This window comes from Bradyrhizobium sp. 613_E4_N2_2 (assembly GCF_052075995.1).
GTDB lineage: Bacteria > Pseudomonadota > Alphaproteobacteria > Rhizobiales > Xanthobacteraceae > Bradyrhizobium > Bradyrhizobium barranii.
The window spans coordinates 3,670,698-3,781,468 of sequence record NZ_CP197234.1 but is presented as its reverse complement, the minus strand read 5'-3'; the positions used below and the strand labels follow the sequence as shown (position 1 = coordinate 3,781,468).

General features: G+C 64.3%; 113 protein-coding genes, 1 tRNA gene and 1 pseudogene (2 of these 115 cut by a window edge). 49 read left to right on the top strand and 66 right to left on the bottom strand.

Annotated features, from left to right (window positions below):
- Together AB7290_RS18060 and rpoZ are read right to left on the bottom strand one after the other, a co-directional pair.
- Positions 1–2,248, bottom strand: the 5' portion of a protein-coding gene (locus tag AB7290_RS18060) for a RelA/SpoT family protein (protein WP_071913178.1). Its footprint begins 38 nt before the window's first position; only the first 2,248 of its 2,286 coding nucleotides appear in the window; the start codon lies at positions 2,246–2,248; the stop codon falls past the left edge of the window.
- Between the two features lie 207 nt (positions 2,249–2,455).
- Positions 2,456–2,848 carry a DNA-directed RNA polymerase subunit omega gene (gene rpoZ / locus AB7290_RS18055; RefSeq protein ID WP_014494742.1) on the bottom strand — a complete coding sequence of 131 codons (393 nt, stop codon included), beginning with the start codon at positions 2,846–2,848 and terminating at the stop codon, positions 2,456–2,458.
- Between the two features lie 329 nt (positions 2,849–3,177).
- On the opposite strand from rpoZ, the gene AB7290_RS18050 reads away from it, so the two are divergent.
- The gene (locus AB7290_RS18050; protein WP_014494741.1) at positions 3,178–3,825 is read left to right on the top strand and encodes a LabA-like NYN domain-containing protein; all 648 of its coding nucleotides are present in this window, start codon (positions 3,178–3,180) and stop codon (positions 3,823–3,825) included.
- Positions 3,806–4,480, top strand: a complete 675-nt coding sequence (locus tag AB7290_RS18045; protein WP_085399881.1) for a uracil-DNA glycosylase — start codon at positions 3,806–3,808, stop codon at positions 4,478–4,480. Before AB7290_RS18050 ends, AB7290_RS18045 begins: the two co-directional genes overlap by 20 nt.
- Here AB7290_RS18045 and AB7290_RS18040 read toward each other — a convergent pair.
- Genes AB7290_RS18040 through dapA form a run of 4 tightly spaced genes read right to left on the bottom strand, consistent with a single transcriptional unit; the run spans position 4,477 to position 6,963 of the window.
- A complete protein-coding gene (locus tag AB7290_RS18040) occupies positions 4,477–5,058 on the bottom strand; it encodes a peroxiredoxin (RefSeq protein ID WP_063982831.1) in 582 nt (193 codons plus the stop codon). The two genes, AB7290_RS18045 and AB7290_RS18040, sit on opposite strands and share 4 nt — an antisense overlap.
- Positions 5,059–5,075: 17 nt before the next feature.
- On the bottom strand, positions 5,076–5,549 hold the full coding sequence (smpB, locus tag AB7290_RS18035; RefSeq protein ID WP_008133025.1) for an SsrA-binding protein SmpB: 474 nt from the start codon (positions 5,547–5,549) through the stop codon (positions 5,076–5,078).
- Positions 5,550–5,608: 59 nt separating this feature from the next.
- Positions 5,609–6,022: a large conductance mechanosensitive channel protein MscL gene (gene mscL, locus AB7290_RS18030; RefSeq protein WP_063986320.1), complete on the bottom strand. Its 414-nt coding sequence runs from the start codon at positions 6,020–6,022 to the stop codon at positions 5,609–5,611.
- 50 nt (positions 6,023–6,072) lie between these two features.
- Positions 6,073–6,963 carry a 4-hydroxy-tetrahydrodipicolinate synthase gene (dapA, locus tag AB7290_RS18025; protein WP_085399882.1) on the bottom strand — a complete coding sequence of 297 codons (891 nt, stop codon included), beginning with the start codon at positions 6,961–6,963 and terminating at the stop codon, positions 6,073–6,075.
- A 280-nt stretch (positions 6,964–7,243) separates the two neighbouring features.
- Between dapA and AB7290_RS18020 the strand changes: the two genes are divergently transcribed.
- A complete protein-coding gene (locus tag AB7290_RS18020) occupies positions 7,244–9,640 on the top strand; it encodes a lytic transglycosylase domain-containing protein (RefSeq protein WP_354116166.1) in 2,397 nt (798 codons plus the stop codon).
- A 477-nt stretch (positions 9,641–10,117) separates the two neighbouring features.
- On the opposite strand, the gene AB7290_RS18015 is transcribed toward AB7290_RS18020, so the two are convergent.
- The 10 genes from AB7290_RS18015 to AB7290_RS17970 all read right to left on the bottom strand — a co-directional run bounded on the left by AB7290_RS18015 (position 10,118) and on the right by AB7290_RS17970 (position 20,691).
- A complete protein-coding gene (locus tag AB7290_RS18015; RefSeq protein ID WP_166097085.1) occupies positions 10,118–11,689 on the bottom strand; it encodes a porin in 1,572 nt (523 codons plus the stop codon).
- 575 nt (positions 11,690–12,264) lie between these two features.
- Positions 12,265–12,358 (bottom strand) — tRNA-Ser (locus tag AB7290_RS18010).
- 445 nt (positions 12,359–12,803) lie between these two features.
- Positions 12,804–13,070: a hypothetical protein gene (locus AB7290_RS18005; RefSeq protein ID WP_014494734.1), complete on the bottom strand. Its 267-nt coding sequence runs from the start codon at positions 13,068–13,070 to the stop codon at positions 12,804–12,806.
- 1,513 nt (positions 13,071–14,583) lie between these two features.
- The gene (gene gatB, locus AB7290_RS18000; protein ID WP_085398478.1) at positions 14,584–16,062 is read right to left on the bottom strand and encodes an Asp-tRNA(Asn)/Glu-tRNA(Gln) amidotransferase subunit GatB; all 1,479 of its coding nucleotides are present in this window, start codon (positions 16,060–16,062) and stop codon (positions 14,584–14,586) included.
- Entirely contained in the window at positions 16,059–16,361 is a 303-nt protein-coding gene (locus AB7290_RS17995) for a hypothetical protein (RefSeq protein WP_094183808.1), read from the bottom strand. Before AB7290_RS17995 ends, gatB begins: the two co-directional genes overlap by 4 nt.
- The gene (gene gatA, locus AB7290_RS17990; RefSeq protein WP_085398479.1) at positions 16,352–17,827 is read right to left on the bottom strand and encodes an Asp-tRNA(Asn)/Glu-tRNA(Gln) amidotransferase subunit GatA; all 1,476 of its coding nucleotides are present in this window, start codon (positions 17,825–17,827) and stop codon (positions 16,352–16,354) included. Before gatA ends, AB7290_RS17995 begins: the two co-directional genes overlap by 10 nt.
- Positions 17,824–18,039: a hypothetical protein gene (locus tag AB7290_RS17985; RefSeq protein WP_014494728.1), complete on the bottom strand. Its 216-nt coding sequence runs from the start codon at positions 18,037–18,039 to the stop codon at positions 17,824–17,826. The genes gatA and AB7290_RS17985 overlap by 4 nt, the downstream gene beginning before the upstream one ends.
- A 79-nt stretch (positions 18,040–18,118) precedes the next feature.
- Positions 18,119–18,406 (bottom strand): Asp-tRNA(Asn)/Glu-tRNA(Gln) amidotransferase subunit GatC, encoded by a 288-nt coding sequence (gene gatC, locus AB7290_RS17980; protein WP_063982824.1) that lies wholly within the window; start codon positions 18,404–18,406, stop codon positions 18,119–18,121.
- Positions 18,407–18,483: 77 nt separating this feature from the next.
- Positions 18,484–19,560, bottom strand: a complete 1,077-nt coding sequence (locus AB7290_RS17975; protein WP_085398480.1) for an NAD(P)H-dependent flavin oxidoreductase — start codon at positions 19,558–19,560, stop codon at positions 18,484–18,486.
- 105 nt (positions 19,561–19,665) lie between these two features.
- Positions 19,666–20,691: an NAD(P)H-dependent flavin oxidoreductase gene (locus AB7290_RS17970; RefSeq protein ID WP_085398481.1), complete on the bottom strand. Its 1,026-nt coding sequence runs from the start codon at positions 20,689–20,691 to the stop codon at positions 19,666–19,668.
- A 97-nt stretch (positions 20,692–20,788) separates the two neighbouring features.
- On the opposite strand from AB7290_RS17970, the gene AB7290_RS17965 reads away from it, so the two are divergent.
- Positions 20,789–21,679, top strand: a complete 891-nt coding sequence (locus tag AB7290_RS17965) for a LysR family transcriptional regulator (protein ID WP_085398482.1) — start codon at positions 20,789–20,791, stop codon at positions 21,677–21,679.
- A gap of 187 nt (positions 21,680–21,866) precedes the next feature.
- Entirely contained in the window at positions 21,867–22,802 is a 936-nt protein-coding gene (locus tag AB7290_RS17960; RefSeq protein ID WP_085398483.1) for a cyclase family protein, read from the top strand.
- Between the two features lie 67 nt (positions 22,803–22,869).
- Here the strand turns inward: AB7290_RS17960 and AB7290_RS17955 are convergent, their stop codons facing one another.
- Positions 22,870–23,085, bottom strand: coding sequence for a hypothetical protein (locus AB7290_RS17955; protein WP_028155062.1), 216 nt, complete (start codon positions 23,083–23,085; stop codon positions 22,870–22,872).
- Between the two features lie 46 nt (positions 23,086–23,131).
- Here AB7290_RS17955 and ruvX point away from each other — a divergent pair, with 46 nt between their 5' ends.
- Both ruvX and AB7290_RS17945 read left to right on the top strand, forming a co-directional pair.
- On the top strand, positions 23,132–23,617 hold the full coding sequence (ruvX, locus tag AB7290_RS17950) for a Holliday junction resolvase RuvX (protein ID WP_028150651.1): 486 nt from the start codon (positions 23,132–23,134) through the stop codon (positions 23,615–23,617).
- 3 nt (positions 23,618–23,620) lie between these two features.
- On the top strand, positions 23,621–24,544 hold the full coding sequence (locus AB7290_RS17945; RefSeq protein ID WP_063982816.1) for an AEC family transporter: 924 nt from the start codon (positions 23,621–23,623) through the stop codon (positions 24,542–24,544).
- Between the two features lie 15 nt (positions 24,545–24,559).
- Here the strand turns inward: AB7290_RS17945 and AB7290_RS17940 are convergent, their stop codons facing one another.
- Complete coding sequence (locus AB7290_RS17940) at positions 24,560–25,324, bottom strand: CPBP family intramembrane glutamic endopeptidase (RefSeq protein WP_085398484.1); 765 nt, start codon at positions 25,322–25,324, stop codon at positions 24,560–24,562.
- Between the two features lie 54 nt (positions 25,325–25,378).
- Positions 25,379–26,128, bottom strand: coding sequence for a M15 family metallopeptidase (locus AB7290_RS17935; RefSeq protein ID WP_085398485.1), 750 nt, complete (start codon positions 26,126–26,128; stop codon positions 25,379–25,381).
- A 205-nt stretch (positions 26,129–26,333) separates the two neighbouring features.
- On the opposite strand from AB7290_RS17935, the gene AB7290_RS17930 reads away from it, so the two are divergent.
- The 4 genes from AB7290_RS17930 (at position 26,334) to AB7290_RS17915 (ending at position 30,647) form a co-directional block, all read left to right on the top strand.
- Positions 26,334–27,281, top strand: coding sequence for an aspartate carbamoyltransferase catalytic subunit (locus tag AB7290_RS17930; protein ID WP_014494716.1), 948 nt, complete (start codon positions 26,334–26,336; stop codon positions 27,279–27,281).
- A 5-nt stretch (positions 27,282–27,286) separates the two neighbouring features.
- Positions 27,287–28,588, top strand: a complete 1,302-nt coding sequence (locus AB7290_RS17925) for a dihydroorotase (RefSeq protein ID WP_085398839.1) — start codon at positions 27,287–27,289, stop codon at positions 28,586–28,588.
- 47 nt (positions 28,589–28,635) lie between these two features.
- Positions 28,636–29,232, top strand: a complete 597-nt coding sequence (plsY, locus tag AB7290_RS17920; RefSeq protein ID WP_039156855.1) for a glycerol-3-phosphate 1-O-acyltransferase PlsY — start codon at positions 28,636–28,638, stop codon at positions 29,230–29,232.
- Between the two features lie 212 nt (positions 29,233–29,444).
- Positions 29,445–30,647 carry a patatin-like phospholipase family protein gene (locus tag AB7290_RS17915; RefSeq protein WP_085398824.1) on the top strand — a complete coding sequence of 401 codons (1,203 nt, stop codon included), beginning with the start codon at positions 29,445–29,447 and terminating at the stop codon, positions 30,645–30,647.
- On the opposite strand, the gene AB7290_RS17910 is transcribed toward AB7290_RS17915, so the two are convergent.
- Positions 30,639–31,883: an amidase gene (locus AB7290_RS17910; RefSeq protein WP_085398825.1), complete on the bottom strand. Its 1,245-nt coding sequence runs from the start codon at positions 31,881–31,883 to the stop codon at positions 30,639–30,641. The genes AB7290_RS17915 and AB7290_RS17910 overlap by 9 nt on opposite strands.
- A gap of 312 nt (positions 31,884–32,195) precedes the next feature.
- On the opposite strand from AB7290_RS17910, the gene AB7290_RS17905 reads away from it, so the two are divergent.
- The 4 genes and pseudogenes from AB7290_RS17905 (at position 32,196) to dprA (ending at position 35,275) form a co-directional block, all read left to right on the top strand.
- On the top strand, positions 32,196–32,621 hold the full coding sequence (locus tag AB7290_RS17905) for a DoxX family protein (RefSeq protein WP_063982811.1): 426 nt from the start codon (positions 32,196–32,198) through the stop codon (positions 32,619–32,621).
- 106 nt (positions 32,622–32,727) lie between these two features.
- Positions 32,728–32,841, top strand: a pseudogene (locus AB7290_RS17900) (DNA-processing protein DprA); the annotation flags it as partial.
- Between the two features lie 210 nt (positions 32,842–33,051).
- Positions 33,052–34,023 (top strand): ABC transporter substrate-binding protein, encoded by a 972-nt coding sequence (locus tag AB7290_RS17895; RefSeq protein ID WP_085398826.1) that lies wholly within the window; start codon positions 33,052–33,054, stop codon positions 34,021–34,023.
- 109 nt (positions 34,024–34,132) lie between these two features.
- On the top strand, positions 34,133–35,275 hold the full coding sequence (gene dprA, locus AB7290_RS17890) for a DNA-processing protein DprA (RefSeq protein ID WP_085398827.1): 1,143 nt from the start codon (positions 34,133–34,135) through the stop codon (positions 35,273–35,275).
- Here dprA and AB7290_RS17885 read toward each other — a convergent pair.
- On the bottom strand, positions 35,272–35,682 hold the full coding sequence (locus AB7290_RS17885; RefSeq protein ID WP_028152772.1) for a winged helix-turn-helix transcriptional regulator: 411 nt from the start codon (positions 35,680–35,682) through the stop codon (positions 35,272–35,274). The two genes, dprA and AB7290_RS17885, sit on opposite strands and share 4 nt — an antisense overlap.
- A gap of 84 nt (positions 35,683–35,766) precedes the next feature.
- Between AB7290_RS17885 and AB7290_RS17880 the strand changes: the two genes are divergently transcribed.
- A complete protein-coding gene (locus AB7290_RS17880) occupies positions 35,767–36,375 on the top strand; it encodes an FMN-dependent NADH-azoreductase (RefSeq protein ID WP_014494708.1) in 609 nt (202 codons plus the stop codon).
- Between the two features lie 58 nt (positions 36,376–36,433).
- Here the strand turns inward: AB7290_RS17880 and AB7290_RS17875 are convergent, their stop codons facing one another.
- Both AB7290_RS17875 and AB7290_RS17870 read right to left on the bottom strand, forming a co-directional pair.
- Positions 36,434–36,616 (bottom strand): hypothetical protein, encoded by a 183-nt coding sequence (locus tag AB7290_RS17875; RefSeq protein WP_085398828.1) that lies wholly within the window; start codon positions 36,614–36,616, stop codon positions 36,434–36,436.
- Between the two features lie 174 nt (positions 36,617–36,790).
- Positions 36,791–37,564, bottom strand: a complete 774-nt coding sequence (locus tag AB7290_RS17870; protein WP_085398840.1) for an SDR family oxidoreductase — start codon at positions 37,562–37,564, stop codon at positions 36,791–36,793.
- Between the two features lie 121 nt (positions 37,565–37,685).
- Here AB7290_RS17870 and AB7290_RS17865 point away from each other — a divergent pair, with 121 nt between their 5' ends.
- Positions 37,686–38,153, top strand: coding sequence for a winged helix-turn-helix transcriptional regulator (locus tag AB7290_RS17865; RefSeq protein ID WP_085398829.1), 468 nt, complete (start codon positions 37,686–37,688; stop codon positions 38,151–38,153).
- Between the two features lie 262 nt (positions 38,154–38,415).
- Here the strand turns inward: AB7290_RS17865 and AB7290_RS17860 are convergent, their stop codons facing one another.
- Positions 38,416–38,655 carry a hypothetical protein gene (locus AB7290_RS17860; protein ID WP_071913093.1) on the bottom strand — a complete coding sequence of 80 codons (240 nt, stop codon included), beginning with the start codon at positions 38,653–38,655 and terminating at the stop codon, positions 38,416–38,418.
- A 226-nt stretch (positions 38,656–38,881) separates the two neighbouring features.
- Here AB7290_RS17860 and topA point away from each other — a divergent pair, with 226 nt between their 5' ends.
- Genes topA through AB7290_RS17840 form a run of 4 tightly spaced genes read left to right on the top strand, consistent with a single transcriptional unit; the run spans position 38,882 to position 45,210 of the window.
- Positions 38,882–41,629, top strand: a complete 2,748-nt coding sequence (gene topA / locus AB7290_RS17855) for a type I DNA topoisomerase (protein WP_085398830.1) — start codon at positions 38,882–38,884, stop codon at positions 41,627–41,629.
- A 19-nt stretch (positions 41,630–41,648) separates the two neighbouring features.
- A complete protein-coding gene (rnr, locus tag AB7290_RS17850) occupies positions 41,649–43,994 on the top strand; it encodes a ribonuclease R (protein ID WP_085398831.1) in 2,346 nt (781 codons plus the stop codon).
- The gene (locus tag AB7290_RS17845; protein WP_063982804.1) at positions 43,988–44,428 is read left to right on the top strand and encodes a DUF983 domain-containing protein; all 441 of its coding nucleotides are present in this window, start codon (positions 43,988–43,990) and stop codon (positions 44,426–44,428) included. The genes rnr and AB7290_RS17845 overlap by 7 nt, the downstream gene beginning before the upstream one ends.
- Positions 44,429–44,460: 32 nt before the next feature.
- The gene (locus AB7290_RS17840) at positions 44,461–45,210 is read left to right on the top strand and encodes an NUDIX hydrolase (protein ID WP_085398832.1); all 750 of its coding nucleotides are present in this window, start codon (positions 44,461–44,463) and stop codon (positions 45,208–45,210) included.
- 27 nt (positions 45,211–45,237) lie between these two features.
- On the opposite strand, the gene AB7290_RS17835 is transcribed toward AB7290_RS17840, so the two are convergent.
- Together AB7290_RS17835 and AB7290_RS17830 are read right to left on the bottom strand one after the other, a co-directional pair.
- Complete coding sequence (locus AB7290_RS17835; RefSeq protein WP_085398833.1) at positions 45,238–46,596, bottom strand: metallophosphoesterase family protein; 1,359 nt, start codon at positions 46,594–46,596, stop codon at positions 45,238–45,240.
- Between the two features lie 76 nt (positions 46,597–46,672).
- Positions 46,673–47,215, bottom strand: coding sequence for a hypothetical protein (locus tag AB7290_RS17830; protein WP_063982801.1), 543 nt, complete (start codon positions 47,213–47,215; stop codon positions 46,673–46,675).
- Positions 47,216–47,376: 161 nt separating this feature from the next.
- Here AB7290_RS17830 and AB7290_RS17825 point away from each other — a divergent pair, with 161 nt between their 5' ends.
- The 3 genes from AB7290_RS17825 (at position 47,377) to rpmG (ending at position 50,539) form a co-directional block, all read left to right on the top strand.
- Entirely contained in the window at positions 47,377–48,714 is a 1,338-nt protein-coding gene (locus AB7290_RS17825) for an amidohydrolase (RefSeq protein ID WP_085398834.1), read from the top strand.
- 207 nt (positions 48,715–48,921) lie between these two features.
- The gene (locus tag AB7290_RS17820) at positions 48,922–50,247 is read left to right on the top strand and encodes an LLM class flavin-dependent oxidoreductase (protein WP_085398835.1); all 1,326 of its coding nucleotides are present in this window, start codon (positions 48,922–48,924) and stop codon (positions 50,245–50,247) included.
- 124 nt (positions 50,248–50,371) lie between these two features.
- Positions 50,372–50,539, top strand: coding sequence for a 50S ribosomal protein L33 (gene rpmG, locus AB7290_RS17815; RefSeq protein WP_007603295.1), 168 nt, complete (start codon positions 50,372–50,374; stop codon positions 50,537–50,539).
- A gap of 94 nt (positions 50,540–50,633) precedes the next feature.
- On the opposite strand, the gene AB7290_RS17810 is transcribed toward rpmG, so the two are convergent.
- The 3 genes from AB7290_RS17810 to AB7290_RS17800 form a co-directional block, all read right to left on the bottom strand.
- Complete coding sequence (locus AB7290_RS17810; protein WP_245343937.1) at positions 50,634–51,794, bottom strand: c-type cytochrome; 1,161 nt, start codon at positions 51,792–51,794, stop codon at positions 50,634–50,636.
- A gap of 82 nt (positions 51,795–51,876) precedes the next feature.
- Positions 51,877–53,655, bottom strand: coding sequence for a GMC family oxidoreductase (locus AB7290_RS17805; RefSeq protein ID WP_085398837.1), 1,779 nt, complete (start codon positions 53,653–53,655; stop codon positions 51,877–51,879).
- Between the two features lies 1 nt (position 53,656).
- Positions 53,657–54,385 carry a gluconate 2-dehydrogenase subunit 3 family protein gene (locus AB7290_RS17800; protein ID WP_275552125.1) on the bottom strand — a complete coding sequence of 243 codons (729 nt, stop codon included), beginning with the start codon at positions 54,383–54,385 and terminating at the stop codon, positions 53,657–53,659.
- A 1,426-nt stretch (positions 54,386–55,811) separates the two neighbouring features.
- Between AB7290_RS17800 and AB7290_RS17795 the strand changes: the two genes are divergently transcribed.
- Entirely contained in the window at positions 55,812–56,138 is a 327-nt protein-coding gene (locus AB7290_RS17795) for a BA14K family protein (RefSeq protein WP_063982797.1), read from the top strand.
- Positions 56,139–56,523: 385 nt separating this feature from the next.
- Here the strand turns inward: AB7290_RS17795 and AB7290_RS17790 are convergent, their stop codons facing one another.
- Positions 56,524–57,402 (bottom strand): hypothetical protein, encoded by an 879-nt coding sequence (locus tag AB7290_RS17790; protein WP_144030602.1) that lies wholly within the window; start codon positions 57,400–57,402, stop codon positions 56,524–56,526.
- 441 nt (positions 57,403–57,843) lie between these two features.
- Between AB7290_RS17790 and AB7290_RS17785 the strand changes: the two genes are divergently transcribed.
- On the top strand, positions 57,844–58,692 hold the full coding sequence (locus AB7290_RS17785) for an SDR family NAD(P)-dependent oxidoreductase (protein WP_085398842.1): 849 nt from the start codon (positions 57,844–57,846) through the stop codon (positions 58,690–58,692).
- Between the two features lie 350 nt (positions 58,693–59,042).
- A complete protein-coding gene (locus AB7290_RS17780; RefSeq protein WP_354133603.1) occupies positions 59,043–60,173 on the top strand; it encodes a murein L,D-transpeptidase family protein in 1,131 nt (376 codons plus the stop codon).
- 41 nt (positions 60,174–60,214) lie between these two features.
- On the opposite strand, the gene AB7290_RS17775 is transcribed toward AB7290_RS17780, so the two are convergent.
- Entirely contained in the window at positions 60,215–60,571 is a 357-nt protein-coding gene (locus tag AB7290_RS17775) for a hypothetical protein (RefSeq protein WP_223154002.1), read from the bottom strand.
- Between the two features lie 812 nt (positions 60,572–61,383).
- Here AB7290_RS17775 and AB7290_RS17770 point away from each other — a divergent pair.
- Positions 61,384–61,791, top strand: coding sequence for a hypothetical protein (locus AB7290_RS17770; protein ID WP_085405561.1), 408 nt, complete (start codon positions 61,384–61,386; stop codon positions 61,789–61,791).
- 189 nt (positions 61,792–61,980) lie between these two features.
- Here the strand turns inward: AB7290_RS17770 and AB7290_RS17765 are convergent, their stop codons facing one another.
- On the bottom strand, positions 61,981–63,219 hold the full coding sequence (locus AB7290_RS17765; protein ID WP_085405560.1) for an MFS transporter: 1,239 nt from the start codon (positions 63,217–63,219) through the stop codon (positions 61,981–61,983).
- Positions 63,220–63,348: 129 nt separating this feature from the next.
- Between AB7290_RS17765 and AB7290_RS17760 the strand changes: the two genes are divergently transcribed.
- On the top strand, positions 63,349–63,954 hold the full coding sequence (locus tag AB7290_RS17760; RefSeq protein WP_085405559.1) for a TetR/AcrR family transcriptional regulator: 606 nt from the start codon (positions 63,349–63,351) through the stop codon (positions 63,952–63,954).
- Between the two features lie 337 nt (positions 63,955–64,291).
- Here the strand turns inward: AB7290_RS17760 and AB7290_RS17755 are convergent, their stop codons facing one another.
- Both AB7290_RS17755 and AB7290_RS17750 read right to left on the bottom strand, forming a co-directional pair.
- Entirely contained in the window at positions 64,292–65,665 is a 1,374-nt protein-coding gene (locus tag AB7290_RS17755) for a PleD family two-component system response regulator (protein ID WP_028150565.1), read from the bottom strand.
- Positions 65,666–65,679: 14 nt separating this feature from the next.
- The gene (locus AB7290_RS17750; RefSeq protein WP_008566616.1) at positions 65,680–66,045 is read right to left on the bottom strand and encodes a response regulator; all 366 of its coding nucleotides are present in this window, start codon (positions 66,043–66,045) and stop codon (positions 65,680–65,682) included.
- Positions 66,046–66,273: 228 nt separating this feature from the next.
- Between AB7290_RS17750 and AB7290_RS17745 the strand changes: the two genes are divergently transcribed.
- Both AB7290_RS17745 and AB7290_RS17740 read left to right on the top strand, forming a co-directional pair.
- Positions 66,274–66,585: a DUF3572 domain-containing protein gene (locus AB7290_RS17745; RefSeq protein WP_028150563.1), complete on the top strand. Its 312-nt coding sequence runs from the start codon at positions 66,274–66,276 to the stop codon at positions 66,583–66,585.
- Entirely contained in the window at positions 66,582–67,874 is a 1,293-nt protein-coding gene (locus AB7290_RS17740) for a DNA polymerase IV (RefSeq protein ID WP_085405558.1), read from the top strand. Before AB7290_RS17745 ends, AB7290_RS17740 begins: the two co-directional genes overlap by 4 nt.
- A gap of 16 nt (positions 67,875–67,890) precedes the next feature.
- Here the strand turns inward: AB7290_RS17740 and AB7290_RS17735 are convergent, their stop codons facing one another.
- A complete protein-coding gene (locus AB7290_RS17735) occupies positions 67,891–68,046 on the bottom strand; it encodes a hypothetical protein (RefSeq protein ID WP_166097113.1) in 156 nt (51 codons plus the stop codon).
- Between the two features lie 201 nt (positions 68,047–68,247).
- Here AB7290_RS17735 and AB7290_RS17730 point away from each other — a divergent pair, with 201 nt between their 5' ends.
- Positions 68,248–68,649, top strand: a complete 402-nt coding sequence (locus AB7290_RS17730; protein ID WP_085405557.1) for an ACT domain-containing protein — start codon at positions 68,248–68,250, stop codon at positions 68,647–68,649.
- Between the two features lie 88 nt (positions 68,650–68,737).
- On the opposite strand, the gene AB7290_RS17725 is transcribed toward AB7290_RS17730, so the two are convergent.
- Together AB7290_RS17725 and AB7290_RS17720 are read right to left on the bottom strand one after the other, a co-directional pair.
- Positions 68,738–69,139, bottom strand: coding sequence for a RidA family protein (locus AB7290_RS17725; RefSeq protein ID WP_014494674.1), 402 nt, complete (start codon positions 69,137–69,139; stop codon positions 68,738–68,740).
- A gap of 72 nt (positions 69,140–69,211) precedes the next feature.
- Complete coding sequence (locus tag AB7290_RS17720; protein ID WP_085405556.1) at positions 69,212–70,057, bottom strand: cell envelope integrity EipB family protein; 846 nt, start codon at positions 70,055–70,057, stop codon at positions 69,212–69,214.
- A 233-nt stretch (positions 70,058–70,290) separates the two neighbouring features.
- On the opposite strand from AB7290_RS17720, the gene AB7290_RS17715 reads away from it, so the two are divergent.
- The 4 genes from AB7290_RS17715 to AB7290_RS17700 all read left to right on the top strand — a co-directional run bounded on the left by AB7290_RS17715 (position 70,291) and on the right by AB7290_RS17700 (position 73,451).
- Positions 70,291–70,758 carry a RidA family protein gene (locus tag AB7290_RS17715; RefSeq protein WP_014494672.1) on the top strand — a complete coding sequence of 156 codons (468 nt, stop codon included), beginning with the start codon at positions 70,291–70,293 and terminating at the stop codon, positions 70,756–70,758.
- Between the two features lie 16 nt (positions 70,759–70,774).
- Entirely contained in the window at positions 70,775–71,521 is a 747-nt protein-coding gene (locus tag AB7290_RS17710) for a glycerophosphodiester phosphodiesterase (RefSeq protein WP_085405555.1), read from the top strand.
- 208 nt (positions 71,522–71,729) lie between these two features.
- On the top strand, positions 71,730–72,971 hold the full coding sequence (locus tag AB7290_RS17705; protein WP_085405583.1) for a GNAT family N-acetyltransferase: 1,242 nt from the start codon (positions 71,730–71,732) through the stop codon (positions 72,969–72,971).
- A 51-nt stretch (positions 72,972–73,022) separates the two neighbouring features.
- Positions 73,023–73,451: an HIT domain-containing protein gene (locus tag AB7290_RS17700; protein ID WP_085405554.1), complete on the top strand. Its 429-nt coding sequence runs from the start codon at positions 73,023–73,025 to the stop codon at positions 73,449–73,451.
- 121 nt (positions 73,452–73,572) lie between these two features.
- On the opposite strand, the gene tsaA is transcribed toward AB7290_RS17700, so the two are convergent.
- The 4 genes from tsaA to AB7290_RS17680 all read right to left on the bottom strand — a co-directional run bounded on the left by tsaA (position 73,573) and on the right by AB7290_RS17680 (position 76,314).
- On the bottom strand, positions 73,573–74,064 hold the full coding sequence (tsaA, locus tag AB7290_RS17695) for a tRNA (N6-threonylcarbamoyladenosine(37)-N6)-methyltransferase TrmO (RefSeq protein WP_014494668.1): 492 nt from the start codon (positions 74,062–74,064) through the stop codon (positions 73,573–73,575).
- 31 nt (positions 74,065–74,095) lie between these two features.
- Positions 74,096–74,446, bottom strand: coding sequence for an AzlD domain-containing protein (locus AB7290_RS17690; RefSeq protein ID WP_063982782.1), 351 nt, complete (start codon positions 74,444–74,446; stop codon positions 74,096–74,098).
- Positions 74,443–75,183, bottom strand: a complete 741-nt coding sequence (locus AB7290_RS17685) for an AzlC family ABC transporter permease (RefSeq protein WP_063982781.1) — start codon at positions 75,181–75,183, stop codon at positions 74,443–74,445. Before AB7290_RS17685 ends, AB7290_RS17690 begins: the two co-directional genes overlap by 4 nt.
- Positions 75,184–75,291: 108 nt before the next feature.
- Positions 75,292–76,314: a lytic transglycosylase domain-containing protein gene (locus AB7290_RS17680; RefSeq protein WP_245344281.1), complete on the bottom strand. Its 1,023-nt coding sequence runs from the start codon at positions 76,312–76,314 to the stop codon at positions 75,292–75,294.
- A 39-nt stretch (positions 76,315–76,353) separates the two neighbouring features.
- Between AB7290_RS17680 and AB7290_RS17675 the strand changes: the two genes are divergently transcribed.
- Positions 76,354–77,370: a TRAP transporter substrate-binding protein gene (locus tag AB7290_RS17675; RefSeq protein WP_085405553.1), complete on the top strand. Its 1,017-nt coding sequence runs from the start codon at positions 76,354–76,356 to the stop codon at positions 77,368–77,370.
- A gap of 82 nt (positions 77,371–77,452) precedes the next feature.
- Here the strand turns inward: AB7290_RS17675 and AB7290_RS17670 are convergent, their stop codons facing one another.
- The 6 genes from AB7290_RS17670 to AB7290_RS17645 form a co-directional block, all read right to left on the bottom strand.
- Positions 77,453–77,647, bottom strand: a complete 195-nt coding sequence (locus AB7290_RS17670) for a hypothetical protein (RefSeq protein WP_063982779.1) — start codon at positions 77,645–77,647, stop codon at positions 77,453–77,455.
- Positions 77,648–77,688: 41 nt separating this feature from the next.
- Positions 77,689–77,931 (bottom strand): hypothetical protein, encoded by a 243-nt coding sequence (locus AB7290_RS17665; protein ID WP_063982778.1) that lies wholly within the window; start codon positions 77,929–77,931, stop codon positions 77,689–77,691.
- A 59-nt stretch (positions 77,932–77,990) separates the two neighbouring features.
- A complete protein-coding gene (locus AB7290_RS17660; RefSeq protein ID WP_085405552.1) occupies positions 77,991–79,289 on the bottom strand; it encodes a glycoside hydrolase family 130 protein in 1,299 nt (432 codons plus the stop codon).
- 34 nt (positions 79,290–79,323) lie between these two features.
- On the bottom strand, positions 79,324–81,609 hold the full coding sequence (locus tag AB7290_RS17655; protein ID WP_354115479.1) for a glycosyltransferase family 4 protein: 2,286 nt from the start codon (positions 81,607–81,609) through the stop codon (positions 79,324–79,326).
- 108 nt (positions 81,610–81,717) lie between these two features.
- Positions 81,718–81,966: a type VI secretion system-associated protein TagO gene (locus AB7290_RS17650; RefSeq protein ID WP_071913045.1), complete on the bottom strand. Its 249-nt coding sequence runs from the start codon at positions 81,964–81,966 to the stop codon at positions 81,718–81,720.
- Between the two features lie 56 nt (positions 81,967–82,022).
- Complete coding sequence (locus AB7290_RS17645; RefSeq protein WP_085405550.1) at positions 82,023–82,217, bottom strand: hypothetical protein; 195 nt, start codon at positions 82,215–82,217, stop codon at positions 82,023–82,025.
- Positions 82,218–82,512: 295 nt separating this feature from the next.
- On the opposite strand from AB7290_RS17645, the gene AB7290_RS17640 reads away from it, so the two are divergent.
- Positions 82,513–83,151 carry an HAD family hydrolase gene (locus tag AB7290_RS17640; RefSeq protein ID WP_085405549.1) on the top strand — a complete coding sequence of 213 codons (639 nt, stop codon included), beginning with the start codon at positions 82,513–82,515 and terminating at the stop codon, positions 83,149–83,151.
- On the opposite strand, the gene AB7290_RS17635 is transcribed toward AB7290_RS17640, so the two are convergent.
- The gene (locus AB7290_RS17635) at positions 83,148–84,188 is read right to left on the bottom strand and encodes a phenylacetaldoxime dehydratase family protein (RefSeq protein WP_085405548.1); all 1,041 of its coding nucleotides are present in this window, start codon (positions 84,186–84,188) and stop codon (positions 83,148–83,150) included. The genes AB7290_RS17640 and AB7290_RS17635 overlap by 4 nt on opposite strands.
- A gap of 28 nt (positions 84,189–84,216) precedes the next feature.
- Positions 84,217–85,233: a carbon-nitrogen hydrolase family protein gene (locus AB7290_RS17630; RefSeq protein WP_085405547.1), complete on the bottom strand. Its 1,017-nt coding sequence runs from the start codon at positions 85,231–85,233 to the stop codon at positions 84,217–84,219.
- A gap of 196 nt (positions 85,234–85,429) precedes the next feature.
- Here AB7290_RS17630 and AB7290_RS17625 point away from each other — a divergent pair, with 196 nt between their 5' ends.
- The 5 genes from AB7290_RS17625 (at position 85,430) to AB7290_RS17605 (ending at position 90,047) form a co-directional block, all read left to right on the top strand.
- Positions 85,430–86,386 carry a helix-turn-helix domain-containing protein gene (locus AB7290_RS17625; RefSeq protein ID WP_014494661.1) on the top strand — a complete coding sequence of 319 codons (957 nt, stop codon included), beginning with the start codon at positions 85,430–85,432 and terminating at the stop codon, positions 86,384–86,386.
- Positions 86,387–86,485: 99 nt separating this feature from the next.
- Positions 86,486–86,722, top strand: a complete 237-nt coding sequence (locus tag AB7290_RS17620) for a hypothetical protein (RefSeq protein ID WP_071913037.1) — start codon at positions 86,486–86,488, stop codon at positions 86,720–86,722.
- Positions 86,723–86,836: 114 nt separating this feature from the next.
- Positions 86,837–87,862 (top strand): aldo/keto reductase, encoded by a 1,026-nt coding sequence (locus tag AB7290_RS17615; protein ID WP_085405546.1) that lies wholly within the window; start codon positions 86,837–86,839, stop codon positions 87,860–87,862.
- 183 nt (positions 87,863–88,045) lie between these two features.
- Positions 88,046–89,467 carry an MFS transporter gene (locus AB7290_RS17610; protein ID WP_085405545.1) on the top strand — a complete coding sequence of 474 codons (1,422 nt, stop codon included), beginning with the start codon at positions 88,046–88,048 and terminating at the stop codon, positions 89,465–89,467.
- A 121-nt stretch (positions 89,468–89,588) separates the two neighbouring features.
- The gene (locus AB7290_RS17605) at positions 89,589–90,047 is read left to right on the top strand and encodes a PEGA domain-containing protein (RefSeq protein WP_085405544.1); all 459 of its coding nucleotides are present in this window, start codon (positions 89,589–89,591) and stop codon (positions 90,045–90,047) included.
- A gap of 71 nt (positions 90,048–90,118) precedes the next feature.
- Here the strand turns inward: AB7290_RS17605 and clpA are convergent, their stop codons facing one another.
- On the bottom strand, positions 90,119–92,533 hold the full coding sequence (clpA, locus tag AB7290_RS17600) for an ATP-dependent Clp protease ATP-binding subunit ClpA (RefSeq protein ID WP_014494656.1): 2,415 nt from the start codon (positions 92,531–92,533) through the stop codon (positions 90,119–90,121).
- A 291-nt stretch (positions 92,534–92,824) separates the two neighbouring features.
- The gene (gene clpS / locus AB7290_RS17595) at positions 92,825–93,157 is read right to left on the bottom strand and encodes an ATP-dependent Clp protease adapter ClpS (protein ID WP_014494655.1); all 333 of its coding nucleotides are present in this window, start codon (positions 93,155–93,157) and stop codon (positions 92,825–92,827) included.
- A gap of 456 nt (positions 93,158–93,613) precedes the next feature.
- Between clpS and AB7290_RS17590 the strand changes: the two genes are divergently transcribed.
- The gene (locus tag AB7290_RS17590) at positions 93,614–93,877 is read left to right on the top strand and encodes a hypothetical protein (protein ID WP_166340944.1); all 264 of its coding nucleotides are present in this window, start codon (positions 93,614–93,616) and stop codon (positions 93,875–93,877) included.
- 117 nt (positions 93,878–93,994) lie between these two features.
- Here the strand turns inward: AB7290_RS17590 and AB7290_RS17585 are convergent, their stop codons facing one another.
- Positions 93,995–94,333 (bottom strand): phasin family protein, encoded by a 339-nt coding sequence (locus AB7290_RS17585; RefSeq protein WP_014494653.1) that lies wholly within the window; start codon positions 94,331–94,333, stop codon positions 93,995–93,997.
- 389 nt (positions 94,334–94,722) lie between these two features.
- Between AB7290_RS17585 and AB7290_RS17580 the strand changes: the two genes are divergently transcribed.
- Positions 94,723–96,573 (top strand): D-alanyl-D-alanine carboxypeptidase, encoded by a 1,851-nt coding sequence (locus AB7290_RS17580; RefSeq protein WP_085405542.1) that lies wholly within the window; start codon positions 94,723–94,725, stop codon positions 96,571–96,573.
- A gap of 218 nt (positions 96,574–96,791) precedes the next feature.
- Here the strand turns inward: AB7290_RS17580 and AB7290_RS17575 are convergent, their stop codons facing one another.
- The 4 genes from AB7290_RS17575 to AB7290_RS17560 form a co-directional block, all read right to left on the bottom strand.
- Positions 96,792–97,517, bottom strand: coding sequence for a DnaJ domain-containing protein (locus AB7290_RS17575; protein ID WP_063982763.1), 726 nt, complete (start codon positions 97,515–97,517; stop codon positions 96,792–96,794).
- A 59-nt stretch (positions 97,518–97,576) separates the two neighbouring features.
- On the bottom strand, positions 97,577–98,320 hold the full coding sequence (locus tag AB7290_RS17570) for a hypothetical protein (protein WP_063982762.1): 744 nt from the start codon (positions 98,318–98,320) through the stop codon (positions 97,577–97,579).
- A 145-nt stretch (positions 98,321–98,465) separates the two neighbouring features.
- A complete protein-coding gene (locus AB7290_RS17565) occupies positions 98,466–99,326 on the bottom strand; it encodes an alpha/beta fold hydrolase (RefSeq protein ID WP_063982761.1) in 861 nt (286 codons plus the stop codon).
- 342 nt (positions 99,327–99,668) lie between these two features.
- Positions 99,669–100,592 carry a division plane positioning ATPase MipZ gene (locus tag AB7290_RS17560; protein WP_063982760.1) on the bottom strand — a complete coding sequence of 308 codons (924 nt, stop codon included), beginning with the start codon at positions 100,590–100,592 and terminating at the stop codon, positions 99,669–99,671.
- A gap of 279 nt (positions 100,593–100,871) precedes the next feature.
- Between AB7290_RS17560 and panC the strand changes: the two genes are divergently transcribed.
- A complete protein-coding gene (gene panC / locus AB7290_RS17555; protein WP_085405541.1) occupies positions 100,872–101,723 on the top strand; it encodes a pantoate--beta-alanine ligase in 852 nt (283 codons plus the stop codon).
- A gap of 76 nt (positions 101,724–101,799) precedes the next feature.
- Positions 101,800–102,546, top strand: coding sequence for a hypothetical protein (locus AB7290_RS17550; RefSeq protein ID WP_085405540.1), 747 nt, complete (start codon positions 101,800–101,802; stop codon positions 102,544–102,546).
- A 9-nt stretch (positions 102,547–102,555) separates the two neighbouring features.
- On the opposite strand, the gene AB7290_RS17545 is transcribed toward AB7290_RS17550, so the two are convergent.
- From AB7290_RS17545 to AB7290_RS17525, 5 genes are all read right to left on the bottom strand, one after another.
- Positions 102,556–102,996, bottom strand: coding sequence for a DUF1489 family protein (locus AB7290_RS17545; RefSeq protein ID WP_028155001.1), 441 nt, complete (start codon positions 102,994–102,996; stop codon positions 102,556–102,558).
- A gap of 43 nt (positions 102,997–103,039) precedes the next feature.
- A complete protein-coding gene (locus tag AB7290_RS17540) occupies positions 103,040–104,032 on the bottom strand; it encodes a hypothetical protein (protein ID WP_354115482.1) in 993 nt (330 codons plus the stop codon).
- Between the two features lie 157 nt (positions 104,033–104,189).
- Positions 104,190–104,381 (bottom strand): hypothetical protein, encoded by a 192-nt coding sequence (locus tag AB7290_RS17535; RefSeq protein WP_014494643.1) that lies wholly within the window; start codon positions 104,379–104,381, stop codon positions 104,190–104,192.
- A 205-nt stretch (positions 104,382–104,586) separates the two neighbouring features.
- Positions 104,587–104,955 (bottom strand): YidB family protein, encoded by a 369-nt coding sequence (locus tag AB7290_RS17530; protein ID WP_354115483.1) that lies wholly within the window; start codon positions 104,953–104,955, stop codon positions 104,587–104,589.
- An 89-nt stretch (positions 104,956–105,044) separates the two neighbouring features.
- Positions 105,045–105,707, bottom strand: a complete 663-nt coding sequence (locus AB7290_RS17525) for a glutathione S-transferase family protein (protein ID WP_085405537.1) — start codon at positions 105,705–105,707, stop codon at positions 105,045–105,047.
- A gap of 124 nt (positions 105,708–105,831) precedes the next feature.
- Here AB7290_RS17525 and AB7290_RS17520 point away from each other — a divergent pair, with 124 nt between their 5' ends.
- Entirely contained in the window at positions 105,832–106,548 is a 717-nt protein-coding gene (locus tag AB7290_RS17520; RefSeq protein WP_014494640.1) for a DUF599 domain-containing protein, read from the top strand.
- Positions 106,549–107,075: 527 nt separating this feature from the next.
- Here AB7290_RS17520 and AB7290_RS17515 read toward each other — a convergent pair.
- Complete coding sequence (locus tag AB7290_RS17515) at positions 107,076–107,225, bottom strand: hypothetical protein (RefSeq protein ID WP_161495942.1); 150 nt, start codon at positions 107,223–107,225, stop codon at positions 107,076–107,078.
- Between AB7290_RS17515 and AB7290_RS17510 the strand changes: the two genes are divergently transcribed.
- Positions 107,215–107,613: a hypothetical protein gene (locus AB7290_RS17510; RefSeq protein WP_135214881.1), complete on the top strand. Its 399-nt coding sequence runs from the start codon at positions 107,215–107,217 to the stop codon at positions 107,611–107,613. The two genes, AB7290_RS17515 and AB7290_RS17510, sit on opposite strands and share 11 nt — an antisense overlap.
- 253 nt (positions 107,614–107,866) lie before the next feature.
- Here AB7290_RS17510 and AB7290_RS17505 read toward each other — a convergent pair whose 3' ends face one another.
- The 4 genes from AB7290_RS17505 to mgtE all read right to left on the bottom strand — a co-directional run.
- On the bottom strand, positions 107,867–108,853 hold the full coding sequence (locus AB7290_RS17505; protein WP_085405534.1) for a hypothetical protein: 987 nt from the start codon (positions 108,851–108,853) through the stop codon (positions 107,867–107,869).
- 49 nt (positions 108,854–108,902) lie between these two features.
- Positions 108,903–109,721 (bottom strand): aldo/keto reductase, encoded by an 819-nt coding sequence (locus AB7290_RS17500; protein ID WP_085405533.1) that lies wholly within the window; start codon positions 109,719–109,721, stop codon positions 108,903–108,905.
- Positions 109,722–109,866: 145 nt separating this feature from the next.
- On the bottom strand, positions 109,867–110,202 hold the full coding sequence (locus AB7290_RS17495) for a helix-turn-helix domain-containing protein (RefSeq protein WP_085405532.1): 336 nt from the start codon (positions 110,200–110,202) through the stop codon (positions 109,867–109,869).
- 251 nt (positions 110,203–110,453) lie between these two features.
- Positions 110,454–110,771, bottom strand: partial view of a magnesium transporter gene (mgtE, locus tag AB7290_RS17490; protein ID WP_028150524.1) — the 3' portion only. The gene runs 1,104 nt beyond the window's last position; 318 of the gene's 1,422 nt are visible here — the last part of the coding sequence; its start codon lies beyond the right edge, outside the window — the gene reads right to left on this strand; its stop codon occupies positions 110,454–110,456.

The window sequence follows — 110,771 nt, the reverse complement described above, 5'->3', positions numbered from 1 at the left end:
TGGCGCGCAACTGGGCGAGGATCGCGCTCAGATGCTTGAGATCGTAGACCTCGAGGTCGATCGTCGTCTCCGTGAAATCGGGCGAGCGGCGCTGCATGCTGATGTTGTCGATGTTACCGTCGTGCTCGGCGATCACGGTCGCGATCTGTGCCAGCGCGCCGGGCTCGTTGACGTTCTCGACCTTGATACGGGCCGGGAAGCGCTGCGGCGCGGAATCCTCGATGTCCCAGCGCACGTCGAGCCAGCGCTCCGGCTCCTCCTCGAAATCCTTCAGGGCCGGCGCCTGGATCGGGTAGATCGTTATCCCCTCGCCCGGCGTGACGATGCCGACGATGCGGTCCCCGGGCACGGCGCCGCCGTTTGGCGCGAACTTCACCGGCAGGTCGGAATTGATGCCGCGGATCGGGATCGCGACCGGGCTGCGCGGCGGCTCCGACGACTTCTCCCTGAGCTTGGCGGCGAGCCCCTTCTTGACGCCGTAGCGCGCGATGCGCTCCTCCTTGTAGTCGGGATACATCGCACGCGCGACGTGGGAGGCCTTGATCTCGCCGCGACCGACCGCCGCCATGACGTCCTCGATCGAGGTGCGCGCCAGCCGCGGCAGCGCGCCCTTGAGCTTGTCGTCGGCATATTCGATCTTGGCGCGCTCGAACAGGCGCTCGACGATACGCCGGCCGAGACCGACATATTGGTCGCGCACCGCGGTCCTGGTGGCGCGGCGGATCGCGGCGCGCGCCTTGCCGGTGACCGCGAGCGTTTCCCAGGCCGAGGGCGGCGCCGCTTGGGCCTCCGAGGTCAGCACCTCGACCTCGTCGCCGTTCTGGAGCTCCGAGGAGAGCGGCGCGAACTGGCCGTTGATCTTGCAGCCGACGGCGCTGTTGCCGACGTCGGTGTGCACGGCATAGGCGAAGTCGATCACATTGGCATGGCGCGGCAGCGCGATCAGCTTGCCCTTCGGGGTGAAGCAGAACACCTGGTCGTGGAACAGCTCGAGCTTGGTGTGCTCGAGGAATTCCTCGGGGTTGGCGCTCTCCGAGAGGATGCCGATGGTGTGGCGCAACCAGGCGAACGCATTGGACTCGCGCTTGAGAAACTCGGTCGGCGAGCCCACGTCTTCCTTGTAGAACACGTGTGCGGCGATGCCGCGCTCGGCGATCTGGTCCATCGCCTCGGTACGGATCTGCAGCTCGACGCGCTGGTTGCCGGGGCCGATCACGGTGGTGTGGATCGAGCGGTAGTCGTTCTGCTTCGGCGTCGAGATGTAGTCCTTGAAACGCCCGGGCACGACCGGCCAATTGGTGTGGACGATGCCGAGCGCGCGATAGCAGGCCTCGATGTCGTTGACTACGAGGCGGAAGCCGAAGATGTCGGACAATTGCTCGAAGCCGACCGACTTGCGTTCCATCTTGGTCCAGATCGAGAACGGCTTCTTGCGGCGGCCATAGACCCGCGCGCCGAGCCCCCGGTGGCGCAGATTGTTGGAGAGCTGGTCCTCGATCTCGCCGATCAGGTTGCGGTTGCGCTCGGCGAGCGCGTCGAGCCGCTGCATCACCACCGAATAGGCTTCCGGATCGAGGGTGCGGAAGGACAAATCCTCCAGCTCCTCGCGCATTTCCTGCATGCCCATGCGCCCGGCCAGCGGCGCATAGATGTCGAGCGTCTCCTCGGCAATGCGCCGTCGCGACTCCGGCGGCACGAAGTCCAGCGTACGCATGTTGTGCAGGCGGTCGGCGAGCTTGACCAGCAGAACGCGGACATCGTCGGCAATGGCCAGCAACAATTTGCGCAGGTTCTCGGCCTGCTTGGCCTCGCGCGACACCAGCTCCAGCCGCTTCAGCTTGGTCAGGCCTTCGACCAGCGCGCCGATCTCGGGCCCGAAGATCTGGTCGATCTCGGCACGCGTCGCCTCGGTGTCCTCGATCGTGTCGTGCAGCAGGGCAGCCACGATGGTGGCGTCGTCGAGCTTCAGATCGGTGAGAATCGCCGCCACTTCGAGCGGGTGCGAGAAATACGGATCGCCCGAGGCACGTGTCTGCGAGCCGTGCGCCTTCATGGCGTAGACATAGGCGCGGTTCAGCAGGTCTTCGTTGGTATTGGGATTGTAGGACCTGACGCGCTCGACGAGGTCATATTGACGCATCATGCGCGCGCGAGGCTTGGCCGGGCGCCCCACCGGCGCAGTCGGGGCCACGGCAACCGATTCGGTTGCGGCCAGCATCTGCGTTTGTCTCCGGCGCCGATACACCATGCCATCCTGCCTTCAAACGGACCATGAGCTGCCCGTTGCATACATCTTAGCCCCGATCGCGCGTGCGTCCGATCAATTCGGTGACAGGCAAGCAACGCGATGCGGCAACGCTATGGTAACCACGAAAACGCCAACAAAAGCAAAGGCCCGAACACGGGTTCGGGCCTCTGATAAGATCACAAGAAATCGACGACTGCGACGGGACGATTACTCGTCCTCCTCGGGCTGTTCTTCCGGCGGCGCGAGGCCCTCGAGGCCCTTCAGGAGCTCCTCTTCGGTCATGCGCTCAACGGCAACTTCGGTATCGTCGGCATCGACGCTGGCACCGGCGGAACCGATCAGCGGGACCGTATCGGGCTCGGGCTCGTCGACCTCGACGAATTTCTGGAGCGAGTGGACCAGCTCCTCGCGGAGGTCCTCCGGCGAGATGGTTTCGTCCGCAATTTCGCGTAAAGACACAACGGGGTTCTTGTCGTTATCGCGGTCAACCGTTAGTTGTGAACCGGACGAAATCATGCGGGCCCGGTGGGCGGCCAGCAGGACCAGGTCAAACCGGTTGTCGACCTTGTCGATACAATCTTCTACGGTGACGCGAGCCATGGACTGTCGCTCCGTTGTGGGTGGGACGAAATATGTGGATGATTGGGGCTAGTTATAGGGGACAGGGCGATTTCGCAAGGCCAATTTGTGATTTGGCCTCGCCAAACGGCTCTGCTACCCCCACATTGGGGCTGGGATGGGTGGTTTGCCGGGCTGCTATTGAGGGTGGCACCGGGCGTATGCAGGTCCGCCATAACTATACCTTGATTGCCACGACTTCTCCGGATTTGCGGTTTCGACGGGCTTCGGCGGCACCATAGACCTGCGCGGCTTGCTGTCGCCGCGCCAACAATAAACGATCAATCACGAACGCTACGCGAGCAAACTGAATGTCACCTTCTGCCACTAACAAGATCGCGCTCTTCATCGATGGGGCCAATCTCTACGCGACGGCGAAAACTCTGGGCTTCGACATCGACTACAAGCGCCTGCTGAAGGAGTTTCAGAGCCGCGGGACGCTGTTGCGGGCGTTCTACTACACCGCGATCATCGAGGATCAGGAGTACTCCTCGATCCGCCCGCTGATCGACTGGCTCGACTACAACGGCTACACGGTCGTCACCAAGGCGACCAAGGAGTTCATCGACGCCTCCGGCCGCCGCAAGGTCAAGGGCAACATGGACATCGAGCTCGCCGTGGACGCCATGGAGCTCGCCGAGCACATCGACCAGATGGTGCTGTTCTCGGGTGACGGCGACTTCCGCTCCCTGGTCGAAGCCGTCCAGCGCCGCGGTGTCCGGGTCACCGTGATCTCCACCATCGCGAGCCAGCCGCCGATGATCGCCGACGAGCTGCGCCGCCAGGCCGACGTCTTCACCGACCTAGTCGAGCTGCAATCCAAGCTCGGCCGCGACCCGTCCGAACGACCCGCCCCGCGTGACCGCGGCGAGCGTGGCGAGGGACGCCATCACGCCCCGCAGTTCCTCCAGCGCGCGACCACGATGGCGCCGAGGGGCGATGACGACTTCGAGGAGTGAGGCGGCCCGGTCAAGCCGCCAGCCTCTCACCCTCGTTCCCGACCGTGACTGTCCGCTTTGTCCGCGCCTGGTCGCCTTTCGCGAGGCGAACCGCGCGCGCGAGCCGTTGTGGCACAACGCGCCGGTCCCCCCCTTCGGCGACATCAAGGCGCGCCTGCTGATCGTCGGCCTTGCACCAGGCATGCAGGGCGCCAACCGCACCGGCCGCCCCTTCACCGGCGACTATGCCGGCGACCTGCTCTACGCCACGCTGCTCGAATACGGCTTCGCCAAGGGCACCTATCAGGCGCGGCCCGACGACGGCCTGAAGCTGGTCGACTGCCGGATCGCCAATGCCGTGCATTGCGTTCCGCCACAAAACAAGCCGCTGCCGGTCGAGATCAACACCTGCCGCCAGTTCCTCGGGGCTACCCTCGCGACGATGCCGAAGCTGCGCGCGATCGTCGCGCTCGGACGGATTGCGCACGACACGGTGCTCAAGCCGCTGAACCTGAAGGCCTCGCAAGCTCCCTTCGGCCACGGCGCCGTGCATCAGGCCGGCGCATTCAGGCTCTACGACAGCTATCATTGCTCGCGCTACAACACGAACACCGGCGTGCTGACGACGGACATGTTCCGCAGCGTGTTCGCGAAGGTGAAGGCCGACCTGGACTAGGGCTCGGCTGGATTGGCCTTCAGCCAGTCCAGGACGTCGCCGGCGTTCCGATCGGGCGGAAACACCGGATAGAACACATGGGTGACCTTGGCGTCGTCGATGATCAGCGCAAGGCGCTTGATCAAGGTCAGGCCAGCGACCTCCATGGTCGGCAGATTGAGGGCGCGCGTCAGCGCCAGCTTCTCGTCCGACAGCACGGGGAACGGCAGGTGCAGCCGCGACGCCATCTCGGTCTGGTACGCGTTGCTCTGGGTCGAGAGGCCGTACACCTGCGCGGCGCCGGCAGCTTTCAGCTCGGCAAACAGATCACGAAACGCGCAAGTCTGCGGCGTGCAACCGCGCGCGCCCGGGATCATGTCCCAATCGTCGACCAGCCCGATCTTGCCGGGCTCGCCGGTGCGCGGATAGGCGAACACCACGGTCCGGCCGGAGAGCGCTGACAGATTCACCGACGTATCGTCGGTCGCGAGCAGGCTGACCGGAGGCAAGGTCATGCCCTTGAGATGCGCGGCGCCGCCGTCGTCGGCGGGTGCGGGAATCTGGCTCCAATCGACCTCGAGCAGGTTCTTCTGAGTCATCCGCCAACCTCTTGCCGCTATCCCCTCGCCCGCAACAGTCGGCCCTTCTCCCGGCTCCAGTCGCGCTTCTTCTCGGACTCGCGCTTGTCGTGCAGCTTCTTACCCTTTGCAACCGCCAGCTGCAGCTTGGCCCGCCCGCGCTCGTTGAAATAGAGCTTGAGCGGGATCAGCGTCATGCCTTCGCGGTCGACCGCGCCCATCAGCTTGTTGATCTGCTTGCGATGCAGAAGCAGCTTTCGCGGCCGCTTGGGCTCGTGATTGAAGCGGTTGCCCTGGAGATATTCGGGAATGGTGGCGTTGATCAGCCAAATCTCGCCGTCCTTGGAATCGGCGTAGGACTCCGCGATCGTGCTCTTGCCGTTGCGGATCGATTTGACCTCGGTGCCGGTGAGCGCAATGCCCGCCTCGATCGTGTCTTCGATCGCATAGTTGAAGCGGGCCTTGCGATTTTCCGCCATGACCTTGATAGGACGTTCGTTCTTATCGGCCATAACAGACAATTCCGGTCGAGATGCGCGCGTAAGCTAACAGTTTGGATGAAGCGCGCGCGTCACTTCTTGAGGAGATCGCGGATCTCGGTCAGCAGTTCGACCTCGGCCGACGGTTTTGCCGGAGCCGCAGGCGCCGCCTCCTCCTTGCGCTTCAGCGTGTTCATGGCGCGGATCACCAGGAACAACACGAAGGCGACGATGATGAAGTTGATCGTCAGCGTCAGGAAGCTGCCGTAAGCAAGTACTGCACCTTGCTTTTTCGCATCCGCTAAGTTGGTGGCGGTCACCGCCTTCGACAAGGGGGCGAAGTAGTTCGAGAAGTCGAGGCCGCCGGTCGCGGCGCCGATGATCGGCATGATGACGTCACCGACCAGCGACGTGACGATGGCGCCGAAGGCCGCACCAATGATGACGCCGACGGCGAGGTCGACGACGTTGCCTTTCATGGCGAACTCGCGGAACTCCGTGAGCATCTTCCTGCCCTTCTCGTCGACGCTCATGAACGGCTCTCCGGTTGGCTAAATCAGTTGATCAGCCCAGCATGAACCATCGCGCTGCGCACGGCAACGCGCGTCGGCTCGGTGACCGGAACCATCGGCAGGCGCAGCGTCTCGTCCAGCTTGCCGAGCAGCGACATCGCGTACTTGATCGGCGCCGGATTGCTCTCGATGAAGAGGTTGTTGTGCAGCGGCATCAGCTTGTCGTGGATTGCGAGCGCCGCCTTGGTATCGCCCTTCGCCCAGGCGGCCTGGAATTCCGAGCACAGGCGCGGCGCGACGTTCGAGGTCACCGAGATGCAGCCATGGCCGCCATGCGCCATGTAGCCGAGGATGGTCGCGTCCTCGCCAGAGAGCTGGTTGAAATCCTCGCCCATCGCCGCGCGCTGCTGCGAGACGCGGACCATGCTGGCGGTGGCGTCCTTGACGCCGGCGATGTTCTTCAGCTCCCACAGCCGCTTCATGGTCTCGACCGACATGTCGATCACCGAGCGCGGCGGAATGTTGTAGATGATGATCGGGATGCCGATCGCATCATTGATCGCCTTGAAGTGCTGGTACATCCCTTCCTGGGTCGGCTTGTTGTAATAGGGCGTCACAACCAGCACGGCGTCCGCGCCGGCCTTCTCGGCGTGCTGCGCGAGCTCGATCGCCTCTTTCGTCGAATTGGAGCCGGCACCCGCGACCACGGGTACGCGCCCCTTGGCTTCAGCGATGCACCATTCGACGACCTTCTTGTGCTCGTCATGGCTGAGTGTCGGGCTCTCGCCGGTGGTGCCGACCGGGACCAGGCCGTTGGTGCCTTCCGAGATCTGCCAGTTGACCAGCGAGCGGAACGCCGCCTCGTCCAGCGAGCCGTTCTTGAACGGCGTAACCAAGGCGGTGAACGATCCCCGGAATTTCGTCTTGGCTGCCATGGACTTCCTCCGTACGCGGCTATCTCTTGAGCAAGCTGCATTCATATCGGGTCTATCCCGCCGGTAAAAGACCCGCTTCCGTGTGACGCACCGTTTAGGCCGCGATTTTGCCGCGGTGGTGGTGCAAACTGGGCAAAGGTAAGCAGCTGTTGGTATTTTGTCCGCATATTCAAGCGAATACAGCTAGGTCTTGAGCCAACTGACTGATTCGGGGCGACCAAACGCCGTGACCTCCTTTCCTCGTTCCGCATGGCGATCCACCGGTCTGGCCGTGTGCCTCATGGCCGGGCTGTCGGTCGGCTGCGCCGCCCTGGCCAAGTCCAATGAGACAACCGCGGACGGCGCCAAGGACACCGCGAAGCCGGCGGCCAAGGACGCCGCGAAGGGATCAGCCAAAGAAACAACGAAGGGAACCGGCAAGGAAACACTGAAGGGCGCGAGCAAGGGAGCGGCTGGCGCCCCGGCCAAGGATGCCGCGAAGAAACCCGGCAAGGATGCTGGCAAGGACGCCGCCAAGGATGCAGGCAAGAGCGCCGGCAAGGAACCCGCCAAGGACAAGCCCAAGCCCGCAGCCGCCGCGCCAAAATCACAGCCGGCCGCCAATGGCTCGCCCCCCAAGACCGCACCCGCGCCGGCCGTGACGGCTACCGTCAGGCCTGCCGCCCCGGCGCCTGTCGCCAAACCCGTCGCAGCTCCTCTGCTTGCGCCGGCGACCCGCCAGCACGCCACGCCGCGCAAGCCAGTCACGCCGGCCGCGGTCGCTGCGACCTCCTCGACGTCGCAAGCCGACAAGGACACGCTCGAGAACGTCATCGAGCTCGTGCGCAAGCGCAAGGCGGCCGACGCCACCAATTACGCTTCCTCGATCTCGGATCCCGTCGCACGAAAGCTCGCCGAATGGATCATCCTGCGCAGCGAGGACAATGGCGCGACCGTGGAACGCTATCGCGCCTTCCTCTCCGCCAATCCGAGCTGGCCGTCGCAGACCTTCCTGCGCCGGCGCCTGGAGGCCGCGATGTGGGACGACAGGCGCGACGATTCGGTCGCGTGGTCGTGGTTCGAGAATGAATCGCCTGTGTCCGCCAAGGGCCGCTTCACGCTCGCCAAGGCGATGCTGGCGCGGGGCGACCGCGCCAATGCCGAGCGGCTGGTGCGCGAGGCCTGGCGCAGTGATCCGATGTCGGAGGAGACCGAGAACAACGCGCTCGACCAGTTCGGCGCCCTGCTGACGCCGGGCGACCAGAAGGCGCGGATGGACACCTTGCTCTACGGCAGCGAGAACGAAGCCGCGCTCCGCGCCGCAAAACGCCTCGGCGCCGGCTATGTCGCGCTGGCCAAGGCCCGCATCGCCTCCGTCAAGAAGGCGCCGAATGCGCGCGCGCTGCTCGACGCCGTGCCGCGCGAGCTGCACAACGATCCCGGCTTCATCTTCAGCAAGATCCAGCTCCTGCGCCGCGAGGAGAAGTTTGCCGAAGCCGCCCAGCTGATGCTGTCGGCGCCGAAGGATCCGAACCGGCTCTACAATCTCGATGAATGGTGGATCGAGCGGCGCCTGCTGGCGCGCAAGATGATCGACACCGAGGAATTCCGCAGCGCCTATCTGATCGCGCGCGACGCGGCCCTGCCCTCGCGCGACATCTACAAGACCGAGCAGGAGTTCACCGCCGGCTGGATCGCGCTGCGCTTCCTCAACGACCCCGCCGCCGCCACCCAGCATTTCGCCCGCATCGGCGTCGGCAGCGTCAATCCGACCACGCTGGCGCGCGCCGGCTATTGGCAGGGCCGCGCGGCCGAAGCGGCGGGCCGCCAGCAGGAGGCGCGCAACGCCTACGCGCGGGCGGCCGAGCAATCCACCAGCTATTACGGCCAGCTCGCGCGCGCAAAGCTCGGCCTGCCGCAGATCGAGCTCAACAGCCAGCCGCGCGGCCGTGGCGCCGAACGGCTGGAGATCGTGCGCGCCGCGCACCTGCTCTACGAGCTCGACGAACGGGAGATGGCGATACCTGTTCTCGCCGACATGGGCGAGAACGGCGATCCCGAGGCGCTTGCCGGCCTTGGCGAGCTCACCCAGCGCTACAGCGACGCGCGCGGCATGCTGCTGCTCGGCAAGGCTGCGCTCAACCGCGGCCTCCCCTTCGACTTCTACGCCTATCCCGTCAACGGCATTCCGCAGTTCACGCCGATCGGCCCCGAGGTCGAGCGCAGCATCGTCTATGCGATCGCGCGGCAGGAAAGCGCGTTCAACCCCTCCGTGGTCTCGCCGGCGCAGGCTTACGGCCTGATGCAGGTGACGCCGGACGCCGCGCGTTACGTCTGCAAGCGGCACGGCGCGACCTACGATCTGGGGCGGCTGAAGAACGATTCGGTCTACAACGCCACGCTCGGCTCAGCCGAGCTCGGCGGACTGCTCGAGGACTACCGCGGCTCCTACATCATGACCTTTGCCGCCTACAATGCCGGCCGCGGCAGCGTGAAGAAATGGGTCGACCGCTACGGCGACCCGCGCGATCCCAAGGTCGACGCGGTCGACTGGGTCGAGCTGATTCCGTTCTCCGAGACGCGCAACTACGTGCAGCGGATCATGGAGAATCTTCAGGTCTACCGCGCCCGCTTCGGCGGCGGCACACGGTTGCAGATCGAGGCTGACCTGCGCCGCGGCACCGGCAGCGTGGAATAGAGCCATCCTCCTGTGCGCTCCCGATTGACCGCCGAGAGCGTCGGCGGCGAGCGCCGTCGGTCGTCCGGATGTGAGCCGCTGAAGAAGAGCTGAAGCTCGCGCGCGATCTTCAGGCGACCCTTGCTCGACGCTGAGCCCTGAGCGCTCCCTGGTCGTAGTCCGATCGGCAAGCTCGCCGTTCCACGTCCTCGAACATGAAGGCGTCGATCGCCGCCTGCTGCAGCGTCAGGACGGTGGGGCGCTTGCAAGGCCATGCCGGTCAACGGCAGGCGGCCCGTTGCAAACATTGCGCGCAGATGCCCGCAGCGCAGAGGCCCCTCCTCCGTAACAGCCTCGTCCAGATCGTCACGGACGATGGAGCGTGGGAGCAACGCCAGCCCTCCGCCAGCATTCCGCGGCGTTAGAACAGCCATGCCGCCAAAAGAAAAGCCCCGGCGGTTTCCCGCCGGGGCTCTCTGTCAGGTCGTTAGACCAAACTTACCAGTTGCGCTGAGCGCGGAGCAGCAAGCTGACCGTGTTCTGATCCTTCAGCTCGTACACAGCACCCGGCTTTGCGACAACTGCCGCAGGGCCAGCAGCGAGCGTGCTGATCGTGCCCGCGAACTTCTGGTCGAGCATGGTGTAAGCCACGTCCGCCGAGAAGGTCAGGTTCTTCACCGGCGTCCAGCGGGTGATCAGACCGATCGTGCCGAGGTTGAAGTTCGGGTTGCAAGAGGTGATACCCGCAGTGGCGGCACCCAACGTAGCGAGTTGGTTGCAAATGAGAGTCGCACCACCGTTGCTGTACGTCAGCTGAGCGTACGAACCGTAGATCGCGGTGTTCCAGTACGGATCCCAGTTGTGGGTGTAGGCGCCGCGCATACCCCAGCTCGTAACCGTGTTGATACCGGTTCCGTTGGCGAACACACCGTCAGCCGCACCGGCAAGGCCAATGCTCTGATAGGCACCAGCCAGGTTGGTACCGCCGAACATTGCATAGTTCTGCGAAGCCAAGCTCTGGAAGTTGTAGCGGGTCGCACCATCGGTGTAGACCGCCTGGACGTTGATCACGTCGCCCGCACCAGTCGGAATGTTCTTGATGGACAACGCCGCCTGGACAGCCCAGCCCCACTTGTCGCCCGGATGACCGGCCGCTTCGGTTCCGACAAGCCCCGGAGTCGCGTAGTACGCTACGTGGTTGTTGTGCGCCGCTGCGGACAACTGGAACAGACCCCAAGCCTGGTCAATACGGACCATACCCTGGATGTCAGGAGCCCGCGTGCCGCCGAAGGCATTGATGCCGTAGCCGCCGGTACCAAAATTCGCGACCGAAACGCCGGCGCTGGTGTTGTACAGGTTGCTCTGATAGTAGGCCGTCGGATCCACCGCCGAAATCGCGGCAGTGATGCCCTGACCGAAGTCGGCAGTATAGGTGAACTGGTTCACACCAGTGACCGTGCCGCCGCCGCCAGTCAGACCGTCGAAGTTGTTACCCGGATAGTTGGTCCAGGGAGCGTCGAACTGGGCAACAGCTTTACCCATCGTGAAGCCCGCGAACTGGATGAAGGCGTAGTACACGCCGAGCGTACCGCCGGCGATTGCGCCTGAGGTGGCATTGTTGGGTCCGCCAACGCCCGTGCTGCCGAGCTGCGAGTAAACGGTGGAGCCGTTGCCGGTGCCGTTGCCCGAGTAGTTATCCGTCGTCCACGAGAACACCACGTCGGCGAAGGTACGAACCACGCCGTATTCGGTCGCGGTGCGCGTGTCGACGTTGAAGTCTTCACGGGCGCGAGTGACGTAGTAGTTCGTCAGACGGTTCGCAGAACCGTTAACACTGCTGAAGTTACCGTTGAAATCGGTAGCGTTGATCGCGACTTCAGCACGCAGGTAACCACCCAGCTTGATGCAGGTGTCAGTGCCCGGGATGTAGTAGAATCCGGCACCGTACAGGGAGCAGATCTTCACGTATTCGACCGCTTTGGCCTTCACGGGGAGATCGGCTGCCTGTGCTCCGCCAACGGCAATCAGACCTGCCGCTGAACCGAGCAAAAGGCTCTTAACCAACTTCATGTTAAACCTCCAAGTTTGCTCTATAGGGAAGGTTCCGGATCCGCTGGGTGACGACACCCTAAGGTTGGTTCCCTTGTCCCTTAACTCACCGCTTAGTCGCTTCGCGCCTTCGGACACACCCGCTGAACGCGAGGGACTTAAGCGAACCACCTAAAACGGGACGACCTCGGGATGCCCCCCTCCGTCGCTCAGTCACAATTACCGAACGTCTTTGCACACACAACAAGAGAACGCTCCGTAGCGAGCCCATGACGTTTGTTTTCCGAAGGGTGTTGCACAAATAACACGCAGATGTGATCGAAGCGCTCTCGCAACATATTGTTTTTGCTTATTTTTCTAGGACGGTTCCGTTTGCCGTCAAAATTCCCCACCTGAGGCGTTGTGGACGGAACTCCGGCCTGAACAGGCTTTGACGCGCACGAATCGTGGAATCAGAAGGAGACTCAAGGAGAAGGCACACAGGTCTTCCCGCGACTCTCCACCAGGCGCAGACATGGTCGCGCAACGCTCAAGGCGCGCTGCGAAGGCTCTTTATCGATGGTGGGGATGATTGAGACCGGAGCGGACAGCTCGGCTGGCGGAGACGGAGGGATTCGAACCCTCGATAGGCCTTTACAAGCCTATAACGGTTTAGCAAACCGCCGCCTTCAGCCACTCGGCCACGTCTCCAATATGCCGGGTATGCCCGACACGGCGGCGAGCCGCAAGCGGCAGAATCAAGGTCTGTGCGTTCTTTCACCTGAAAGCGACCGCCGGACGACCGCGAAAGCCTGGCGCATGGATCAGCGCGGCACGCGCAGCCGATTCGCGCTCTCTATATATGTGTGCATCCATCCACGGGATTGCCGGATCCGCCGCTGCCAGGGCGCATTCAGCACCACCTCGCCGGCTCAGATATTGAACCAGACGCCGGAGCTGCGCCGGGACGGCAGGCCCAAGACCTCTATATCCCCGGCAAGAGGCCCGTCTTGTGCGGCCGTCCGGGTTCCAGAGCGGAATCGTCGGGCGGCGGCTCGGTCATGCCGCGCGGGTCGATGCGGCGACTCGACGAAGGAACTTGATTGAGCGCAATCGGGCTGCCCGTGAAGACAAGGGTGTGGATGCGATTCTCGGATCAGTGAGCCGAGACCCACGCCCTCGCCTCGCGCTGCGCGGCCGAGATCTCGGCGTCCGACATCTGCCCGGCGACTTCCTGGCGCAGCGCCACGGCGTCCTTGCGGCCCTTCAGCGCGGCGAGGTTGAACCATTTATGTGCGGCGACGAGGTCGACGAGGCCGGAGCGGCCGCTCGCCCAATAGATCCCGCGCTCGAACAACACGTCCGACAGCGCGCTCGCGTCGATCGGCGTCGCCGTCTCCAGATCGAAAGTACCCTGAAACATAACGCATCCCCTTTTTTTCTGCCGCCTCGTTCCCCCGAGCGCGGCTCCCGTCCAAAGACCTGTTCAACTCATCCCCATGCCGTTTGCCGGCTTGTTGGAGGCGATGATGGCGGGCAAATTTGAATGGCAGTTTAAGTATCGCGATGAAGCAGACGTAAACGCACCCGCACGGGGCGCGCGCGACAAATGCAAGAAGTCCCCGCTTTGCAGGCACTTCTGCGATTCGTTAGATTCGGTTTACCCTGGGATTTTGGGAGAACGATAACCATCGCGCGCGGTGACGCGCGCCCTGCGGTTACAATTCATGGGAGGGGCGCGTTATGGGAGGGGCGCGCTGGCAAGGCCACACGGGCGCCTCGCGCGGCGGCGCCACCCCGTGGCCGGCAGGCCGCGCAGCGCGAAGCGCGCGACTTTAGGAATCGGAGCGCCGGCCTCGCATTGCGCCTGCGCGGCGAACGTCGCGGCAAACGACAGTTCGCCCCAGCCCTCGCCTGCCCCAAGGCAGCGCGGCCACGTCACGGTCAGATCAGCAATGTGGGAAAAGGGAATGCCGGCAATACCCCGGCCTCAAGAGAACGAGGGCGTCGGCGAACACGTCAGGACCAGATTCCACGTTGGCCCGAAGGCCGCTTGTGAAATTGCGGAGCCCTTGAGAAGGAGAACCGCACCGAACGAAGAAAACTTGTTTCTTCTGCCGGACCGTACTTTGGCGAGCGAACCCGCGAAAGAGAACGATCCGACCGTTGGCCTGATGTCTCGCCGACACCCTCTATCGCCGACCAGAACCTGTTAGAAGGCGCTGATGACGTGCCGGCTCTCTAGGAGCCGGCAACTTCAGAAGCGAAGTTACTTCTTCTTCGCGACCTTGCGGGTCTTCTTCGCAGTCTTCTTCACTGCGCTCTTCGCCTTCTTCGCCTTCTTCGCCTTCTTCGCTTTCTTGGCCATGTTGCCCTCCGATGTGTGAGATGGCTGTAATCGCTGCATGCAGTCGGGGATCGAATGCACACTCATCCCGAATACACCAACACGACGAAAAAAACAGCTTCTCGCTTAAAGAAGTGTTGACGGCACAACGCGCCTGCGCTTGGCGAGCGCGATGCGGGCGCACTGCATGACGCGTGCTTGCGATCGCGGGGAGTGCCCGCATCGTCGATGTTTGCGCGAGATGCGATTGCAGAAAAACACTACATGGCAAGTATTTTTCTGCACGCGCGCATTGCGCATGCGCGATGCGATGATGTGCATCGTCGATCCCGCGATCGCCGCGCAAGGGCGCTTCGCGGACTCTGAGTCGCGAGTTTTGGCAACGAAAATATTTTCATGCTTAACGGCGCAAGCGCTCGTCAGCGCGTGTCGAAGCCGCCGTTTTGCACGAATCGCGTGGCGGCGATTCGGCCGCCGCATCGCCGTCGGTCGGGATGGAGTTTGCCGCCGAGGGTGCGCGCGAGCGTCGCAGCGCGAACCGGAAACGAGGTGACGAAGCGTATCCGTCACCTCGTTCGAACGTGTGACGTCAGATGCCGAGCTTCGACTTCAAGAGGTCGTTGACGCTCTGCGGGTTGGCCTTGCCGCCGGACGCCTTCATCACCTGGCCGACGAACCAGCCGAGCGACTGCGGCTTGTCCTTGACCTGCGCGGCCTTGTCGGGATTGGCCGCGATGATGTCGTCGACCACCTTCTCGATCGCCGAGAGGTCGGTGACCTGCTTCATGCCGCGGCTTTCGACCAGCGCGCGCGGATCGCCGCCCTCCTGCCAGACGATCTCGAACAGATCCTTGGCGATCTTGCCGGAGATCGTGCCCTCGCCGATCAGGTCGATGATCGCAGCCAACTGCTCGGCGTTGACGGGAGAGGCCGCAATATCCCGGCCTTCCTTGTTGAGACGGCCGAACAGCTCGTTGATCACCCAGTTCGCCGCCATCTTGCCGTCGCGGGCGCGGTTGCCGAGCGTGTCCAGCACCGTCTCGTAGAACACCGCGCTCTCGCGCTCGGCGACCAGCACGCTCGCATCGTAAGCCGACAGGCCGAAATCAGCGACGAAGCGCGCCTTCTTCTGGTCCGGCAGCTCCGGCAGCTCTGTCTTCAGCTCGTCGACGAAGCTTTGCGAGAATTCGAGCGGCAGCAGGTCGGGATCGGGGAAGTAGCGGTAGTCATGCGCCTCTTCCTTGGACCGCATCGATCGCGTCTCGCCCTTGTTGGGGTCGTAGAGCCGCGTTTCCTGGTTGATCTCCCCGCCGTCCTCGAGGATCTCGATCTGGCGCCGCGCCTCGTACTCGATCGCCTGGCCGATGAAGGTGATCGAGTTCATGTTCTTGATCTCGCAGCGGGTGCCGAGCGGTGCGCCCGGCTTGCGCACGGAGACGTTGACGTCGGCGCGCAAGGATCCCTTCTCCATGTCGCCGTCGCAGGTGCCGAGATAGCGCAGGATCGAGCGCAGCTTGGTCACATAGGCCTTGGCCTGCTCGGCATCGCGGATGTCGGGCTTGGAGACGATCTCCATCAGCGCCACGCCGCAACGATTGAGATCGACATGGGACATGGCCGGCGACTGATCGTGCAGCAACTTGCCGGCGTCCTGCTCAAGATGAAGGCGCTCGATGCCGATGGTCGCGGTCTTGCCGCCATCCAGTTCGACCACGACCTCACCTTCGCCGACGATCGGCGACTTGTACTGGCTGATCTGGTAGCCCTGCGGCGAGTCCGGATAGAAATAGTTCTTACGGTCGAACACCGAACGCAGATTGATCTGCGCGTTCAGCCCGAGCCCGGTCCGGACAGCCTGTCTGACGCATTCCTCGTTGATGACGGGCAGCATGCCTGGCATCGCGGCATCGACCAGCGACACGTGGCTGTTCGGCTCGCCGCCGAACGTGGTCGAGGCGCCCGAGAACAGTTTTGAGTTCGAGGTCACCTGGGCATGGATCTCCATGCCGATGACCATCTCCCAGTCACCGGTGGCGCCCTTGAGAAGCTTGTGCGTGGCCGTGCTCATGTCCTGCTCCCGAGCAGCGTGGCAGCGATCCGCTCCCACTCCGCCTCCAATGAATCCTTTGCCGCGGGTTGGCCGGCCTGGCGATACCAGTAGCCGGCATTGCCGAGATCGCCTTCGACCCGATGCAGATAGGCGTGCACCCAGGCGGCGTCGCGGCTGTTCTCGTCCTGAACGATCTTGTGCGCCTGATCCCAGTCGCCCTTCGCGGCCCACCAGAGGCCGGCGAGCGGCGCGTTCAGATCCGGCGCGGGCGCCGCGCCGTCGAGGCTCGCGATGAACGCGGCGACATTCACCACCACCTCGCGGGCGTGAAGCGGCCGGCGGCCTGCTCGATCACCTCGCCGAGCGAGAACAGCGTCTCCTCGTCGAACGGGCGGCCGATCAGCTGCAGGCCGAGCGGCAGGCCTTGCGCATCCTTGCCGGCGGGCACGGCGATGCCCGGCAGGCCCGCCATGTTCACGGTCACCGTGAAGATGTCGTTGAGATACATCTCGACGGGGTCGGCCCCGCCCTTCTCGCCGATGCCGAAGGCCGCCGACGGCGTCGCCGGCGTCAGGATCGCGTCGACGCCCTTGGCGAAGCAGTCCTCGAAATCCTTCTTGATCAGTGTCCGCACCTTCTGCGCACGCAGATAATAGGCGTCGTAATAGCCGGCCGAGAGCACATAGGTGCCGATCATGACGCGGCGCTTCACCTCCGCGCCAAAACCCTCGGCGCGGCTGTTCTCGTAGAGCTCGATGATGTTCTTGCCCTGCTCGCGCAGTCCGTAGCGGACGCCGTCATAGCGCGCGAGGTTGGAGGACGCCTCCGCCGGCGCCACGATGTAATAGGCCGGCAGCGCGTATTTGGTGTGCGGCAGCGACACCTCGACGAGCTCGGCGCCGGCCGCCTTCAGCCAGGCCGCACCCTCGCTCCAGAGCTTCTCGATCTCGGCCGGCATGCCGTCGAGGCGATATTCCTTGGGGATGCCGATCCTGATGCCCTTCACGGACTTGCCGATCGCGGCCTCATAGTCCGGCACGGCAATGTCGACCGACGTCGTGTCCTTCGGATCGTGCCCGGCCATCGAGCGAAGCAGCATCGCGCTATCGCGCACGCTGCGCGCTATCGGACCGGCCTGGTCGAGCGAGGAGGCGAAGGCGACGATGCCCCAGCGCGAGCAGCGGCCGTAGGTCGGCTTGATGCCGACCGTCGCGGTGAACGCCGCCGGCTGTCGGATCGAGCCGCCGGTGTCGGTCGCGGTCGCCCCCATGCACAGCAACGCCGCCACGGCCGAGGCCGAGCCGCCGGACGAGCCGCCCGGCACCAGCGTCGTGTTGCTTCCCTCCCGCCGCCAGGGATTGCCGACGGGACCGAAGCACGAGGTCTCGTTGGCCGAACCCATCGCGAACTCGTCATTGTTGAGCTTGCCGAGCATCACCGCACCATCGCGCCAGAGCTGCGAGGTCACGGTGGACTCATAGGTCGGCACGAAATTGCCGAGGATCTTCGAGCACGCCGTCGTGCGCACGCCCTTGGTAGCGAACAGATCCTTGATGCCGAGCGGGATGCCGGCGAGCGGGCCGCCCTCACCCCTGGCGATCTTCTCGTCCACGGCCTTCGCCATGTCGCGCGCGCGTTCGGGCGTCTCCATCACGAAGGCATTGAGCACGCGTGCGGCTTCGATCGCGTTCAGATGCGCGTCGGTCAGCTCGAGGGACGTGAAAGTCTTGGCCGCGAGACCCTTGCGGGCCTCGGCGAGCGTCAGCGATGTCAAATCGGTCATTTATTGATCGGGCTGCAGAAGAACGGAGACAGGGTTTTGTCGTTGGCCGGGTCGTCTTTTTTCTTGGCGGCGGCGTTCGCGGCGGCCTCGATCTCGTCGAGCACGGCATTGACGGCGACGTTGGGATCGGCAGCCTTGCCCTGCCGCTCCATCTTGTCGAGATAGTTCATGTAGGCCTGATAGGCCTTCTCATCGTCGCAAAGCATGCACATCGGACTTGGTCCTAAGGCTCTTTAGTTTGACGCGTTTTCTTTACGCGAACCGGCTTCCACTTCGCTCGAAAACGCTACGTCACTCGACCACCTTGGGCACAAGAAAGAAGTGACCTTCGGTCGCGGGCGCGTTGGCAACGATATCGTCGGCGATCTCGCCGTCATTGACCACGTCCTGCCGCTTCTTCATCTGCATCGGGGTGACCGAGGTCATCGGCTCCACGCCCTCGACGTTGACCTCCGAGAGCTGCTCGACAAAGGCGAGCATGGCGTTGAGCTCGCCCTGCAGATGCGGAACCTCGCCCTCGGAAACCGCAATGCGCGCCAGATGCGCGATGCGGCGGACGGTAGCGTCGTCGACGGACATTATATAAGGCCTCTCACGGCAAAATCTAACTGCCGTATAGCAGAGGCCGGTTTTGCGCCGCAACCGGCGGCGCGACCTTAGCCAGCCAGTCCCTTCATGCGGACCAGGGCCGATTTGGCGAAATCCCGGGTCAATTCGGCTGCGGGGACCTCACGGCCCAGGGCCACGGCCTGGCCGGCCCAGAGATTGGTGAAATCCACCCTGCCCTGCTTTTCGGCAGCTGCCTTGAGCGGCCCCAGCGCGGTCGCGGCATGGGGAAACGGCGGCGCCTCGGGCGAGATCGGGCCGGCTTCGCGCATCAGGCGGTTCTGGACGCCGCGCGCCGGACGCCCGGTCATGACATTGGTGATGACGGTGGAATCGTCCCGCGCTTCAGCGAGCGCCTTGCGCCCGCCCGCGCTGACCTTGGATTCCGGGCAGCGCAGATAGGCGCTGCCGATCTGCACGCCGGATGCGCCGAGCGCAAAGGCTGCAGCGATGCCGCGCCCATCGGCGATACCGCCGGCCGCGATGACAGGCACCTTCACGGCGTCGGCGACCTGCGGCACCAGCGCAAAGGTGCCGGGCTGCTCGGAAATCTTGTCGGTCAGGAACATGCCGCGATGGCCGCCGGCCTCGGCGCCTTGCGCAATCACGGCATCGACGCCGCGCTCTTCCAGCCAGACTGCTTCCTTCACCGTCGTGGCGGACGAGATGACGAGGCAGCCGGCAGCCTTGACGCGCTTGAGCAGCGCCTGCTCCGGCAGGCCGAAATGAAAGCTGACGATCTCCGGCTTCAGCTCCTCGACGACCTCGCAGAACGCGGCGTCGAACGGCGCACGGTTCGCGGCGTTGATGGGCGCTGCGGGATCGAGGCCGTGCTCGGTGTAATAGCCCGTGAGCCGCTGCTTCCAGCGCGCTTCGGCTTCGGCCGTGAGGTCAACCGGCGTGTGGCAGAAGAAGTTCATGTTCACCGGCGCCTTCACGCGCTGGCGAATGATGTTGACCTGCTCGCGCGCCTTCTCCGGCGACAGCATCGCGCTCGGCAGCGAGCCGAGCCCGCCGCCCTCTGCCACGGCGATCACCAGTTCGGCATCCATCACGCCGGCCATCGGCGCCAGCACGATCGGGAATTCGGTCTTGAAGAGATCGATCAGTCGACGGTCAGGCCACATAATTCTTGCCTCATGTTCGCTCTTCCCTCTCCCCTTGTGCGAGAGGGTGGATCGCCGCGCAGCGGCGAGACGGGTGAGGGGTTTGCATCCGCGGAGACAGCCCCCTCATCCGGCGCGGATTGCATCCGCGCCACCTTCTCCCACAAGGGGAGAAGGAAAAGAAGAAACCGAGTTGCGCCGGCCGGCGAGCAATTGCTCCGCTTCAATCGCAATCCGCTCCACGATCTCGGCCGCCGGTGGAATATCATGAATCAATCCGACCGCCTCGCCCGCGATCAAGGCCGCGACATCGAAATTGCCGGCTGCTTTCGCGGCCGCATAGTCCGCCGCGACTGCGGCAACATTCTGCATCAGCTCGACCTCGCGGCCGATCCAGCGCCTGGCGTGGTCGTTGATGAGGCACCTTCCCGTGAACGGCGCCGGCCAGACATTGTTGCGCGAGAGATCGAAGATGATGCCGCGCACGGTCGTGCCGCTGTTCGCTGCGCAGATACGCCGCTTGGCCTCCTCCGCGCCATCAGCCTCCTGGCTCGCATAGAAGCGCGTGCCGAGCAGCACGCCGCTCGCGCCCAGCATCATCATGGCGGCGAGACCGCGCCCGTCGGCGATGCCGCCGGCCGCAACGACAGGCACGTGGCCCGCGGCAAGATCGACGATTGCAGGCACGAGATCGACGGTGGTGCGGGAGGCGCCGTGACCACCCGCCTCCGTGCCCTGCGCGATCAGGATGTCGGCGCCGGCATCGAGCGCCTGCCGCGCCATGGCTTCATCCTGCACCTGGCAGATCAGGCGTGCACCTGCGGACTTGATCTTCGGCGCGAACGGCGCGGGATCGCCAAACGACAACATGATCGCAGACGGTTTTGCGGCAAGAGCGACATCGAGAAGCTCGGGCCGCTTGGCGAGGCTCCAGGTGATGAAGCCGATCCCGAATGGCGCCGACAACCCCGCGAGCTTCGCAGTCTCCTGCTCCAGCCACACCTTCTCGCCATAGCCGCCGCCCAGAATGCCGAAACCGCCGGCACGGCTCACGGCCGTCACAAGCCGGCTGCCGGCAACGATGTCCATCGGCGCCAGCAGGATGGGATGCTCAATCTCCAGCAGCCTGGTCAGCGACGTCTCAATGGGCATAGCCCCTCCCTGTTCTGGACAGGGAGACTAGGCGCGACTAGCATTCTCGAAAAATGAATTCTTGCGAACGCTACCATCACAAAAGCGAAACGACGCCATGGAACTCAGCGATATCCAGACCTTTGCCGCCGTCGCCCGCACCGGCGGCATCACCCGCGCCGCCGAAGAGCTGAACACGGTGCAATCCAACGTCACCCAACGCGTGAAGGCGCTGGAAGCGGAGATCGGCACACCGCTGTTCGAGCGCCACAGCCGCGGCATGACGTTGACCGGCGCCGGCAAACGCCTCCTGCCCTACGCACAACGGATGGCTGCGCTATCACGGGAGGCCGTGCTTGCCGCGCGCGACGACGGCGAGCCGAAGGGACCGCTCGCGATCGGCTCGATGGAGACCACGGCAGCCGTGCGCTTGCCGTCCCTCCTCGCCGATTTCCACCGCAGCTTCCCTGCCGTGCGGCTGAGCCTGCGCACCGCGACCACCGCCGACCTCGTCGCGGGCGTGCTCGAAGGCACGCTCGACGGTGCCTTCGTCGCGGGTCCCATCGCACATGCCGACCTCACCGCGACGAGCGCGTTTCGTGAAGAGCTGGTGCTGGTCAGCGCACGGCGCTGGGCCTCGCTTGCCGAGCTGCGCGCCGGCACGCCGGAGTCCGGTCCGACCGCGCTGGTGTTCCGCACCGGCTGCACCTACCGCCAGCGTCTCGAACAGATCTTTGTCGAGTTCGGCTGGCCGTCGGCCGCACGCTTCGAGCTCGGCACGCTCGACGGCATGATCGGCTGTGTCGCCGCCGGCATGGGCGTGACGCTGCTGCCGCGCGCCGTGGTCGAACGCAGCGCGATGGCCGGCAGCGTGTCGATCCACGCGCTGGGCCCGTCACATGCGCGCGTCGAGACGCTCTTCATCCAGCGCAGCGCCGGACACCAATACAGCGCGCTTCAAGGTTTCATGTCCTGCCTGAAGAAAGACAACGACGTCATCGCGGCCTGACACCGGCGCAGCGTTCCACGCGGCGAAATTCGTCACAAATCCATCGCGCTTGAATTAGTCTGCGCTGCGTTCAGCCGCCGCAGCGCGGCACCTCGAAATGCTTTGAAGCACGCATCCGTTCTACGTTAGGATGTGTCACTGGCCAGCGCAAAAACATAACGAAGCCAAAACATCGGGAGGACTATCGATGCGCAATACGCTCGTGTTGTGCTGTGTCGCCGCGTTGTCGGCGATATCAGGAACTGCAAGCGCACAGGACTGGACCAAATCGAAATGGGGACCGAACGACGAGATCGGTGCCGCCAATTACATGACGCCGGAGCTGGTGGTGAAGGCCGCCTCGCTGGTGAAGACCGGCAAGACCTACGCCCTCGGCATTCCCGTCACGCCACAGACACCCGCCTATCCGCCACGCACGTTCAAGCTCACCATCGTTCAGCCCGGACAGGCCGGCAGCCCGGGTCTCGGTCCGAACAAGGCGACCTATAACGACGACATCCTTGATACGTGGGTCGGCATCGGCAGCCAGCTCGACGGCCTCGGCCATCTCGGCGTCGAGCACGTCTATTACAACGGCAACAAGCTCGCCGATTTCGCCGATCCGAATGGCTTGAAGAAGCTCGGTGTCGAGAAGGTCCCACCGATGGTCACGCGCGGCGTGCTGCTCGACATGGCCGCCTATTTCAAAACCGACATCGTGAAGGAAGGCACCGCCTTCAACGTCAAGGAGATCGAGGAAGCCGCCAAGCAGCAGAACGTCGAGATCCGCCAGGGCGATGTCGTCCTCTTCCACACCGGCTGGCTCAGCCTGATCGGCAAGGACGACAAACGCTATTCGGCCGGCGAGCCCGGTCTCGGCGTCGAAGGCGCGAAGAACCTGACCGGCAAGGGCGTGGTCGCCATCGGTGCCGACACCTGGGCGCTCGAGGTGCTGCCGTTCGAGTCCAAGAACGTGTTCGAGGTGCACCAGATCCTGCTCGCCATGAACGGGACCTACATTCTGGAGAACATGGATACCGCCGCGCTCGCTCGCGACAAGGGCTACGAATTCCTGTTCGTGCTCGGACAGCCGCGCTGGACCGGCGGCGTGCAGGCGATGATCAACCCGATCGCGATCCGCTGACCGGCGGCGTACTCAGCGGGCGAGGATCGGCCTGCCGCCCGGCAGGCGCCCTCGCCCGACCTGTCCGTCATCGCGGCCTCAGGTGCCATCGCCGCAATGCAACGAAGGCCCAGATGGCTTCGACGAGGCCAAACGGCCAGGCGCCTTGCAGGAAGCCGTAAGCCGAACCGAGCGCGCAGGACACCGCGAACAGCAGCACGAACCAATGGCTGCGATCCTCCAGGGCATAGCAGACCAGCATCGCCGTCACGGCAAACAGGCCGAATAGTGTCAGTGCATCCATGTTCCCGGTTCACTCCGCAGCGCGACGCGTGATAAGCGCTAGTCCCATGCCGGCTCTTATCCTGCCCCTGATCGATGCTGCAACCCACTGGCCCGAACGCGGCGGGTTGGTCGGCCTTGACCTCGGCACCAAGACCATTGGTGTTGCCGTGTCCAATCCGGACCGGCGGTTAGCGACCGGCGTCGAGACCATCCAGCGCAAGGCGTTCAAGCAGGACGCGGCGCGGTTGCTCGCGATCGCGGCCGAGCGCAAGGCGGTCGGCTTCGTGCTCGGCCTGCCCATCAACATGGACGGCAGCGAGGGCCCGCGGGCGCAATCGACCCGCGCCTTCGCCCGCAACCTTGCCGGGCTGACCACACTCCCCATCGGCCTCTGGGACGAGCGTCTGTCGACCGCAGCGGTCGAGCGCGAGCTGATCGGCATGGACGTCAGCCGCGCCAAGCGCGCCGAAGTGATCGACGAGCACGCCGCGATCTTCATCCTGCAAGGCGCGCTCGACCGCCTCGCCAATCTTCGCGCGGCATCGGGCTGATCCATGGCCGTCGTGATCGCGGCGCTGCTGCCGGTCTTCATCCTCATCGTGCTCGGCGTGGTGCTCAGGCGCACCCTGATGCGGCTCGACACGCAATGGCACGGGCTGGAGCGGCTGACCTATTTCGTGCTGTTCCCGATGCTGCTGATCCAGACGCTGGTGAAGGCCGACCTCTCAAGGGTGCCGGTCGCCGGCGTCGGCGGCGCGCTGTTGCTGTCGGTGCTCGCGATGTCACTGCTCTGCCTCGCGCTCCGCCCGGCGCTCGCACGGTTCGACATCGACGGTCCCGCCTTCACCTCGATCTTCCAGGGCGCGACGCGCTGGCAGACCTATGTGGCGCTCTCGGTGTCCGCCAACATGTTCGGTGATGTCGGGCTGGCGCTGGCCTCCGTGGCGATGGTCGCGATAATTCCGCTGGTCAACGTGTTCAGCGTCGCCGTGCTCGCGCACTATGCTTCGCCCGAGAAACAGTCCGCCCGCGCCATCGTCATGACGGTGATCCGCAATCCCCTGATCTGGGCCTGCGTCATCGGCCTCGTCATCAACGTCATTCATCTGCCGCTGCCAAAAATCTGGCACGAGGTTGCGGACGCGCTCGGCCGGTCCTCGCTCGCCATCGGCCTGCTCGTCACCGGCGCCGGCCTGCAGCTCAACGGCCTGCTCCGCCCGAGCGTGAGCGCGACGATCGGCGTGGCGTTCAAGCTGGCGCTGATGCCCGTGCTGGCGCTGGCGCTCGCCGCCTGGTTCGGGCTCTCGGGCGACAGCCTGGCGATCGTCGCAATCTGCGCGGCGGTGCCGACCTCGCCCAGCGCCTATGTGCTGGCCCGCCAGATGGGCGGCGATGCGCCGCTGCTGGCGCAGATCATCACGTTGCAGACGATCTTGGCGGCGGTCACGATGCCGATCGCGATCGCGCTGGTGGCTTAGGCCTCGTGCGAGGCCTCAGCTCCCCAGCCACATCGTCAGCACCACCGCAGTCAGATTGTTCAGCGCATGCAGCACGATGGTGAGCCATAGCGAGTTGGCGCGATAGCGCATGTAGCCGAACCACAGGCCGATGGAGAAGACCTCGGCGAGGAAGTACATGTCGTACTGCAGGTGCACGACCGTCCACACCAGTGACGACAGGATGATCGCGCCGGGCACGCGCAGGAAGCTCGCCGACCAGCCGCGAAACAGGAAGCCGCGCGCCAAAACCTCTTCCGACATCGGCGCAGCGACACTGAACGCGAACAGCAGCATCACAGCCGCGCCCTTGTCGCGGCCCGATTTCAACAGATCGGTCATGAAGCCCGGCGTCGCCTCGCGGCCAAGGCTCCGCGACATCGTCTCCCAGGCGACCACGATCAGGACAAGCCCGATGGCGCCGAACAGCATTTGCTTCCAGGACGGCCAATGCAGCGCGAGGTAGTCGACGAATGAGGCCTTCTTGATGCGGATGGCGAGCCACACCGCGGCCAGCGTCGCCGGCAGGCCCATGGTCACCGACAGTGCGAGCGCCGCGGGCTCGCGACCGACACGCTGGATCGACATCAGGTCGAGGGGATCGCCACGGTCCCAGGCCAGGTAGAGGATGGCACCGACCTGGCCGAGAAACATCGCGACGAAGATGAGCAGGCCCCACACCGCCGTGCCCCAGAATTTCCAGACGCGCGGCGCAGCTGGCGTCACGGTCATCGGCGGGAGATCGGGATTGAGGGAGTCCATTCAAGCGCTTTCGTTGGGACGGCACCGTCATTCCGGGGCCGTTCGCACGACGATCTACTTCGTTCGCGGCGGAATCGGGAAATCATAGGCCGCCCCGCCCGCCCCCGGCAGGGAAAAATGCCACCACTCCTTCGCATAGTTCACAAAGCCTTGCTTCGCCATCGCGGCCACCAGCCGCTTGCGCCAGGCGCGCTGGTCCGGATTGATCGACGGTGCCGCAGTGTGCCCCTTCGCGTCGGTGCAGTCGTAGCCCGTGCCCATGTCGACGCTGCCCTCCGGCAATCGCGCCTCGACCGGCGCCGTGCAATCGGCATAGGCTTTTGATGGATCGTATCTGGCGGAATTGTCAGCCTTGAGATCGACCAGCGTGAGATCGAGCGCCGCGCCCGTGGAATGCTGCGAGCGGCTCGCGATGTAGCCGAGGCGGAACAGCTCGCTCTTCGGGATCTTCGGATTGTAGCGCCGCTCGGCCGCCGTCTCGTAGCCGTTCTGCGACCACTTCACCATGTCGAGCGAGGCCCGCGCCGGCCGGTAGCAGTCGAACATCTTCAGCGACAGGCCTTGCGCCGCCAGCTCCTGCTGAACCGCCTTCAGCCGCAGCCCCACCTCCCGCTTCACCACGCATTCGCCGGCGCCGTAGCCGGCGAGCGGACGGCCGACGAAATTGTTCGAGGTGGCGTAGCGGATGTCCTGGATGATGCCGGGATCGATGTCGCGCAGATAGACGAAGCCGCCGGGGAGCGACTGGGCGTGGGCTTCGCTGATAACGGTTGCTGCCAAGAGCGCGGTCAAAATTGTTTTCAACTGGAGCTCCCCACATCGTCATGGCCGGGCTTGTCCCGGCCATCCACGGCCTTTTACGTCAAATGCGAATGAAGCACGTGGATGCCCGGGACAAGCCCGGCCATGACGGAGAGGATGAGCCCAGACCGACAGATCAGGGGATAACTCCCCGCCCCGGCATTGGCCCTTGCCCCCCCAGCCATCCCCGCCTATAGCTCTCGTTTTAATGACATCGAAATCGACCTTCGTCCTCGGCCACCGGCATTTGCTGGGCATCGAGGGCCTTTCCGCGGCCGACATCACCGGCCTCCTCGACCTGTCCGAAGAATATGTCGAGCTCAACCGCCAGGTTGACAAGAAGCGCACCGTCCTGCGTGGACGGACGCAGGTAAATCTGTTCTTCGAGGCCTCGACCCGGACCCAGTCCTCGTTCGAGCTCGCCGGCAAACGGCTGGGCGCCGACGTCATGAACATGTCGGTCTCCTCCTCGTCCATCAAGAAGGGCGAGACGCTGGTCGACACCGCGATGACGCTCAACGCCATGCACCCGGACATTCTGGTGGTTCGGCATCACGCGTCCGGCGCGGTGGAACTGCTGGCGCGCAAGGTCGACGGTTCCGTGATCAATGCCGGCGACGGTGCGCACGAGCATCCGACGCAAGCGCTGCTCGACGCCCTGACCATCCGTCGCAACAAGGGCCGGATCGAGGGGCTCGTGGTCGCGATCTGCGGCGACGTGCTGCATTCGCGTGTGGCCCGTTCCAACATCATCCTGCTCAACACCATGGGCGCCCGCGTCCGCGTCGTCGGCCCCTCCACGCTGCTGCCGCCCGGCATCGAGCGGATGGGGGTCGAGGTTGCGCGCGACATGCGCGAGGGGCTCAACGGCGCCGATATCGTCATGATGCTGCGGCTCCAGCGCGAGCGCATGAACGGCTCCTTCGTGCCGTCGACCTCCGAATATTTCAACTATTTCGGACTGGACCAGAAAAAGCTCGCTTACGCCAAGCCGGACGCGCTCGTCATGCATCCCGGCCCGATGAACCGCGGCGTCGAGATCGACACCGCGGTCGCCGACGGCGCGCAATCGCTGATCCGCGAACAGGTCGAGATGGGCGTGGCGGTACGGATGGCCGTACTCGAAGCGCTCGCCCGCAACTTGCCGAACGCGTGATGCTCATGCTGACTGACCGCCGTCCCATCCTGCTTGCCAACGCCCGCGTCGTCGATCCCAGCAGGGACTTCGACGGCCCCGGCGATGTCCTGATTGCCGACGGCATCATCCGCGAGACCCGTCGCGGCATCGGAGCGGCCGGCGTCCCCGAGGGCACCGACGTCGTCAACTGCGCCGGCAAGATCGTGGCCCCCGGCCTGGTCGACATGCGCGCCTTCGTCGGCGAGCCCGGCTTCAGCCACCGTGAGACCTTTGCCTCGGCGAGCCAGGCGGCTGCGACCGGCGGCATCACCACCATCATCTGCCAGCCCGACACGTCTCCGGTGATCGATAACTCGGCGACCGTCGACTTCGTGATGCGCCGCGCCCGCGACACCGCGATCGTCAACATCCTGCCGATGGCGGCGCTCACCAAGGGCATGCACGGCGAGGAGATGACCGAGTTCGGCCTCCTCAAGGCCGCCGGCGCGATCGCCTTCAGCGACAGCGACAAGAGCGTGATCAACGCGCAGGTGATGCGCCGCGCGCTGACCTACGCGCGCGATTTCGACGCGCTGATCGTGCATTACACCGAGGATCCCGATCTGGTCGGCGAAGGCGTGATGAACGAGGGCGAGTTCGCCTCGCGGCTCGGCCTGATGGGCATCCCGAACGCGGCGGAGGCCGTGATGCTCGAACGCGACATGCGTCTCGTCGCGCTCACCGGCGGGCGCTATCACGCGGCCTCGCTGTCCTGTATCGACTCGCTCGACGTCCTCAAGCGCGCCCGCGACGCCGGCCTCGCCGTGACCGCCTCCGTCTCGATCAATCATCTTGCGCTGAACGAGAACGATATCGGCCCCTACCGATCGTTCCTGAAGCTGTCGCCGCCGCTGCGGACCGAGGACGACCGGCGCGCGCTGGTCGCGGCGGTCGCCTCCGGCCTCGTCGACGTCATCATGTCCGACCACAATCCGCAGGACGTCGAGGTCAAGCGCCTGCCGTTCGCGGAAGCAGCACCCGGTGCCATCGGGCTCGAGACCATGCTGCCGGCGGGCCTTCGTCTCGTGCACAATGAGGAACTCGACCTGAAGACGTTGATCCGGGCCATGTCGACGCGGCCGGCCGAGATCCTGGGCCTGCCGGGTGGAACCCTGCGCGCTGGCAGCCCGGCCGATGTCATCGTGATCGATCCCGATGTGCCCTGGATCGTCGATCCCGCCGACCTCAAATCGCCCTGCAAGAACACCCCGTTCGACGAGGCCCGCTTTACAGGCCGCGTGGTGCGCACCATTGTCGGCGGACGGACGGTGTACGAGCATGTCTGACGGGCAAATTCATGCGTGGCGTCGCGGTTCAGCATGGAGATGCGGCCATGGGGCTTGAAGCCTTCCTGCCGGTGGCCTTCGTCATCGGCTACCTGCTCGGCTCGATTCCGTTCGGGCTTGTCCTGACCAAGCTCGCCGGCACGCAGGATATTCGCTCGATCGGCTCCGGCAGCATCGGCGCCACCAACGTGCTGCGCACGGGCCGCAAGAGCCTTGCCGCGGGCACCCTGCTGCTTGACGCGCTCAAGGGCACGGTCGCGGTGGTGATCGCCGGCTACATCGCGGGGCCCAACGCCGCCATGGTGGCCGGTCTCGGCGCCTTCCTCGGCCATCTCTTCCCGGTCTGGCTGAAGTTCAAAGGCGGCAAGGGTGTCGCCGTCTATATCGGCATCCTGCTCGGCCTGTTCTGGCCCGGCGCAGTCGTGTTCTGCCTGCTTTGGCTCGCCACCGCCTTCACCACCCGCTACTCCTCGCTGTCCGCGCTGGTGGCGGCATTCATCACCCCGATCTTCCTGTGGTGGTTCGGGCACCTCGCGCTTGCATCGCTGTTCGCCGCGCTGACGCTGCTCTTGTTCTACGCGCATCGCGAGAACATCAAGCGACTGCAATCCGGCAAGGAAAGCCGGATCGGCGAGAAGGCCTAGAGCGTTTTCGAGCGAAGTGGATACCGGTTCGCGTCAAGAAAACGCGTCAAAGCAAAATCCCAAGGCCGGAAAAAGTACGGATATCGCCGCACCGCCTCCGCATTATGTGCCAATTCCTGTTCGCAACTCGGAAGCTGCTCGCGGCCGGAGTGGCGAACGAGTTCCACGCCTGTCATCCTGACAGCGGAAATGGCGTTACGCGGTTGCTCAGAATGAGCGAGAAGATTGTCGGCACGCATGACGGGTCCGGTTCGCACGGTGCTTCCAGCACCGCAGCAAGCCGGCTGCTCTCGATGACCAATGTCTGGTCCGATGCGCCATCGCCACTGCCCGCGCCCGAGCCTGCTCCCGTACCCCCGCCACTGACCCAGCCTGCGCCCGTCGCGCAAGCCGCCGCGCGAGTCGAGATTGTGACCATTGCCGCGCCGGTCGCGCCCGCGCAGCCGCACTCCGACCAATGGCCTCCGCAAAGACTGTCGCTAGCCCTTCAGGGCGGCGGCACTTTTGCGGCCTTCACCTGGGGCGTGCTGGAGCGGTTGCTGGAACACCCGACCATCCAGATCGACACCATCAGCGGCGCCAGTGCCGGCGCCATCAATGCGCTGCTGCTCGCCTCCGGCCTCGCCGAAGGCGGACGCGAAGGCGCCCATTCGCGGTTGAACCGGTTCTGGGCCCGCCTGATGCACGAGGCCTCGTTCCGCTCCTTGATGCTGGTCGGCGGATTCTCGCCGGCGGGAAGCTCGGTCGCATTCGGTCCGACGCTGCGCTCCGGCCAGTTCGATCCGTTCGACCTCGACCCGCTGCGGCTGGCGCTGTCGCGCGACATCGATTTTGCCGCCTTGCGCGACGCGGCCTGCCCAAAACTGCTGATCGCTGCGACGCGAATCCGCGATGGGCAGCAGCAGATCTTCCGCAACGATTGCATTACCGCCGACGTCGCGCTGGCCTCGACCTGCCCGCCTTTGGTTCACTGCGCCGTCGAGATCGACGGCGAGGCCTATTGGGATGGCGGCATTGGCGGCAATCCGCCGCTGGTGCGCCTGGCGCAGGAATCGATAGCCTCCGACCTGCTGCTCGTCCAGGTCACGCCCACGCGCGACAGCTACGTGCCGATCACGCTTGCCGCAATCGACCGCAGGCTCGACCAGATCGCGGCCAACGCCGCCCTCAACGCCGAGATCGCGGCGCTGGAATGGGCGCGAGCCACGGCCGCACCTTCGCTGCGGCTCTCCAGGATCGCGGCCGAAGACTCCATTGAGGGCCTGGCGCAGCGCTCATCCACCGATCTCGGCCGCGGCTTCATTCGTACGCTGCACCGGAGTGGCCGCGAGGCCGCCGAGCGTTGGCTCGGACAAGGCGCCACAGGCGCCGAGGCCGAACGCGCGCTGCCCGCCGCTGAGCCTGCGCTAGCCTGATTTCGCCAGCGCGTCCTCCAGGAACCATGCCGCCGCAAGCGCGCCCGGATCGTTGCCGAACCGCGCGATCACCTGCACGCCGATCGGCAGGCCGCCCACTTTCATCACCGGCACGTTGACGCAAGGATTGCCCATCAGCGTCCAGAGCCGGTTGTAACGGGGCGAGCCGGTCGAGGCGAGTTCCTTGGCCGGCGCGGTGCCCGGCGCCGAATAGGTCAGCAGCACGTCAAAACCCTCGAACAGTTCGCCGAGCTCGCGGCGGCCACGGCGGGCGATCCGACGCGCGTCGTCATACTGCTTCGGCGTCAAGCCGACGGTGTCATCAAGGCTGGCACGCAGCATCGGCGCGATCTCGTCGTGATGCTCCGAAAACTCCCAGGCCAACGCGCGATGCGCCTCGAAATCCTGGATGATCGGGTGGATGCGCCAGGCTTCCTGCACCGACTCCGGCAGATCGATGGTCTTGACACTGGCTCCGGCCTTCTCGGCCGCCTTGATCGCAGCTAGCAAGCCCTCTTCCGCCGCCGGCTCCACGGCCTCGGCAAACTCCTGCCTCACCACGCCGATGCGCGGCGCCTTGGCCGCGGCGATGCCATCGAATTCAGTGCGCCCGGTGATCGCCAGCAGTCCGCGCGCGAGATCTTCCGCGCGCGATCCGAACAAGCCGACAGTATCAAGCGCCCATGAGTAGCACTTCACGCCGATGGTCGGCAGCATCCGGAACGACGGCTTGATTGCGGCAGCCCCGCAATAGGCCGCGGGACGGATCACCGAGCCGCCGGTCTGGGTGCCCAGCGCCAGCGGGATCATGCCGGCACCGACCGCCGCCGCCGAGCCCGAGGACGAGCCGCCCGGCGTATGGCCGAGATTGTGCGGATTGAGCGTCGGGGTCGGATCGCGCGAGGCGAACGCCGTGGTGGTGGTCTTGCCGATGATGGTGGCGCCTGCCCGCTTCAGCATCATCACGACCGGCGCGTCGGAGCGCGGCTGCCAGCCGCGATAGATCTCCGAGCCCATCTCGGTCGGCATGTTGGCGGTGTCGATGATGTCCTTGATGCCGACGGCGATGCCGCGCAGCGGGCCGGAGGCTTGCACCTTCGCGGATTTGTCGTGACGGACGAAGGCGTGGACGTCCTTCTCCCTGGCCTCGATCGCCGCGTGCGACTGGGCGATGGCGTCATCGGGCGAAAGCTCGCCCGCTTCGATGCGGCGCTGGAGGTCGGCGAGTGAGATCATGGCAATACCCTTCTTATTGCCATCGCTTTTAGCATCGGGACGAGGTCGCGCAAGCGCACGTGGACGCGGTCGATCCATGCGTGCAGTCGACCGGGACCAGCGGCTCGACCAGAGCATCCGCGTCCGCGGGCGCCGCGCGGATGAGATCAAAAATGGAAACAGTATCTTTCAATTATTTCTATTTTTATCGCGATTCAATCGAGCCAGTGTGAGGTCACAACGCAGGGCCCTGCGGCGCGCACTCTCTTACGAACCACAAACGCCTGGTGCGTCACCGCCGTCGGACCTCAACCAAGCACAGGAGCGATGACCATGGATACGACCCGTTATGCTTCCCTCGTTGGCCGCCTGCTGATCGGCCTCCCGTTTGCAATGAGTGGCTTCAGCAAGCTCACCGCTTATGGTGCGACGACCGCTTACATCGCCGCTGCGGGATTGCCGGTGCCCCCGTTGGCATATGCGATCGCAGTTCTCGTCGAGCTCGGTGGCGGTCTCCTGCTGATCGCCGGCTATCAAGCCCGCTCGGTCGCGCTGGCGCTCGCCATATTCTCGCTGGCCGCGGCAGTCTCGTTCCACAACAACTTTGCCGACCAGAATCAGATGATCCACTTCCTCAAGAACGTGATGATGGCAGGCGGCCTGCTACAGATCTTTGCCTTCGGTGCCGGTGCGCTCAGCCTTGACGCTCGCGTCTCGCGGAGCGGCGTCGCTGTCGCTCAGGCGGCCCACGCGCGTTGAATCGACGACCTTGCGGAAGACCCGTCGACCACGTCGGGTCTTCCTGCAGCGCCTTTGAAGCCCGATCAAGCGCACGCAACTGTTGCCCACGCCCTCAGGTTGTTCCATGCTGCCTCCACAAGGAGACGCCGTGGACGCCATCAATCCGAGCGTTGAGCTGACCGAGGCTGAGCGGATCGACCGCCTGCGGCTGATCCGCTCTGACAATGTCGGGCCGCGTGGCACTAACGCGGAAACGCCGCAACCTTTGCGTTAGTTCTAAATTGCCCCGAGAATCAAGGCGATGAGATTCGAATTGCCGGACTGTTGGACGCTCACGCCGTCTCGGCTTAGGCTGTGCGCCTTCTGACCCAACCTGTTCATTGACGCGGCTGGACCAATGTCGAAAAATGCTTACTCTCTGCCAGAGGATAAGCGATTTAGCGGTGCTATGAAACGACGCGGATTCATCACTTTGGCTGGCGGGGCGTTGGCGTGGGCAACGGCCGCACGCGCTCAGCAAGTGAAGCGCGTCTCGCGGATCGGCCTTTTCCTCCCCCCACCGCGAAATTCGGAGGTCGACGCGTTCCTCGTTGCGCTTCGCGGTCTCGGTTGGGTTGAGGGCGAGAACGTCCACGTTGAATATCGCGACGCCGACGGCGACGATAACCGGCTTCCGGCGCTGGCTGCTGAACTGGTCGCCCTCGGCGTCGACGTTCTCGTGACAGCCACATTTCCCGGGGTTCTTGCCGCGCACCGTGCGACGACCACAATTCCAACCGTGATGATCGTGGGTCCCGATCTGGTGACCTTGGGCCTTGCAGCCAGCATGGCTCATCCCGGTGGCAACATTACGGGACAGACCTTTTTCCTTACAGAACTAGCTGCGAAGCGGTTAGAGGTTCTTGCGAGCATAGCTCCCTCGATGACACGCGCAGGGGTGCTCATGCAGCGAGGCAACCCCCTGAACAACGGCACCATGAGTGCCATGACGAACGCCGCGCGGGCAATGAAGATTGAGCTGCGACCGATCGAGCTTGACGTCCCCGGCGACCTCGACAACGCGCTATCAATCGTCGGCTCCTCCGCCATGGACGGTCTCGTCATCACGGACGCCAATGCGTTTGTCACCAATTCGGCGTTGGTCTCGGCGATTGTCGACAAGTGCCGCGTGCCATCGATTGCCGCACCCATCGTCGCGTCCCGGGGGGGCGCACTGGTAGGGTACGGGGTAGACTTCACCTCCATGTTTCGCCGCGCCACTGTTTTCGTTGACAAGATATTGAAGGGCGCGAACCCGGCCGACATCCCCATCGAGCAGCCGACGCAGTTTAAGACGGTCATCAACTTGAAGACCGCCAAGGCGCTCGGCCTCGAGATACCGCAGTCGTTGCAGGTGCGCGCGGACGAGGTCATCGAATAGCAAAAGCCTTGAGGAATAAGGCAGCGCGTTGCTCCATTCCTCCTCCGCCCATGATTGGGGCGATAGAAACAACCACACGCCACTGTTGCCCACGCCCTCAGGTTGTTCCATGCTGCTCCCACAAGGAGACGCCGTGGACGCCATCAATCCGAGCGTTGAGCTGACCGAGACTGAACGGATCGACCGCCTGCGGTTGATCCGCTCCGACAATGTCGGGCCGCGCACCTTCCGTTCGCTGGTCGATCATTTCGGCACGGCGCGCGCCGCGCTGGAGCGGCTGCCCGATCTGGCGCGCCGCGGCGGCGCGGCCCGTTCCGGGCGCATCTGTAGTGTCGATGAGGCGAAGGCCGAGCTCGCCGCAAGCCGCAAGTACGGCATCGCCTGGCTTGCGCCCGGCGAGGACGGCTATCCGGCGCGGCTCGCCACGCTCGACGATGCGCCGCCGCTGCTCGCCGTGCGCGGCGACACTACGACGCTGATGCGGCCGATGATCGCGATCGTCGGTTCGCGCAACGCCTCCGGCGCTGGCCTCAAATTCGCCGGCCAGCTCGCGCGTGAGCTCGGCGAAGCTGGCTTCATCGTCATCTCGGGGCTTGCCCGCGGCGTCGACCAGACGGCGCACCGCGCCAGCGTCGACAGCGGCACCATCGCCGTGCTCGCCGGCGGACATGATTGCATCTATCCGCCCAAACATGGCGATCTGCTCGCCTCGATCCTCGATCACGCGGGTGCGGCGATCTCGGAGATGCCGCTCGGCCACGAGCCGCGCGCCCGCGACTTCCCCCGCCGCAACCGGCTGATCTCGGGCGCCGCGCTCGGCGTGGTCGTGGTCGAGGCGGCGCATCGCTCGGGCTCGCTGATCACCGCGCGCATGGCGGCAGAACAGGGCCGCGAGGTATTCGCGGTGCCCGGCTCGCCGCTCGACCCGCGCGCCGCCGGCACCAACGATCTGATCAAGCAGGGCGCAACGCTCGTCACCGAAGCCGCCGACATCATCAACGCTGTCGCACCGATCATGGAGCGGCCGTTGATGCATCCGGCGAGCGAGCCCGACAGCGAACCGTTCGAGAGCGATCCGCAATCGCACGACCGCGACCAGATCACCGGCCTGCTCGGCCCTGCCCCCATCTCGATCGACGATCTCGTGCGGATGTCCGGCGCCTCGCCCGCGATCGTCCGCACCGTGCTGCTGGAGCTCGAGCTTGCGGGCCGCCTCGAACGCCACGGCGGCGGTCTCGTTTCTCTTCTCTAGGTGTCGTTGCGCTCATCGAACCGCGTCCGTGCCGCCGCGATCTGCGCCTGGTGCTCCTTCGCCCATAGCCCAAGCGCCATCACGGGCTGCTGGAGCCCGCGGCCAAGATCGGTCAGCTCATAGTCCACGCGCGGCGGAATGGTCGGGAAGATCGTGCGCGTGACGAGGCCGTCGCGCTCCAGCCCGCGCAGGGTCAAGGTCAGCATCCGCTGCGAGATGCCGTTGATCATCCGCTTCAGCTCGTTGAAGCGCTTGGGCCCGTCGCTCAGCATCATGATGACGAACACGCTCCATTTGTCGCCGACGCGCGCCAGGATCGAGGCGACCCCGCGGCAGTCCGCGTGGTCGCGATCCGGCATCTGGGGAGCAGGAAAATCGGTGTGTGCAGGTCTCAAAGATGTGCCCATGGCTCAAAAAAGTGCGTTCTTGCGGGGAATTTGACAGTCACTCATGTAGTGCGGGTTACAAATCTATACCATAGGTGAACCCCAATGAAACTCCTCCATATCGACTCCAGCGTGCTCGGCCCCCACTCCGTCTCACGGCAGGTTTCCGCCGCCATCGTCGACCGTCTCAGGCAGGCGACACCGTCGCTCGACCTCGTCTACCGCGATTTGACGCAGATTCCGCTCGCCCACCTCTCCGGCTCGCACCTTGCGGCCGCGCAAGGCGCGCCGGCGCCGGCGGAACTCGGTCCCGACCTGGCCGCGAGCGCGGCCGTGCTCAACGAGTTCCTCGATGCCGATATCGTCGTGATCGGCGCGCCCATGTACAATTTTACGATCCCGAGCCAGCTCAAGGCCTGGATCGACCGCGTCCTGGTGGCGGGGAAAACGTTCAAATACGACGCGAACGGCCCGCAGGGCCTTGCCGGCAACAAGCGCGTGATCGTGGCGATCTCGCGCGGCGGCTATTACGGCCCGGGCACGCCGGCCGCCTCGCTCGAGCACCTCGAAACCTATTTGCGTGGCGTGTTCGCGTTCATGGGCATCACAAGCCCCGAATTCATCGTCGCCGACGGCATCCAGGTTGGCCCTGAGCATCGTGAGAAAGCGCTGGCCGGAGCGCTTCAGGCTGCCACCAGCCTGCAGGCGGCGTAAGACTTACGCCGACACCAGCCGCTGCCGGAGCCCGGCGGCGGCTGAGAATTCCACAGCGCTAAAACCAGGCGCCCTGAACGCCAAGAATGACGGCGACGAGCGAAATGAAAAGCCCGATGCCTGAGAAAAGTGCCACCCCGATGAACTCGGACCTATCGGAGTGCTTGGCTGGAATGGCGGAATGTTCGGTGTAAATACGTGGTTCTGAAATCGACGAAGAAATACGAGCTGCTTTTGACATCGCGGGCTCCCTGAAAGTGAGTCTTATGACCCTGCCCGCAAAAGGGTCTTGGCAGCGCAAGCGAAGGTTCAACGCCTCACGGAAGGTTCAGAGGAATACAGCCACCGAGGTGTAGGAACAGGCCGGCGCAACCGATGTCGTCGCGCCGACCGATTCAATTTTCGCAAACGTTGATCAGCCGCGATAGATCGGTGCGCCCGCGGGAGAGGCAACCGCGCCACCATCGACGAAGATCTCCTGGCCCTGGATGTGCCCGGCATCGTCGGAGGCGAGGAACAGCACCGTCTTCGAGATGTGATCCGGTTCAGCAATGCGTCCGAGCGGCGTGGATAGCCCAAGGCGCTTCTCGAACGCCTTCTCCGCTTCAGGCGTTGCGATCGCGGCGCCCCAGATCGGCGTGCGGGTCGCGCCGGGCGCGACGACGTTGACGCGAATCCCGCGCGGCGACAGTTCCGACGCCATGATCCGCGCCATCGCGCGCACGCCGGCCTTGGCGGCGCCATAGGCCGAATAGCCGGGAATGCCGAGCACGGAGATCACCGAGCCGTTGAGGATGATCGAGGCATTGTCGTTGAGATAAGGCAGCGCCGACTGCACCGTGAAGAACACGCCGGTGAGGTTGGTGCGGATGACCTTCTCGAAAACCTCCAGTGTCGCCGAACCGAGCGGCGTGCCGCCGGGAATGCCGGCATTGGCAAACACGATGTCGAGCTTGCCGAATTTTTCGGCGCCTTGCTTGATCGCCGCATCGGTCGCGGCAATGTCGGTGGCGTCGGCTGCGACCGCGAACCCGTTGGGGCCAAGCTCCTTCGCCGCGGCCTCCAGCGTCTCCTTGTTGCGCCCGGTGATGATCACCTTCGCACCCTCGGCCACGAACAGCTTTGCCGTCGCCAGGCCAATGCCGCTGTTGCCGCCCGTAATCAATGCCGTCTTGTTCTTCAGTCTCACGATCGTCTCCAGTGGTTGCATTATAAAACTATGTTGCCGTCTAGGGCATATGGTTTTATGATGCAACCACACAAGCGCGTGATCGACGCCGAAATCGGGCGAACGCGACAGGACCAGGACGATGGTGAGACGAACGAGCTTCGAGGGCGATTCCTGCCCGATCGCGCGGTCGCTGGAAGCGATCGGCGACTGGTGGTCGCTGCTGATCATTCGCGAGGCGCTGTTCGGCCTGCGCCGCTTCGGCGAGTTTCAGAGCAAGCTCGGCATGGCCAAGAACATTCTGGCGGTGCGCCTGCGCGCGCTGGTCGACCACGGCATTCTCGCAACCGCCCCCGCCTCTGACGGCAGCGCCTATCAAGAGTATGTGCTGACGCCGAAAGGGCGCGGCACCTTCCCGATCCTGGTAGCGCTGCGGCAATGGAGCGAGGAGTTCGACGATCACCCCGAGCAGATCGCAACGATTCTGCTCGATCGCGAGAAAGGCCGACCGGTGAAGAAGCTCGAAATGCGCGCCGAGGACGGGCGGCTGCTCAGTCCCGCGGACACGATGGTGAAGCCGCGGCCGGCGCCGCGACGGCGGTCAGCCTGATCGCGGCACGCTGCCACCACACCGTCATTGCGAGCGCAGCGAGGCAATCCAGAGTTTCACCGCGGAGGGATTCTGGATTGCTTCGCTGCGCTCGCAATGACGACGTTGATGCGGCGCGCCTCCATATATCGCCGTCACCCTGAGGTGGCCGCTTCTTCAGCGGCCTCGAAGGGCGACGGCCCGGCTGCGGCATCTCGGCCGCTCATCCTTCGAGGCTCGCTACGCGAGCACCGCAGGATGACGGATTGGATGGTGAGCGCCGCTACGACAGCTTGCGCTTGCTCCGCAGCCGCAGGTGCTCGTCGGCCTCCAGCTTGGTCATGCCCAGGAGATAATGCAGCACATCGAGCTTGTGGCGCTCGGCGAGCTTGCGCAAAGCCCCGACCTGCTCGGCGATGAAGGCGACGGCCTCATCGACGCCGCCCTCCCCTGGTTCCTCACCGCGCGAGCCTCCCGCCACGCCTGACGCGGCGCGCGCCCGTTTCTTTCCTGGCTTAGTCACCAGACCCCACCCGAATCCATGCCCCGGGCGACTCTACGCCGACATTGACCGCAACTCCAAGGTGGTATTTTGCAACTTTCTCGATATGAAACTTTTCCCATTTGGGGTGCTTTCAACACCCCTCGATTTGACAGCGAGGGCCTCACCACCCATGTTCGGGTCGAAACGGCCGATCCGAATCTCATCGAACGCGGCTCGTAATTTCCCCGTAAGCTACTGGAACTACATGAATATCGTCATTGTGGAGTCGCCGGCGAAAGCCAAGACGATCAACAAGTATCTGGGCTCGTCCTACGAGGTTCTGGCCTCGTTCGGCCATGTCCGCGACCTCCCGGCGAAGAACGGTTCCGTCGATCCGGACGCAAATTTCAAGATGATCTGGGAGGTCGACCCCAAGGCGGCCGGCCGGCTCAACGATATCGCCAAGTCCCTGAAGAACGCCGACCGCTTGATTCTGGCGACCGACCCTGATCGCGAGGGCGAGGCCATCTCCTGGCACGTTCTGGAGGTATTGAAGGAAAAGCGCGCGCTGAAGGATCAGAAGATCGAGCGCGTGGTGTTCAACGCCATCACCAAGCAGGCCGTCACGGATGCGATGAAGAATCCGCGCCAGATCGACGGCGCGTTGGTCGATGCCTACATGGCGCGCCGCGCGCTGGACTATCTGGTCGGCTTCACCCTCTCCCCCGTGCTGTGGCGCAAGCTGCCGGGCGCCCGTTCGGCGGGCCGCGTGCAGTCGGTGGCGCTGCGGCTGGTCTGCGACCGCGAACTGGAGATCGAGAAGTTCGTCGCGCGCGAGTATTGGTCGTTGATCGCGACCCTGCTGACGCCCCGCGGCGACGCATTCGAGGCGCGGCTCGTCGGCGCCGACGGCAAGAAGATCCAGCGTCTCGACATCGGCACCGGTGCGGAAGCCGAAGACTTCAAGAGGGCGCTGGAAGCGGCCGCCTATGCCGTGACCGCGGTCGATGCCAAGCCGGCCCGGCGCAATCCGCAGGCGCCCTTCACCACCTCGACGCTGCAGCAGGAAGCCAGTCGCAAATACGGCTTTGCGCCGGCGCACACGATGCGCATCGCGCAGCGCCTTTATGAGGGCATCGACATCGGCGGCGAGACCACCGGACTCATTACTTATATGCGTACCGACGGCGTGCAGATCGATCCGTCCGCGATCACCCAGGCGCGCAAGGTGATCGGCGAGGATTACGGCAACGCCTACGTGCCGGAGGCCCCGCGCCAATATCAGGCCAAGGCCAAGAACGCCCAGGAAGCGCACGAAGCGATCCGCCCGACCGACATGTCGCGCCGCCCCGACAGCATGAGCCGCAAACTCGATGCCGACCAGGCGCGACTCTACGAGCTGATCTGGAAGCGCACCATCGCGAGCCAGATGGAATCGGCCGAGCTGGAGCGCACCACTGTCGACATCACCGCAAAGGCCGGCGGCCGCACGCTGGAGCTGCGGGCGACGGGTCAGGTCGTCAAGTTCGACGGCTTCCTCGCGCTCTACCAGGAAGGCCGCGACGACGAGGAAGACGAGGACTCCCGCCGCCTGCCCGCGATGAGCCCGAACGACGCGCTCAAGCGGCAGTCGCTCGCCGTCACCCAGCACTTCACCGAGCCGCCGCCGCGCTTCTCGGAGGCCTCACTGGTCAAGCGCATGGAAGAGCTCGGCATCGGCCGTCCCTCGACCTATGCCTCGATCCTCCAGGTCCTGAAGGACCGCGGCTACGTGAAGCTGGAGAAGAAGCGCCTGCACGGCGAGGACAAGGGCCGCGTTGTGGTCGCCTTCCTCGAAAGCTTCTTCAGCCGCTACGTCGAATATGACTTCACCGCCAATCTGGAGGAGCAGCTCGACCGCATCTCCAACAACGAGATTTCCTGGCAGCAGGTGCTGAAGGACTTCTGGACCGGCTTCATCGGCGCCGTCGACGAGATCAAGGATCTGCGCGTCGCCCAGGTGCTCGACGTGCTCGACGACATGCTGGGCCAGCACATCTATCCGCCCCGCGCCGATGGCGGCGATATCAGGCAGTGCCCGAGCTGCGGCAACGGCCGGCTGAATCTCAAGGCCGGCAAGTTCGGCGCCTTCGTCGGCTGCTCGAACTATCCGGAATGCCGCTACACCCGCCAGCTCGCCGCCGACAGCGAGACCACCGCCGACCGTTCGCTCGGCCAGGATCCCGATACGGGTCGCGATGTCTGGGTCAAGGCCGGCCGCTTTGGCCCCTACATCCAGCTCGGCGAGCCCAAGGATTACGAGGAAGGCGAGAAGCCGAAGCGCGCGGGCATCCCGAAGGGCACCTCGCCGGGCGACGTCGAGCTCGAGCTTGCGCTGAAGCTGTTGTCGCTGCCGCGCGAGATCGGCAAGCATCCGGAGACCGGTCAGCCGATCACGGCAGGTCTCGGCCGCTTCGGGCCGTTCGTGAAGCACGAGAAGACCTACGCCAGCCTGGAGAGCGGCGACGAGGTCTTCGACATCGGCCTCAACCGCGCGGTGACGCTGATCGCGGAGAAGGTCGCCAAGGGCCCGAGCCGCCGCTTCGGCGCCGACCCCGGCAAGGCGATCGGCGATCATCCGACGCTGGGCACCGTCACCGTGAAGAGCGGCCGTTACGGCGCCTATGTCACGGCAGGTGGCGTCAACGCGACGATCCCTGCCGAGTTCGAAAAGGACACCGTCACGCTGCCGCAGGCGATCGCGCTGATCGACGAGCGCGCGGCCAAGGGCGGCGGCAAGACCAAGGCGAAGAAAGCCGCGAAGCCGGCCAAGGCCAAGAAGGCTGCGGCGAAGGCCGCCGACGGCGATGACGCCGCGCCGAAGCCGAAGAAACCGGCCGCGAAGAAGGCGGCCAAACCAAAATCCGAATCCACTAGCAAGGCGCGCGCCGCCGTGTCGTCGACCGCAAAAACGTCGCCGACCAAGGCCGCCGCCCCCAAGGCTCCGGCCAAGAAGAGTGCCGGCAAGACCTAGATCAAGAATTAGAGGTTAAGTGAAACGCAAGAATGACCATGGCTTTCCCGACCGGAGCGCCATCGTCGCCTTCATCAAGGCAAATCCCGGAAAGGTCGGGACCCGCGAAATTGCGCGCGAGTTCGGCCTGAAGAACGCCGATCGCATCGAGCTCAAGCGCATGCTGCGCGAGCTCGCCGACGACGGCACCATCAAGAAAAAACGCCACAAGGTTTCCGAGCCGGACGCGCTCCCGTCGACGCTGGTCGCCGACATCACCGGCCGTGACAGTGACGGCGAGCTGATCGCCTCCCCCACCGAATGGGACGAGGTCGAAAGCGGTGAACCGCCAAAAATCCTCATCGTCATGCCGCGCCGGCCGAAGCCCGGCACCGCGGCCGGAATCGGCGATCGCGCGCTGCTGCGCGTCGAGCGCTCGGATGAGAACGAAGGCCCGGCCTATCGCGGCCTCATCATCAAGGTCTTCGACAAGACGAAGAGCCGCATCCTCGGCGTGTTCCGCGAGCTGCCCGAAGGCGGCGGACGGCTGGTCCCGGTCGACAAGAAGTCCGCCGACCGCGAGCTGAACATCGCCGCGGCCGACACGCACGGCGCCCGGGACGGCGACCTCGTCAGTGTCGATATCGTCCGCACCCGCAGCTTTGGGCTGGCGTCCGGCCGGGTCAAGGAGAAGCTCGGCTCGGTCAAGTCGGAGAAGGCGATCAGCCTGATCGCGATCTACGCGCACGACATCCCCCTGCAATTCCGGCCCGCGGCGGAGCGTGAAGCCGAAGCGGCGGAGCCGGCCAATCTGAAGGGACGTGAAGACTGGCGCGACGTCCCGCTCGTCACCATCGATCCCCCGGATGCGAAGGATCACGACGACGCGGTGCATGCGCAGCCCGATCCTGATCCGAACAACAGAGGCGGCTTCATCGTCGATGTCGCCATCGCCGATGTGAGCTTCTACGTGCGGCCGGGCACCGCGCTCGACCGCGACGCGCTCGATCGCGGCAACTCGGTCTATTTCCCGGACCGCGTCGTGCCGATGCTGCCCGAGCGCATCTCCAACAATCTCTGCTCGCTGGTGCCGGGCGAGCCGCGCGGCGCGCTCGCGGTGCGGATGGTGCTCGGCCCTGACGGGCGGAAGCGCTCGCACAGCTTCCACCGCATCCTGATGCGCTCGGCGGCGAAACTGAACTATGCGCAGGCGCAGGCTGCGATCGACGGTCGGCCCGACGACACCACCGGCCCCCTGCTCGATCCGATCCTGAGGCCGCTCTATGCCGCCTATGCCTGCGCCAAGCGCGCCCGCGACGAACGCGATCCGCTCAATCTCGATCTGCCCGAGCGCAAGATCCTCTTGAAGAGCGACGGCACGGTCGATCGCGTCGTCGTGCCTGAACGTCTCGATGCGCACAAGCTGATCGAGGAGTTCATGATCCTCGCCAACGTCGCGGCGGCCGAGATGCTGGAGAAGAAGTCGCTCCCGCTGATCTACCGCGTGCATGACGAGCCGACGCTGGAGAAGGTCCACGCACTCGCGGAGTTTCTGGAGACGCTGGACGTTCCGTTCGCGAAAAGCGGCGCGCTGCGCCCGGCTTTGTTCAACCGCGTGCTGGCGCAGCTCGAAGGCCACGACCACTTCCCGCTGGTGAGCGAGGTCGTGCTGCGCGCCCAGGCCCAGGCCGAATATTCCGCCGAGAATTACGGTCATTTCGGCCTGAACCTGCGCCGCTACGCGCATTTCACCTCGCCGATCCGCCGCTATGCCGACCTCGTCGTGCACCGCGCGCTGGTTCGCGCGCTCGGCCTCGGCGAGGGCGCCCTACCCGACAGCGAGACTCCGGAAAGCCTTGGCGAGGTCGCAGCCCATATCTCGGTGACCGAGCGGCGCGCGATGAAGGCGGAGCGCGAGACCGTCGACCGGCTGATCGCCCATCACCTCGCTGACCGCATCGGCGCGAGTTTCCAGGGCCGCGTCTCCGGCGTCACCCGCGCCGGCCTGTTCGTCAAGCTCGCCGAGACCGGTGCCGACGGCCTGATCCCGATCCGATCCCTTGGCACGGAATATTTCAACTATGACGAGAGCCGGCACGCGCTCGTCGGCACGCGCAGCGGCACCATGCATCAGCTGGGTGACGTCGTTGACGTCCGTCTGATAGAAGCAGCTCCCATCGCAGGCGCGCTGCGCTTCGAGCTGCTGTCGTCGACCGGCGAGACCGCGCCGCGCGGCCGCAGGCCATCCGGTCCGCAACGCCGCCCCTCGTTCAAGGCGCATCCCGGACGCAGTCCGGCGAAGAAACATAAGGCGGCGAAACAGAAGAAGCCCGGCAAGGGCAAGAACAAAGGAAAAGGCGGGGGGCAGAAGGGCAAGGCATGGTGACGACGAGCACGGCCCCAAAGATCTGGACGCGCGAGACCGGCCTCGTCGAGAAGCGCGACGTCTGGACGGCCATGAAGCGCGGTTTCCGCAGCCGCTGCCCGCGCTGCGGCGAGGGCAAGCTGTTCCGCGCCTTTCTCAAAACCGCGGACAATTGCTCGGTCTGCGGCCTCGATTTCACGCCGCATCGCGCCGACGATCTGCCAGCTTATCTCGTGATCGTCATCGTCGGCCACATCGTGGTGCCCACGATCCTCTGGATCGAGACCAACTACACCACGCCGGTCTGGCTCAGCTTCGCGGCCTATCTGCCCTTCACCTTCGTCGCCTCGCTCGCGCTGCTCCAGCCGGTCAAGGGAGCTGTGGTCGGCTTGCAATGGGCTCTGCGCATGCACGGCTTTGACGACAACCCTCCGGATGGTATTCCGCCGGTCTAAGCAAATAATCAAAAAGCGGTTTGGGTGAGGACATGACGGATACGTCGCAGGGAGCCGAGAAGGCCAAGATCCACGAGGGCAAGGAAGCCGACCACCATCCCTATTTCCGCCCCCGCGATGCGGCGACGCTGATCCTGGTCGATCGCAGCGGCAGCGTTCCAAAAGTCCTGGTCGGCAAGCGCCACGACAAGGTGGTGTTCATGCCCGGAAAGTTCGTCTTCCCCGGCGGCCGCGTCGACAAGGACGATTACCGCGTGCCGTGTGCAGCACCCATCACCACCGAGCTGGAAGCCAATCTCGCCAAGGGCAGCCCGAAGACTCCGGCCTCGCGCGCCAAGTCGCTGGCGATTGCCGCAATCCGCGAGGCCTGCGAAGAGACCGGCCTCTGCCTCGGACGCAAGACCGAGGGGAAAGCAAAACTCGAGGGCGCCTGGAAGCCGTTCGCGGATGCGGGCCTGCTGCCCGACCCCTCCAGCCTGTTCCTGATCGCGCGTGCGATCACCCCGCCCGGCCGCGTCAAGCGGTTCGACACCCGCTTCTTCACCGCGGACGCTTCCGCGATCACCCACCGCGTCGAGGGGGTGATCCATGCGGATGCCGAACTGGTCGAGCTGGTCTGGGTCGAACTCGGCTCAAAGCCGCTCGCCGATCTGCATCCGATGACACGCAACGTGCTCAACGAGCTCGACACGCGCCTTGCCACCGGCCCGCTCCGCCACGATGCGCCGGTGCCGTTCTTCCATTTCTACGGCGGCAAGATGCAGAAGGATATCTTGTGCTGATCCAGCCGCCGAACTCTCCAGGCTCGTTCACGCGATCAGCAAACTCAGCGCGGCACCTCTGAAGGCGCGGTCTTCGCTGCCACCTTGTCCGTGGCCGATCGCCCAGCGCTGCGGCCACACAAGCTGCTCCAACCCTCGCGCCGTCGCAGAGGTGAAAGACGACCAGCGCGTGGAATCGTGACGACGATACAAGAGACCGCCCGGGCCCATGTCCGGGTAGATCGCGACGTGAATATCGAAACCCTCGCCCGCCGGAAGATCAGGTCCAAACCAATAGGTTGGGCTTCGCCCCGGCTCACGAGCAACGATGGCTGTCAGGGTTTGCCTCGGTCCCCGAAGCCCAAGCCAGAACGGCGCGATCGAACCCGGCGCGAAAGCCGTGAAAATCGTCTGGGCCGCTGCGACATCGGTCGCAGCGCTTTGCCCCACCAGTCTCAGCTCGATCCGCCGCCCGCTCTCCACGCATCCGCTGAACGGCGCTTCGGTTTCCCCGAGCGGCAGCTCCCTCCACAGGGCGGGATCAGGATCGCGCAGCGGCCATTCCATTCTCTCCCTGACAACGCCGTCGGTATCGAGCACCTGATAACGCAGGCCTTCCTCGTCAAGCGCGGCCTGAATGCAATGCAGATACTCGACGCCTTCCGGCATCCTGTGAGCCGTTCCCGCGCCCGCGGTGCAAATCTGCAGGACACCGCGATGCGCCTGCACATCGAAGGCGAGGACGTGGCTGCACAGATAGGCAAGCACGTTTTCGTTCACTAGGATGTCCCAGAACGGGCGAGCATATTCGTGGCCGATCTCGCGCTGATACGTCCCCGTAAAGCCGTTGATCGGAAACACCGGATGATGGCCAAGGACGAGCTTGTGTCGGGCATCGCCATGCGCGCTGAGAGTTGTTTCGAGCCACCCGAGCTCGACATGGCCCTCACCTCCCAGGCCGCTCCAGAGCGTGTTGACGAACACCATCAGGAGGTCGCCGCGTCGCACGAAGTAGGAGAGGCCCGCCTGTCCCGGCGGCCCATTTTTCGGCAGCTCGAGCACTGCACGAAACACCGCCTCGCTCATCAAATCATAGGTCGTGTGATTGCCGGTTGTGTGCCACATCGGAATGGCCGCACGGTCGAGCCATGCCATTTCCGTATCCAGCCAATAGCGCCACTGCGCGCGCAGCGCGTCCGGATCCGGCGTCAGTCCGATGATTTCGTCGCCCGGGAAGAGAACGAATTCAGGCTGCGGCCTCAGGCGTTGAACGACCGTATTGACCGAGGCGAAGGTCTTTTCGTGCAATGCACCCGGCACGCCCGAACAGGAGTCGCCATACAACAGGAATTGGTGGCCCTTGCCGCGCGGTCGAAGCGCGGGAATGGAGTTATTCGCTGAGGTCATGGCCTTCCATTGCGGTGTGAGGCCGCGAGGATGGCAATTTCCGCAACGGGTAGCAACAGGCCGTGGCTGGACCTAATCAGGAATCATCAGGCTCGGTGCCGACATAGTCGCGCGCGGGCAATTTCAGGACGCGGCCGATCTCGCTTGCGAGCTTGTCCGCCTCCTCGCGCCTGGTGAAGCTCTGAAGCGTGATCGGCTCGGTGCCTCTGTTGCCGCAGAGATTGACGTCGTAGGTCGTCAGATCCGCATCGTAGTCGTCGGTGATGCTGACGAAGTGATAGTCGGCGAGATCGCGCTGGCTGCGGATATTGAGCGGGCCGAACTGCCTGGTGATGACGATCTGGCGCAGCGTCTCGTTGAGCACGACGAAAGTGCGGTACGTCAGCAGGATCATTCCGGGGATGCCGACGAGCAGTCCCAACCCCGTGAACACCAGCACCGGCACGAGATCATCGGCGAGCCGGCCGAAGCCGGAAAAATCCTGGCGCAGGCCGAGGCCGACGTTCCACAAGAGATAACCGCTCGCGGCCAGCAGCGGCAGCGACAGCAGGCGGCCGACCCAGGGCATGGGCCGGTCGATGCGGACGGTGCCGCCGTCCACGGTCATTGCGCCTGCCATGTCGGGTCTCCTCACGAGGTCATGGCTTGGTCGAAGCGAGAGGCGGATTGGTTCGAAGAGACGCCCCGATGCGCCGGTGCCGTTCTTCCATTTCTATCGCGGCAAGATGCGGCGAGATGTGCTAGGTGAGGGAATGGGCGCTTAAACGACTGGAGAATCGGATGACGCGGTTCGTAAGGCCTCTGCTCGCTTCCGTGGCGTTGTGCGGCCTGCTCTCCCCGCCCGCCCATGCGGAGCTCGACGTCGCCAGATTGAAGCAAACGATCGAGACCTCCTTCGAGAGCGAATACCCGAAGCTCGACGCGCTCTACAAGGACATCCACGCCCATCCCGAGGTTGCCTACCAGGAAGTGAAGACCGCGGCGAAACTCGCCGCCGAGATGCGTGCGATTGGCTTTGAGGTCACCGAGCACGTCGGAAAGACCGGCCTTGTTGCCATCTACAGGAACGGCGACGGTCCCACCATCATGGTTCGCACCGAGCTCGACGCGCTGCCGATGGAGGAGAAGACCGGCCTGCCCTATGCCAGCCGCGACAAGCAGATCTGGCAGGGCCGCGAGACATTCGTCGCCCATAGCTGCGGCCATGACATCCACATGGCGAGCTGGGTCGGCACAGCGAAGACCCTGGTCGGCATAAAGGACCAGTGGCACGGTACGTTGATGTTCATCGCGCAGCCCGCCGAGGAAGAGGTCACGGGCGCAAAGGCGATGATCGACGATGGCCTGTTCACCCGCTTTCCGAAGCCCGACGCGGGTTTTGCCCTGCACGACGGCAGTGGAGCCTACGGCTCCGTGACCTATAGGGTCGGGGTCGGATCGTCGAATGTTGACGGTCTCTTCATCAGATTCGTTGGCCGCGGCGGCCATGGTGCGATACCGCAGGCGACCATCGATCCCGTGATGATGGCATCCCGCTTCGTCGTCGACGTGCAGAGCGTGATCAGCCGCGAAAAGGACCCGACCGAATTCGGCCTTGTCACCATCGGCGCGATCCACGCCGGCACCGCCGGCAACATCATTCCCGACGAGGCCAGGGTGATCGGCACGATCCGCAGCTTCAAGCCGCAGGTGCGCACCAGGATGCTGGCTGGGATCGAGCGGACGGCGAAGGCGGTGGCGGCGATGGCGGATGCGCCGGCACCCGAAATCCATCTCGACGAGGGGACCAAGGCGGTGATGAACGATGCCGCTGTCGTCGGCCAGGCCGAGCGGGTGCTGAAAGTGGCCTTCGGCGACAAGTTCAACGTCAGCCCGGCAAACACGACCAGCGAGGACTATTCAGAATATGTCAACGCCGGCGTGCCTTCGATGTTCTTCAACATCGGCGTCTATGAGCCCGACCGCGTCGCGGCCGCGCGTAACGGCAGCGGCCCGCCGCTTCCCGGCAACCACTCGCCGCAATTCGCCCCGGTGCCGAAACCGACCATCCGGACCGGCGTCACCGCGATGACGCTCGCCGTGCTGAGCGCCTTCGATCAAAGGGCGCGGGGGCAGTAGCTTCCTCGCATCAGTGTCTGCGGCTTGATGGGCTTCTCAGATGCGCAATTGCGCATCTGTGCTCACCGCTCCGCGCGGCGCCCCGGAATGACGCGAACGTGCTGAGAGTCGATCAAAAAACGAAAAAATCTTCCCGCCTCCCCCAATGGCGGAGTCCCCACGCGTCCCTATGTCTTCCCCAACGACACCCAGAACGGATACGGGGCGATGGCACAACGGCAACTCAAGCTTGGCGCGTTCATGCGCCCGATCAGCATCCACACCGGCGCCTGGCGCTATCCGGGGGCCTGGCCGGACGCCAATTTCAACTTCAGCCATATCAAGACGCTGATCCGGAAGCTCGAGGCCGGCAGGTTCGACGCCTTCTTCATGGCCGATCACCTCGCCGTGCTGAACATGCCGGTCAACGCGCTCAAGCGCAGCCACACCGTGACCTCGTTCGAGCCGTTCACGCTGCTGTCGGCGCTGTCCGCCGTCACCGAGCGCATCGGCCTGATCGCGACGGGCTCGACGACGTTTGACGAGCCCTACCACGTGGCGCGCCGCTTCGCCTCGCTCGACCATCTCAGCGGCGGGCGCGCGGGCTGGAACATCGTCACCACCTCGAATCCGGACGCGGCGCTGAATTTCGGCCTCGACGACCACATGGAGCATGCCGAGCGCTACAAGCGCGCCCGCGAGTTCTACGACGTGGTCACGGGCCTCTGGGATTCCTTCGCCGACGACGCCTTCGTGCGCGACGTCGAAAGCGGCGTGTTCGTCGATCCCGCGAAGATGCACGTGCTCGACCACAACGGCAAATATCTGAAGGTGCGCGGCCCCCTCAACATCGCGCGGCCGGTGCAGGGCTGGCCGGTGATCGTGCAGGCCGGCGCATCGGAGGACGGCAGGCAGCTTGCGGCGGAGACGGCGGAAGCCGTGTTCACCGGCGGCGGCCCCCTCGCCGACGGCCAAAAACTCTATGCCGACATCAAGGGCCGCATGGAGAAGATCGGCCGCGATCCCGAACATCTCAAGATTCTTCCCGGCGCCTTCGTCGTGGTCGGCGACAGCGTCGATGAGGCCAAGGAGAAGCGCGCGCTGCTCGACAGCCGCGTGCATTACGACAGCGCCATCGCCTCGCTCTCGGTCATCCTCGGCACGGACGCCTCGGGCTTCGATCCGGACGGACAACTGCCGGAGATTCCGGAGACCAACGCCAGCAAGAGCGGCCGCCAGCGCATGGTCGACCTCGCCAGGCGCGACAAGCTCACAGTGCGCCAGCTCGCCCAGCGCGTCGGCGGCTATGGCGGGTTGTCCTTCGTCGGCACGGCCAAGACCATCGCCGACCAGATGGAGGAATGGCTGGTCGGGCGCGGCTCCGACGGCTTCAACATCATGTTCCCGTTCCTGCCGGCCGGCCTCGACGATTTCGTCGACAAGGTGGTGCCGGAGCTGCAGCGGCGCGGGATTTTCCGCAAAGAGTATGAAGGGGCCACTTTGAGGGAGAATCTGGGCCTGCCGCGGCCGAAAAACCGGTTCTTCGAGGCGTAATGGGACCGTTTTGGGTGGTTTTCCGGGTGTGAAACCTTGACATCAGGCGGTTTCTGGCTAGGTTGCCGGCCAATGCGGGCCGTTTGGCCGGCTCCAGATTCCCTTCATTCCTGAGGTTCTGAACATGGCCAAAGCGGTCACCATCAAGGTCAAGCTCGTGTCCTCGGCTGACACCGGCTTCTACTACGTCGCCAAGAAGAATTCGCGCACCATGACCGACAAGCTGGTCAAGAAGAAGTACGATCCCGTCGCGCGCAAGCACGTCGAATTTCGCGAAGCCAAGATCAAGTAAGAAGATCAAGTAAGATCGCGGAATAAGCTACGGACTTTTGACGGGGCCTCACGGCCCCGTTTTTATTTTGCGGCTCACGTCTCGGACGGCCGGCTCAGTCGTTGCGTAAAGCGGTGTCGGACCGAACACGCGTCACTTCGGCTGCATCGATCGGGGCAGCGGCACCACCCCAGCTATTTCTGACAAAGCTGAGCACCGCCGCGACCTGGCGATCATCGAGCTGCCAGCCGTAGGACGGCATGCCGGGTGCCGTCGGCTCGGCCTTGGTGCCGACGCTTCGCGCACCACGGAGCACCATTCGGATTGCCGTTGTGGGATCATTTGATTGCACCATCGTAGACTCTGCGAGGGCGGGAAACAGGTGTGGAACGCCCTTGCCTTCGATCCCGTGGCAGGCGGAACATTGGTCTCGGTAGATCGCGCCTCCGGCCGCCATCACGTTCGCACCCACCGGGGCAAGCCTCGCCTCATCCTTGTTGCCCGGCAATGATTTCAGATACGTCGCAATAGCCTTCGTATCCTCATCCTTCATCCTGGACGTCGACAGCTCGACGGCCTCCGCCATCGGCCCTGTCGCAGCGGTAGCGCGATTGTGCCCCGTCTTGAGGTAGAGCGCGACATCGTCTGCCGTCCAACTGCCCAGTCCTGTCCGCCGGTTGTTGGTGATGTCAGGCGCCGACCAGCCCTGGAGATTTGCTCCCTGCAGATATTGATCGGTTCGGTCGCCTCCGAGCAGCGTCTTCGGCGTGTGACAGGCTCCGCAATGCGCCGGCCCGTCGACGATGAACTTGCCGCGATTCCATTCGGCGGATTTGGTCGGGTCCGGCTTGTATTCACCTGCCGTGAAGTAGAGCGCGTTCCACACGATCATCGTTGAGCGGATATTGAATGGAAACGGAAGCGTATCCGCGTTGCGCGAATTTCGGACCGGCTCCAGCGAAGTCAGATAGGCCCGGATTGCCATCACATCGTCACGCGACATCCGGGTGTACGCATTGTAAGGCATGGCCGGATAGAGATGCGCGCCGGTTCGTCCGATACCCTTTCTCACCGCGGCATCGAATTGATCGTCGCTCCAGGCTCCAATGCCCGTTTCCAGATCGGGCGTGACATTGGGCGATATGATGTTGCCGAACGGCGTTTCGATCGGCCGCCCACCCGAAAACGGCTTGCCGCCGGGAACGGTATGGCAGCTGGCACAGTCCGACAGGATCGACAGATAGCGCCCGCGTTCGATCTGGGTGAACTCTTGCATGTTTGCGGAGCCGGCATGCGCGCGGCCAGCCAGCGACGCCGAAGCGAGCACTGCGCAAACGAGCGTGCATACGCGAGGAATCCTACGCATCGACCAGCCTTCCGGGATTCTTGAGGTACTGGTTCCGGATCGCGGCCGCCGACCAATAAGCGAGCGCGCCGACCGTGAGCGTCGGGTTGTAGCCGGCGTTCTGCGGAAAGGCGCTTGCCCCCATCACGAACAGATTCGGGACATCCCAGCTCTGCAGATATTTGTTGAGGACGCTTGTCTTGGGATCGGCCCCCATGATCGCACCGCCGTTGAGATGCGTCGTCTGGTAGGTCGTTATGTCGTATGGCGCGGTTCGATACTGCACGGCGAGCTTTTCAGCGCCCATCGCCTTAATGATCTCGGCGAACTTGTCGGTGAGAAACTTGTTCTGCTTGATCTCGTTCTCCTTGAGATCCATCGTGATCCGCATCAGCGGACGCCCGAACCGGTCCTTATAGGCGGGGTCGAGATCCAGGTAGATGTCGCGGTAGGCGTAGAAGCTGCCATGCACACCGGTGCCGGGCTTGACCGTGCTGAGATAATTGTCCTTCACCGCCTTCTTCCAGTCGGCGCCCCATGCCGGCGTTCCCGGCGGCACCAGGGTGCTTTCGATCGGACGAGCACCTGTCTGCACCTGGCCGACATAGCCGCCGCCGACGAAACCATGCGGCCCGTGATCGAAATTGTCGCCGTTGAACTCGTCGATACACATCCCGATCGAACCCGATGCGATGAACGGGTTGAAGTTGAACTTCTTGTTGTCGAAGAAGCCATTGACCGACGAGATCGTCTGGTGGGTGTAGTTTCGGCCGACGACCCCAGTGTTGGTGACGGGGTCGTAGGGCTGCCCGATTTGCGAATGCAGAAGAAGCTGCACGTTGAACATCGTGTAAGCCGACAGGATCACGAGGTCGGCCTGCTGCTCCCATTCTTCGCCGCTCGAGTCCACGAATGTCACGCCGGTAGCGCGCTTGCCTGAACGATCGACATTGATCCTAACAACCTCTGAATTGTCGCGGAGGCTGAAGTTCGATTTTCGAATGAGATGCGGCAGGATGGTTGTTTGCGGGCTGGCCTTGGAATAATTGCCGCAGCCAAACCACTCGCAGAAGCCACAATAGGTGCAGGGGCCAAGGCGCATGCCCAGCGGGTTCGTATAGGCTTGCGAGAGATTGCCCGAAGGCTGCGGGAACGGCTTGTAGCCGAGCTCGCGCGCGGCTTTCCCGAACAGCATATGGCTGAACGGCTGGGCCTGCGCCGGGGTCGGATAAGGACGGGACCGCGGCCCTTCGAACGGATTGCCGCCGTCCATGATCTTGCCGCTCAGATTTCCGGCCGTCCCCGACGTGCCGCACAGATATTCAAAGCGATCGTAAAGCGGCTCGAGCTCGTCATAGGTCACGCCCCAATCCTGGATCGTCATATCCGGGGGCAGGAACGCCGCGCCATAGCGTTCGGTCAGATGTGTCTTCAGCACGAAATCCGACGGGAGAAACCGCCACATTTCGGCATTCCAGTGCACGCCCCCGCCACCGACGCCGTTCGGCGGCATGAACGCGCCCCAGCTCCGGATCGGCAGCGCCGTCTGGTCCATCTTGTTGCGGAACGTGAACGTCAGCTGGTCCGGACGCAGGAACAGCTCGTGCCGGATGCGATAACGAAGTTCGTCCTGCATGTAGCCCGGCGGAAAATCCGTCGGCGCGTCGCGCCATGGACCGCGCTCGAAAGCGATGACCTCGAGCCCCTCGTCGGTCAGCTCATTAGCCATGATCGCGCCGGTCCAGCCGAAACCGACGATGACGACGTCTTTCCTGGGAAGCCTTCGGGACATGCTACGACCTCGTCCATTGCGCGTTGCCGGTCATGCCAACCGGCGGCAGCGGAAAGCGCTCGTTGTGGCGGTTCACCCAATCGAGATAGTTGTAGCGCGCGCCCGGATAGCCGATCATCTTCCACGCGACCATGTCGCGGTTCCCGCCATAGATCGGGTCCGCGAAAAATCCCATCTGGGCGTCCTTGACGAGTTGCGTGAAGAACGCCTTGCCGTCGACGCCGTCGAGCTTGAGCTCGCCCTTGTCGACCGCCTTCAGAAGCGCGATCCTGTCGTCGCCGGAGAGCTCGGCGAAGGGCTTTCCACCACTGTGCTGCTTGCACGCACGATCGAATGCAGCGAGACCGTCCCGATAATCCTGTGCCGGACCGTTCGCCGACTGATGGCCCTGATTCTTCAGGCCGGCCTGAAACGGTGGGCGCACATACAATCCCTCCTGCCGGCCGTAAGGCCCAGCCAGCTGCCGGTCGATGAACACGGCGCAGCCGGCATCCTTGCCGCCCGGCGTCTCCGGATCCGGCGGGATGATGCAATCAACGAGTGCCTCCATGGCTCTGCCTTCTTCGCCGTTGAAGAACTCCCACGGCCCAAGCTTGATTGGCGGCGGCGGATTTCCCGCATTTGGAGCCCAGGGCAACCTCCCTGCGATTGTGGCGGCTTTGACGGTCGTCGCGCTGAACAGCAGCAGGGCCGTCCCAGCAAGAAATTCCCTGCGTCGCAGGCCGATCATTGTGGGCGTCCCCTGTTTCATTTTTTCTTCCTCGTCGGTCCACCGCGCTGGAACTTCGATGAGCTTTCGGAGAAGTGAAACGCCTCCACGTCGCTCACGACCTGCATCTATCGGTCATGATCGACAACAATTGCCCGTGAACACCTCACCGACTCTCAACGCGCGGCTTCTCGTTGTACGATCGCAAATTGATCGCGTATTTCACGAAGCCGGCGCGTTTCCAAAAAAACACGGAGCCGATTGCTGCGAGCAGGCAGCGGAATCTCGCGGCAAGTCTCCTGTGTCCCGGACGCGCTGCAGTGCGCAACGCTGCTGCGCTGCGTCCGGGGCACGAGACTGAAGTAGACGCGCGGCTCCTTCTCCACGCCGTCGTTGCGAGGAGCTCTTGCGACAGAGCAATCCAGAGCCGTTCCGCCGAGGGCCACGCTTTGTGTGGATGGCGAGTTTATAGGCAGATGCCACCTCAACCCTCGGTTGCCCAATCCGAAATGTATGTTACCGTGCATTTACCGGGGCGGCATCTCCGTCCCGAATTTGGGAAGGACATGCTCATGAAATTCTCGTCAAGCTTTGTCGTGCCCTCAGCCGTCGCTGTCTTATCAACTGCCTTGCTGTGCGCCCCGGCAGCGTCGCAAATCCCGACTGGGTCCGCCGCCACGATTCCCCCTGTCACGGTCGACGCGCCGAAACAGGTGGCAAAGCCGCACGTGTCGGAGCGGGGAGCAAACACAACGGCGCCGCGTCGGACTGCGTCAACCGCTCGAACGTCAACCGCGAGCACGCCTTCGTATGCGCCGGGCTCGGTGATGGGGAGGATTGCCAGCCTGGAGAAAGTCGCCAGCAGCTGCAACGGTGGCTGTGCATCAAGCTTCCCAAGCGGCAAAGATCCCTGGGTCGGATGCAGCGAGTCGGGCGGCGGTACGAACTATGGACCTTTCTCGCCAACGTGCCGAGACACCATCACCCATACATCCTACGAGGGTTGCGTTGAAACCAAGGTGTTCCTGGGCGAAAACCGAAACAAGGCCCACTGGTTTTGCAGCAGCCTGCAGGCCGGCAACAGGTTTAAAGTCGCCGAACTCAAGCGATCAGGACGTCGCTAGTCCATACCGCCCGCGGGCTTTCTGTTTCAGTTGAACCTGGACCCGATGTCGGCCAGCGCTGGCCGCAGCTAGCCCAGCGTCGCCCGCCGGTCGCGCGCAAGCGCACCGGCGAGGTGACGCTGAGCTGCGCCCGGAGCACGAGAGCATGACGGCGGTGGACCATTCTCTTGCGTTCCGCAAGCAAACGATTCTTTCTGCATTTGAACGACGAGACCGCGTCAGGTCGCGGGTATGCGATCAAGCGAGCTTGTTCAGCGCAGATGTCGATCCAACTCCTCTCGCACCGGCAGCACGATTGCACCGGGCAATGATGGAGATGGACCATGACTGGACTTAAAATTCTCGCTGCCGTGGCTTTGTTGTCGGGCCTGACCGCAAGCGCCGCCTACGCGCAATCCGGCTTTGCGAGCAGCCATCCCGATACGTACGAGGCCGAGAACCCCAATCGCAACCTGAACGGCACGCTGACGCCGGCCGGTCGGCTGGGCCTCGAATTGCCGGATGGCGCAGCTCCTGCGCAAGGCGCGGACAGCGCCATGGCTCGCGCGGATGGCACTGCTTCACGTTCCTGCGCGGAGCGTTATCGATCCTACGATCCGGCGACGAGCACCTACCTCGGGTGGGACGGCAACCGCCATATTTGCAGGTAACGCAAAGCCGCAAGTCACCGGATCACGTGGATGTCCGAACGGATGGCCAGATGACCCGGTTGGATTCGAGGCGCCGTCGAGATGGCGTCTCGAACTTTCCATGACGCGTTGCGCATCACGGCCAACGCGTGACTCTCCTCGGATCCTCATGCTCCTCGTTCTGCCGGAGGAGACGCCTCGGGTGCCGACGCTTGTGACAGCGCGCCCCCCGAAGCGCCGCGTCGCGTCCAAGGCACGAGCGAAGAAGTAGATGTATGCTCCTGAATTGTCGCGTCCGCCATGCGCATAGAAGACGACGTTGATACCTGGTCGCTCCATGTCAACGATGGGCCATAAGCGGAAGTCGAAACATGAAGCTTCAAGACGCGACGTCGGTCACCGAAACTCAGTCGAAGACCGCCAAAGTCTTGTCATCGCGGACCTCGAAGAAGCGAGCCGCGATGACCTCACGCTCCGAGCCGCCGGCCTTTGTCGCCAGCATACAGGCGACATAGTCGGGACGTTTCGCATTCGGCTGCGACGTCATCGATTCGACCCAGGATGCCGCCAGAATGCGGCACACTTTGCGGGAGAGCAGGCGCACCCAGAAACTGGCGTCGACGCGCGCAAAGCCGACCAACGCGGTATACGGGCCCCCATCGGATTGCATCAGGCAAATCGAGCTCGTATCGACACGAAGGTCCGAAGAGTACAACGGAAACCCGAACTCAGGTGGTTTGGGGGAATGGCAGTGAGCCGGCCGCCATTCACGGTTGCCAAATTCAAGCGCCTCCGCCGGGGCCGTCTTCGCGAAGCGAGCCTTGACCTTGTCGACGGTCTGGCCCGGCTCAACAGGATCTTTTGGTTCGATCGAAAGCTCGAACGGAAAGCTCTCCACGTTCGACACCATGAACACGCCAAGAAAGCCGTAAACGGAAAATCCAAAGGGACGTGTTTCGACAACCTTGTCTCCGACACGGGCCACCCATGTCAGCCCATGGGAAGACATCGACGCATATGTCGATGCATCCGGTCCATACTTGGCTTTGGCCGCGCGATTCCATTCGTCGATGTGTGAGAGGTCCGCCTTTTCCGATGTTGTAACATCGAAATAACCAGTCCGGCGCGAATGCGGGACAGGCCAATCCGTCACCAGGAGGGCAGCGGAGATTGCTGCCGCCCCGCAAAGCGCTGCCGCCACGATCACTTTCTTAAGCACCGGCGTCACCGATTGACTGAGCGACAAGACCATTGCGGCAGCTGAGATTCCCGCCGAACGTTGCATGCCCCTTTCGTTGATTGAATCCGTCAACCTAAGCAACCAAAGGTTAAGGTCCGGTATCTGCAGCATGTGACGGTGCTGATGGCCGCTCTGGCTCACAAGCTGCCATCGCGAAGAACCAGCACGGCGTCCGCTGTAAGCTCCCAAGCTGAAGTTAGTGAGCACCGCCCCGCCTCCGCCGTCGGCAACACCGGCGCCGGCGGCCGCGACGGCCGGATCACCGTGAGCCAGATCCCGAAGATATTGAACGCATTTTAGAAGCTCTCAGCGAAGCAGGAATTTGGCTTGAGGGAGAGTGAAGCAGGTGACCCTGGCGATGTAGACAGTTGACCACGAACGGACATCCGGCACGCTTCCCAATCGCGCGAAAACGCGGTCATATGGCGTCCGGGTACACTTGGCGTTTTGGGGCGAGAGTGTTCCGCTTGCACAGGGAGAATGCGCGTGAAGGAACTCGCTGGAAAGACTGTGTTCGTAACCGGTGCAGCGTCAGGCATTGGACTGGGGATCGCGACCGCCTTCGCCCAAGCGGGGGCGAAGGTCATGCTTTGCGACATTGAAGAAGCGGCTCTGTCCGCAGCGCTCGAGCAACTGAGGCTCACCAACGTCGATGTCGACGGCGTGAAAGCGGACGTTTCACTCAAAGCCGAACTCGTGGCGGCCGCCGAAGCCACGACTGCCCGCTATGGCAAGGTGCATATCCTCGTCAACAACGCAGGCGTCGGCGCCGGTGGGCCTTATGGCGCCTGGACCGAGGCGTCGTGGAACTGGACCATGGGCGTCAACCTGATGGCGACCATTTGGGGGATCGAGATTTTCGGGCCGTTGATCGAGCAGCATGGCGAGGGTGGACACATCGTCTCCACAGCCTCGATCGCTGGCCTCATTTCAGGGGAGAGCAATGCATACAACGTCTCCAAGTATGGCGTTGTCGCGCTGTCCGAGGGCCTGCGGCGTGAACTCGCGCCCCGAGGGATTGGCGTATCGGTGCTGTGTCCAGGGATCATCCGCACTCAAATCATGGACTCGAGACGCAATCTCCCCAAACGCTTCGAGGGGGCGCTTCCTGCCTTGCCGACTTCGGGCCCACGTGCCGAGTGGATCAATATGCTCCGGGAACGCATCTCTCAGGGCATAGAACCCAACTATGTCGGCGAACTCGTCCGCGAAGGCGTCGAAAAGGACTTGCCATATATCTTCACCGACCTCGAATTTGAGCCGATGATCGAAGCGCGCTTCGCCGCAATCAAGCAAGGCTTTGACCACATCCGCGGGCGCACCCCGAAACGTTGAGCGCGCAGCCCTTCCACCAGCCTTAGCGGCTAACACGAATATTCGGATAGGGCTGAAACCGGCTTCAAAGCCGTTGCGCAGTGGACCGCCAATGTCTCAGTTGGATCACAATGCGAAGAACTCAGAGTGAGCAAAGTCAGTCCGCTCTACCTCACCAGGCGGACCTCAATGAAAGGTGTCGCCACTTCGCTGATGGGCCAGAAGCGGACGACGAGACCGAGCGTCTTGGCATCCCCAAGGCCAACGATAAGCTCGAACTTCTCCGGTGACTGCGTCCATCTGGGCTTGCCTTACGAACCCACTGACTACACGCTACCCAAATGAGCAGATTCCACGCCCGAGGTAAGGTCGTGATCGGCGCCACGGCACTCCGTGCGCTTGTGCTGACTGCAGCTTTTTTCGCGGCGTTGTCGCCGGCCACCTGCCTTGGCGAAAACAGCAACCGCTTGCCGGCCAAGGCTACAAAGGAGCTACCACCCGAGTTGCTCTCGCTGCTCCGACAAAAGAAGATGCCAAAATACTCGCCTATCCTTGTGCGCGTCTTCAAGCAAGAGGCGGAGCTCGAAGTCTGGAAACAGGACACCACCGGCCTCTTCAAAATCCTCAAGGTGTACCCGATCTGTCGGTGGTCGGGGGATCTCGGGCCGAAACTGAAGGAGGGTGACCGTCAGGCTCCAGAGGGGTTCTATACGATTACTCCCGAGCTGATGAATCCCAACTCCGATTACCATCTCGCGATCAACGTCGGCTTTCCCAACAGCTTCGACAAGGCAAACAATCGCGACGGCAGCTTACTCATGATCCATGGCGACTGCTCATCGAGCGGTTGCTATGCCATGACCGACGAACAGATAAGCGAGATCTATTCGCTAGCGCGGGACTCCCTCGGCGGCCGACCGTCCTTTCAGGTCCAGGCTTATCCATTCCGCCTGACGCCGGCAAACCTGGCGCAGCATCGAAATAGCCCGAACCTCTCCTTCTGGAAAATGCTCAAAGTCGGCAACGATCACTTCGAGAGGACGCATCTCGAACCTAAGGTGGACGTGTGCAATCGACGCTATGTGTTCGATGCGCAAGCTCCACCAAATTCGCCGTATCCTCTCGTGTTCAGTCCCACCGATAAATGCCCCGCGTTTGTCGTGGATTCCAAAATTGCGCGGCGGGCGCTTGAGAAGCAACGTACCGACGAACTCGAATTCGCGCGATTGCTCAATGACAACGTGCCGGCAGCCCCGATCTATAGCGGACTGGACGGCGGAATGAACGAGGCTTTTCTTGCAAAGTATCTGGTCAGAGTGACGCTTGCGAAAGTGATGCCGTATGCATCTTATCTGCCGCAACTGCCGCCAATCCCCTGGGTCACCAACGATGGTTCGTTGACGAGTAGATGGTTTGGCACCTCGTTCTCGAAACCGATTGCATGTGATCTGGCTCGTTCCAGCTTCCTGTCGACCGTCGTGGAAGGAGACGACGGGTGCTAGAGCGCCCGGTCTACTTCAGGCTTGCATCCCCGCGCTCGCTATCAGCCCATGCTTCCCGGCATGAAGCAGCGCGGCTTCGGATGACCATCTAGGTAGTAAGGCCAGACCATCGTACGGCCAGCGCGGTTCGGTCCATCCACGACAGCTTCGTTCGGAACATCAACCCACTCGCCATCAAGGCGTACGCGATAGTGACCGTCCTTAGTTTCCCAATCGGCGTCATCAACGCGCTTCGCATCACTGCCATCGCAGCAAGGCCCTTTGCCACTGTGCAAGCTCTCATACCAGCTGTTCAACTCGGGGTGCTGATAATCGTGGGCGCGAGCGTGACCGATTGTAAAGATCGGCAGCATGACAGTGAATACAGCAAGCGCTGCATGCCGAAGGTGATTGTTCATCTTACTCCTAATCCCGCAGTGGAAGTCCCACACGCCGAACACGTCAAGGCACGCCAAACTTGGGCCCGTAGTAGCCACTCCAGGGCCACACACATCGCCGCCCCGGTACCGCAGAGTTTAAGCTTGCTCACTCACCACCGGATATGAAAGGCCAACAGTGCTTGTATTCTCTCTGGAGATGGAGAATCGATCGACCGATTAAAGGAATATTTCGTCACATCGTTTTCAACGATGCGCGATGTCGACGCGTCGTATGATCACGAGTTCCGGCGCATGCTGAAGAAGTTGAGTTTGGCCCTAAGCACGCCCTCCGCATCGCAGCGCCCGGTCCGCAATCTCAACGACGCAGCAGTATCTCCGTCCGAGATGACAAATCCGCCTGCTCCGATCGTCAACCCGCTATTAATTTCGATGTCGGCACAGTAGGCGGATATCGCTGCGACCACGACGCACGTCCGCTTCGGGTCCCCCCCGAAGAACTCGGGCTGAGCATATCAAGTCTGCTTCAGCCCCAAGGAGCGGACATCTAGCGGACATGCCGGGTCGACCGCTTGGGGCCAAATCCGGACCTTCCCGTGGGCCAGGCAGAGACTTCGTTTCACATGTTCCCCAGACTCGTCAGGTGACGTAGAATGTCGTTGCCCTTAAAGTGGGATGTGCCGAAATCACCGTCTGGGCAAACGAGCAGCACTGGTGCCATCGGCAAGCACGCTCTCTTAGAAGCCGTTCTTTTTTCGGTTTCGACCACCGTTCACCACGAACTTTGCGCGCTGCTTATGCGGCGGCTCGTTCGGTAACGTCGGGAGAAAGCGATGAGCAAGATCGATCGAAGGTCCGCACTGGGAATCGCGTTGGCAGCGGCCTCGGCTGCCATGGTCAGGCCAGCCGCCGCTCAAACCACAGGCTACAAGGATATGACGCCTTGGCCAGGTGTCGTGGTGCGTGAATATGAAGGCGAGACACCATCCCTGATCCCAGGTTTTAAGACCGTCTCAATGCGCGATGTCATCATGCAGCCGGGGGCGAAGACCATGGGGCCCCCGATGATGAATGCCATGATCTGCCATATCACCGAAGGGGAGCTTCGGCTTGAGCAGGACGGAAAGACCTTTACGGGCAAGAAGAATTTTGTCTGGACCTGCAACAAGGAAACAAAAGAACAGGCGTACAACGACGGGAATGTGGTCGCGATTATGCGGATCACGGACCTGAAAGCTTAGGGCCCATGTGGAGGAGCGGATGGCGCACGCGACGACGCGCCATCCGCCTGCAGGATCATGAATTGTTGCAACGTCACAGCCGGAGAAAAGTTCGTCCGCGCGCCAAGCTTCGGGTCACACGCTGCCATCACGACGAAACAGCACGGCGTCCCCTGCAAGCTCCCTCTGACGTTCGCGAGCACCGCCCCGCTACGCCGTCCGCAGCACCGGCGACGGCGGCTGCGACGGCCGGATCAGCGCGAACGCGACCTGGATGATTCCGCCGGCCAGGCCCAGCGCCACGCCGATGCGCCAGGCCATGGTGTAGGAGCCGAGCGTGTCGTAGAGCACCCCTCCTCCGTAGGCGCCGAGGAAGCTGCCGATCTGGTGGCTCATGAAGGCGAGGCCCTGGATCATCGCCTGCCAGCGCAGGCCGAACATTTCGGCGACGGCGCCGGCGACCAGCGGGCCGACGCCCATCCAGAGGAAGCCCATGATGGCGCCGAACAGCAGCGTCGAGAACGACGTCGCCGGCAGCATGAAATACCAGGCGAGCGCGAGCGAGCGCAGGATGTAGATGCCGCCCAGCAGCGCCAGCTTGTTCCAGCGCTGGCCAGCCCAGCCGAAGAACAGCGAGCCCAGCACGTTGAAGCCGCCGATCATGCCGAGCGTCTGCGCGCTCAGCATCGGATCGAGGCCGCAGATCGCCAGATAGGACGGCAGATGCGTGGTGAGAAACACGAGCTGCATGCCGCAGACGAGATAGGCGCAGGTCATCACGACGAAGGACGCGTTGCCGAACGCCGTCTTCGCTGCCGTCGCGGCGGTGGCATCCCCGATGTCGTCGGCGGCAGGCTTCGGCAGCGGAATCGCGTCGATGCGGCCGGCATACCAGGCCGCAGGGATCATCAGCACCGACATGATCACGAAACCGGCGAGCCCGACGCGCCAGCCAAATCCTTCGTTGAGCAACTGCCCGATCGGCGCCGACAGCAGCGCGCCGAGCGAACCCGCGCCGGAGACGATGCCGAGCACGGTGGAGCGGACGGTCTCGGGCACAGCGCGCGCGGCCACCGACATCGCGATCGCCGCCGCGGTGCAGGCGAGCGAGGTGCCGATCAGCACGCCGGCGCCGATCATGATGCTGACGAGCCCGTTCGCGGTCGCCATCAGAATGAGGCCCACGATGTACATCAGCGAGCCCACGATCATGATCGGGCGGAAGCCGTAGCGCACCGTCATCGCGCCGGCGAGCGGCTGGAGAAAGCCCCAGGCGAGGTTCTGCACGGCGAGCGCCAGCGTGAAATCCGAGATCGAAATGTGGATGTCATGCGTCAGCGGCTGCATGAAGATGCCGAGGCTCTGCCGCAGCCCCATGCTCAGTGTCAGCATGATCGAGGCGCCGATCAGGATGGGTAATGTCGGACGCAGAACCTGCAAAAGGGGCATATTTTTCTCCCTCGTCGGCGCGACGCGCGCGCCGGCGTCTGCAATTCTCGATGTTTTTAGTTACACAGACCTGTGTACTTAGGCTATGAAAGGTGCACGCTGTCAAGCGAACAGGACGCACGCTGCCGCATGGCTCCCCCGCCCACACCACAGACGATGAAGGAGCGGATCCTCGAAACCGCCGACAAGCTGTTCTATCTGCAAGGCATTCGCGCCATCGGCGTCGACACCATCGCGGCCGAGATCGGGATCTCCAAGCGCACGCTCTACAACCACTTCCCCTCCAAGGGCGCGCTGATCGCGGCCTATCTGGAGCGCCGCTTCGTCAAGCCGCGCCCCTCCGACAAGCCCCCGGCCGAGCAGATTCTTGGCACCTTCGATTCGCTGGAGCGGCGCTTTGCGGCCAAGGATTTTCGCGGCTGCCCGTTCGTCAATGCGGTCGCCGAGCTCGGCCCAAAGGACCGCGCCGTGAAGAAGATCGCAATCGCCTTCAAGGAAAGCCGCCGCGTCTGGTTTCGCGAGCGGTTGAACGAGCTCGGCGTCACGGAGGCGGATGCGCTCGCGACACAGCTGGTGCTCCTGGTCGACGGCTCGATCGCGCAGGACCTCGTGCGCGACGACCCCGCGATGGCCCGCGCGGCGAAGGAAGCGGCGAAGGTGCTGCTGCGGAATGCCGGGGTGGATGTGGGTGATGCGGAGAAGCCGGCAACGGCAGCCAAGCGCACGCCACACTGAGCACTGCTGCCGCATCACTCGGTGTCATCACCCGCGAAAGCGGGTGATCCAGTATTCCAGCGGCGGTTGTGATTGAACCGAGAGGCCGCGGCGTACTGGATTCCCCGCCTTCGCGGGGAATGACAGCGGAGCTTGTGGAACAGCGGAGTTTGGGGAGAGGGCTTCGCGCAACAACCGCGCCCTGCCCGATCCTATCAAAATGCTCCTGTTTCGCCCGACGTGTCAAACGCCCGGGCAATCGGCATAGGTCCGCCTAGCTACCCGCATAAGCCATTGATCCGGCTAACGCCGGCTACTGTGCATGGGGTTGTTTTCGCAGTTTTTGTTGCAGGCGGCCTCACGCCGCCTGCGACACCACGCGATTGCGGCCGTCGTGCTTGGCGCGGTAGAGCGCGGTGTCGGCGCGCTTGAGGACGTCGGCGACCGCCTCGCCCTTCTGCTCCAACGTGGTGAGGCCGATCGAGATCGTGACCTCGATGCGCTTGGTGCCCTTGTGGACGGCGAACGGCTCGCCCGCGATCGAGCGGCGCAGGCGCTCGGCGACCATGCCGGCGACGTGGAGATCGGTCTCCGGCATCACGATGACGAACTCCTCGCCGCCGTAGCGGCAGGCCAAGTCGATGCCGCGGATCGACTTGCGCACGCGCACCGCGAACTCGCGCAGCACGTCGTCGCCGGCGTCGTGGCCGTAATTGTCGTTGATCGACTTGAAATAGTCGATGTCCAGAATCATCAACGCCAGGGGCTTGCCGCGGGTCGAGGCTTGGTCAGCGAGCGTCGCCAGATGGCTCTCCATGTAGCGGCGATTGTGCAGGCCGGTGAGCGCATCCGTGATCGCCATCTCGATCGAGTTCTGCACGTTGTCGCGCAAATGATCGGTGTAACGGCGGCGGCGGATCTGCGTGCGGGCGCGCGCCAGCAGCTCGGTCTTGTCGATGGGACGCAGCAGGTAGTCGTTGACGCCGATCTCGAGGCCGCGAAGCAGCCGGGTCGAGTTCTCGGGGTCCGCGATCGCCAGGATCGGCACGTGGCGCGTGCGCTCCAGCGAGCGCGCCTGGCTGCACAGCCGCAGCCCGTCGAAATTGTTGAGGTCGAGCGAGACGATCAGCAGGTCGTAATTGCCCTCGGCGGCGTGGAACAGCGCTTCGGTCGGGTTCGGCTCGACGTCGATGGTGTGCTCCGCGGCGAGGATCGTCGCCAGCCGCTCATAGGAGGACTGACGGTCGTCGACCAGCAGAATGCGGCCGCCCCGGCCGGTGTCGGCCACGGCGCTGCGTTCGGGCGCCTGCATGCCGATCTCGAGCGAGGTGATGGCGCGCATGCGCAGCTCATCGGTCATCATCTTCAGCCGCGTCAGCGAGCGCACGCGCGCGATCAGCACGACGTCGGAGACAGGCTTTGTCAGGAAATCATCGGCGCCGGCTTCCAGCCCGCGATTGCGGTCGGCGGGGCTGTCGAGCGCGGTGACCATCACGACGGGGATGTGGTGCGTCGCCGGATCGGTCTTGAGACGGCGGCAGACTTCAAAGCCGTCCATGTCGGGCATCATCACGTCGAGCAGGATGATGTCGCATTCGGCGCGGCTGGCCAGCGCCAGCGCCTCGGTGCCGTTCGAGGCGGTCATCACGTCGAAATATTCGGCGGACAGGCGAGCTTCGAGGAGTTTGACGTTGGCGGGAACGTCATCGACAACCAGGATACGCGCGGACACTTTGAACTCACTTCCTATCCGATAAAACGCCGGACCGTCTCAATGAATTTGCCGACCGAGATCGGCTTGGACAAATAGGCCTCGCAGCCGCCCTCGCGGATGCGCTCTTCGTCGCCCTTCATCGCGAACGCCGTGACCGCGACGACGGGAATGGCGCGCAGCTCCGGATCGTCCTTGATCCAGCGCGTGACCTCGAGCCCCGAGACCTGCGGCAATTGGATATCCATCAGCACGAGGTCGGGCCGCATCTTGCGAACGAGGTCGAGCGCCTCGTAGCCGTTGCTGGTGCCGGAGGTCTGGTAACCGTGTGCCTCCAACAGGTCGCGGAAGAGCTTCATGTTGAGCTCGTTGTCTTCCACGATCAGGACGGTCTTAGCCATCCCGCCCTCCTGATTGGCACGAAGCCCTATACATGTGACGCCTCAGGCGCCGCTCGCCGGCGCTTCGAAAACTGGATTCAAACTAGCCTCAGATTCGCTTGAGTTTCGTTAAACTCGAGGGCCGACTTTCTGCGATGTGGTTTCCGGTTGCTTGTCGGCGGTCTTGAGACTCGGGCATGATGGTTTCAAAGTAGACACCGAAAGTTAACGGAAAGGCAAACCGAACCCTTGAAAAAGCCTGTTCACAACCCTCGCGAAGTCGCTGAAATCGTTGCGATTCAGGCGCTCTCCTTCGTGGCCGGCGATCCGGAGCGGCTTGGCCTGTTCCTGGCTGAGACAGGCGTCGGTCCTGAGACCCTGCGCAATGCCGCCTCGGACCCGAATTTCCTCCTCAGCGTGCTCGATTTCGTGATGCGCGATGACGCCACCGTGAAGGCCTTTGCCTCGACCGCGGAGCTGCATCCGACCAACGTTGCTGCGGCGCGGCAGGTGCTGGGCGACGCGCTCGGCGACCCCTCCTGGGAGCGCGACGTGCCGTGACCGTCCCCGATACGGCCGGACCCCGCTGCTTCTGCCGGGATTGTCTGGCCGATCTGGATATGGGCGTGCGGCGCTGCTCCGCCTGCGGTTCCCCTCGCCTCGTCCGCCACCGCGAGCTCGCAGGCTTGACCATCGCCCATATCGACTGCGACGCCTTTTATGCGACGGTCGAGAAGCGCGACAACCCTGATATCGCCGACAAGCCCGTCATCATCGGCGGCGGCAAGCGCGGTGTGGTGTCGGCCGCCTGCTACATCGCGCGGACCTATGGCGTGCGCTCGGCCATGCCGATGTATAGGGCGCTCGAGGCCTGCCCGCATGCGACCGTGATTCCGCCCGACATGGCCAAGTACGTCCGTGTCGGCCGCGAGGTGCGCCAGGCCATGCAGGCGCTGACGCCGCTGGTCGAGCCGCTCTCGATCGACGAGGCCTTTCTCGATCTCTCCGGCACCGAGCGGGTGCACGGCATGGTTCCGGCCAAGGTGCTCGCGCGGTTCGCGCGCAACATCGAGCACGACATCGGCATCTCCGTCTCGGTCGGCCTGTCCTGCAATAAGTTCCTGGCCAAGATCGCCTCCGACCTCGACAAGCCGCGCGGCTTTGCCGCGCTCGACCAGGAGGAGGCACGTTCGATGCTGGCGGAGAAGCCGGTCGGCTTCATCTTCGGCGTCGGCCCGGCCACGCAGGAGCGCCTGGTGCAGCGCGGCTTCCGCATCATCGCCGACCTGCAAAAGGCCGACGAGATCGAGATGATGCGGCAGTTTCCGAGCGACGGCCGCAGGCTGTGGCGGCTCGCCCGCGGCATCGACGACCGCCGCGTCGAGCCCGATCGGGGCGCCAAGACGATTTCGAGCGAAACCACCTTCGAGACCGACATCCGCGATTTCGCGACGCTCGAGAAGATCCTTTGGCGGCTCTGCGAGAAGACGTCGTCGCGGCTCAAGAGCAGCGAGCTTGCCGGCTCGACCGTCACGCTGAAACTGAAGACTGCCGATTTCCGCCAGCGCACCCGCTCGCAGTCGATCGCAGGCCCGACGCAGCTTGCCGCCAAGATCTTCTCGATCTGCCGCGAGATGCTGGCGAAGGAGATCGACGGCACCGCCTTCCGCCTGATGGGCGCCGGCGTCAGCGCGCTGCGCGAAGGCTCGCCTGCCGACGACACCGATATGCTTGACCGCCGTGCTGCGCATGCCGAGCGCGCGGTGGACAGTCTGCGCAAGAAGTTCGGCAACTCCGCCGTCATTCGCGGCATCGCGTATGATGGCCCTGAAGCAGGACAGCAGGAATGATCGAGTCCTGCTCAATTCAGTCGCGTTCGAAGATCCGTGCACCCGGATAGACACGCCTAGCATACTGAATGACCAACTGCCGATCCTGACTCGCCAGGAACGGCGTTCGGATCTGACAAGATCCGACGATGAGGTGCCACAGGCCGTTGAGCTTTCCAATCATGACGTTCATTTGAGCTTCCTCGCAGTGACCCGAGTAGACTCAAATTGTAAGAATCTCCGGCCGTCGCTCAATTGTACCAGCGTAAGGTCAGCGTATGAGAAGGATTGGAAGAGATATACAAAGGTATGTTGGCGAGGCCCTGTCAGGTTCCGGCGTCGATGGGTTTCGCAAGGGCTGTACGCATCCGAACGCGCTGAGAGGCTGACCATCGTGACAGGCGAACGCGACCTCGACGCGCTGTTGAGAAACATGAAGCCGGAGCTGCTGGACGGCACCTTCGTGTTTTGCACGATCCCACCCAACGAGCCCGTTCCCGCAGCGGTCAACCCGCTGCTGACGTTTCGCGAGCAGGAAGGAACCACGCTGGTGATCCTGCGCGAAGAAGCCGAGGCGTCAGGCTTACGCTACGCGTTCGCCTCGCGCCTGATCACCCTGACGGTACACTCCGCGCTCGATGCGGTGGGCTTCCTGGCTGCGGTCACGGCCCGCCTGGCCGAAGCCGGCATCAGCGTGAATGCGGTGTCGGCCTTCCACCACGATCATCTTTTCGTACTTGCTGACGGGGCCGATGAAGCGATGGCTGTTTTGCGAGCTATGTCCGCAGCAAAGTAGGATGGGTAGAGCGAAGCGAAACCCATCGAGCTCTTCCCGCGCAACAAGGTGATGGGTTTCGCTTCGCTCTACCCATCCCACGGTCGTTTCAATCCGCGACCGCCACCGCCTCGATCTCGATCAGCCATTCCGGCGCGGCGAGCGCGGAGACGCCGACGAGGGTGCTGGCCGGCGGCTCCATGCCCTCGAAGAAGGCCGAGCGGGCCTTGCCGATGATCGGGCGCAGCTCCGGCTTGTAGTTCACGACGAAGGTCGTGATCTTGACGATGTTGGCGTAGGTCGCACCGGCCGCCTTCAGCGCATGGCCGAGATTCTGCATCACCTGCGTCGTCTGCGCGGCAATATCGCCCTCGCCGACGATCCGCCCTTCCTCGTCCACCGACACCTGGCCGGAGATGTAGATGGTGCGCGCACCGGAAGCGGTGACGACGTGGGAATAGGCCGGATTGTGATGCAGGCCGCTGGGGCGGAGATGGTCGAGCTTGGGCATGGTGCTTGCCTCCCGGGTTTGTGGTTGGGAGGAAGCGTAGCCGGAGAGCGAGCGGAGGGCTAGTCTCGCCCCTCAATTGCAGGGCTTGCTGTCCTTCGCGTCGAACTTGCCCATCGCGCCGGAAATCACGAAATCGTTGTAATCGAGCACGAGCTGGCGCGAAACGCCGTTTTCGTAGAGCTCGAACGCCATCGCGTAGACCGGCGTCTGCTCGCCTTCCTTCTGCTGGGACTCGCGGTCGAAATAGCTGACGGTAACCGGCCAGCGCTTGAGCGACTTCATGTGCTCGTCCGTGGTCGATGCATCGGGCGAAGCAGTGCGGTCGGCGGGAATCGGCTGACCGATCACGGTCAGCGTGTTGTAGACCTTCTGGCCGTCGTCGGAGCCGTCATAGACCGACAGCTCGAGCAACGACTTGCCGTCCTTGGCGGCGGCAATGATGCGCTGGATCTGCTCGGTCGGGAACACGATCTTGCCGTCGAGCGTGAAATTCTTCGGCGCTGGCAGCTTCAGCTTGACGTTGATATGGTCGCCGTCGCGCTCGGCCGAACCGTCGACCCGGCCGGCATCGGCCTCGTTCATCCGCGTCTCGATCTTGAAGCGGTAGCTTTTTCCCGCGGCGTCCTCCCAGGAGTTGGAGCGGAGGTCGCTCAGCGTGATCTTGCCCTCGCCGCTGTCGAGCTCGGAGACCTGGCGGAATTCGGAGGTGTAGCCCTCGCACGAACTCCCCGTGAAATTGTAGAGGATGCGGCCGCGCGCGCTGTTGATCGAATTGGAGCGCGATTTGACGAGGCTGAGGTCATAGAGCGCCTGGTGCGCAAGGAACGGACCGCTGGCCGCCTGCGCTCCACCGCCTGCACCGAAAGCAGCCGCCGCGAGCGCCATCACACCAAGCGAAGTCCGGAAAAGGTGCACCATGTGTCATCCTTGGGGAAAGCGCAGATTCGACATTTTAATGACCGTTCCATTGCGTCGCAACTGAGGCCGTTTCACGTAAAGTTGCGGCCCCCGCCTTGAACCTGCTGCCTGGCCACAACAAAATGCAGTCGCTCCGGTTGCTTGCATGTGACGGCACGATGGGCGAAACAGGGCGCGCCCGGCCTCCAAATGGACGCAGCCGGGCGGATGAAATTTGGACAACGAGGTCGAACATGGCGGGCACGGTCGAGCAGAAACTGGCGGAACAGGGCATCAAGCTGCACGAGGCCCCTACCCCTGTCGCCAATTACGTGCCGTTCGTGCGCACCGGTAACCTGCTGTTCGTCTCCGGCCAGGTCTGTTTCGACCCCGCCGGCAAGCTGATCGCCAAGGGTAAGCTCGGTGCCGGCGTTTCGATCGAGGACGGTGCCGCGGCGGCGCGCGGCTGCGCCGTCAACCTGCTGGCCCAGGTCAAGGCGGCGCTCGGCGACCTCGACAAGGTCGTACGCGTGGTGCGCCTCGGCGGCTTCATCAACTCGGCGCCCGACTTCCTGGACGGGCCGAAGGTGCTCAACGGCGCCTCCGACCTGATGGTTGCCGCCTTCGGTGACAAGGGCCGCCATGCCCGCACCACCGTCGGCGTCGCCTCGCTGCCCGCGGACGCGGCGGTCGAGGTTGAAGGCGTGTTCGAGGTCGCCTGACACGGAGCTGACGGCGTTGCGCGCTCCTGATTGGCTGACAGCCCGGCCGGTCGCCCATCGCGGCCTGCATGACATTTCCCGTGGCATCGTTGAGAACATGCCGGGGGCGGTGCAGGCTGCGATCGCAGGCAATTTCTCGATCGAGGTCGACATCCAGCTCTCCGCCGACGGCGAGGCCATGGTGCACCATGACCACGCGCTCGGCCGTCTCTCCGAGGCCACCGGCGAGGTGGTTGCGAAGACCGCGGCCGAGCTGAAGGCGGTCAAGTTCAAGGACACGAACGAGCGGATGATGTCGCTGTCCGACCTCTGCGCCATGGTCGCAGGCCGCGTGCCGCTGGTGATCGAGGTGAAGAGCCATTTTGGCGGCGACCGCAAGCTGGTGAAGCGGATGGCGGAGGTGCTGGCGTCCTATGACGGGCGTGCGGTCGGCATGTCCTTCGATCCCGACCAGGTGCTGGCGCTGCGTGAGCTGTTGCCCTCCCGCCCCCGCGGCATCGTCGCCCAGCGGACCTATGAAGACGAGTATTGGGCGAAGCTGACGCAGGCGCAGCGCGACAGCATGCTGTACCTGCGCCATGGCTTTCAGACCCAGCCGCATTTCGTCGCCTTCAAGGTCGACCACCTGCCGGCCCCGGCCCCCTGGATCGCCCGCAACGTCCTCGGCTGCGCCCTGCTCGGCTGGACCGTGCGCACTCCGGAGCAGCGGACGCGGGTCGGGCAATATGCGGATCAGATGATCTTTGAGGGGTTCGTCCCGTAGGGCTTGCGCACGCCCGCTCTCGTGTCCCGGACGCGCTGCAACGCGCAGCGTTGCTGTGCGGAGCCGGGACCCAGAAGGCGGCACGCTATGCGGAGAGATGGGCCCCGGCTCTGCATCGCACCGCTGCGCGCTGCGATGCGTCCGGGGCACGAGAGAGCTCGGTTCCCGCCTCTTGAAGTCGCTGCTGCAATGCACGATCTTGGGCACGATGGCATCATCTGAAATCACACTCGAGGCTGTACCCTCGATTGGCGAGGTATCTGCCGAGGATTGGGACGCATGTGCCAATCCCGACAAGGCTTGCAACGGGCATGGCGCGGGAACTTCATCCGGGCTTCCAGGCGATTCCCTCGGCCTCTCAAAACCCGCTTATAACCCGTTCGTCTCGCACGCGTTTTTATCCGCAATTGAGAAATCGGGTTCAGCAACCATTCGCACCGGCTGGGGGCCGCGGCATCTGGTGGCCAAGGTCGATGGCCGCGTCGCCGGGGTCGTGCCCTGCTATCTGAAATCGCATTCCCAAGGCGAGTACGTCTTCGACCGCGGCTGGGCGGACGCCTATGAGCGCGCCGGTGGACGGTACTATCCGAAGCTCCAGGTCTCGGTTCCCTTCACCCCGGCCACAGGGCCCCGGCTGCTGGTCCGCGACGGCGTTGATCGCGAGCGCATCGCTGAAGCGCTGGCGAGCGGGCTGGTGGCGCTGTGCGGCGTCAGCAAGGCCTCCTCGGTGCACGTCACCTTCGCGCGTGAGGCGGAGTGGAAACGGCTCGCCGGGCACGGCTTCCTCCAGCGCACCGATCAGCAGTTCCACTGGCATAACGAAGGATTTGCGACCTTCGACGATTTCCTCACCACGCTCAATTCGCGCCACCGCAAATCGATCAAGCGCGAGCGGCGCGATGCGCTTGCCACCGGCATCACCATCCACTGGCTCACCGGCAGCGACATCACCGAGGATGCCTGGGACGCCTTCTTCGAATTCTACATGGAGACCGGGTCGCGCAAATGGGGCCGGCCTTATCTCACGCGCGAATTCTTCTCGCTGATCGGCGAGACCATGAGCCAGGACGTGCTGCTGGTGATGGCCCGCCGCAACGGCCGCTGGATCGCGGGCGCGATCAACTTCATCGGCTCGGATACGCTGTTCGGCCGCAACTGGGGCGCGGTCGAGCATCATCCGTTCCTGCATTTCGAGGTCTGCTACTATCAGGCGATCGATTTCGCGATCAAACACGGCCTCGACAACGTCGAGGCCGGCGCACAGGGCGAGCACAAGATCGCGCGCGGCTACCTGCCGCGGACGACCCATTCCGCCCACTTCATCGCCGATCCCGGCCTGCGCCGCGCCATCGACGATTACCTCAAGCGCGAGCGCGCCTATGTCGCCGAGGCCGGACGGGAGCTGGCCGAGCTCGGCCCGTTCCGCAAAGGCGTCGACGAGGCGCCTTGACGGTTTGCCACGGCTGATGACAGTAAGCGCAAAATTCGAGGAGCCGCCGCCATGACCGCCTACGACCCCAACAACATCTTCGCGAAGATCCTGCGCGGCGAGTTTTCCTGCCACAAGGTCTATGAGGACGAGCATGTGTTTGCCTTCCTCGACATCATGCCGCGGGTATCGGGCCATACGCTGGTGATCCCGAAGGCCCCTGCCCGCAACATCCTCGACATCAAGTCTGACGACTACGCCCACGTCGCCCGCGGCGCGCACAAGATCGCGGCCGCTGCGATGAAGGCGTTCGAGGCCGACGGCATCACCGTGCAGCAGTTCAACGAGCCCGCCGGCGGCCAGGTGGTGTTTCATCTCCACATGCACGTGATGCCGCGCCACGACGGCGTGGCCATGCTGCCGCCCGCCAGCCGCAAGGAAGACGTCAAGGTCCTGGAAGAGAATGCGGCCAAGCTGATCGCGGCGCTGAAGGCGGGATAGCGCCAGATACACTCCGTCATTGCGAGCGCAGCGAAGCAATCCAGACTGCCTCCGCGGAAACAGTCTGGATTGCTTCGTCGCAAGAGTTCCTCGCAATGACGAGGTCAGGGCGGCGCGCCCCTCACTCCGTCTGAAAATCCCCTGCCTGCGGGGCGGCCAGCGGCGTGAATTCGCAACGATCTGGCTTGATGTCGATCAGCGGCGTGTTGTCGATGCAGTCGAGCCCGCGCACCAGAATGGCATTGCCCTCGATGCCGACGAGCTTGACGATCGAGGTGCCGATCGGGTTGGGCCGGACCGGTGAGCGCAGCGAAAACGTGCCGCGGGTCTTCTCGTTGTTCTTCGGGCTTTGCAGGACGATGTCGCGGCGCGACTTGTCGAGCCAGTAGAGCACTTCGAGATTGCTGTAGAAATCGACGCCCTTGATGGCCGGCACGAACGGCTCGAAGATCTCGAGGCGGCACACCGGGCCGTCCTGACGCCCCTGTCGCGGCGTCTCCATCCGCGAGGTCCAGGGCGTGCGGATGCGGCCGATGAAGACGAGGCCGGCATCCTCCGTCGACGGCAGCTCGATGGCGACCTCGCCCTCGCGGAGCTCGTTTTCGCGAACCATATTTCCAGTTCCTTGCTGTTCGCCGGTGGTTTTAGCCTAACCACCACTTTCCGGCCAGCATGAAGACTTCGCCTGTCACCACGCCTGCGAAGATCGAGCGGCGGGTCAGCAGGAAGGCGACGAGGCCTGCGCCGACCGCGCCATAGCGCAAGACGTCCGGCACGCTGGCGAGCGCCCCCGGCGGCTCCACCACGATCTGGGCGATGACGCCGGCCAGGATGGCGGTGGCGACCGCCCTCACCCAGACCAGCAGCTCCGAGCCCTCGTCGATGCCGCCGCCAAACCACAGGCCCAGCATGCGCCATATCTGGTTGGGAACAACACCCGCAACGAACAGCACGACGAGTGCGTGCCAGTCGCCGATGAGCTGCGCAAAGCTCATGCGCGCACCTCCCGCCACCAATGCACGCCGTAAGCGATCGTGCCGGCCACCAAACCGCTGACGAGAATGTCGAGCCCGGAGTTCATCTTCGCGGCCAGCGGATAGAGCAGAACCCCGAGCGTCAGCGCGACGACGTCGGCGACCTCGCGACTGTTGCGCGCGGTCGAGAACAGGAACGACAGCGGCGTCAGCATCAGGATCGCGGCGCCGAGCGTCTGCGTCAGGTTGGCGGCAAGGAAATAGCCGACCGTGTTGGCGGTGAGACACACGGAGACCAGACCAAAACCAAGTCCGTTGACGAAGGCGATGCGCCGCTCGCGCGGCACCTGCGGCAGGAAGCGATGGCATTCGACCCACAGTGTCACCGCAGTAAGATGCGCGGCGAAGAACAGCTCGCGCCGCTTGGTCGTCGGCGTGCGCATCAGGGGCAGCACCGAGACCACCATCGGAAACAGCCGGATCGCGCTGACGGTGACCGCGATCGCCGATTGGATGATGGTCGCGCCGGAGCCGAGCGTGGTGATCAGAATGATCTGCGCGGGGCCCGCCCAGACGAACAGCGTCGAGCAGAGCGCCCAGAGCAGGCTGAAATGGGTGTCATGGGCGAGCGCGCCGATGCCGAGATAGGTCGCGAACAGGACGAGCGTGAGGATCGTCTGCGTGATCGAACGCAGTCCCCACGCAAACGCGCGCCAGGAACTTTGCCATTGAGGGGAATCGAGCGGAGGAAGCGCCACGGGAGTCTTTGGCCGGATTGCGGAATCGTGCCCGCATAACGGGCAATGCCGTGGCTGGCGTCAAGGAAGCGCGCGGCGGGGCTGGCATGCGCGCGCGGGCAGACGCGCCTACCCGCTCACACCCCGGTTCTTCAGCACGAAGCAGGCACCGCCGGCCTTGCGGATGCGGTTGCACAGATCATCCGCCTCGCTGCGCGTGTCCGCGCCGATGCGTACCTGGTAGAACGCGCGCGTACCGCGGCTGCGCATCACCGAGCTTAGCAGGCTCGGATCGCGCTCGCCGATCACCGCGGTCAGCCGCGTGACGGCGCGGGAATACATCGCCAGCGCCCTGTTGCGGTCGAAGCCGGCAGCAAGCTGTACGCCCCAGACCTTTGCGGCGGCGAGCTCCACATGCTGCTCGAGCTCGGCGACGAAGGCATTCGGCGCGCGCTTCAGAAGCGCCATGAGATCGCGGCAGCTCGTCGGCGGCGAACTCGGCGGTCCCTTGCCGGTCGCTCCTGCCTTGGCCCACGCGTCAACGCTCGTGCCGGTGATGGCATAGACGTAGTTGCGGGTCTGCTCCGGCATGCCGCCGGTGCCGGCGAGCCATTCCTGCACCCGGCGCGGCCCGGCGTTATAGGCGGCTGCGGCCAAGCCGAGATTGCCGAACTGGTTGCGCAGCTCGTTCAAGAACTCCGCCGACTTCGGCAGCGCCTGCACCGGGTTGAAGGGATTGAGCAGCCCGCGCTCGCTCGCGGTGCCCGGCATGAACTGCGCGATCCCCTGCGCATGCTCGCCGCTGCGCGTCATCGGCCCCACGGCATCGGCCTGGAATCGGCTTTCCTGCCAGATCACGCGGGCGAAGAATTCCAGCGGCAGATTGGCATCCCGTGCGGCGGCCTCGACGATCAGGCAGATCGATTCCCGCGTATCGCTCTCGCGCGCAGCGGCCGGATTCGCCGGCGGCATCGCAAGCTCCTCGACGCTGGGGACAGCAATATTGGTCTTCGCGGGCGAACTGTCCCACGCCGCCACCCGTGTCGCCGAGACGAGCAGTGCGGCGATGATGAGTGATGCAGTTCGCGTCAGCCGTGCCCAAGCATCGCTGTGGCGTGCTCCGGCGCGGCATGCAACAAGATGATCTGCCATGTTGTGGCATCGTGCCATGGTTCGACGAGTTGCCAATATATGCTGTTTGACCCGCTTCTCCCAATGCGCTGCCCCGCCCAGGGGATCCGCGCGATCCTCGTCCTCGTAGCCCTCGTCCTGTCCGCCGCGCCCGCCATGGCGCAAGTCAACTGGCGGATGACCACGGAATATCCGCAAAACAACATTTCCGGGATCGGGCTCACCAGTTTCGCCGATCGCGTCGCGGCGCGCACAAACGGTTTCGTGACCGTAGCTAACGCTTTCGACAACGAGCTCAAGATCAACTCGGGCGAAATGCCGCGCGCCGCGCTGGATGGTCGCATCGCCGGCGGCGACGCCTTCGCGGGCGCGCTTTCGGGCCTCGACCCGGTGCTCGGATTGTCCACCCTGCCCTTTCTGGTGCAGTCCGTCGACCTCGCCCGCGCCACCAATCTGCGGGCGCGCCCGCTCTACGAGAAGGCGCTCGCGGCGCGCGGCCTGAAGCTGCTCTACGTCACGATCTGGCCGGCCACGGGCCTCTGGTCGGACCATGCGCTGGAAGGCGCCGACGCCCTGCCGAGACTGAATTTGCGGGCCTACGACGTCAACTCCGGCGAGGTCATGCGCGCAGCGGGCGCGAATGCACAGTTCCTGCCGATGGACGCGGCACTCGCTGGCCTCAGGGAGCACCGGCTGAATGCGTTCCTGACCTCCGGCGACGGCGGCGCGGGACGCAAGCTCTGGGACTTCCTGCCCTACTTCACAGCGATCAACTACGCGATGCCGGTCTCGATCGCCTTCGTCCGCAGCGACGCATTTGCCGAACTGTCCGAGCCGGTGCAGCGCGAGGTCCTGGCCGCGGCCACCGAGACCGAGCAAAGCCAATTCGCGCTATTGACCCATCGCACCATCGAAAACTATGCGCGCATGCGCGACAACGGCGTCCGCATCGCCGAGCCGGCGCCGGCGTCCCTCGTTGCCGCGCTCCGGAAAGCGGCAACGCCCGCGATCACCACCTGGGAGACGCAGGCAGGCGCCGATGCCGCGGCGATCGTCGAATGGACAAGACAGCAATAGAGCGAGCCGTGGCGGCCGCGGGCATGCCACTGCGGTGCTGCGTTGAAATGTCCGCCAGTCCCGCCCTTCACTCGCTTCGGTCCTATGCCGAGGCCGGCTTTTCTGCGCTGATTGCGCGGTCCAGGGCATCGATCAGCGTTTGAAGCTCGACAAACTTGTTCCGTGCTCGCTCGGCATTGTCGCGATCAAAAGGAGCGGCCAGCACCTTCGCATGCGTGTCTCTGTCCTCGATCATGCGATCGCGGGCCTTCTTCAATATGTCCAGTCGCTCGTTCATCTGTGCCTCTCCGCCAATATCTGCTCGACCACGATCAGGCCTCAGTCGAAACCAGCCGGAAGCTCGCCCTTTCGGAAGAACACCGTAGGCTCATCGTCATAGTCACCCATTTCGGGATCGCCGCTGGACGAGAACGCGACGACGCCGAGTTTGCTCAAGGCCAGTCTCTCCGCCGTGCGCAGCGCGCCGCTTTCCGACTTGCAGACGATGGGAGAGTCGGCCTTCAGATTTCCACCCTTGCCGGCGTTGAACGCCTGCACCACGTAGGTTGTTTCGCGGACCATGACGGCACCTCTGACCTGTTGACACACGGAGTTGACGTCAACGACCGCGACAACCGCGCTCAGCCGCGCATCGCTTCGATGAGCGCGGAAATCCTGATCGTTGCAAAGCTGGAGAAGGTGTCCGACACGGCATATGGCAGGATGATCTGATCATTGTGCCTCATCGCACCGCAGGTATAGACGACATTGGGGACATACCCTTCGCGTTCGGACGGTTCAGGCCGCAACAGCGGCTCGGCCGAGCGAGCCAGCACCCTGGACGGGTCGCGCTTGTCGAGCAGCGCCGCTCCGATCGAGTATTTCCGGATCGGGCCGACACCGTGCGTCAGCAGCAGCCAACCTTCGTCAAGTTCGATGGGTGCCCCGCAATTGCCGATCTGGACGAACTCCCAGGGAAATTGCGGTTTCAAAAGCACCCGGCCGCCCTCCCATGTGTAGAGGTCGTCCGAATAGACCAGATACAGGTTCTCATTGTCCTGTCGCGCGATCATGGCATAGCGGCCGTCGATCTTGCGTGGGAACAGCGCCATGCCCTTGTTGTGTGCCGCAGCCCCCCGCAAAGGCGTTAGCCGAAACGACATGAAGTCGCTGGTCTCGATCAATTCAGACCGGATCGCACGTCCGCTATAGGCCGTATAGGTCGCGTAGTAGATCGCCCGATCACCGTCGTTGAATTTGACGAAGCGCGCATCCTCGATGCCGTTAGATTGGGATTCGGTCACGGGAAAGATGACCCGCTCGCTGAGGTCTTCCTCGGGCCTGAACACCAGTTCCACACGGTCGCCGTCCGATCCGGATACGCGATGGCTGATCCGGGGGACCGAGGCAAGGCGCGCCGTCGGATCGACGGCCAGGCTTCCGTCAGCCGCAATCGTTCCGGTTCGAAACGTCAGTGACGACACATGCCCCTCGCCGATGGCCCGGAGGCTGACGATGAATCGCGAACCTCCGTTCGGTGCTCCCGATTGATCGGGATGCGGGACGATGCTGGGGTTGAACAAGGCAGAGGCTTCGAACGAATATTCACTGAGAAAATAGGCACCAATCAGCTGGCGCTGCGTCTTCGAGAAGACGCCATGCGTGGCGAAAGCGTCCTCCATTTCATCCGCTCGGGTCTCGAACCGCTCCAGGAGGTTACGATGTCGCCCCTGGAAATTGTCAAGCACATCCGCAAGCTGAACTGCAACGGCCTCCGAACTGAGCGCAAGAACGCGGTCGACGATATGATTTGCACGCATCTTGTCGGTCGGGTTCAGGTCGCGGGGTTCGGTTGCCGGCTTGAAGGGCCGCACGATGACCCGCGCTGGATCGGGGCGCAGATTAAGCCCCTGCCGGTTCAGGAAAGAAGCTTGTGACACGGTATCCTCGGCGTGCTGAATGAAAAGATGAAGTTCAGGCGCTCACGGCGCGCAAGGCTGTGGGCCTCGTCAAGCTCGGGTTGACGCGCGCAAGCTGGCGCATCTCAGCAAGCCCGAGGAGATAGCAAACAACGGACTCGCCCCCGCGGTTTTCGTTGGCGCGATCAGCGTGCAAACCATCCCGGCAACTGCCAGTGAGCGGATCGACCAGCGCCACTGAGAGATCGTTGCTGCCCAGGAACCAGGCGAAGGCCCGAGTTGCCATGGCTTTCCATTCGGCATCGCCGTCGGCACGCCACGCGGCTAGGCAGGCGGCGATCGTTGCCGTTGCCTCCACGGGCTGCTGATCAAATGCACGGGGATGTTGCCGCCGCTCGCCGAAGCCGGCGGTGCCGACCGGCCGGAAATGCCCTGCCGCGGTCGTCTGCTGCGTCATGAGCCAGCGCAGAGACCTCAATCCGGCATCGAGATATTGGGGCGCCTGCGTCGCCATGCCTGTGAGGATCAACGCCTGCGGCAGCCGCGCGTTGTCGTAGGCCAGCCCTTCCTCGAACCACACCCAGTCCGACGTCTCGACCGACGCCAGACACGCCATCAACCTGCCGGCAAGGGAATGCCGGACGTCCCTGGCGTGGAGATCGTCCGGAGCCACAGCGCAATAGGCGTCCAAGCCCAGCAGCATGAATGCCCATGCGCGGGGCGAACGAAAGCTCGCCGCGATCGACAATGCCTGGGCGAACAAAGCAGCGGCCCACAGGCGCCGGGACGGGCTCGCGTCTCTGCGTGCAGCCTCGCCCAAAGCCCATAGCGTCCGCCCGTGACTGTCTTCCGACCCTCTGTCCTCAAGCCAGGTTCGATTGAACCCCATGAAGTTGCGAAATTGCCCGGTGTCGGGATTCCAGGCGTGCTGCACGAATGCCGCAAACCGGCTCGTTAGGATTTCCGACAGCGGCTGTTCGCCTGGACCATTGAGGGCGCAGGCCAGCAGCAGCGCTCGGGCATTGTCGTCGACGCAATAGCCGTGCGCGCGATCCGGCACCGAATGGACCGCATGCTGGAACAGGCCGACATCATCGCACATCGACAGGAAATGGCCGATCTGCATATCGGGCGATGCGGGGCTACGTGGCTCCGGCACATTCATCTCCGAGCACGCGAAGAGTTTAAGCCGATGGCCTTGCCGTACATTCTCGAAGACGGACACGTAGCGCTCGGCCACCCGTTCCCATGTCATCATCCGGCTCGCCGCATAGGCGCGCCGCGACATCGCCTGCCGGCGGGCGTCGTCGGTCAGCAGGCCTGCGATCTCGTTGCCGATCGCCGCGGCGTCGCTGAAAGGCACCAGCACGCCGCACCCGTCGGCAAGCAGCTCGCGGGCGTGCCAGTAAGGCGTCGAGACAACCGGCTTCCCCAATCCGAAGCTGTAGGCCAGGGTTCCCGAGGTCATCTGGGCCTCGTTGAGATAGGGCGTGACATAGACGTCGCACATCGAGATGAATTCGAGCAGCGTGGCGAGATCCGCGAACCGGTCGAAGAACACCACGTGGTCGTCAATTCCGAGTTCGCGCACCCGCGCCATCAGGCTCTCGCGATAGGCCTCGCCCTGGTTTCGGACCAGGTTGGGGTGCGTTGCGCCAAGCACGACATACACCGCATTCGCGCAGCGCTTCAGAATCGACGGCATGGCGTCGATCATGATTTCGATGCCCTTGTTCGGTGACAACAGGCCGAATGTCAGGATGACCGATTTTTGCTCAAATCCAAGCTTGGCCTTCGCTGCATCGGGCTCGACGAAGGCGACATCCGGAATGCCGTGGGCGATGACCTCGATCTTGTCGTCGGCCACCCGGTAGACGTCGCGCAGCAGTTCGCGGCCCTTATTGGCCATCACCACGACCTTCGACGACGCCTCGACGATGCGCTCCATGACCGTCCGCTGCGCAGGTGTCGGATCGGCGAGCACGGTATGGAACGTCGTCACCACCGGCATGGCAAGGCGGGACAACAGCACGAGGATATGGGCCCCGGCCTCACCACCGAAAATCCCGAACTCGTGCTGCAAACACACGGCATCGAACCGGCCGGCATTGAGGAAATCCGCGGCCCGCATGTAGTCTTCGATATTGCCGTCCTTGATCTGGAACGCGACCGCCGGGGGGTAATCATAGGCTTGACCGCGATCGGTCATTGCCACGATGCAGGTCTCCAGATCCTGGCGCGAAATCGATATCGCGTTCTTCAGGTCGGTCGTATAGGTCGCAATTCCGCATCGTCGAGGCAGCGAGTTGCCGATCACGGCGATACGGCGGAGCGGCGTCATGTCGGCACCTCTATGATTTCGCTTGATGTCGGAGCGTGCACGGCGGGCGGACGCGCCGGCGAATTCTGTCGTCCGTCACCTCTGCCACGCGCTGCTTGATTGCAAACCTCAACAGCCGCGACAGATATTCTTCAGCTTCGCTGCGGTTCTGGCCTCTTCCGCAATGAACGGGTCCTTGTAGGCAGCCCGCGCTGCGTCTTGTTCGGCAGCAGTGGGTTGCTTCGCTTTCGGCGGAAACGCGGCGTCGTAACAGGCAAGCCGTCCGCTCGTGCTCTCGATTGCGCGGCAGTCCGGCTCTTTGGCGACTGCACTTTGCACGAATGTGCCAAGCGCCAATGCGACAATAAGCATTTTCATACGGGTATCGTTCCTCGCGGAGGATCCGGGCGCGCCGTTTGACGCCCCTGCGCTCCTCATACCTCGAACTGGTCGAACTCGTCAGACAGCAGAACCCGGCCCTGCGGCGTGCATATCCGCACGTCGACATAGCCTTCCTGCAACAGCTCCCTCGCCTTCTTCAGAGCGGCGGCCGTCGTGGTGCGGGCCAGGCTGACGTAGCCGCTTTGATCGCGTCCGCTCACCAGATATTGGAGCGGCGTCCTATCCATGCAGAAGAGCCGCAGCGGCCACCAGGAGCAACAGAAACAGCGGGACGATCACCGGCGGCACGATCCAGTCGGCCAGATTAAAGCGAGGCATGCGCGCTCCTCCTCGTTCGGCGGGAGCGCTAGTGACCCTCAGTCACCGATGGATGCCATGGGAAGGGCGGTGATCGCAGGACCCTACGCTTATGCCCTGCCAATAGCGAGCTTTAAAACGTCGCGCGACGCGGCGGCGTTGCCTTGAGCAGCCGCGTCGTTTAGGTCATCAAACAACGGCGGTATCAACACGGGCACGACTGGCATGGCTACAATCTTCTTCGATCTCGACGGCACGCTGACCAACCCGAAGCCCGGGATCACCCGCTCGATCCAATACGCGCTGGAGCGGCTCGACCTTGCCGTGCCGAGCGAGGACGAGCTGACCTGGTGCATCGGGCCGCCCCTGCACGCCAGCCTGAAGAAGCTCACCGGAAGCGACGAGCTCGCCGACCGTGCGCTACTGCTTTATCGCGAGCGATTTGCCGATATCGGCCTGTTCGAGAACGAGGCCTATGCCGGCATCATCGACACGCTGACGACGATCGCCGCAACCAGCCAGCGTATGTTCGTCGCCACCAGCAAGCCCGCGGTCTACGCCACCCGCATCGTCGATCATTTCGGCCTGAAACCGTATTTCGAGCGCGTGTTCGGCTCCGAGCTCGACGGCACGCGTGTCGACAAGCGCGACCTGCTGCGCTATGCGCTCGACGAAACCAAGGTCGATCCCGGCAGCGCGATCATGATCGGCGACCGCAGCCACGACGTGATCGGCGCCCGCACCAACGGCATGACCGCGATCGGCGTGCTCTATGGTTACGGCAGCGAGGCCGAGCTGCGGGATGCCGGCGCACATCACATCTGCGCCGCGCATCCCGAACTGCTCGGCCACTGCGCAGCCTAGGCGCTGACGGTCTCGACCGCCGCCAGCATACCGGTCTTCGAATGGCAGTTCAGATATTCGAAGAACTGCTCGTCCGCGGCGGCCACCGTGACCTCGTGATAGAGCCGTAGCTTTGCCGACGGCCCGAGCGTCGACAGGTATTTCATCGCCGCGCCGAATATCTTGACGTGGGTCGGATGCGACTCCGCCCAGCGCTCAAGTGCGGCGAGGCTCTTCCACCAGCTCTGGCCGTAAGACTTTTCGCTCACGCTGCCGTCGGCGGAGAGCACCTGCATGTAGCGGTTGGCGTAGCAGCCGATGGCTAGCCCGTCGTCGCGCAGGAAATCCATGCCCTCGCGTAGCACCGGCTCGACATCGTCGAGATAGAGCTTGCGCTCCGACGCCTCCGTATCGCTCCAGTCCTGCCCGGAGCGGATCAGGCAGAGATTGTCGTGCGCCTTCACGCGCAGCCGCGCGCCGTCGCGGATCAATTCCGGCGCGCCGCCCGGCGTCATCGGATCGGTCTGCGACAGCGGAATGCGATCGCGCATGCCGCCCCAATAGGCGTGCTCCTGCACCTCGCCGCTCATGCCGTCGGCGATTGCGGCCACGCCCTCGGGCCGGTCCAGCGAGGAGAACAGCGTCTCGTGCCGGGCGACCGTGGGACGCAGCACCTCGATGAAGGTGCCGATGCCCTCGCGCGCCTTCACAGTCCACGCCTCGCGTGCCGGCGCGAACCATGCGTCGAAGCGCGCGACGTCGTCCCAATAGGCAACCGACACGACGGTCTCATAACCGGCGCGGTCGACGTAGCGGGCGCGGTCCCAATGCGAAGGCCCGCCCTCGGCAGCAAACCGCGCCGCGATCTCGGCGAGTGCCGCCGTCGCAGCCGCCGGCGCCGCGCCGCGATACTGCACACCGAAATAGGCCATCATGACGCGGCTTACGGCGGGCTTGTAGCGCGCCACGAACGACGGATATGGCGGCTGGTAATCGTCCGGCACGCGCCTGTGGCGCGTGCGCTGGGTCTCGAGATGCAGAGGAATTGCGGATTCCATGATCGTTCCCTCCCCTTGATCCCGGCGATCAGTTCGCCGCCGCCGCGATGTCCGTGGGCTCAATGGTGTCCACCGGCAACGCGAACTGCTCGACGCGCTGGTATCGCTTCTTGTTGAGCAGGAGCCGCGTCACATCGGGCCGCGAATAATGCCCGGCGGGATCGGCAGCGTTCTTGGCAACACCGATGGCACCGAGATCGATCTCGGCAATCAGCAGCCCTTCCTGGTCCGGCGCCAGCTTGTCGCCGATCTGGCTGCCGTCGGGGCCGTAGATCGCGGCGAATCCGCCGCCGACATGCAGCAACGCATTCTTGTCCGGGCGGTCGCAGAGCTCATCGATCATGGCCTGCGAGACCGTCGCGCATGGCGCGAGCACGAAGCAGGAGCCTTCCACCGCATAGACGCGCGAGGCGGCATTGTTGACCTCGGCGCCGAGTGCCGGCGCAAAGGGATCGTAGAGCGAGAAGCTCGGCCAGGCCGCGACATGCACCTGCTCGTTCTGGGCGTACATCGCGTATTTCGACAGTGGCTGGAGATGCTCCCAGCAGCACAATGCGCCGATGCGGCCGATGTCCGATCTTGCGTGCACGGCGAGATCGCTGCCGTCACCCTCGCCATAGACCGTGCGCTCGGCATGGGTTGGCCGCAGCTTGCGGCGCTTTGCGATGGTCTCGCCGTCCGGCCCGATCAGCCATTGCGCCAGATAGAGACTGCCGCCGTCGCGCTCGGACAGGCCGAGCACGGCGGTGAGCTTTGCCTTGCGTACGGCGTCGCGCAGCCGCTCGGCCTGCGGACTGTCATAGGACAGCGAGTTGTCGAAGTAGCGCTGCACGAAGCCGCGGCCGATCGCCCAGGCCGGCGAGTCCATCCAGATATGCCAGGGGTAGCCGGGGATGAAGGCCTCTGGAAAGGCGATCAGCTTGGCGCCCTTCTCGGCCGCGTCCCTGATCAGCGCGATCGACTTGTCGATCGAGGCGTCGAGATCCAGCCAGGCGGGCGCCGCCTGCACCACCGCGACCTTGTATTTCGGATGTTCGATGCCCATTCCCGCCTCCATTGCCGGTTGATCGGAAGCCACGTCCGATGCAGTCTATTTGGCCAAGCCACCCGGCCGGGCGCTCGACCGCGGTGGAACAAAAACTCGACTGGCCGGGATCGCCGACGGGTACGGGACTTGCCTTCGGTCTGGCTGGATCTGCGCCAACATGCGGATTGCAGGATGTGAAAGGGAGGCTGTCCAGATGCCAATCCAGTTCACGACAGACGGCAGCCCCGGCTACCGCCGGCTGGCGCTGTGGCAGGACATCGTCTGCGACGTTTTCGTCGGGCTCGACTGCAAGTCCGACCTCGGCAGCGCCTTTCGCGGCTCGGTCACACAGGCCCCGCTCGGCAGGGCCGTGTGCTCCGAGGTCTGCTCCGACCGCCAGCACGTATTCCGGACGCCGTCCCGCATCGCGCGTTCGGATCAGGATTTTGTCCTGGTTGCGCTCGGCAATCGCGGCGACGGAGGCGTGGTGCAGGACGGCCGCGAGACCGTGATCCATCCCGGCGAGTTCGCGCTCTACGACACGACGCGGCCCTATGAGCTGAAATTCAACCACGCCTTCACGCAAACGATCTTCAAGGTGCCCCGCGAAATGCTGCAGCGCCGGCTCGGCGCCACCGAGACGCTCACCGCGATGTCGTTCGGCGCCGATGTGCCGCTCGAACGGCTCGCGTATGATTTCATCTTCAGGCTTTGCCAGAGCGCGGACCGACTTGCCCCGGACAACGCTGCGGCGTTGTCGGAGCAGGCCGTCGATCTGCTCGCGATGGCGCTGAGCGAACGGCTCGGCAAGACATCGCTGCCGTCCTCCACCCACCGCTCCGCCCTGCTCTACCGCTTGAAGGCCCATATCCGCGCTCATTTGGCGGATCCCGACCTCTCGCTGTCGGAGGCCGCGGCTGCACTCGGCATCTCGCCGCGCTATGTGAACGATCTCCTTGCCGACGAGGATACCTCGTTCCAGCGCCATGTGCTTGCCGAGCGTCTCGCCCAATGCCGGCGAGACCTCGCTTCGCCCGTGCTGGCCCATCGCCACGTCAGCGAGATCGCCTTCGCCTGGGGCTTCAACGATCTCTCGCATTTCGGCCGCGTTTTCCGCGAGCATTTCGGAATGTCGCCACGCGACTTCAGGCAGAGCCAGTTGCGGCACTGACATCCAGCCAGCTATCACCTCGAGCCTTCGCTGCAGGCGAAGGCAAGGCTCGTCAATTCCAGATTGCCTTGTCCGGCTGCGCGCATCAGGCTGGCGTGCATGAGGACTCACGCCACCATAAGCGGATCGGAGCTATTGCTGGGTGTGATCGCGATCAGGCTCGCGGTGCTGGTCCTGGTGGGCTGGGGCCTGACGCTGCTGCCGCGGCAGGCGCGTGACGGCGAAGCTGCCTGCTTCCCCTCGCCCGCAACCAGGGTCGAGGCTCAGTCATCGGTGAAGACGCCAAGCGCGCGCGTTGCCGATGCAGCATTCGATGACATGCGCCTGCACGACTAGGCCATTCCCGAGCAAGGCCGGTATGTGAGCGCGTGATAGGACGCGGCCCGCGCTTGCATTACCATCGCCCAAAGGCCGCACCGGTCAACCAGCGGCCAGCCGAGGAGCATATCGATGGAATACCGACGCTTGGGCCGATCCGGCCTCATGGTGCCCGCTTTGAGCCTGGGAACAGGCACCTTCGGCGGCGTCGGCCGCCTTGCTGCGTGGGGTACGACGGACGCGGCCGAGGCGCGGCGCCTTCTGGATATCTGCCTCGATGCCGGGGTGTCGATGTTCGACACCGCCAACGTCTATTCGCTCGGCGAATCCGAGCGCGTCCTCGGCGAGGCCATCAAGGGCCGCCGCGACAAGGTTCTGATCTCGACCAAGGCCACCTTCCGCTTCGGCGATGGGCCCAACGACATCGGCTCGTCGCGGCAGCATCTGCTCGCGGCCATCGACGGTTCGCTGAGCCGGCTCGGCACCGATTACATCGACCTGTTCCAGCTTCACGGCTTCGATGCCTTCACCCCGCCTGAAGAGGTGCTTGCGACTCTCGACGTGCTCGTGCGCGCCGGCAAGATCCGCTATGTCGGCGTCTCCAACTTTTCGGGCTGGCACCTGATGAAGTCGCTCTCGGTTGCCGACAAGCATGGCTTCCCACGCTATGTCGCCAACCAGACCTACTACTCACTGATCGGGCGCGACTACGAATGGGAGCTGATGCCGCTCGGCGTGGACCAGGGGCTGGGCGCTGTGGTCTGGTCGCCGCTCGGATGGGGGCGCCTCACCGGAAAAATCCGCCGGGGTCAACCGAAGCCCGAGGTCAGTCGCCTGCCCAAGACCGCCGATTTCGGCCCGCCCGTGCCCGATGAGCACGTCTATCGCGTGGTCGAGGCGATCGACGAGGTCGCCAAGGAAACGGGCAAGAGCGTCTCGCAGATCGCGCTGAACTGGCTGCTCCAGCGTCCGACGGTCTCGACGCTGATCATCGGCGCGCGCAACGAGACGCAGCTGCGCGAAAATCTCGGCGCGGTCGGCTGGACATTGACCAAGGACCAGATCGCAAAGCTCGATGCCGCGAGCAAGGTGACCTTGCCCTATCCCTACTGGCACCAGCGCACCACCTTCACCGACCGCAATCCGCCGGCGGTGTAGCGACGGCCAACTGCCCGACCGCTCGGCTCCCCGAGCCCTCGCGAAAGCGGTCCCGACCCGTTTTCCTGTGCCGGAAGGCCTGCTTCCGGCACAGGAACTGTCCGGGTCCTGCCGGGTTGCGATCCATCCTGCAATTTCCTAATCCGGGGATGAAGCACGGCTCCAATCAGGCGCGCCTCCATCATGTCGTCTGCCCCGATCGAGCATGCCGACGGCCTGCCGCAGCCGCAGCGCAACCAGGCGGTGCTGACCATTGCGCTCGGCATCATCATGGCGGTCGTCGACAGCGCCATCGCCAACGTGGCGCTGCCGACGATCGCGGCCGACCTCGATGCGAGCCCGGCCTTCTCGATCTGGATCGTCAACGGCTATCAGCTCGCGATCACGATCTCGCTCTTGCCGCTGGCGTCGCTCGGCGAGATCGTCGGCTATCGCCGCGTCTATCTGGCCGGGCTCGTACTGTTCACACTCGCATCCGCCTTCTGCGCGCTGGCGCATACGCTGCCGCTGCTGACGATCGCGCGCATCATCCAGGGCTTTGGCGCGGCCGGCATCATGAGCGTCAACGCGGCACTGGTGCGCTTCACCTACCCGCGCAGCCAGCTCGGTCGCGGCATCGGGATCAACGCGCTCGTCGTCGCCTTCTCGGCCGCGGTCGGCCCGACGCTCGCCGCGGGCATCCTGGCAGTCGGAACCTGGCCCTGGCTATTCGCCATCAACGTCCCGCTCGGTGCGCTGACGCTGGTGCTCGGCCTGCGCAGCCTGCCGCACACAAAACCCGCCAGCCGTTCCTTCGACTGGCAGAGCGCAGGGCTGTCCGCGATCACCTTCGGCGTCGGCATCGCGGCCGTCGACAGCGTCGGTCATGGCGAGGCCGCCATCACCTGTCTCGTTCAATTCGCCATCGCCATCGTCGCAGGCGCGCTGCTGATCTACCGCGAAACCCACATGACCTCGCCGCTGCTGCCGGTAGACCTGTTGCGCATCCCGGTGTTCGCGCTGTCGATCGCGACCTCGATCGCCTCGTTCTGCGGACAGATGCTGGCCTTCGTCGCGATCCCCTTCTACCTCCAGAGCCGCTTCGGCTATTCGGCGGTGCATATGGGCCTGCTGATCACGCCATGGCCGATCGCGGTGGCGTTCGCAGCCCCGCTCGCCGGCCGCCTGGTCGAGCATTATCCGGCCGGCCTGCTCGGCGGCATCGGGCTCACGCTGTTTGCCTGCGGCCTCGGCGCACTCGCCTTCCTGCCTGCAAGCCCGACGCCGCTCGACGTGATCTGGCGGATGGCGCTGGCGGGGGCCGGCTTCGGCCTGTTCCAGACCCCCAACAACCGCACCATGATCGCGGCCGCCCCGCGCGAGCGCGCCGGCGGCGCCAGCGGCATGCTGGGCACGGCGCGCCTGCTCGGCCAGACCACCGGCGCGGCGCTGGTGGCGCTGCTGCTCGGCCGCTATCCGACCGAGGGAACCAGGATCGCGCTTCTTGTCGGCGTCGGATTTGCGCTGTGCGGTGCAGTGCTGAGCATGCTGCGGCTGTCGCCCGCGGGCGCGCGCGGCGCCGAGCACGTCCGGGTGCAGGACGACCAGCGCCTGCGCGGCGAATAGCTCACGCCCAGGTTCTGCTGTTCTCACGCGCAACTTGTGCTGGCTTAACTATCTGGACCAATGACGTATTGCCCTCGCGCTCCGGTTGCGCTTCATTGACGCGGGGAATAAGGGGCATTTCATGCGTTCATTTGGAATTGTGGCGCTCAGCGTCATGCTGGGCGGCTGCGCGTCTGTTACGCGTGGCACGACCGAAAATATCAGCATCTCGTCGACACCGTCGGGCGTGGAAGCGGTCGTCAGCGGAATGGAAGTTCCGACCACCTGCACGACGCCGTGCTCCGTGGTCGTCAAGCGGAACGCCGACATTTCGATCACCTTCCAGAAGGAAGGCTATGAACCGCAGATCGTGCCGCTCAGCCGGGACATACCGACCTCCGGGGCCGCCGGCTTCGCCGGAAATCTCTTGCTCGGCGGTGTCGTCGGCATGGGCGTCGATGCTGCCACCGGGGCGGCAACCGATCACAAGCCGAATCCTGTCATCGTGACCATGCAGCCGTCAGCACCTGCCCGCGCGCGGCCACCCGCGTCGAAGAAGCCGCGGCCGCCGGCGGCGCCTGCGCCCGACACCGGCACCTAGCGCCTCGCAACTGCCACGCAATCAAAAAGGCCGGCTTTTCAGCCGGCCTTTTCAATTCATATCGCTCGCAATCAAGCCTTGACCAGCGGGCCCTTCGAGGTCGGCCCCTTCGAGCCGCCGGAGCCGCCACCGCCCGGCTTGGACTTGCCCGGCGGGCGCTTGCGGGCGCCGGGCAGCTTCTCCTGCTTCGGCGTGATCGGACCGTCGAGGAACTCGAACCCGATCTTGTCCTTGGTCTCGTCGGCCTCGTCCTTGACCAGGACGACGCGGACGTGGCCGCCACCCTTGAGCTTGCCGAACAGCACCTCGTCGGCCAGCGGCTTCTTGATATGCTCCTGGATGACGCGGGCCATGGGCCGTGCGCCCATCTGCTCGTCGTAACCATGCTGGACCAGCCAGGTCTTGGCGGGCTCGGACAGTTCGATGGTGACGTCGCGATCGCCGAGCTGAGCCTCGAGCTGAAGCACGAACTTCTCCACGACCGTACCGATCACCTCGACGCTGAGATGGCCGAACGAGACGATGGCATCGAGACGGTTGCGGAATTCCGGCGCGAACTGCCGGTTGATCGCCTCGTGGTCGTCGCCTTCCCGCTTCGAGCGGGTGAAGCCGAACGCCTGCTTGGCGAGATCCGAAGCACCTGCGTTCGTGGTCATGATCAGGATCACGTTGCGGAAGTTGACCTGCTTGCCGTTATGGTCGGTGAGCCGGCCGTGATCCATGATCTGGAGCAGCACGTTGTAGAGGTCGGGATGCGCCTTCTCGATTTCGTCGAGCAGAACCACGCAATGCGGATGCTGGTCGACGCCGTCAGTGAGCAGGCCGCCCTGGTCGAAGCCGACATAGCCGGGAGGCGCGCCGATCAGGCGCGACACGGTATGCCGCTCCATGTATTCGGACATGTCGAAGCGCAGCAGCTCGACGCCGAGCGACGCTGCGAGCTGCTTTGCGACTTCGGTCTTGCCGACGCCGGTCGGTCCCGAGAACAAATAGCAGCCGATCGGCTTCTCCGGCTCGCGCAAACCGGCACGCGCCAGCTTGATCGAAGCGGCCAGCGACTCGATGGCCTTGTCCTGGCCGAACACTGTGCGCTTCAGGGTCTGCTCGAGATGCTTGAGCACCTCGGCATCGTCCTTCGACACGCTCTTCGGCGGGATCCGCGCCATCGAGGCGATCGTGGTCTCGATCTCCTTGATGCCGATCGTCTTCTTGCGCTTGTTCTCGGCCACCAGCATCTGCGCCGCGCCTGACTCGTCGATCACGTCGATCGCCTTGTCCGGCAGCTTGCGGTCGTGGATGTAGCGCGAGGAGAGCTGCACCGCAGCCTCGATCGCCTCATTGGTGTACTTCAGCCGATGGTAGTCCTCGAAGTACGGCTTGAGACCTTTGAGGATCGCGATCGCGTCCTCGACCGTCGGCTCGTTGATGTCGATCTTCTGGAAGCGCCGCACCAGCGCGCGGTCCTTCTCGAAGTGCTGGCGGTATTCCTTGTAGGTGGTCGAGCCCATGCAGCGGATCGTGCCCGAGGCAAGCGCCGGCTTGAGCAGGTTCGACGCATCCATCGCCCCGCCCGACGTCGCGCCCGCACCGATCACGGTGTGGATCTCGTCGATGAACAGGATGGCGTTGGGATGCGCTTCGAGCTCCTTCAGCACCTGCTTCAGGCGCTCCTCGAAGTCGCCGCGATAGCGCGTGCCCGCGAGCAGCGTGCCCATGTCGAGCGAGAACACGGTCGCAGCCGCAAGAACCTCCGGCACCTCGCTGTCGACGATGCGCTTGGCGAGGCCCTCCGCGATCGCGGTCTTGCCGACGCCGGCCTCGCCCACGAACAGCGGATTGTTCTTCTGCCGGCGGCACAGCACCTGGATCGCTCGGTTGATCTCGGAATTGCGTCCGATCACCGGATCGATCTTGCCGTCGCGCGCCTTCTTGTTGAGGTTGACGCAATAGGTCTCGAGCGCTTCGCCCTTCTTCTTGGCGTCCTCGGTACCCTTTGCCTCGGTCTCTTCGTCGACGCCGCGCACCGGCCGCGCCTCGGAGACGCCCGGCCGCTTGGCGATGCCGTGGCTGATGTAGTTGACGGCGTCATAGCGCGTCATGTCCTGCTCCTGCAGGAAGTACGCGGCATGGCTCTCGCGCTCGGCGAAGATCGCTATCAGCACGTTGGCGCCGGTCACCTCTTCGCGACCGGACGACTGCACATGGATTACCGCGCGCTGGATCACGCGCTGGAAACCGGCGGTCGGCTTGGCGTCGTCGGCGCCATCCGTCACCAGATTCTCGAATTCGGTTTCAAGGTAATTGACGAGGCTCGTGCGGAGCTTGTCGAGATCGACGCTACAGGCGCGCATGACGGCGGCTGCATCGGAGTCGTCGATCAGGGAGAGCAAGAGATGCTCGAGCGTCGCGTATTGGTGATGACGCTCGTTTGCGATCGCCAGCGCACGATGCAGGGATTGTTCAAGGCTTTGGGAAAAAGTCGGCATTCGCGTCCTCTATGGCCCCCACCATCATGATCGCCATCGCCCGGTCAGGCAACAACAACCTTTGTCACATATAGTTATACAAGACCGCGGCGAAAGACCGGTTCCGCGACTCAAATGGGCATTACGCGCCCACGGCATGCTCGATGCAAAACCCGTTCCGATTTGGGCAGAACTACCCATTTGGGCAGGATTGACGCCGCTGATTTTCGCGGGATCACGCAGCAGGATGTGCTGCCGTCACATACCGCGCGACCAGAACCGATCTAAATAACTCTGGATGTGAACGCGCAGTTATTTCTTTTCCATCACGCATTGCAGCGGATGCTGGTGCTTGCGGGCGAAGTCCATCACCTGCGTCACCTTGGTCTCGGCGATCTCGTAGGTGAATACGCCGCACTCGCCGATGCCGTGATGATGGACATGCAGCATGATCTTGGTCGCGGCCTCGATGTCCTTCTGGAAGAACTTCTCCAGCACATGGACGACGAATTCCATCGGCGTGTAGTCGTCGTTCAGGATCAGCACACGATACAGGTTCGGCCGTTTGGTCTTCGGCTTGACCTTGGTGATGACAGACGTATTCGGCCCCGTCGGTCCGCCCGAACGGTTCTCGTCATTGCTCATACGAGGAGCGTGGGCAGCGGCTTGCGCGGACAGGTCTAGTCTGAAAGTCAGGTGCGGCATGGCTCAGGCGTTCAAATTCCCCACGGAAGCGAGTGACGGTCAGCCGCGCGGCCCCGCCCTTCGGAGCTTTGCACGGGCGCGCCGCCTTGTTGGATCACCGCTTCCAACCGGTCCGGTCAAGCCCGGCTCGATTGTAGGGAATATGGGCCTGCCCCCGGCTCGCCGCAAGCGTGCAACGGTCTGGCCAATATGGTCGAGGCAGTCCCGATTCCCGGTCCGGCGATCCTGACCAAGGTTAGTCAATCCGGACCGATTTGACAAAAGTTTCGGCCGGCACCGTTTAGAACATCTTCACCAGGAATCCGGCCGTTAAGCGGCAGCGGCGATTTCGCGGGATACCTCCGGTTTTCTACGGTCCCATCGAGCTGCCGTTCAATCGCTTGGCGCCTGGTGCGCATGCGCGTCGCCATGCTGCTCGACAACGCCGGCTCGATGGCCCAGGACGGCAAGATGTCGGCGATGCCGACGGCCGCGAAGAACCTGGTCGATCAGCTCAGTGGCCTCGTGCTCCTCGCCGGCGCTCTCGATGCGCAGAATCGCTGGTGGTACAGCAATGCCTCGCAGATCGACACGCGGCGGAAGAAGCTGCGCGATGACGCCGAAGCGGCGAGCATTGCGCGAGCGGCATCGACACGTTCTGTCCAGACCGTGTGGGGTTGACGTCGGTACGTCGTTGTCGAAGCTGCGCGTGGCGCGCTGAACCGGATCTCTGTCGCGACAACAAAAAAACCCGGCTGAATCAGCCGGGCTTTTCGATTCCAGGAGTTCCAGAGGACGTTAGTTGGCAGCCGGGGTGAACTTCGAAACGATGGTCTCGACCGGCTTGAACGCCTGCTTGGCGAGGTCGCTGTAAAGGCCGGCGATCTTCTGCGATTCCGCAACGAAGGTCTCGTAGCTGGAACGGGCGAAGTCGGTCTGCGCTTCCACGGCCTTGTCCAGCGACTTCACGCCGGAAAGCTTCTCGACGAAGGACTTGGTGTCTTCAAACGACTTCTTGGTGTAGTCGCCATACGCGCTGGCGATCGCCTGGAGGCCATGCTGCATCGAGGTCGCGGAAGCAACGCACTGCTCGAACTGCTCTTTCCCGTAGCTCTGAAAGTCTTCAACCTTGAACATTTCGGAATCCTTTTTCCCTGGCTTTGGTCCGGAAGCCCCGGCTCCCTGACTCCGCCCAAAAATAGTGCAACGCACAAAAAAGTCAAGAATCTTGTGCGACGCACAAAATTAGATGCAAATCGCTGAGATTCCCGGGGTTTCCCGCAATGGTTCCTTAAGCTTTTGGAAACCGCGGACCCCTACCCTGATTCCCTGGACGTGTTCAGCTTCCGCGAACGGTCAAAAGCCGTTCGAGAACATCACCTTAGCCAGAACAGCGGCTCAGGCCCAACGTTTCCCGCAGCGAACACCAGCGGAGAGACAGCCTGAGCAGGTAATGATCCCGGGTCGAGTGGGCACAATTTCGCCTCACGGGCCGGTGATCAAGTCAGAAACGGGGACGGGGTTTCATGCTTCGTAAAAACTTGTCTTCCTCGCGCTTGGCGCGGGTTGGCGTTTTCGGGCTTCTTACGGTCACCGCCGTAGTCATCTTCACCGATGCTGCCGAGGCACGGCGTCACCGGCGCCATTACGCACACCACCGGGTGCAGCGCGATGTGTCCGACAGCTCCAGCCCGAAATTCGCATCGATCATCGTCGACGGCAATTCCGGCTCCGTGCTCCAGGCAACGAGCCCAGACGGAATCCGCCACCCCGCCTCGCTCACCAAGATCATGACGCTCTATCTGCTGTTCGAGCGCCTCGAGTCCGGCAGGATGAAGCTCGACACCGAGATGCCGGTCTCGCAGCACGCCGCCGATCAGGATCCGACCAAGCTGAACCTGCGTGCCGGCCAGACCATCCGCGTCGAGGACGCGATCAAGGGCCTCGTCACCCGCTCCGCCAACGATGCGGCCGTCGTGATCGCGGAAGCGATCGGCGGCGACGAGGACGACTTCGCCCAGATGATGACGCGCAAGGCGCGCTCGCTCGGCATGTCCAAGACGGTCTACCGCAACGCCAACGGCCTTCCCAACGACGAGCAGGTCACGACCGCGCGCGACCAGGCCACGCTCGGCCGCGCCATCCAGGAGCGCTTCCCGCGCTACTATCGCTATTTCGCGACCTCGACGTTCAATTGGCGCGGACAGTCGATCCGCAACCATAACCACCTGCTCGGCAGCGTCGAGGGCGTGGACGGCATCAAGACCGGCTACACCCGCGCCTCCGGCTTCAACCTCGTGACCTCGATGCGTCGCGGCAACCGCCACCTGATCGGCGTGGTGCTCGGCGGCCGCAGCGGCGGCTCGCGCGACGCCACCATGCGCAACCTGCTCGCGGAGAACCTCGAGAAGGGCGCCACCACCCACACCGTCGTCGCTGTCACCGAGCGCAACGGCGCAGATGCCAATACCGACGTCGCCGATGCATCGGAGACCTCGGCCCGCCCCGCTCCGCAGGTCCAGCAGGCCGCGGCCGCCCCTGCCCCCGAAACGGCCCCGCAGCGTCTCGCCTCGCGCCTCTCAGCGCTGGCGGCCGCGACCGCCGCGATGCCGCCGGCTCAAGCCAGGCCTGACACCAGCAAGCCTGAGGTTCGGCCGACTGAATCCAGGATCGAGCCCGCGCCGCTCACCAATGGCGTGATCTCCAGCCAGCCGCTCTCCATCATCCCCGGCTCGTCCGAGCCGATGAAGCCGGTCCGGGTGAAGACTGTTCAGGTCAAGGCCGGCACCGTGAAGGTCGCCTCCGCCGCCCCGGCTCAGGTCGCACCGCAGGTCACGAGCACGATTGCGGCCCGCTCCGACGTCGCGGAGACCTCCGGCGCCGTCGTCGCCCGCGCCGATCTCATCAACAAGCCCGAGATGGCGAGCCAGCCGGAAGCGCCGAAGGCCGAACTCGCCCGCACCGAGATGCCCCGTCAGCCGGCGGGCTTCGGCACCGGCAACGGCATCCTCGGCGTGCTGCCGGCCGCAACGGCCGCCGCGCCCACTCCGGCTGCTGCGAAGCTCGCTTCGGCCGATCCTGTGCCGCAGCCGATCCAGATGAGCGCCACCACCAAGCCGGTCGTCACCCATAGCGGCTGGATCGTCCAGGTCGGCGCACTCGAGAGCGAGAACGAAGCCCAGCAGCGCATCGACGCCGCCCGCAGCTCGGCCCGCGGCCTGCTCAGCAAGGCCGACCCGTTCACCGAGCCGGTCCTCGCCAAGGACAATCGCAAGCTTTACCGGGCCCGTTTCGCCGGGCTCGAGCGGGACCAGGCCGAAGCCGTCTGCCGCGCCCTGAAGCGCGCCGACATCTCCTGCATCACTGTCCGCAACTGATCTGTCGTACCGCTCCAATCAAAATGCCCGCGCCTTGCGCGGGCATTTTTGTTTGGGGGATGCGGCGATGCCAGTTCCGCGACAACCTCTCGTCAAGGATTTACGGTTAAAACTTTACTCAAGGGATCGACCACGCCGACAAAGGCGGGCATCGGGGCGACGGCAGACAGAGCAAGCGGAGCTTACGCGGTACGGGCGTTTGTAGCGTAGTGCCGGAGTTAGCCGTTATGCGTGCGAAGCAGAGTATCCTTGGCCTCGTTCACACGGGCAGCGAGATACGTCGAGCCCCCCTGGTCGGGATGGAGTTTCTTCATCAGGGACTTGTGCGCCCGGCTGATGTCGTCGCGCCCCGCGCCCGGCTGCAGGCCAAGGATCTGATAGGCTTCCTCCGCCGTCATTTTGCCGCTCGGCGCCGTGCGGCGCTGCCGCCCTGCCGCATCGCCCTGCGCGTTCTGACGCCAAGCGGGAAACCGGCGGTCCAGATAGCTTTCAAGTAGGGCCACGCTCTCGGCGTCGAACGCCGGAGCCATCGCCAGCAGGCCAGCGAGATCGAACTCCTGGAGATCGCGCCCGGCGTGAGGACCGGCGACGATCTGGCCGGCGAGCTGCCCCGAATCGTGGTCGAGCCGCATGTCCAGGAATTGCGAGCGTACGCGCGAGGCCTGTCCGGCCGGGCGCGTTGCGCCACCGCCGAACAGCCCGCCGATATTGCCGAAGCCGGCATTCGCCAGCGGCGTCCAGCCCAGGAGCCCGGCGCCGAAAATCCCGAGCGGGATCGCCACCGCCAGCTCGCCCCGCAGGCCAGTGAACGCTGCGACCGCGAGCGCCACCACGCCGCCACCGAACTTGATGGTGCGCGCCAGCACCGCCGGATTGGCGGAGCGGAACATCTGGAGCAGCAGATAAAGCGTGATAACGGCGATGGCGCCGGCGATCAGGGTCATGGCCGGAATATAGTCGCCCTCACGGCAAAATGCATGGCGTCCGTCTCCGACGCGGGCCGCTACTTCATCTGCCCGATCAGCTTGGCCGCACCGCTCGCACTCTTGGCGAGTTTCAACAGCGCCTCCCGGCCGCCGGCGGCATAAGCCGCGGCCGCGCGCAGCAGTTCGCGAAGCTGCGCCGCCGCGCCGGGATCGAACCGGCACCAGGCCCCGCCGGTCAGCCGCGCGATCTCGCGAAAGGCCTGCTCGGCCACGGCGTCGGCGCCTTCCTGAAACACGAACACGGGGACCTTGAGCATGCCGAGCTCGCCGGCCTTGGCGCAGAGCTCGTCGACCTTCTCCTCCATGGCATCGCCGACGAAAACGACCGCACGCACGCCCGAAGCGACCGCCTCGCGCCGCACGTCGCTCAGCACCTTGCCGATCTGGGTGTCGCCGCCGCGACAGTCGATCTTGCTCATCAGCGTCGCGAGCTTCGCACTGTCGGAGATCCAGCCCGTGGCGCGACACTCGTTCAAGCCGCGATAATAGACGAGCCGGATGTCGAGGCTGCCGATCGCTGCGGCCTCGCGGAACATGTCCGCCTGGAGCGCGCAGGCCATGTCCCAGGTCGGCTGCCGGCTCATCGTCGCATCCAGCGCGAAAATCAGCCGCCCCTTCGCGCCGGGGGCATGCGGCGACAGCGCACGCGCCTTGGCGACGAACGCAGCGATGTCCTCAGCGGTGCTGGCTTGAGGCAGCGTGCCGCCGGTTTGGCTCGAGACGGCATCACGGCCACGCGGTTTGACGGGTTCGCCGGACATCCCTGCTCGCTTCTTGCGTGAGCGGCTAATGTGGATAGCGCCTGCGGCCCGGTCAATGTGCAAAGCCTCCGCTGGCGGATGCCGGCGGAGGCTTTGCGGGTCGTGCAGACGATCGGAGCGGTGTCGGTGTCAGCTGGCGTCGGTGTCAGCTCTTGGCAGGCGCCATCAGAGCAACCGGACCGGGCTCCAGGATATTGGGCGGGGCCGAGCGCGTATCGACGGGCGCCACGGCGCTGTCGCCGTCGCTCAGGAACTTGTCGAGCATGCTCTGGATCGAGTTCTTCGCCGCATCCGGACCGGTGTCGCGCATGTCGTTGTGCTGGAATTCGGTCTTCACGACCTGGATGCCGGCCTTCTCGCATTCCTCATCGGTCGGGATGACACCCGCATCGGTCTTGAACTGCGGATCCTGCGAACGGAACGACAGGATCTTGAACTTGCCGGCAGTGACGAAGGGCACGCGCAGATTGTCGAGCGTGACGACCTTCTTGACCTCATCGGGATACTGCTTGGCGAAATACATCGTGATGTCGCCGCCCATGGAGTGGCCGACCATCGTCACCCTGTCGTAATCGGCGTTGGGCTGAACCTTCTTCATCTCCTGCATGGCGAGATGGATGTTGGCAACGCCGCGCAGGATCTGCGGCAGCCGGCCGACATAGAGCTCACCGGGCTTCGTCACCATGGGAGGATCGGTCGGCAAATCATGCTGCGGGCTTACGACCATATAGCCGCGCGCCGCGAAGATGTTGGCGAGGAAGCCGTACTCGGTATTCTTGACGGTGTTGCCGTGATTGATCACGGCAACCGGCAGCGTGATCATGCCGGCATTGGCCTGCATTTCCTTGTCGCGGCGGACCGCGATATCGACAGGCACGGGACGGTTGTCGCGCGAGGCGTCGTAGAAGGTGACGGTCTCGTGCCTGATCGCCCACTTGCTCGCCGTGACATAGGCGACGCCGAAGAGGGCACTAACCGAAACCAGAACGGCAATTCCACGCTTCATTTTCGTCCTCAGCCTCAGGCTCTTGCGGCCTGAATCCCTGTTGAAAATCGTGTTCTTCCGGGGCTCTTCGGCCCCTGGTCGCCTATTCCCTAATATATGTCACAGCCGCGTGACAGGAAGCTTAAATATTGTGAACCTTCAGCCCTTTCATTGTGCGGCGCACGCGTTTCTTGGGCATCCCGTTCTCAGGCGGCTACGTCAGGTGCAGGCTACCATCCGACACAACCGGTCTCGATTGGCTTCAATTTCACGGTAAACACAGGGTGAAACGGCCAAGCCCGCACTCAGTTCCGGCGGGAACCGGCAGCTTCAATCGGCTGGAAGTAGCGATATACCGCCGCCTCAGGCGCCGAGGATGTCGTGGACTTCGAGCGGCTTGTCGACCTGGCTGAACCACTCGGCGCGATTTGCCGCACGGCGGCGGCCGCGTTCGTCGAGCGGCAGCTTGAGCTGGCGGAGCAGACCCGTCACCTCTTCCCGCGCGGTGAGATGGCCAAGGTTGGGCCGCATGCCGAGCGTGGCCTCGTCGATCTCATCGAGCGCGGTCAGGCCGCGCGGAAAAAATTCGCGATAGACGACGCGCTCGGCGAAGCCGTCGACGTAGCGGAAGCCGAGCCGTAGCGACAAATCCTTGAGGCCCTCGGCGACGAGCTGCTTGTTGCGGGAGCCGAGCATCGACAGGCGGTTGCGCACGACGATCCAATCGGTGCTGGAGCCGTCGAGCTGGCGCCGCTTGCGCCTGACATCCCGCACCATCTCGGCATAGTGGCTCTCGCCCGTCACTGCGTAGTTGGCGGGATCGACGGTGCCGAGCACGTCGAAATCGAGGAAGCTGTCGTTGATCGGCGTGACCAGCGTGTCGGCCATCGAGTGCGCCAGGCGCATCAGATAGCTGTCGGTGCCCGGCGTATCGATGACGATGAAGTCGAAATTGCTCTCGACCGCCGAGACCGCCTCCATGAACTGCTGGAACTCGGAATTCTCGTTCTCGGCGATCTGCATGGTCTCGCCGAGCTTGATGCAGCGATGCACCGGCAGCTCGAGGCCGAGGCCGGTGCGGCGCGCCCAGGCGGAACGGTTGCCGATGTAGCGAGTAAAGCTCTGCTGACGGCAGTCGAGGTCGATGGTGGCGACGCGCTGGCCGGCCTTCAGCAGCGCGACCGCGATGTGCAGGGCGGTGGTCGACTTGCCGGAGCCGCCTTTTTCGTTGCCGAGCACGACGACATGCGCCGAGCCGGATTGGCCTTGGCTAGCCTGCACAAGCATAGCGATCCTCAACACCCCTGATGAATATCTTCGAGTTGGCCGCGTCTGCGGTCAAGTGAAATGCGTGACAGTAAATGCAAATCGCAGCGCGCCGTGTTCGAAATGAATCACGGCACCATCTCTCGCTTGTGATTCAGCCATGTCGCGATATCGTGCGCGGCCTCGCGCGGGATGCTGTGCCGCATCCGAATGCATGGCGTCCACGATCGGCGCTTGTTAAGGTTAGCCGGCGGGCGCCGGGACGCGCCCGCTTCCCATTCCCAACCCTGTCGAGTCCTGATGTCACGAAGCCCCTTGATCGCCCGCACGGTCCCCGCCTTGCGACGCGCCGTCGACAATCTTCGCAAGCGAAAAGCCACGATCGCGCTGGTTCCGACCATGGGGGCGCTCCATGACGGACATGTGTCGCTGGTGCGCCTCGCCAGGCGGCGCGCGAGTCGCGTCGTGGTGTCGATCTTCGTCAACCCGACCCAGTTCGCCCCGACCGAGGACTTTGGTGCCTATCCGCGCACCTGGAAGTCCGATCTCGCCAAGCTCGCCGCCGAGGACGTCGACATCGTCTGGCACCCCGGCGCCGAGGCGATGTATCCGGAAGGCTTTGCGACCCGCATCGTGCCGGAGGGGCCGGCGCTGGCCGGCCTCGAGGACCGCTTCAGGCCGCACTTCTTCGGCGGCGTCGCCACCGTCGTCGGCAAGCTGTTCACGCAGTGCCGGCCGGATGTCGCAATCTTCGGCGAGAAGGACTTTCAGCAGTTGCGGGTGGTGACGCAGATGGCGCGCGACCTCGACCTCGGCGTCAAGGTGACCGGCTCCCGCACCGTGCGCGAGCGCGACGGGCTCGCGATGTCTTCGCGCAACGTCTATCTCTCGCCGGAGGAGCGGCAGACCGCGACCACGTTGTACCGCGCCATGAAGGACAGCGCCGGGCGCATCCGCGCCGGCGAAGCGATCGCATCCGCGATGGCGCGCGGCGCCGGGATGATCACGGCGGCCGGCTTTGCGCTCGACTATTTCGAGGCGCGCCATGCCGAGACGCTGGCGCAGGTCACCTCGCGCAAGGACGGCCCGTTGCGGATCCTGGTGGCGGCCAAGCTCGGCACGACCCGGCTGATCGACAATATCGCGGTGTAACCACCGAGCTCGATCTTGCGCGTTCCCTCGCCCGGATGGATGATCGGGACGAGGAAACGAGCCGGCTGGCAGGGGCATGTCATTCATCCGCGCGATGATCGTGAATGGCGTGCTGGCGCTTGTCGCCGCGACTGCCGCCCAGGCACAACAGCGCCCGCCGATCGGCCTCTACGGGTCGCCGCCGGATGCGATGATCTTCTACGTCGCCCATGGCCCCGCCGGGGCCTGCGGACCGGGCTGCTCTGACTGGATCGCCGCCGAGGGCACGGTGCAATGGGACAGCTACAAGCGGCTGATCGCGATTCTCGATCGCCAGGCGGGACACAAGCTGCCGCTCGTCATCCATAGCTGGGGCGGCTCCAACCTCAATGTTGCAGTCAGCATGGGCCGCATCCTGCGCGACCGCGGCCTGGATGCCACCGCCGGCGCGACCGAGGTCGAGGCCTGCGCCGGCAAACCGGAGGATTGTTTTGCGCTGAAGCGCCCGGGCGGGCCGCTCGACGCCAAGGTATCCTTGCCGGATCCGGCGTGCGATTTCGCGTGCGTCCTCATGCTCGCCGGCGGGGTGCATCGCAGCCTCCCGCAAGGTGCGACGGTGGTGCTGACCGGCCGTTCCATCCGCAATCGCCGCGCACCCAACGTGGCGCCCGAACAACGCGAGAGCCTGACGACGATCTTTGGCGAGCAGTATCGCAAGTACCTGCACGAGATGGGCGTCGAGCCCGAACTGGTCGACATCATCGACACCATCGGCGAAGGCGGACGTCCGGTCGTGATGCCGCCCTCCGACTGGGCGCGGCTGCACATCGTCACGCCGCCATGAGCGGCTGCGTCAGAGCAGTCCGAGATCGCGCAGTTCGCGCCGCATCGGCTCCGGCATCGCCGCGATCGAGCCCGCGGCCGATTTGCCGAGATCGGGCGGCACGGAATCGTCGCTGAGGTAGCGCCAGCCCTGGAACGGCCGCATCGGCCGCGGCGATACCGAGATCACCTTCGGCTGCATCACGATCCGGCAACGGCCGATGCCGTCCTTGTCGCGGAACGGCTCGATGCCGATGATCTTTTCACGCGCGGCGATCTCGCCCTTGATCACCCAGTAGAGCGATCCGCCCGCCAGGATCTCGGCGTCGCGCTTGGGCACCATGCGGGTGATGTGGATGTGATGTTGCGGCAGACCCTTCTTCTTGGCGGTCTGCATCCGTTCGGCGACCCACCCCTTCAATTCCTTGACGGAGTCGCAGCCGACGGCGAGCTTGATCAAATGTAGCGGCATGGCCCCAGCATTAGCCGGGCAGCCACGTATTTGGAATGCCGAACTATTCGTTATCCGCAGCCGCAGGAGCCGCGGCTGGGGCCGGCGGCGCGAGCGGAACCGGTGCTGCGGCCGGCGCACGCGCGGCCTTCGGCGCTGGCGGCTTCTTCGCAGCCGGCGCCGCTGGAGCAGCGGCCTGCGCCGAGGTCGGAGCGGACACGCGCGGCGCCGCGGCTGCGCCTCCGGCAGGCGCCGCCTGTCGCACCGCCGCCGTGGGCGGCTCCGGATTCATGATGCTCACCGGCGGCGTCGATGACGCGCTCGGGAACTCCGCATTGGTCGGCCTGCCCGTCGGCATCGATGGCGGCATCCCGGCAAGCGCCGCGGTGGCCGGCATCGCCGGGGCCGTTGCGGGCGCGTTCCAGCCCGGCGCATAGCGTGCAACCAGCGTGTCGTAGAGATGGGAATCCATGTTGGCGGCGACCCGCTGCTGATCGGTCAGCGAGCGGAAGGCGGGGCAGTCGAACTGCGTGCAGCCGTCGCGCGCAACCAGCACCTGCGCGACGAGGCCGTAGCGGTCGCGCTCCAGCGCCTTGCGCAGCACCTTCATGTCCAGCGTCAGGCTCTTCTCGGCGGGCGCGGCATCGCCGAGCGCGGTGAGCCGGTCGATCCGTGCGGCGGTGTAGGAGACGGCCGCAGCCGCCGCGTCAGGCGAGCCGAACAGCGCCTTCTCGCAACCAATCGCCACGGCATTGCCGGCGAGATCGTCGAGACAGGACAGCGCCGGCAGGCTGGCGACGACCGCGCTCTGCGCGCGCGCCTCGCCCGGCGGTGCCTCCTCCGCCGGACCATAAACGCGCACGGTGGCAGCTACCGCGATGGCAATGGAAAGCAGCGTGATGACGGTCAGCGCGCCGTTGGCAACCGACCTTTCGGCGCGCACCAGCGTAATCAGGAGAATCAGGCCGAGGAGGCCGGCGGCTACCAGGATCATCCACATCGGAAAGGCCTGCGGGCGCGAGATTTGGTCGAACGAAGTGGCCCATGCCCAGTTCATGCGCGACGTCCCCTCACGCGAGCAAAGAGCGAATGGTCAAAGCGAGCCCCCGCGAGTCGGCAACTGCCCCCGGTTCACCATGTCGAGGCGAAGGGGGCCTTTTGACGGCGAGCGAAGCGAATTCGTCCGCGATGTCAACGCGCGGCACCGTCATCCGTCAGGATTGGGCGAGCTGGCTTTCCTTGGCGACGCGCTCGAACGCTTCAGTCGAACTCTTGATGCGGTACTGGCAGTCGTCACCATCCGTCGGCAGCAGGCGGATGATCTCGTATGAGCCACTCGCAGCCGGGCGCGCGACGTTGCTGGCAGTGAACAGTACGCGCGTTCCCACGGGGAATTTATGCTTCAACGCCCATCTCCATGACTCAAACAGCGCCGGCTGTGCCCAGGGTCCCACTGCGACGGACCGGCTGAAAACCCGGCGTGACATATAGCACGCAATGCGGCGTTTTGGCCAGCGGTATACAGGCATGGCAAATAGGCCGATCCGGCAGTATTTTCAGGACGATAGTGCGGGAACCGGTGGGTGGAGGATACCGCTGGAACCGGCTCCCTCAGACGGTGTGGGGCAGATGCCCCTCCGGGCTTGCCTGGTCCACGGCCTTGGGCAGTTCCTGGGCCAGAATCTGGCCGAGCTGGTCGACCGGGATGTTGTAGCGCGCCGCAAGCTGCCGAACCGTGTCACTGCCGAGCACCGCGCGGAGCTGGCCGGCCGAGATCGGCAGGTTCTGGCCGTTGCCGAGCCAGGATTTGACCTGGTCACCGAAGCCGGACTGCTGGAGCTTCGCGACGATTGCGCTGAGGCCGCCCTGACTGCTGCTGCCGAGCACTTCGTTCAACACCGCCGGCAGGACCGCGGCGCCGAGCTGCCCGAGCGCACTGCGAAGCGCGGGGTTGTTTGCCAGCGAGTCCAGAATTCCCATGCCCCTGCCCTCTCCCAAGCGGTCCTTCCGCCGCGATTGAGCGCCGCCAGCCTGCACATCGTCAAGCGACGCCCGATCACATTCGAGGGTTAGACGTTCTCGAATTTCTCGATGACGAGCGTTTCGGCGATCCCGTCGCGGGTCCATTCCTGGAACGCCGGCAGCGCCATCATCGTGTCCATGTAGGCCCTGGTCTCCGGCGTGACCTCGATCGCGTAGGTGCGGAAACGGTGCACGACCGGGGCGTACATCGCATCCGCCGCACCGAAGCGGCCGAACAGGAACGGTCCCTTGGCACCGTAGCGCGCCCGGCACTCCCGCCAGATCTCCTGCACGCGCGCGATGTTGGCCCTGGCGTCCGCCGACAGCGTAACGGCGCCCACGGGGCGGTGCAGGTTCATGCCGCATTCGTTGCGCAAGGCCATGAAGCCGGAATGCATCTCGGCGCACACCGAACGGGCGTGCGCGCGGGCGGCGACATCGTCGGGCCACAGCTTCGCTTCCGGATAGCGCTCGGCAACGTACTCGATGATGCTGAGCGAATCCCACACCGTGATGTCGCCGTCGACCAGCACCGGCACCTTGCCGGCGCGGCTGAAGGACAGGATCTGATCCTTGTCGGCGGGATTGTCCGTGTAGAGCGGAATGACGGTCTCGACGAACGGGATGTCATTGGCGCGCAGTGCAAGCCATGGCCGCATCGACCATGACGAGTAGTTCTTGTTTCCGATCGCAAGCTTGAGCGCTGCCATGTCGCTGGTCCTTCCCTGAGTCCCCTGGATGCGGCTGCTTTTAGCGCCATCGCCTGCCGCCAATCAATCGTTGCCGCCTCCGGCCGCGCGTGGCAATCGTTGCGATCTTCGCGAGGAGTGAGACATGGGCAGGCATTGGGTCGACATCACCGCGGTCGGCTTCTTCATCATCGAATGGCTGGTCTATGCCCTGACGCTGGAGCACTCGGCCTATGGCCGCGACAGCCTGTCGGCGCGCATGAACCGCTATCGCGAGGTCTGGGTCCGCCGCCTGCTCGACCGCGACACCCGTATGGTCGACATGCAGATCATGGCCTCGCTCCAGAACGGCACCGCCTTCTTCGCTTCCACCAGCCTGTTCGCGCTCGGCGGCGCGCTGGCACTGCTGCATGCCACCAACGACGCCATCACTATCCTCGCCAAGCTGCCGATCGATCTCAGCCCCTCGCCCGCGCTGTGGGAGCTGAAATGCGTCGGCCTCGTGCTGATCTGCGTCTACGCTTTCTTCAAATTCGCCTGGGCCTATCGCCTGTTCAACTATGTCGCGATCCTGTTCGGCGGCATGCCGCCGGCTGACCGGCGCGACACGCCTGAGGCCGAGGCCCACGTCATCCGCACCTCGCGCTTGTTCGAATCCGCCGGCCGCCACTTCAACCGCGGCCAGCGCGCCTTCTTCTTCGCACTCGGCTATCTCGGCTGGTTCGTCAGCCCCTGGGTGCTGTTCGTGACCACGGCGGCGGTGGTGATCGTGACCTGGCGAAGGCAGTTCGCATCGAGCGCCTGGGCGGCGATGGCGCCGGAGGAGATGGATGGTACGGAGACGCGGAAGCGCGGCTATTGAGGCATCTGCTGCGCGCAAGCGAAGGGTGGCACGCGTTTTCTCCACACCGTCACTGCGAGCGCAGCGAAGCACCCCTGAATCTTTTCACGGTGACAGTCTGGATTGCTTTGCTACGTTCGCAAGGACGACACGACTGGCTCCGTCATCCAAGGACGCGAGGCCCGCCCACTCGGCGATATCCCGGCTTACTTCCTGCGCATCGTCCCGGACCGGCAATCGAATCTGGCCACAGGCCGATCCATCTGCCAGAGCTCCACGTCGCGACCGTCGACGAGCCTCTCCGCGGAGCTGATCGCGGCTTCATCATCGATGCAATCCATGTGGATCATTCTGATGGGACGATCGTGTAGTCCCACGATCAATGCACGGTAAGCGGACATTTTGGTCTCCAGGCAAGGCGCGATAGCAAGCGCGGGCCGGAAGAATGGCGCTGACGGCATTTGAATGCGATGGGGAGTGCATCGTCTGTTTATAAGCGCGGCATAAGTTGCCGGCAGCGCGGGGCCGAGGCCGGTCCTATGCCGATCCTATGCAACCGCGATCGCGCCAATCTCGAAATCATACAGCATCCGGCACCATATCCGCTCCGTCGCGCAAGCTCGCGCGGCGTAGCGAACTGGTGAAATGATGTCGAACTCAGGGGTCAGCGACAGGATCATCGATCCGATGATGGCCATCGCGAACTGCTCGACGCGGCAACGCATCGTCGTGGTCGGCGCAAAGAGCATGGAATTGGTGATTGAGCTGCATCGTCGCGGATATCTGCTGGCGGCGGCGGCAGGCAATTGCGGCCGGCCGGCGGGTCAATATGAAGTCGCGCTCGTGGATTGGCGGCGACGCACGCTTCACGCACTCGATGCGACAGTGGATTGGCTCGACGATTTCCTGAGCCCCCGCGCCGTGCTGGTGATCTGGCTCGATGCGCAGAAGGCAGCTGCGAAGGACACTCTCCGTGCCGCAGTAACGAAGCGCGGCTTCGTCGTCCTGCAAGGCGCCGAGCATCCATGTGGCAGCGTGCTTCTGGCACGGCGCTCGGAGGCCATCCCGCTTCGGCAGGCCGCGTGAACATCCACCCGAACTCATGGATTTGATCCGATGCCAAAATCGAAAATTCGACGTGCCGTCATTCGCGAGTGGATGGCTCTCGCGCCGGCGCAGCGAGGCTCCGCCGAGCAGGCCGGCGCGTTTGCACGGCGCACCATCGAAAGACATAGCTTGCCACGCAGCCGGAGAACGCCGCAGGCCGTGATCATGGCATGGCTGAAGCCGCGAACCGGGAGGCCTTAGCTCCCAGGATGGATAGAGTGGGGCGAGCCGCCTACCCTCCGCCAAAATCCCGCGGCGAGAACGGCAGGTCCAAGATCTTCCATTCGTCGTACTTGTCGGCCGGCAGCATCTTGTAGGGCTGGCAGGCCTGGAGCGCTGCGGTCGCGGATTTCACGATGGCCACGCCCTTCGCGGATGGCGGAGCTTCGATCAGGATCGGCGGGCGCGCCAGCGTGCCGTCGGTGGCGAACACCGTGCGCAGCTTGATGTTGACGTTGTCGGTCGGGTCGACCCCGGCCGGCAGCTTGGCGCAGCTCTTCAGGTGGCGACGCAGCGCGGCGATGACCTCGGATGGCAGCTTGGCTGCGATTGAATCCTTGGCATCGCCGCCATCGTCCTTGGGGGCGTCTTTCGGCAGTTCCGGCGGCAATTCCGGCGGCAAGCCCAGCATGACGCCGTACTTGACCGTCACGTCAGGCTCCGGCGCCTGATAGGCCGGCGGCGCGGCCTGTGGCTGCTGCATCGCTTGCGGCGGCGGCTGTTGCGACGGCGGCTGCGGCATCGCCTGGGGCGGCGGTTGTTGCTGGGGTTGCGGAGGCGGCTGTTGCGACGGCTGCGGCTGTTGAGGCTGCGGCTGCACATTGGCCTCCCGCTGCTTCGGTGCCTGTGAGGGTTGCGGCTGCGGCTGTTTCTGCTGCGGTTCAGGCGAGGCCTGCGGCGACGGCGCCGCGGCCTGCTGCTTGGTCGCAGGCTTCGGCGCGGGTTCCGCCTTGTCCTTGTCGGTGAAATCCAGTTTCGGCAATTTCAGGTCCGGCAGCGGCTCCGGCGGCTTCTCCTTCGCCTGCTCCTGAGCCTTCTCCTCGGCCTTGGCCTCCTCCTCCTTCACCTGCTCCGGCGTGACGATGTCCACCGAAACGGTCTCGGGCGCCGCGGCGTGAAACAGATGGACTTCGCTGATCAGGATGATCAGCGCCACCAGCGTCAGATGCGCGACCGCCGACGCTGCAATGTCCGTCCGTATGATCTTCCGCAGTTCCATCGATCGATCTTGGGTTGCCACGCCGGTCCTAGCATACAGCGGCCCCCTCTCAATCCCATTTTGGCGCGAAGCCGAAATCGGTCAGGCGGCCCTTGGGATTTGCCAGCGCGGCGATCTGGGCCATCTCGTCGTCCGAGAGCTCGAAATCGAAAATATCGATGTTTTCCGACAGACGTTCGACGCGCGAGGTGCGCGGGATCGCAGCGACATTCTGTTGCACCAGCCAGCGCAAGCAGATTTGTGCCGGCGTCTTGCGATGCGCGCGCCCGAGCCCGGCGAGCGTCTGGTCGGCCTTGACGCGCCCCCTGGCGATCGGGCTGTAGGCGACCAGTGCGAGGCCATGCTGGTCGCAGGCTGCCCTCACCTTCGTCTGGTCGAGATAAGGATGATATTCGACCTGGTTGCAGACGAGCGGCTCCGGCGACAGCGCCACCGCCTGTTCGATCAGCGCCACGGTGAAATTGGAAACGCCGATGTGGCGGGTCAGGCCCATGCGCTTGGCATGCGACAGCGCACCCAGCGTCTCCTCCAGCGGCACGTGCGAATTGGGCCAGTGCAGCAGCAGGAGATCGACGGAGGAGAGCCGCATCCTGGCGAGGCTCTCCTTGACCGAGCGTTCGAGATCATAAGGCGCGAAATGGTTGGTCCAGACCTTTGTCGTCAGGAAGATGTCGTCGCGGCGCACGCCTGAGCCGCGCAGGCCGTCGCCGACCTCGCGCTCATTGTCGTAGACCTGCGCAGTGTCGATGTGGCGATAGCCGAGCCGCAGCGCCTGCTCGACCACGCGGCCGCAAGCGCGCCCGCTCAGCTCCCAGGTCCCGAGCCCGATCGCCGGTATCCTTGCGCCATTGGCCTCGACGAACAGCATGAGGAATCCTCTCTGTTGCGATCGCCTCAAAACATCATCCGGGCGCCATTATGGACCCGGCCCGTAACACTGCCAACGGACGACGCCGGCGCCGGGCCGGATATTCAGGGCAATGCTAACGGGAGGTTCGCGCCTGGCCTTGACGTCAGGCTTTGGCGAGCGCCTGGAACACGGTGTCCGGCGCATGCGCGATCACGGCGAGCAGCGCGCGGGCGGGTCCTCGCGGGGCGCGCTTGCCCTGCTCCCAGTTGCGGATCGTCTCGACGGGAACGCCGAGCTTGGCGGCGAACTCCATCTGGGTGAGGCAGGCGCGACGGCGCAGAGCGCGCACGGCGAGCGAGCTGGCATCATCGCCAAGGGCGGCATTGGCCGCCGCCTGGACCGGCAACGGCTGGACTGGAAACGGCTGGACCGGAAGCTCCTGCCCATCCCGCAACTCGACGACCCGTCCGTCCGCCTTCAGCCGCAACCGCATGTCCATTCCCCCAAGCACGGGCAATGATGCGGCAGGTCGCTTAAGTTCGGATTAAAGATGATGGTGGGCGAAGACGGTCTCGTGCCCCGGACGCAGCGCAGCGCTCCCGGCGATGCGAAGCATCGTCCGGTGCGGTGCGCTGCTGAGCCGGGGCCCATTTCGCCACCACGTGCCGTGCTGCTTTCTGGGTCCCGGTTCTGCGCAGCAACGCGAAGGGCGTTGCAGCGCGCCTGGGACACGCGAGGGCATAGCGCGCCCTACCTCAATCCGAACCACAGCGTCGCGATGCCGAGGAAGGAGAAGAAGCCGACGACGTCGGTCACCGTCGTGACGAACGTGCCGGAGGCCACGGCCGGATCGGCCCTGACACGTTCGAGCGCCATCGGGATCAGGATGCCGCCGAGCGCGCCGGCGACGAGGTTGCAGATGATCGCAAGCCCGATGACGATGCCGAGGCCCGGGATCTTGAACCAGGCTACCGCCGCGATGCCCGTGATCAAGGCGAAGGCAAGGCCGTTGACGAGCCCGACCAGGCCTTCGCGCATCACCACGCGCCAGGCGTTGGAGGAGCCGAG

Excerpts from the sequence above, each read along its gene's own strand:
- AB7290_RS17675 (WP_085405553.1), top strand. The coding sequence starts at position 76,354 with ATGCTGTTTGACCCGCTTCTCCCAATGCGCTGCCCCGCCCAGGGGATC.
- gatC (WP_063982824.1), bottom strand. The coding sequence starts at position 18,406 with ATGTCCGTCGACGACGCTACCGTCCGCCGCATCGCGCATCTGGCGCGC.
- AB7290_RS17965 (WP_085398482.1), top strand. The coding sequence starts at position 20,789 with ATGGAACTCAGCGATATCCAGACCTTTGCCGCCGTCGCCCGCACCGGC.
- AB7290_RS17565 (WP_063982761.1), bottom strand. The coding sequence starts at position 99,326 with ATGAAGCGTGGAATTGCCGTTCTGGTTTCGGTTAGTGCCCTCTTCGGC.
- dprA (WP_085398827.1), top strand. The coding sequence starts at position 34,133 with ATGCTGCTCCCACAAGGAGACGCCGTGGACGCCATCAATCCGAGCGTT.
- AB7290_RS17930 (WP_014494716.1), top strand. The coding sequence starts at position 26,334 with ATGACATCGAAATCGACCTTCGTCCTCGGCCACCGGCATTTGCTGGGC.
- AB7290_RS17800 (WP_275552125.1), bottom strand. The coding sequence starts at position 54,385 with ATGATCGGCCTGCGACGCAGGGAATTTCTTGCTGGGACGGCCCTGCTG.
- AB7290_RS17725 (WP_014494674.1), bottom strand. The coding sequence starts at position 69,139 with ATGCCCAAGCTCGACCATCTCCGCCCCAGCGGCCTGCATCACAATCCG.
- AB7290_RS17960 (WP_085398483.1), top strand. The coding sequence starts at position 21,867 with ATGCGCAATACGCTCGTGTTGTGCTGTGTCGCCGCGTTGTCGGCGATA.
- AB7290_RS17700 (WP_085405554.1), top strand. The coding sequence starts at position 73,023 with ATGACCGCCTACGACCCCAACAACATCTTCGCGAAGATCCTGCGCGGC.
- AB7290_RS17610 (WP_085405545.1), top strand. The coding sequence starts at position 88,046 with ATGTCGTCTGCCCCGATCGAGCATGCCGACGGCCTGCCGCAGCCGCAG.
- AB7290_RS17630 (WP_085405547.1), bottom strand. The coding sequence starts at position 85,233 with ATGGGCATCGAACATCCGAAATACAAGGTCGCGGTGGTGCAGGCGGCG.
- AB7290_RS17825 (WP_085398834.1), top strand. The coding sequence starts at position 47,377 with ATGACGCGGTTCGTAAGGCCTCTGCTCGCTTCCGTGGCGTTGTGCGGC.
- gatA (WP_085398479.1), bottom strand. The coding sequence starts at position 17,827 with ATGACCGATTTGACATCGCTGACGCTCGCCGAGGCCCGCAAGGGTCTC.
- AB7290_RS17985 (WP_014494728.1), bottom strand. The coding sequence starts at position 18,039 with ATGTGCATGCTTTGCGACGATGAGAAGGCCTATCAGGCCTACATGAAC.
- tsaA (WP_014494668.1), bottom strand. The coding sequence starts at position 74,064 with ATGGTTCGCGAAAACGAGCTCCGCGAGGGCGAGGTCGCCATCGAGCTG.
- AB7290_RS17835 (WP_085398833.1), bottom strand. The coding sequence starts at position 46,596 with ATGACCTCAGCGAATAACTCCATTCCCGCGCTTCGACCGCGCGGCAAG.
- AB7290_RS17905 (WP_063982811.1), top strand. The coding sequence starts at position 32,196 with ATGGATACGACCCGTTATGCTTCCCTCGTTGGCCGCCTGCTGATCGGC.
- AB7290_RS17770 (WP_085405561.1), top strand. The coding sequence starts at position 61,384 with ATGAGCAAGATCGATCGAAGGTCCGCACTGGGAATCGCGTTGGCAGCG.
- AB7290_RS17520 (WP_014494640.1), top strand. The coding sequence starts at position 105,832 with ATGGGCAGGCATTGGGTCGACATCACCGCGGTCGGCTTCTTCATCATC.
- AB7290_RS17615 (WP_085405546.1), top strand. The coding sequence starts at position 86,837 with ATGGAATACCGACGCTTGGGCCGATCCGGCCTCATGGTGCCCGCTTTG.
- AB7290_RS17760 (WP_085405559.1), top strand. The coding sequence starts at position 63,349 with ATGGCTCCCCCGCCCACACCACAGACGATGAAGGAGCGGATCCTCGAA.
- AB7290_RS17790 (WP_144030602.1), bottom strand. The coding sequence starts at position 57,402 with ATGCAACGTTCGGCGGGAATCTCAGCTGCCGCAATGGTCTTGTCGCTC.
- AB7290_RS17820 (WP_085398835.1), top strand. The coding sequence starts at position 48,922 with ATGGCACAACGGCAACTCAAGCTTGGCGCGTTCATGCGCCCGATCAGC.
- AB7290_RS17940 (WP_085398484.1), bottom strand. The coding sequence starts at position 25,324 with ATGGACTCCCTCAATCCCGATCTCCCGCCGATGACCGTGACGCCAGCT.
- AB7290_RS18015 (WP_166097085.1), bottom strand. The coding sequence starts at position 11,689 with ATGAAGTTGGTTAAGAGCCTTTTGCTCGGTTCAGCGGCAGGTCTGATT.
- clpS (WP_014494655.1), bottom strand. The coding sequence starts at position 93,157 with ATGAGCAATGACGAGAACCGTTCGGGCGGACCGACGGGGCCGAATACG.
- AB7290_RS17510 (WP_135214881.1), top strand. The coding sequence starts at position 107,215 with ATGATGGCCATCGCGAACTGCTCGACGCGGCAACGCATCGTCGTGGTC.
- AB7290_RS17545 (WP_028155001.1), bottom strand. The coding sequence starts at position 102,996 with ATGCCGCTACATTTGATCAAGCTCGCCGTCGGCTGCGACTCCGTCAAG.
- ruvX (WP_028150651.1), top strand. The coding sequence starts at position 23,132 with ATGCCGGCTCTTATCCTGCCCCTGATCGATGCTGCAACCCACTGGCCC.
- AB7290_RS18050 (WP_014494741.1), top strand. The coding sequence starts at position 3,178 with ATGTCACCTTCTGCCACTAACAAGATCGCGCTCTTCATCGATGGGGCC.
- AB7290_RS17540 (WP_354115482.1), bottom strand. The coding sequence starts at position 104,032 with ATGAACTGGGCATGGGCCACTTCGTTCGACCAAATCTCGCGCCCGCAG.
- clpA (WP_014494656.1), bottom strand. The coding sequence starts at position 92,533 with ATGCCGACTTTTTCCCAAAGCCTTGAACAATCCCTGCATCGTGCGCTG.
- AB7290_RS17620 (WP_071913037.1), top strand. The coding sequence starts at position 86,486 with ATGAGGACTCACGCCACCATAAGCGGATCGGAGCTATTGCTGGGTGTG.
- AB7290_RS17765 (WP_085405560.1), bottom strand. The coding sequence starts at position 63,219 with ATGCCCCTTTTGCAGGTTCTGCGTCCGACATTACCCATCCTGATCGGC.
- AB7290_RS18040 (WP_063982831.1), bottom strand. The coding sequence starts at position 5,058 with ATGACTCAGAAGAACCTGCTCGAGGTCGATTGGAGCCAGATTCCCGCA.
- AB7290_RS17515 (WP_161495942.1), bottom strand. The coding sequence starts at position 107,225 with ATGGCCATCATCGGATCGATGATCCTGTCGCTGACCCCTGAGTTCGAC.
- AB7290_RS17910 (WP_085398825.1), bottom strand. The coding sequence starts at position 31,883 with ATGATCTCACTCGCCGACCTCCAGCGCCGCATCGAAGCGGGCGAGCTT.
- AB7290_RS17895 (WP_085398826.1), top strand. The coding sequence starts at position 33,052 with ATGAAACGACGCGGATTCATCACTTTGGCTGGCGGGGCGTTGGCGTGG.
- AB7290_RS17690 (WP_063982782.1), bottom strand. The coding sequence starts at position 74,446 with ATGAGCTTTGCGCAGCTCATCGGCGACTGGCACGCACTCGTCGTGCTG.
- AB7290_RS18020 (WP_354116166.1), top strand. The coding sequence starts at position 7,244 with ATGGCCGGGCTGTCGGTCGGCTGCGCCGCCCTGGCCAAGTCCAATGAG.
- AB7290_RS17875 (WP_085398828.1), bottom strand. The coding sequence starts at position 36,616 with ATGTCAAAAGCAGCTCGTATTTCTTCGTCGATTTCAGAACCACGTATT.
- AB7290_RS17550 (WP_085405540.1), top strand. The coding sequence starts at position 101,800 with ATGTCATTCATCCGCGCGATGATCGTGAATGGCGTGCTGGCGCTTGTC.
- AB7290_RS17715 (WP_014494672.1), top strand. The coding sequence starts at position 70,291 with ATGGCGGGCACGGTCGAGCAGAAACTGGCGGAACAGGGCATCAAGCTG.
- dapA (WP_085399882.1), bottom strand. The coding sequence starts at position 6,963 with ATGGCAGCCAAGACGAAATTCCGGGGATCGTTCACCGCCTTGGTTACG.
- AB7290_RS17970 (WP_085398481.1), bottom strand. The coding sequence starts at position 20,691 with ATGCCCATTGAGACGTCGCTGACCAGGCTGCTGGAGATTGAGCATCCC.
- AB7290_RS17845 (WP_063982804.1), top strand. The coding sequence starts at position 43,988 with ATGGTGACGACGAGCACGGCCCCAAAGATCTGGACGCGCGAGACCGGC.
- AB7290_RS17650 (WP_071913045.1), bottom strand. The coding sequence starts at position 81,966 with ATGAAAATGCTTATTGTCGCATTGGCGCTTGGCACATTCGTGCAAAGT.
- AB7290_RS17750 (WP_008566616.1), bottom strand. The coding sequence starts at position 66,045 with ATGGCTAAGACCGTCCTGATCGTGGAAGACAACGAGCTCAACATGAAG.
- AB7290_RS17795 (WP_063982797.1), top strand. The coding sequence starts at position 55,812 with ATGACTGGACTTAAAATTCTCGCTGCCGTGGCTTTGTTGTCGGGCCTG.
- smpB (WP_008133025.1), bottom strand. The coding sequence starts at position 5,549 with ATGGCCGATAAGAACGAACGTCCTATCAAGGTCATGGCGGAAAATCGC.
- AB7290_RS17810 (WP_245343937.1), bottom strand. The coding sequence starts at position 51,794 with ATGCAAGAGTTCACCCAGATCGAACGCGGGCGCTATCTGTCGATCCTG.
- AB7290_RS17640 (WP_085405549.1), top strand. The coding sequence starts at position 82,513 with ATGGCTACAATCTTCTTCGATCTCGACGGCACGCTGACCAACCCGAAG.
- AB7290_RS17945 (WP_063982816.1), top strand. The coding sequence starts at position 23,621 with ATGGCCGTCGTGATCGCGGCGCTGCTGCCGGTCTTCATCCTCATCGTG.
- AB7290_RS17720 (WP_085405556.1), bottom strand. The coding sequence starts at position 70,057 with ATGGTGCACCTTTTCCGGACTTCGCTTGGTGTGATGGCGCTCGCGGCG.
- AB7290_RS17735 (WP_166097113.1), bottom strand. The coding sequence starts at position 68,046 with ATGAACGTCATGATTGGAAAGCTCAACGGCCTGTGGCACCTCATCGTC.
- AB7290_RS17885 (WP_028152772.1), bottom strand. The coding sequence starts at position 35,682 with ATGGGCACATCTTTGAGACCTGCACACACCGATTTTCCTGCTCCCCAG.
- rpmG (WP_007603295.1), top strand. The coding sequence starts at position 50,372 with ATGGCCAAAGCGGTCACCATCAAGGTCAAGCTCGTGTCCTCGGCTGAC.
- AB7290_RS17525 (WP_085405537.1), bottom strand. The coding sequence starts at position 105,707 with ATGGCAGCGCTCAAGCTTGCGATCGGAAACAAGAACTACTCGTCATGG.
- AB7290_RS17560 (WP_063982760.1), bottom strand. The coding sequence starts at position 100,592 with ATGCTTGTGCAGGCTAGCCAAGGCCAATCCGGCTCGGCGCATGTCGTC.
- plsY (WP_039156855.1), top strand. The coding sequence starts at position 28,636 with ATGGGGCTTGAAGCCTTCCTGCCGGTGGCCTTCGTCATCGGCTACCTG.
- gatB (WP_085398478.1), bottom strand. The coding sequence starts at position 16,062 with ATGAGCACGGCCACGCACAAGCTTCTCAAGGGCGCCACCGGTGACTGG.
- AB7290_RS18005 (WP_014494734.1), bottom strand. The coding sequence starts at position 13,070 with ATGTTTCAGGGTACTTTCGATCTGGAGACGGCGACGCCGATCGACGCG.
- AB7290_RS17840 (WP_085398832.1), top strand. The coding sequence starts at position 44,461 with ATGACGGATACGTCGCAGGGAGCCGAGAAGGCCAAGATCCACGAGGGC.
- AB7290_RS17670 (WP_063982779.1), bottom strand. The coding sequence starts at position 77,647 with ATGAACGAGCGACTGGACATATTGAAGAAGGCCCGCGATCGCATGATC.
- AB7290_RS17580 (WP_085405542.1), top strand. The coding sequence starts at position 94,723 with ATGCTTCGTAAAAACTTGTCTTCCTCGCGCTTGGCGCGGGTTGGCGTT.
- AB7290_RS17805 (WP_085398837.1), bottom strand. The coding sequence starts at position 53,655 with ATGTCCCGAAGGCTTCCCAGGAAAGACGTCGTCATCGTCGGTTTCGGC.
- AB7290_RS17915 (WP_085398824.1), top strand. The coding sequence starts at position 29,445 with ATGAGCGAGAAGATTGTCGGCACGCATGACGGGTCCGGTTCGCACGGT.
- AB7290_RS17575 (WP_063982763.1), bottom strand. The coding sequence starts at position 97,517 with ATGACCCTGATCGCCGGCGCCATCGCCGTTATCACGCTTTATCTGCTG.
- AB7290_RS17705 (WP_085405583.1), top strand. The coding sequence starts at position 71,730 with ATGGCATCATCTGAAATCACACTCGAGGCTGTACCCTCGATTGGCGAG.
- rpoZ (WP_014494742.1), bottom strand. The coding sequence starts at position 2,848 with ATGGCTCGCGTCACCGTAGAAGATTGTATCGACAAGGTCGACAACCGG.
- AB7290_RS17925 (WP_085398839.1), top strand. The coding sequence starts at position 27,287 with ATGCTGACTGACCGCCGTCCCATCCTGCTTGCCAACGCCCGCGTCGTC.
- AB7290_RS17655 (WP_354115479.1), bottom strand. The coding sequence starts at position 81,609 with ATGACGCCGCTCCGCCGTATCGCCGTGATCGGCAACTCGCTGCCTCGA.
- AB7290_RS17570 (WP_063982762.1), bottom strand. The coding sequence starts at position 98,320 with ATGTCCGGCGAACCCGTCAAACCGCGTGGCCGTGATGCCGTCTCGAGC.
- AB7290_RS17625 (WP_014494661.1), top strand. The coding sequence starts at position 85,430 with ATGCCAATCCAGTTCACGACAGACGGCAGCCCCGGCTACCGCCGGCTG.
- AB7290_RS17680 (WP_245344281.1), bottom strand. The coding sequence starts at position 76,314 with ATGGCAGATCATCTTGTTGCATGCCGCGCCGGAGCACGCCACAGCGAT.
- panC (WP_085405541.1), top strand. The coding sequence starts at position 100,872 with ATGTCACGAAGCCCCTTGATCGCCCGCACGGTCCCCGCCTTGCGACGC.
- AB7290_RS17605 (WP_085405544.1), top strand. The coding sequence starts at position 89,589 with ATGCGTTCATTTGGAATTGTGGCGCTCAGCGTCATGCTGGGCGGCTGC.
- AB7290_RS17635 (WP_085405548.1), bottom strand. The coding sequence starts at position 84,188 with ATGGAATCCGCAATTCCTCTGCATCTCGAGACCCAGCGCACGCGCCAC.
- AB7290_RS17775 (WP_223154002.1), bottom strand. The coding sequence starts at position 60,571 with ATGAACAATCACCTTCGGCATGCAGCGCTTGCTGTATTCACTGTCATG.
- AB7290_RS17585 (WP_014494653.1), bottom strand. The coding sequence starts at position 94,333 with ATGTTCAAGGTTGAAGACTTTCAGAGCTACGGGAAAGAGCAGTTCGAG.
- AB7290_RS17500 (WP_085405533.1), bottom strand. The coding sequence starts at position 109,721 with ATGCTGTTCGTCGAGGCCAATGGCGCAAGGATACCGGCGATCGGGCTC.
- AB7290_RS17530 (WP_354115483.1), bottom strand. The coding sequence starts at position 104,955 with ATGGGAATTCTGGACTCGCTGGCAAACAACCCCGCGCTTCGCAGTGCG.
- AB7290_RS17505 (WP_085405534.1), bottom strand. The coding sequence starts at position 108,853 with ATGGAACTGCGGAAGATCATACGGACGGACATTGCAGCGTCGGCGGTC.
- AB7290_RS17865 (WP_085398829.1), top strand. The coding sequence starts at position 37,686 with ATGGTGAGACGAACGAGCTTCGAGGGCGATTCCTGCCCGATCGCGCGG.
- AB7290_RS18045 (WP_085399881.1), top strand. The coding sequence starts at position 3,806 with ATGACGACTTCGAGGAGTGAGGCGGCCCGGTCAAGCCGCCAGCCTCTC.
- AB7290_RS17880 (WP_014494708.1), top strand. The coding sequence starts at position 35,767 with ATGAAACTCCTCCATATCGACTCCAGCGTGCTCGGCCCCCACTCCGTC.
- AB7290_RS17495 (WP_085405532.1), bottom strand. The coding sequence starts at position 110,202 with ATGGACATGCGGTTGCGGCTGAAGGCGGACGGACGGGTCGTCGAGTTG.
- AB7290_RS17645 (WP_085405550.1), bottom strand. The coding sequence starts at position 82,217 with ATGGATAGGACGCCGCTCCAATATCTGGTGAGCGGACGCGATCAAAGC.
- AB7290_RS17590 (WP_166340944.1), top strand. The coding sequence starts at position 93,614 with ATGCGCGTCGCCATGCTGCTCGACAACGCCGGCTCGATGGCCCAGGAC.
- AB7290_RS17830 (WP_063982801.1), bottom strand. The coding sequence starts at position 47,215 with ATGGCAGGCGCAATGACCGTGGACGGCGGCACCGTCCGCATCGACCGG.
- AB7290_RS17665 (WP_063982778.1), bottom strand. The coding sequence starts at position 77,931 with ATGGTCCGCGAAACAACCTACGTGGTGCAGGCGTTCAACGCCGGCAAG.
- AB7290_RS17955 (WP_028155062.1), bottom strand. The coding sequence starts at position 23,085 with ATGGATGCACTGACACTATTCGGCCTGTTTGCCGTGACGGCGATGCTG.
- topA (WP_085398830.1), top strand. The coding sequence starts at position 38,882 with ATGAATATCGTCATTGTGGAGTCGCCGGCGAAAGCCAAGACGATCAAC.
- AB7290_RS17975 (WP_085398480.1), bottom strand. The coding sequence starts at position 19,560 with ATGTGGCCTGACCGTCGACTGATCGATCTCTTCAAGACCGAATTCCCG.
- mscL (WP_063986320.1), bottom strand. The coding sequence starts at position 6,022 with ATGCTCACGGAGTTCCGCGAGTTCGCCATGAAAGGCAACGTCGTCGAC.